We start from the raw sequence: 115,343 nt of genomic DNA on the forward strand, positions 1-115,343 counted from the left end.
GATTTGGTTAACATTCTATTTTTTAAAGTGACTAACTTCACATCTATCGACCATTCAGAGGATTATTCTTTCGTATTTTCGCACTCCGCTGCTAATCTGCACGCCGCCTTGAAGTGAACTCAAGGTGCATAACTATAAGGAGTGTTCTCATGAATACCAAGAAACCGATGTCGCTCACCAGCCGCGTAATTTTGGGTATGGTAGCGGGTATCTTGACAGGATTTGCAATTCGCACACTTTTTGCCGACAACGGATTTGTCGACGCATACATTGTTAATGGATTATTCGAAGTTGGTGGACAGATCTTCGTTGCCAGCTTAAAAATGCTTGTTGTACCGCTAGTATTTGTTTCGCTAGTTTGTGGTACCAGCTCTCTAAAAGACCTATCTACATTGGGTCGCATGGGTGGTAAAACCCTTGCTTTCTACGTAGCAACAACCGCTATCGCAATCACACTTGCTCTAACCATGGGTACGCTATTCCAGCCGGGTGCTGGTGCAGACCTAACCGCAGCAAGTTCATTCAAATCAGCAGAAGCGCCATCTTTGGGTCAAGTGATCATTGATATGTTCCCGACTAACCCAATCAGCGCAATGGCAGAAGGTAAAACCCTGCAAGTTATCGTGTTCGCCGTCCTATTCGGTATCGCGATCAGTGCAGCAGGTAAGCCAGGCGAGCGTATCGCAGCATTCTTCTCTGATCTGAATGAAGTAATCATGAAATTGGTTGCGATTCTGATGAACCTAGCACCTTACGGTGTGTTCTTCCTAATGGCAAAGCTGTTTACAGGCCTTGGTCTAAGCGCAATCTTCAACCTTGCTGAATACTTCGTTGTACTAGCAGGTACGCTATTGCTGCACGGTCTTGTGACTTACAGCTTGATGCTAAAAGGCTTCACTGGTCTAAACCCAATTACGTTCCTACGTAAGATGGAAGACGCAATCATGTTTGCTTTCTCTACAGCATCATCGAACGCGACCATTCCAGTGACAATGGAAACAGCTAAGCACCGCATGGGTGTTGAGAACCGCGTATCATCGTTCACAGTACCGCTAGGTGCAACCGTGAACATGGACGGCACGGCGATCATGCAAGGTGTGGCGACAGCGTTCATCGCACAGGCATTCAACATCGACCTAACTATGGGTGACTACCTAATGGTTATCATGACGGCAACATTGGCGTCTATCGGTACCGCAGGTGTTCCTGGTGTTGGTCTAGTAATGCTAGCAATGGTATTGAACCAAGTAGGTCTGCCGCTAGAAGGCATTGCACTTATCATGGGTGTTGACCGTCTACTTGATATGATTCGTACCGCAGTTAACATCACCGGTGACAGCGCAGTGACTATCATTGTTGCTAAATCGGAAGGCGCACTGGATGAAACTCGCTTCAACGATCCAAAAGCTGGGGTCGCCGAAGAAGAAGTGCATCTGAAACGCGCGGAAGCTTAAACCCTTCCAAACTCAATTATCCTGTCTAAATGAAAGCCCCGATGGAAACATCGGGGCTTTTGTTTTATCTGCAATCTAAAGAATAGATAATAACCTTACTCCGTCATCGAACTCAGTTTTTCTCTCGCTTGCTCTTCATGCTCATCGGTGATGGCATTGCCGACCGAGTTCGCCGCTAGAGTCAATGCTGCCATGTCATCGGTAAAGCCGACACCTGCTAACACGTCTGGCACCATATCTGTTGGTAGGACGAAGTAAGCCAACGCGCCACCTAAGATAGCCTTGTGGCGAACAGATGTATTGGAATCTGCCATCGCGAGCCATGATTTAATGCCCATAACAGCAATCTCTTCACCTGCTTTCTTGACGGAATTTTTCATTTTACGCCAGAAAGTTTTCTCATCTGGCGCTTGCATCGTTTGGTCTAAGACGTCATCGGACGCCGAATTTACAGACATGCTTGTGGTCATCGTGCCTCCTAAACTTATGACTGTGGCATAGATATTAAGACGATGAACCTGAACGTAGGATTAATAGCGAGTAATGATAATGAAGAAAGGAAGCCAATTGGCTAGATAAAAAAATCCCCAAACCGAAGTCCGGAGATTATTACCTTGGAAACAAAAAAGTTTTGAAACCAAAAGCTTTGGGAACCAAGCTTTAGAAGCAGAATGCCTTATTGAGCAATCTTCTCCAGTACACGCATCAGCATTTTGATACGTGGTTCGATAGACTCAAGTAACAAGTACTCTTGATCGCTGTGGAAGCCCGCACCGATAGGTCCTAGACCATCCAAAGTTGGAACGCCTAGAATCGCCGTGTTGTTTGCATCAGAGCCACCACCGACTTCTTTCCAGTTGATGTCGATCGCCAGTTCACTTGCCGCTTCTTCAACTAATGTCATTAAGCTTTCTGTTTGTGAGCTTGGCACCATAGAAGGCTTATAAGCTTCACGAACCAACTCAATGCTCACGCCATCAACAAATGGTGTTTCCAGCATACCGTTTAGCTTGCTGTCGACATCATCGTATTCTTCGTTGCTCCAGAAACGCACATCCACGATCGCTTCAGCATGTTCCGGGACGATGTTCGCACCGTTACCGCCAGAAACAATACCGACATTCAGCGTAGTACCAGATTCAAAGTTGGTCATTGCATTGACTGCGAGAATCCAATTCGCCATCTCAGTGATTGCGCTGCGACCATTTTCTGGCTCGTTACCTGCGTGAGCAGCAACGCCATTAAAGGTCATTTTGTAGCGAGCCATGCCTTTGCGCGCTTTCACTAAACCGCCATCTGCACGTGCTGCTTCTGCAACCAGTACATTCTTAGCGTTTTTTGCTACTGATTGAATCCAATCCACAGAGTCCAGAGAACCCGTCTCTTCATCTGGGTTCATGCAGATAGCGATAGACAGCTTATCCAACACTACTTGGTCTAGGTTGCGCATCGCGTATACGATGTTCAGCAAACCCGATTTCATGTCCGAGACGCCTGGACCGTAAGCTTTCTCTGCATCTTGAGACATTGGACGAAGTTCAGCAGTACCCACAGGGAACACGGTATCCATATGACCAATCAGCATCACATCGATTTGCTCAGCTTCCGGCTTATTTCGAACTTCGAGACCGATGCCCGCTCTGCCACAGTCGATGCGTTTTACGCTCCAATCTGACATCGCTTGGTACTTCTCTTCAAATTGAGAAGCGATAAACTCGATACCATCAGTAGTGTAAGTGCCACAATCCACATTAATTAGCGGACGTAGCTCTTCTAGGTATTCATTTAGAGAGAATTGCATGACTCACTCCTAGACAAACAGATTCATCACCAGCATTGCGCCAAACGCGTTCAATACTGAGATTGCAATCATAACTGGGATGTAACGACCTTCAGTACCAATTGGGCCCATGATACGACCCATGTACTGAACTTGAGAGCCCATTAGGTAGATAGCAGGCGCAAGAATCGCAATGTGCGTGCCGTTCAGGATACCTTGGTCAAACAGTGTAATCACTACGCCAACCGCGCCGCCCATCGACATCCAAGCCCCGATCAATACCGCTGCTGCTTCACCCGGAAGACCAAACACTGCCATGATTGGAGAGAACACAGTGCCCATCAGATCCAGCGCACCAGTGATTTGCAGCGCTTTGATGATAACGAACGCCATCAATACGTTAGGCACCGTAGAGGTAGTCGCAATCACCCAACCTTTCTTAGCACCTTCGACGAAGATATCCGTCACCATTGGTTTTTTCGCTTTAACGTCACCCATTATGCCGTCTCCTCTTTTAGGTTCTCTGATTTGTTTTGGTCTTGCTTGTCTTCTTTACCTTCCGTCATGTTTAGGTAGATACGGAACAGGTTCGCACCGATGATCTTGAATGCGAACATCACCACAACCGCTAAACCAATAGAAGAAGTTACCGCTAGAGAGCCGTCAGCCATCGTCAATGTGAACAGCACAGCGCCTGATGAGAAGAAGTTCACGATGGTTGCACCTGCAGTGAACTGGAACATCGTAAATACATCCGTTTCACGCTTAGTTAGGTGACCTTCATCTTTTAGCTGACGCGTCATAGCTGCACCTGCATCGGTACTTTGTAGAGAAGCAATCAGAGCCAGACCAGAGTTACCAGGGATGCCCATTAGAGGACGTAAAAGAGGAGTAAGAAGCTTACGAGCGGCTTCAAGTGCACCGTAGTGCTCAAGTACGTTGATCATACCTAATGCGAACATAACGGTTGGAATCAAAGTAAGTGCGAAAATGAAACCGTCACGAGCACCGCTACCGCCAGTACCGCGGAAAGAGGTAGTCGCAGCTTGTACCGCGCCATCCGCACCTTCCGTTACGCCGTAAGCCACTTTACCGAAAGAGCCATTAAGCGTTGTAAAGTCGAATACACCGTACCATTCGTTGGATTGCATCAGACCAGAAAAGAACACAACCGCAAACGCGAGTGCAATGTAACACCCGATCGTCACCTTGCGTTCAGCATGAACAGGGCTTGTCATAAATTCACCTATATATGTGGAACAGAACGCATAGATGATCCCCTGAACGACGTGCTAGAGAGATGATCAAAATCAATCCATTTACCGAACAGTCATGCTGCTTAGTTATGAAGTTTTATTTTATGATTTGAATCACATTTAAAAGATAATAAATATTTATGACCAAGATAAGGTAGATTTATCTGAGAATCAGCAAGTTCAATCCATTAACAAAGCAAGTTAAAGTTTGGAACAAGTTTGCTATTAGCCACATTCTCGACGTGCTTCATGATTTGTTGCTTATTTAAGATTTCTTGACCGAAAACTAACAAATTTTCTGTGCAATTTAATTTAGGGTGGTGCGGTCATTACTTAGAGACTTACTCAGGGTTTGCCTTTTGCTTCGATCACAATCCAACATCGCTCGATGGACACTCGCCCTTGTGGCTTGGGTTGTCGTGATCTGTTTAAGTAAAAATGTAGGTCTCTTTCAATCTTGTCCTCTCATTGGCGATCAAGTGACGACTGAGCATGCCACTGGGCAACAGCAAAAGAGCGAAAAAGGACTGACTAAGCAGTGTGAATTGTCTGAAAAACTGATTCAGGTTTCACAAAACCATCTCGACAGCTTCATTGTCCCCTTATTCCTATTTGCGTTTGTCTTGCTGTCTATCAGTGGCAGCGAGCGCAATGCTTTCCGCCATCATACTGAACCGATACCCGACAAATATCGGGTGCACCTCAAGCTATGTGTGTTTAGAGAATAAAACCCGATTGCTATTCACCCCCCAAATCAATTGTTTTATTTTTAATCACTTCGCACAAGAAACGCGAAGAAAAAGAGTTTTAGGAAAAATCATGAAATTCACTCGCACACTATTAACTGTGGTTATCGCACTTGTTCCGCTATTTTCACACGCAGCAGAAAAAACGTCAGAAGAGAAGCTGCAAGAAATTACTCAACTGCTGAAAGAAAACCCGCAGATCCTCGACGCACTACATCAGAATCTGCAAGATTATGTCGCTTATCAAAAGACCTTCAACGCGACATTGGATGAAGCACGCGCGTATTTGAATGACGGCAAGCACTCTTACTTCGGTGCAGAGAATCCAGAGCTGACGATCATCAACGTGACCGATTACAGCTGTCCTTTCTGTAAACGCCTTGAAGGAGAGTTGGTGAAGGTAGAGAAAGAATACCCACAGGTAAAAGTGCTGAACATGACTGTATCGTTCAAAGAACAGTACGAAAAGAACGGTTACAACTCGGCAAGTTACGCATTGAACGTTTGGCAGAACCAACATGACAAGTACAAAGAAGTGCACGACTTGTTGGTGAAGAAGCCGGGTCCACATGATGCAAGTTCACTACAAAAAATCGCTAAGAAGACCGGCACAGAAGCACAGCTTGTTGACGACAAAGAGACCAAAGCGTTGTTGGATAAAAACTACGAGTACTTCACTCGCTTAGGTCTACGAGGCACACCAGCGATCATCATTAATGACCAAGTCATTCCGGGTTATGTACCTTTCGAGGAGCTTGAGAAAGTCATCGACCAAGAGCTAAAGAAATAACTATTGAAATAGATAGCTATTGAAATAGTAAGTAAACATCAAAAACAACAAAGCCCTTCCCTGAGAACTCAAGGAAGGGCTTTTTCTATCTAGGCTTAAAACGAAGTTCTAACTACTTGTCACGCCCCACAAACGCTACAACGACTTTGTCATTGTTAAGCGAACGAGAGAACACGTACGCGCCTTCTTGTTGAATCACTTGATGCTGACCTGCACCAATCGCTGAGTGCGCTTTACGGAACTGACCAAGGGTTTGCCAATGTTTGAGCAGCGCTTGCTTCTCATCCGATAGCTTCCATACCATGTCAGAGCGTGTGCCTTGGTGGAAATCGTCCGCGTAAGGACCAATGTTACGACCAACTTCATCACCATAGTAAACCTGAACAGCACCAGGGCTTAGAAGCAGTGCATTCGCGGCGTTACGCTGCATGCCGTAATTTTTGAAGCGAGAGAAGAATAACTCCGTATCGTGAGAAGACATGTAGCTCACAGGGTTGAAGTCTTTCTCATTGGCGATAGTATCTGCGTAACTTTGGTAGGTGTCTGCCATTTGGCTGAAACACGCCGCGCCTTTGTCTAACTTCTTCTGCATATCGAAGTTAATCAACGCATCAAAGCCATCGTCAAAGTAAGGGCTGCGATATGCGGTATGTCCCCATACTTCCCCCATCATCCAGAATGGCTGACCTGACTTACCGTTCTCTTTACGCCACTGCTCAAGACTGCTTGAAGCCTCTTCTTTTAGGCGCTTCCACACATCACCTTCAACGTGCTTCACCGTATCGACACGGTAACCATCAATACCAAAGCGTTTCACCCAATCAGTTTGCCACTCAATCAAGTAATCCGAGACGGTGTAATTGTCACGCGCCTCTACACTAGTACCAGGGTTATCCAATAGCCACTGCGCAGGCTTCACGGCTTTGTCTGATTCAGTGATAAAGTCTGGCAAACCCGCCAATGACATAGTGATATCACTGCTGCCCGGAGCTGGGTATCCCGGTAGACCTGTTCTTACCCAGTCACCGCCCCACCATTTCGCCCAGTTTGGACTCTGGTAATCAATATTCTGGTGGTAGCTATGCCAGTTTTCGCCCGCTTTTGGTTGCCAATCCCCCCACTTCTTCGGTAGGTCAGCGTTTGGTTTTAACACCTCAATACCGTCAAATTGCAAATCGGCTAGCGTTGAGTAGCCAGTGTGGTTGATTACAGCATCCATCAAGACTTTGAGACCACGTTTGTGTGCCTCTTCCACCAGCTTTTTAAGATCAGCTTCGTTACCGAAGTTCTCATCAATCTTGGTAAAGTCACGCGTCCAGTAACCGTGGTAAGCGTAGAATGGGAATGAGCCGCTATCGCCGCCACCCACAAAGCCGTGTACTTGCTCAACGATTGGCGATAACCAAATCGCATCTGTACCTAGGCTCTTGATGTAGTCCAGTTTCTCAATCACGCCTTTTAGGTCACCACCGTGGAAGGTGCCGATCTCTTCTTTACCGTCTTTCTTGCGACCATAGCTGTTGTCATTGCTGGTATCAGCATTATTGAAACGGTCGACCATCACGAAGTAAATGTTGGCATTGCGATAATCAAACGGCACTGCTTCTTTGTTTTTCTTCACTGGCTCTAGTAGCACCAAGCCGCCTGAATCTTTGCTTGGTGTCAGCGATACTTGCTGATCTTTTACTTCGACCATTTGCCCAGAGTAAGCATCACGCAACTTGGTGCCATCTGGGAAACTGTCACCTAACGCAATGGTGACTTCGCCGCCTTGGTAAACCTCACATTGCACTTGTGGGATTGGGCGTTTGAATTCTGTCTTCGCGGCTTTCTTAGGTTCACGCTTGAAGCGCAGTGTTTTCGCTTCCGCATCAAAAGCAAAAGAGTAATCGCCAGTAAAACGGATTTTTAACGGCAGTTCTGTTGGTTTTCCACAGTTCAGCGCGATAGGTTTATTGAATTTAACCTTCTGACCATCAGGCGCCACACAGTCGCCTTCAACACCCGTGATTTTGAGCGTATAGCCATCTTTGGTTAATGGCACAACCAAAGGCTGCTCTGCACTTAAAGGAAAGTCACGGCTGTTGGTCGTGGTAGAAATGGTGATGTTTGGCTCGGCGATGGCACTTGCCGATGCAAGCAATAAGGTAGTCGTAATCAGATTCAGTTTCATCGTTCAATCCATTGGTTGCGCATAGGCGCAGTATTCGTGTTGTAGTTTTATTCACACTAATAGTAAATGGATGAAAAACTGAGCACATCATTCTATAAGGCTACGCCCTAAAGCTTGTGACGCTTCACATTTTGCTTTTATTGGGGCGTAGTTCTATTTACGGACACAGGATAGGTGAGGAAAAGAGAAACTTATAACTCGACGCTGCCAAGATTGCGCATCTGGGTCAGGGCCCAATTGGTGCGGTGTTGGGTGTAGTTAGTGTTCGGATACACTTTGATCTTGTAAGGATTCGGCAGAACCACCGCTAACCTCGCCGCTTGCCATTGAGTCAGTTGGCTGGCATGAATACCGTAATAGTTTTGCGCAGCGGCCTCGATACCGTATATACCGGGACCGAACTCCACCACGTTTAAATACACTTCGAGGATGCGTTCTTTACTCCACATCGCTTCCATCAACAAAGCAAAGTAAAGCTCGTACGCTTTGCGCACATAAGAGTGTGCAGGGAACAGAAATACGTTCTTTGCAGTTTGTTGGGTAATCGTGCTCGCGCCGCGAGAAGGTCCGTTCTCACCGGCTTGTGAGATAACAGAAAATAGCGAATCAAAGTCCACTCCATAATGATGAGGAAACTTCTGATCTTCCGTTGCCATTACTGCTAGTTGGATGTTTTTTGAAATATCAGACAGTGGCACCCACTCTTGTTGGCTAGTTTCTGGGTATCCTTCTGGTGGCGAGATCATACGACTGATCTTCCATCCCCACAGTGGCGGATTTACATACTTGACGAAACCTACCAACAACACAGGAGTCAGTAACAAAACTAATGAAATTTTGAATAGAAACGACTTCAGTCTTTTCAGCATGCTTTATTTGCCTAGCCAGAGTAAGGGATACGCCACTGATGATTCTCTATTTGTGGCTGTTTAATTAAATGGGAGCGAAGATTGCCTGATTCAAGGTAGAACAACAAGGTTACAAGGTCAAAAGTTGGTTAAAAAAAGCCCGATTTACAATGTAAAGCGGGCTTGGTATTGATTGTGTGTTTTGGCTAGTTAAGTTTGTTTTGCGAACTCAACTTACTTTGCCAGTTTGTAGAATACAGTTGATAGTGGCGGTAAACGAAGCTCAAGAGACTGAGGCAGCGATTCGCTTTCTACTTCTTCTGTTTCTACGCTGGTTAGCACTTCAAAATCGCTGCCATCGTATTTCACATCATCAGTATTCAACAGAAGCTCGTATTTACCTTCCATTGGAACACCTAAACGGAAACGCTCATGCGGCACTGGTGTGAAGTTACTGATCACCAATACACGCTCGCCGTTTTGGCTAATACGTTCATGTGCAAGAATGCTCGAATCGGCTTCGTCTTGAAGGCGCCATTCAAAGCCAGCAGGCACACAATCTTGATCGTGCATCGCCGCTTCGTTGCGGTACAAGTGGTTTAAGTCACGAATCAGTGCTTGCACGCCTTGGTGACGTCCAAATTCCAATAAGAACCATTGCAACTGGTCATCGTGGTTCCATTCTGCTGTCTGGCCAAGCTCTGCACCCATGAAGTTTAGCTTCTTACCCGGTTGACCGTACATGTAACCGAAGTAAGCACGCAAGTTCGCCGTTTGTTGCCATTCATCACCCGGCATCTTGTTATGGATAGAGCCTTTGCCGTACACCACTTCATCATGAGATAGCGACAGTACGTAGTTCTCGCTGTGTGCGTAAACAAGCGGGAACGTGATGGTATTGTGGTGGTACTTGCGGTGAATAGGATCTTCTTGGATGTAAGAAAGACTGTCGTGCATCCAACCCATATTCCACTTAAAGCCAAAGCCTAAACCGCCCATAAAGGTCGGCGCGGATACACCCGGGAATGCGGTTGATTCTTCTGCAATGGTCATTGCGTTCGGGAAGTGTTTGTACACTTCTTCGTTCATCCACTTCAGTGTTGCGATCGCATCGTAGTTCTCGTTGCCACCATCGGCGTTCGGGATCCACTGATCGTGGCTGCGTGAGTAATCTAGGTAAAGCATCGACGCAACAGCATCAACGCGGATTCCATCAATATGGAATTGCTCGAACCAGTACAGCGCGTTAGACACTAGGAAACGGCGCACATGCTCACGACCTAGATCGTAGATGTAAGAGTTCCAATCTTGGTGCCAACCACGGCGAGGGTCTGGATCGTGGAACAGAGGCGTACCATCAAAATTCGCTAAGCCATGATCATCCGATGGGAAGTGCGCTGGTACCCAATCCAGTACCACGCCCAAACCAGCTTGGTGACATGCATCAACGAAGAACTTGAAATCATCCGGAGAGCCGTAACGACTGGTCGGCGCAAACAAGCCAACAGGTTGGTAACCCCAAGAGCCAAAGAACGGATGTTCGGAAACTGGCATCAGCTCAACGTGGGTGTAGCCCATATCTACAAGGTAAGGTACTAATTCAGCGGCCAGTTCACGGTAGTTTAGGAAGTCGCCCTCTTCGTTGCGCTTCCAAGAACCCGCGTGCAGTTCGTAGAAAGACAGCGCTTCATCACGCTTTTGTGTCACTGGGCGGTTTTGCCATTTTGCGTCTTGCCATTGGTAACGGTTGTGATCGTATGTGATCGATGCAAATGACGGGTATTGCTCTGAGTAGAAGCCCCAAGGGTCTTGTTTATGAGGAAGCCCTTCCCCATTCGGACCTTTGAGTTCAAATTTGTATTGTACGCCCTCTTCCAAACCAGGAATGAACAGGCCCCAGATACCATAGTCTAGGCGTTGCATTGGATGACGACGGCCATCCCACTGGTTAAAGCTACCCACTAGGCTGATAGCTGATGCATGAGGTGCGTAAACAAGGAAACGAACGCCTGAGATGTTTTCGCCACCGCGCTCGATGGTCACAAATTGTGAACCCATGTAGCGGTACATGTCTTTTGGTGTGTGTAGGTGTTCGTATTCTTGGTAGATGTTGTGGTATTGGTAAGGGTCGTCAATAAGCTGTTCTACACCATTCCAGTCTACTGCGAGTTGGTAATGCGTTAGATGCAAGTCGCGCTTGTCTTTTAAGATGAAGCCGCTTTCATCTTCACGCTCTAGCTCAATTCGAGGTTCGCCGCTGATAACCAATTCAACTTTGTCTGCACCCGGCATCCAAACACGTAACGATCCTTCGCCGTCAGCAATGAATGGACCAAGTGACGCAAACGGGTCTGAGTAAGCCGCCTCAGCTAGTAATTCGTAGGCGCGTTCGTATTTTTTCTTTACCTTGGTTTTCAAATCTTTCTCCCTAGCACCGATATTCTCCTTATGGTTTTTGAACATCGGATTTCCTCAGCCAAACGTTGTGAATTCACACAATTATAAAAGACCCAATCCTATTCAAACATTGAATAAAACGGCGTCAAAAAACAAAAATGCCCGCTATTGTTGCGGGCATAATAACGGTACTTCATCCTAACGGATTGTGCCGATTTAATGAGTGACCTAGGCTGTACTTTCGTACCTTGGCGCAATTAAATTCGCGAATTCCTACATCACTCATTCCACCTTATTTGCTCGCTTTCGCGCGCACTTCAGTGAGGCGCTTAGAAATACGGTTTACGTCTTCGCGGCTGAAGATTTCATCTAGGTTCATAGACAGTTTACGACGCCAGTTTGGATACTCATCTACCGTGCCAGGAATGTTGACCGGTTGGTCCATTTCTAGCCAGTCTTCAAGCTGAACACTCAGTAGTGCTGAGTCACCCGCAGCAACGTGCAATTGAAGCGCTTCGCTTAGGTGGCAATCCATTGGAACGTACTGTGCGTCATGGCCGATGCCTTCTGGCAGGTAACCATGCCAACGAACGCTGTCTAGGATGCCTTGCTTACACTTCAGGCGGTCATCAAACAGACCTTCTAATTGTTGCTCGTCTGGGTACAGACCGATTTCACGACCCATCTTCAAGTCATCACAGTGCCAGAAGCCACGTAGTGTTGGCATATCGTGCGTACACAACGCCGCCATAGACTGCTCAGCGTAGTGCTTCGGAGAAATAAAGCCGCCGTCGTCTTTTGATGTTTCGAAGAAGAACACTTTGTATGAGTGAACGCCTGCGTCACGTAGGATATCTACGATTTCATCAGGCACAGTACCCAAGTCTTCACCGATTACAGAACACTGATGACGATGAGATTCTAGCGCTAGGATTGCTAGCATGTCTTCAACTGGGTAGTACAGGTAAGCGCCTTCTGTCGCTTTCTCGCCTTTTGGAATCCACCATAGACGAAGTAGACCAAGAACGTGGTCAATACGCAGTGCGCCACAGTGTTTCATGTTTGCACGCAGTAGCTTGATGTATGCATCGTAGCCTGTTGCTTCCAACACTTGTGGGTTTAGCGGTGGTAGACCCCAGTTTTGGCCTAGTGGACCAAGCACATCTGGTGGCGCACCGATGCTTGCATCCAATACTAGCGCGCCGTCATCAGCCCAAGTCTCGCTGCCTGAATCTGCAACACCTACAGCAAGGTCGCGGTACAGACCAACTGTCATACCTTTTTCTTCAGCTAGCGCTTGCGCTTCTTTGATTTGATCGTCTGCAATCCACTGTAGGTACATGTACAGGTGAACACGATCTGCGTTGTCTTTGATGTATTTCTGAGTTGCTGCTGCATCGAACGTGCGGAACTTCTCAGGGAATACCGGCCAACCCCAAACGCTTGAATCTTCAGCGTGTAGCTCACCGTGCAATGCATCAAATGCCGCTTGGTGAAGTAGGCTCTCGCCGCCAATTTCTACGAACTCTAGGAACGCACGAGCACGGTCTGTGTTCTTGTCTAGATGGCGCGCTTTAAACTCGCTAAATAGCAACGGAAGAATGCTCATCTTAAGCTCAGACACTTCGGTGTAGTTCACCCAGTGTGATTCACGTGCTTTTTGTAGACGTTGCTGGAATTCGGCGCTGCCAACACGTTGCTGTGCTTCTGCACTTAGTGCGAACTCAGGCACAGAGCTTACGTCGATGTACATGATGTTCAACCAACGACGAGAAGACGGGCTGTATGGGCTCGCACCTTCTGGGTTCGCTGGGAACAATGAGTGAATAGGGTTCAAACCAATGAAGTCACCGCCACGAGATGCGATGTCACTCACCAACTGCTTCAGATCACCGAAGTCACCGATACCCCAGTTGTGCTGAGTACGCAGTGTGTAAAGCTGGATGCTTGGGCCCCATAGCTTTTTGTGTTGGTTTAGGTCTTCTTGTTTGAAACACGCTTTAGGTGTGATGATCAGCGACATTTCGTAAGGAGTCTTGCGACGCTTACGGCTGATGATCAGTTTGTGGTAACCCCATGCCAAGTTCTTTGGCAATGCAAACACTAGAGGGCCACCCTCAGCTCGTTCATCACGAACAATTTGCGACTGAAGATAGCCTTCAAGTACCTCTCCTTGTTCTGTTTCTAAACGCCAGCTAAATTCGCTCTCGCGAGCACTCGTACCTAGGTTTAGTTCCACTTCGACTGGTTCGCCGTCGCGTAAAACAAGAACAGGGGCTAGTACGTCTTTCTTATGTTTTTTCTCAGCAGAAGCCAATAGCTTCTCATCGCTGCTAGTATCGTAGCCAAGTGAAGTGAGCAAGCGGCGCAGTGTTTCTTCAGAAACTTTTGCCTCGTCTCCCCACGCGCTGACGTAGCTATCAGCTAATCGCGCCATGTCTGCGACTTTCTTTAGTGCTGTTTGTTCTTTCATCGCTTTCTCCGAAGGTAATACCAACACCTTCCATGTAGGGTTTTATTGTTATCAATAACTAATCTTTAAAAATGACCAAAGGTAGCGCTCGGCTACCTTGGTCTTAACTGGGTTCTATTAGCGTTTCACCGCTTCAAGTTTCCAGATGTTGTTCACGTAGTCGCGGATAGAGCGGTCTGATGTGAACTTACCAACTAGGGCAGTGTTAAGAATCGCTTTCTTAGCCCAACCTGCTTGGTCTTTGTATTGTTTGCCCATTTCTTCATGCGCTTTCACATAAGATGCGAAGTCAGCAAGACATAGGTATGGGTCACCGCCATCTAGTAGGCTATCGAATGTAGCGCGTAGTAGGCCTGGTTGACCTGGCGTAAACTCTTCACCTGTTAGTAGGTCTAGAGACGCTTTCAGTAGGTGATCTGCGTTGTAGTAGTCGTATGGGTTGTAGCCAGCTGCTTTAACCGCTTTCACGCCTTCAACATCAAGACCGAAGATATAGATGTTCTCGTCGCCCACTTCTTCACGAATCTCAACGTTAGCACCATCCATCGTACCGATAGTTAGGGCACCGTTAAGAGCCATCTTCATGTTACCTGTACCAGATGCTTCTTTACCCGCTAGCGAGATTTGTTGTGAAACGTCTGCCGCAGGGATGATGATCTCAGCCATGCTCACGCGGTAGTCAGGGATGAATACCACTTTCAGTTTGTTACCGATGCGAGGATCGTTGTTGATCTTCTCTGCAACCTTGTTCACTGCGAACATAATTTCTTTCGCTAGGTGGTAGCCCGGTGCTGCTTTCGCTGCGAAGAAACATACGCGTGGCTCACACTCGAAACCAGGTTCGTTCAGGATGCGGTGGTATAGAGACAGAATGTGTAGCAGATCTAGGTGCTGACGCTTGTACTCGTGTAGACGCTTGATTTGAACGTCGAAGATAGCGTTAGTATCTAGCTCGATACCCATGTTATCTAGAACCCAATCAGCAAGACGCTGTTTGTTTTCTTTCTTAACAGCCATGAATTCTTTTTGGAATTTCGCGTCTGTTGCGTATTTAGCAATGCCTTCTAGCTGCTCTAGTTTCGCAGGCCATTCTGGACCCACTTTCTCAGTGATTAGCTTAGATAGACCTGGGTTACAGAACTTCAGCCAACGACGAGGAGTGATACCGTTCGTTACGTTGTGTAGACGAGTTGGGTACATCTCGTGGAACTCTGGGAATAGGTCTTTCTTAACCAATTCAGAGTGAAGTGCTGCTACACCGTTTACTGCGTAAGAACCGATTACACATAGGTTAGCCATGCGAACCATGCGGTTGAAACCTTCTTGGATGATAGAAAGCTTCGCTTGCTTCTCACCGTCACCAGGCCACATCTTACGAACTTCTTGTAGGAAGCGGTGGTTGATTTCAAAAATGATTTCCATGTGACGTGGAAGTAGACGCTGGATTAGCGACTCTGGCCATGTCTCTAGTGCTTCTGGAAGTAGCGTGTGGTTAGTGTACGCGAATGTCTGAGAACTGATTTCCCATGCTGCTTCCCAAGTAAGACCTTTTTCGTCCACTAGGATGCGCATTAGCTCAGGGATAGCAATTGTTGGGTGCGTATCGTTAAGCTGAATAGTCTCTTGCTTCGGTAGATCCGCTAGCGAGTAACCTGCTGCTTCGTGGCGACGTAGGATGTCGCGTACAGATGCTGCTGAGTGGAAGTACTGTTGCATTAGACGCAGTGTTTTACCTTTCTCGTGGTTATCGTTCGGGTAAAGCACTTTAGTGATGTTGCCTGCGTCGATCAGCGCGTGCTGAGCTTCGAAGTAATCACCGTTGTTAAAGCTTTCTAGTGAGAATGGTGCGATTGCCTGACATTCCCAAAGACGTAGAGGGTAAACCGTGTCTGATTCGTAACCTACGATAGGTAGATCCCAAGGCATTGCTTTTACAGACATGCCAGGAACCCATTTACGAACTTCTTTACCGTTTTCGTTTACCACTTCAACGTGACCGTAGAAGCCGATTTCTTGCGCTAGCTCAGGGCGAGCCACTTCCCAAGGGTAACCTTCTACACCACGCCATGCGTCTGGTGCTTCTTGTTGACGGCCGTCTTTGAACGACTGCTTAAATAGACCGTATTCGTAATGCAGGCCGTAACCTACAGTTGGGAATTCTTGAGCCGCACATGAATCCATGAAACATGCTGCTAGACGACCTAGACCACCGTTACCCAGTGATGGGTCGCGTTCTTCTTCTAGAAGGTCTGTTAGGTTGTGACCTAGCTCAGCCATAGCTTCAGTGATCTCTTCGTAAAGACCCATGCTGATTAGGTTGTTACCAGTCAAACGACCGATAAGGAATTCTAGTGAAAGGTAGTTAACGCTTTTCGCTTCTTGGATGCGAGCGTCTGCTTCAGTAGCAAGCAAATCACAAGTCGTAAACTCAGCCAATGCACGACCCATTGCTAGGTACCATGCGCGGCTATCTGCATTTTCAACCGTGTGAGCGTAAGTTACAGATAGGTGTTTCTTTACGCTTTCTTGGAACGACTTCTTGTCAAATTGTTTCTGTTGAGTAGGTTTCATTAAGAAATTCTCACGTCTTTTAGTAATTCATCTGCCATACATCGTGCATTTCCCTCTGTGAATAAACATCCTCCCATTTATCCTCCCTAGAAGGAGGAGGGGGTAGGGCGTAGAGGGCGTAAGGTTGCAAACTTAGTGATCCAAATCGCAACACAGCAGCCTATAACCCTATTCTTAGTGATTCGGATCACAGCCAACTTTGAGAAAGGTTAAATTTTGTTCATGACGTTTTTTATTCGACAACTCTAATCTGATGTAAAAACTGTCTTAGTGATCACATTAAGCCTTTTAACATCGATAAATTTTCCGTAATAGATGTGCAACTCTTTCTACATGGGATCAATACCACCGGCTTTTAAGTGACCAGAATCACAAATACAGGGCGTAGTTGGTGGCATTTGCAGCAACCCTTGAGAATTAGGAAGTGGATCAAAGTAACAACCGATTCTGTTGTCGTAACATCGCAAACGACTCACCAGCCTGTACACTTTTTACACAAACTAGAATTTAGTGGTGTGAGTCAGTTTCTAGTTTCGCTAGCTCAAAAAATTTAAGGACAGAATTAATAATGTGGATTCCATCTAAACTTACTCGCCCTGGCCGCTTGCATAATGCGATCGTCCGTCCGCGAGTGTTGGACTTACTACAACAAGCGCCTTACTACAAATTGGTATTGTTCCGCTCGCCTGCTGGTTACGGAAAAACCACCATGGCAGCACAATGGTTGTCAGATAAACCCAACGTAGGTTGGTACAGCATTGATGACAGTGATAACGACGGTTTTCGCTTCGTTAACTATTTGCTTCAAGCTTTAAATAAAGCCACCAACTACAACTGCTCTAACGCTCAGAAATTGGCTGAGAAACGTCAGTTCTCTTCTTTACGCTCTTTATTCAGCGAAGTTTTCGCTGAGATGGCGGATTTTCAGCACGAGTGTTACGTCGTATTAGATGATTATCACCTGATCACCAACGACGAAATCCATGAATCGATGCGCTTCTTCTTAAAGCACATGCCAGACAACCTAACTGTTGTTGTCACAAGCCGTGCAGCTCCGCCGCTGGGGACGGCGAACCTGCGTGTGCGTGATTTGATGATCGAAATTGGCAATGAAATGTTGGCATTCGATACTGAAGAAACCACGCGCTTCTTCAATCTACGCATTGCCGACGGCATCGATGAAGACATGGCAAACAACCTACGCACCTATGTGGAAGGTTGGCCATCAGCGCTGCAGCTTATTGCGCTGCAAGCTCAGCATCAAAACCGCACATTGGCGCAAACCGTAGAATCTGTTTCTCAATTCAATCACGCTCACCTTTGGGATTACTTGGTCGAGGAAGTCTTTGATCTCTTAGATAAAGAGACACGTCACTTCTTAATGCAGGTGTCGGTACTGGACCATTTCAACGATGAGTTAGTGTTTGCACTGACCCAGCGTGAAGACGCTCTTGGCATGATTGAATCACTCAACCGCTACGGCTTGTTCATCTACCCACTGGAAGGTGAGCAAAACTGGTTCCGTTTCCACAACTTGTTTGGCGAGTTCTTGTCGCATGAGCGTCAGGCGCGTATTCCTCAACAAGAAAAAGAGCTTCACCGCAATGCCGCGGTTGCTTGGCTAAAGCAGAAAGCACCACATCAGGCGATCCACCACGCTCAAAAATCTAACGACACCGATTTGATCGTTGAAATTTTGAATGAGTTCGGTTGGAAGATGTTCAACCAAGGCGAGTTAACAACGCTAGAGTCTGCCATCAACCAACTTGATAAAGATCTGCTGTTCAGCCATCCGAAATTGTCGATGCTAAGAGCTTGGCTGGCACAGAGCCAACACCGCTACAACCAAGTTGGTAAGCTATTAGCAGAAGCTGAAGAAGAGCACAAAAAGCGTAATATCGAACTCGACACTGGCTACCAAGGTCAAGCCAATGCCCTACTCGCTCAGGTCGCGATCAACAGTAACCAACCAGAACATGCATTGGAACTTGCCGAGCTTGCGCTTAGCCAACTTGACCCAACCGTATACCGCAGCCGTATCGTAGCGACATCGGTCGTTGGTGAAGTTAACCACGTATTGGGTAAGCTCGACCGCGCATTGCCTATGATGCAACAAACCGAAAAGCTGGCTCGCCAGTATCAGGTTTACCACCAAGCGTTGTGGGCCATCTTGCAGCAAAGCGAAATCATGATCGCGCAAGGTTACGTTCAAGCAGCATTTGAACTGCAAGATTCAGGCTTCCGTCTGATCGAAGACCAGCAGCTTCAGCACGTACCTCTTCATGAATTCTTGCTGCGTATTCGCGCTCAAGTATTGTGGTGCTGGAACCGTTTGGATGAAGCAGAAGAGTGTGCGTACAAAGGTCTGCAAATTCTGGAAAACCACTCGCCAAGCAAGCACTTACATAGCTACTCAATGTTGGCTCGTATTGCAATTGGTCGCGGTGAACTGGATAAAGCTGGCAAATTCATCGAACACATCCAGCATTTGATGAAACAATCGACTTACCACGTTGATTGGACAGCCAATGCCTCACTTTCTCTGATCTTGTTCTGGCAAGCACGTGGGAACACAGAAGCGATTCAAGAATGGTTGAATACAGCCGTTCGTCCTGAATCAGCGTGTAACCACTTCCAGCAACTGCAATGGCGTAACATTGCTCGTGCTCATATCAACCTTGGTCAGTACGACGAAGCACGCCAAGCTTTGGACTTCCTACAAAGCGAAGCGCGACGTACGAACCTAGTGACAGACACAAACCGAAACTTAGTCGTAGAAGCGGTATTTGCTGCGCGTCAGAAAGACGAAGAGCAAGCGAAAGCATTGCTAAAAGAAGCACTAGTGATGACTAACCAAACCGGTATGGTTGGCAACTTCTTAATCGACGGTGCAACCATTGGCGGGTTGTTAGAGAAGCTAAGCCTTCGTCATGAGTTAGGCGATTTAGAACGTCACCGTGCTCAGCAGTTAATGAAAGACATTTCATCTAACCAACGCAGCCGTTCTATTCACTTCGATGAGGACTTTATCGAGAAGCTAGTCAATCACCCGAATGTGCCTGAGCTGGTTCGTACTAGCCCACTGACTCAACGTGAATGGCAAGTACTTGGTCTGATCTACTCTGGCTTTAGTAACGAGCAAATCGCACAAGAGCTGGATGTGGCAGGCACAACGATTAAGACTCACATTCGTAACTTGTACCAAAAGCTCAACATTGCAAACCGTAAGGAAGCGATTGTGACGGCGGAGAACTTGCTGCAATTGATGGGTTACTGATCACTCGAAAGAGAGTAGCTAAACAGGGGTTGGCGTATTGCGTCAGCCCCTTTTTTGTGGGCATTCATGCAAATTGCAAAGCCTGTAAGAAACGTTGTACATATATACGACTTGGAAAGGGCTGGCTATTACACGGCGTTGTTTTCATTGCGCTCGCATCAATAACAACGCTCTGAATCCTGCATCTCAAAGTCACTTGGGTATACGACAGACAAAAAAATAGCCAACCGCAATTAAGGCGATTGGCTTATGTATGATGTGAACAATGTATATTCACTAACAACGTCAGTTGGCTAGGTGACCCTCGGCTTAAGAAGGGTCGAAAAGGATTATGCATTAATCGTGCCAATTTGAAAAGCATTATTTTTGGGCACAAAATCTCATATCAAACCGCCAAGATGTTACAGCATTTGCAATATGCAAAATCAAAATGCAAATTGCAGTTGCAAGTCGCAACACTGTGGCATAAGTGATAAATAAGTCACCAAACGACTTCATTCAACAAATTTATCGATTTTACGCTGACATTTATTCAATCAAGCCCCCCTTTACAGCTGATAACAAATCCGTTTCTTTATCGCGTATCTTTCTGTTTTTATTCACCTAAACTAACCAAAAAGCTTAACGTTGCTAGGTTCTGTTGGCCTTTCAAGCTGATTTTTACAGCGAGTGTTTGCCTAGAATGACTAAGCAATACACTCCTTTCCTTGCCTACAACGATTTTAACCATGCGCCCATCAGAACAAAACTTAACCACGAAAGTTCAATAGATCCTAGATAAGCAATCATTTCGATATCTTCCGAAACACTATTTCATACTTTTTTGACATCAATGTTTGTATACTCACTGCCATCAACATGACTTAGTACTTGAGAAATGAACTATCTAATCACCTACTTTAAAGGAATGGCCATGGGTGCAGCCGATGTTGTCCCTGGCGTATCAGGCGGCACCATTGCATTCATTACCGGCATTTACGACACGCTGCTAGAAAGCATTCGACGTATTAACCCATCACTTTTCTCGATTTGGAAAAAAGATGGCTTCAAAGCCGCATTTAACCATATTAACGGCTTCTTCCTGATTTCACTGTTTGCGGGCATTTTCACTAGCATCGCAACATTGGCAAAACTGATCAGTTGGCTATTAGAAACCCACCCAATTCCAATCTGGTCTTTCTTCTTCGGCCTGATTTTAGTGTCGGTCTACCACATCATTCGCCAAGTAGAGAAACGCGATGCGATTCGCTTTGTTGCTCTCTTAATTGGTATTGGCTTTGCCTACAGCATCACGGTACTCAAACCACTTCACATGGAGCCAACTGCAATCAACACCATTCTTGCAGGTGCGATTGCGATTTGTGCAATGATTCTACCGGGTATCTCAGGCAGCTTTATTTTGCTGTTGATCGGTATGTACGCTCCTGTACTAGGCGCAGTGAAAGGTTTCCAAATTGATATCCTTGCCTTGTTCCTTGTTGGCTGTGTGGCTGGTCTATTGTCTTTCTCTCATCTGTTATCTTGGTTACTGCGCAAATTCCGCGATTTAACGTTGATGTTCCTAACAGGATTGATGATCGGCACGCTACCAAAGATCTGGCCTTGGAAAGAGACGCTAACATGGCGTACGAACTCGAAAGGCGAGCAAGTGCCATTACTAGAGCAAAACCTGTCACCGTTTGAGTTTGAGCACATCACGTCTCAGCCATCGCAACTGGTGTTAGCTGTGATCATGATGCTAGCAGCTATTGCTCTGGTACTTGGTTTAGAAAAGTTTGCGGATTCAAACAAGTAAATCTGAACCACAATTCCATCATTTAAGAAGCGGAGCCATTGGCTCCGCTTTTTTTATTTACGCTCTACAAACGATAAGTTTCAAGATAGTGCACAATTTGTTGAAATTGCGAGTTTTCGTACATCCCATCTGTGCTAGGATGCAGACAATGTTAAGTGATAAATACTGAATCTTAATGAAAGTGTTACAAATCGCAGGGATAGCCGTTGCACTGGTTGCTGGCTTTTACGCGCCTACCCTGATCAAAAACTTCTCTTCAGCGCCCGAGCCTAAGTCGCTCGATGAATACTGTTTCCTCTCTACTGAACCTTGCATCCAACATGATGTTGCGATGACGCTTAGCGTCGATACTGCTCAACCTCTGATCCCAGCTCAGCTCGAAGTCGAATGGCAAGACAGCGAAGCGGATCAGCTTGTATTAAGTTTGGTTGGTCGAGAAATGGAAATGGGCGAGCCAAAATTCATGCTAAAGAAAGTGGCGCCGGGTAAATTCGTGGGCGATGTGACATTGCCCGTTTGTACACAAGATTCGATGACGTGGGTTGGTGAGCTTTCCGACGGTAAAGACACCATCTACCCAGCCCTCAAAATGCAAAGATAAGGAATTGATATGAGCCGTAATTGGTCTCTCTTTCTCGTGGTTGCTTTTGTCCTCGGCTTTGGTACCAAAACGTATCTAGATGGACAAAAAGACGTAGAGAAAAAACAGCAAGTCGCGACCGAACAAAGCGTGTTGTTCGGTGAAGGTGATAAACCTGTCGATATCTTCGATACCAGTGATGATCGCATTCGCATTGTTTACTTTGGCTTTACGCGTTGCCCAGACGTGTGTCCGACCTCATTAGCCATGCTAGCAGGCGCACTCAATCAAATCGACGATGCGCAAAAAACACAGTTGCGCCCGATGTTCATCTCGCTTGATCCTGAACGTGACGAAGCTGATGCATCCGCCAAGTACGCGCACTACTTCCATCCGATGATTGAAGGTCTATCTGCACCACTTGATGTGACCACCCCACTTGCTCACAAGTACGGTGTTATTTTCCGTAAAACAGAGCTAGAAGGCTCAGAGCTGAAATACACACTCGACCACAGCTCTTACTTTTACTTCTTGAAGCCTGACGGCACACTCATCACTAAAGTGCCACATACCTTAACGCCTGCGCCAATTGTCGAGGCGATAACCAAACTGACTGCAGAAGGAAAAACCAATGAAAGCTAAGCATGCAATCAAAACGTTAGCCCTCTCCGCCCTACTTCTAAGCCCTTTGGCACAAGCAAACCTCAATGTCATGCCACACGAGCCGTATGCACGAGCCATGGCGCCAGGTGCTGTGACAAGCGCTGTGTTTGTGACCTTTGCTAACCGAAGCCAAGAAGACATCAATATCGTTGCAGCAGAAACCCCTGCGGCAGGTAAAGTCGAGCTGCACGATGTGATTAAAGAAGGCGATGTGATGAAGATGCGTCAGGTAGACCACATCACGCTCGCTGCAAAAGAGACTACCGAGCTAAAACCGGGTAGCCTACATATCATGCTATTCGACCTTAAAAAGCCGCTTAATGAAGGCGACGAAATCGAGGTGACAGTGACTTACGACAACGGCCAAAAGCAAAGCTTTACTGCACCAGTCAAAAAAGTCATGGCAGGAATGAAAAAGCACGAACATCATCATTAGTGCTTCTTTACTTCATCGATTCAAAGCTCCTCCAACGTGAGGAGCTTTTTTATTCCTCTCTCTTTTCTCTAAGCAGTATTTGCCAAACTATCAATGCATGATTTTGTGTCCTAAATCAGAGCGAAGCAGCCAAAGCTGAGATATAAACAAGGCTTTGCTGCCAAACGAGTTTCTCGCGATGTTAAAAGCCCTTTCTCGCGTCTTCAAAATGCTGACGCACGTGAATCCAAATCTGGAACAAGATGTCGACACCATCATTGACGCTATCGGTGGCATGGATAATTTGGTGGAAACCGGAGCTTGCGCGACAAGGCTACGCCTCACACTAAAAGACACTGCAATCGTGAACCAAAAAGCATTGAAAGCACACGGAGCACATGGAGTGGTGATCATCGATGAACGACATATCCAAATCATCTACGGCGTAAAAGCTAATACCTATTCACAAGAGATGGAAGAACGTCGAATAAAGCACATATAAAACGCAAAGGAGTTGTAAGAATCGAATCACAGCCGCTATACTCCGGCCGTTAACTCACCAACTAAGAGGAAATATGATGTTAAATATAGGACTAACTGTAACATATGATATATAGTGATTAATACCTAACTCATAACGATCACATATTGAAGGTGCACATTATATGATTTCAGTTAGTTCCACATCAGAATTTAAGATCAAGGGTTTGGTATATCCTAACTTCCCTCTGTTGCTTTGGTCTCACACAAATGAAGATATTGGTACTGAGTCAGGCGCTCTCTTTTGTGAAGGTCATCAGTTCTTAGAATTTTTGTTAATTAAAAGTGGAAGAATTAATAGTAGAGAGTCATGGAAGACCTATGCGGCACACCTAGTAAGTTTCTTCACCTTCATTGAGGATAATGGGCTGGATTGGACTGATATTGCCGATGATGGCATTACTGAAATGATTCTAGCTGTCTACCGTGATGCCTGCCTTGATGACGGGATGAAGGCTAACTCTGTAAATCAACACCTCCGAACCATTGTGCGCTTCTATCAATTTGCGGTTGGTCAAGGTTGGGTGTCAGAACTTCCTTACTCACTGGTTAGTATTAAAACAAGCAAAAACAAGAATCACTTTCTTGCACACACCAAGAATGATTCTGGCGAAGTTCAAAGCCCTGACATCATGCTAAACACGCCTAAAAAGCTTCCAAAATTCCTGTCAAAAGAAGAAGTGCAGGAACTTTTAAGTGCCATCAAAAACCCAGTAGTCAAACTCATGACAAGGCTCTGTCTACAGACAGGAATTCGAAAGAAAGAGTTACTCCTGTTTCCATTGAACCTGATGCGTAAACCAGTAGAAGGTAGAGCCATCTACAGGGTTGAAATTAACCGAACCAAGGGTGAAAAAGAGCGTGTCATACACATTCCTCACCGCCTTATGAAAGACCTGTGGAATTACACTCAAACCACTCGCCACGAGCAAGTGATGTCACACGGTACAGATAAAAAAGGCAACCCTGTATTCCAGAGTGATTTGTTATTCCTCAACACAAATGACAATAAAGAATGGGCGCTAGGCTCTGGCTTCAATAAGGCTCTGAATGATTTAGGGTTAGATTTTAAGGTAAACCCTCACAAATTGCGTCATTCCTACGCATGTCACACGCTAAAGGGTTTGCAAGAGCGTAAGCAAGGCAAATTTGAACCGCTGATGTATCTACAGAGAAGGCTTGGGCATTCAAGCATCACTACCACTATGATATACCTCGAAATCGTGAATGACTTGATGGACGATTTGGCGCTGGAATATCAAGACCAAATCAATGAAATTTCTGTTCAAGAGTTATGCGCATAATAAACATGTCGTAAGCCAATATAGTTTGACCACAAGTGGGCACACCGAAGGTGAAGTGTTGATAAACTCGAATTTGGACAATTATCATTTTCGGAAAATCGAATATTAGCAATTTATGAATAACTCTATGTATAGGAAACCACTCCCGAATTCATTATTACGGTTGATTTAAAACACCGAGCCCTCATATTCTTAAAATCCACCCACAACGCTACCTTGGCTATGCAAATCAAACGAGACTTTGACTACTACCACAACCTTCACAACCTCATTACCCACGCCCTGCTTCATTTGCTGTGTCAGGTATCCGCATCTTCCCGTTTTGTTCCAGTAACATCACGCAATGACATACTGATAAAGTACCTTAAGCCAAAGCTCAACGATAAGTCGTTATCGAATATCAAAAAAGACATCAAACTAATGCTCAGCGTGGCAAGAAAAAAAGGTGGGAACCTAGAAATGAAACTGCATCAACTTAATTCACAGTCGAAGCATGCAAAACTCGTCGGTGCTGAAAAGCTTTATAACCTACTCGTACACCTTTATGACGTAGAGGGTATCGAATCAAGACTGTTTGAGGAGGGTAGTGAGGCGGAGCCTGGGATTCTTTATATGCTAGAGGAACAAGTCGAACACGGTTTTGACCAAGAACACAATCAAGTCACCCCACTATCGATGCTTATCCAACTAGAGCGTGCACCAGAGCTTATCAATTCGATTAATGCTCACGGCCTATTTCTTGCCGAAATGAAAGAGTGGAACAGCGAGATACATCAAGCCCACATCTTAGTACACCCTGCTTAAAAAACTGGCTACCGCTCATTTAAACCTCCAATCATTCATCCCACATGAGCTGGCTTCACCAGCTAGCTCATGTGGGACAAAAATGAGTTTTGGGGAATAGAATGTTGGGAATCCGTGGATAACTAAAAATATGGAAAAGCTTTTGCTTTTGCAGTGTTATACCGAAGTCAATCACCTGCGTATTTTCATCCTAGCAGAGCAACCAATAACCAGAACTCCTTTATGTTAATACGCAATCACCTAACTTCTGCCTAAGAATAACATAGAGACAAACTTAGAAAGCAATCACAAAACACCAATATGCACTTAGGTTTATATCATGCGTGATTGTACACTATCCAAGCCTCATTACTTCTACTAGATTGACGACGAGGGAAAATGAATGAAATCCCCCCAATTACATAGGATGTGTATAATGCTTGCTAAAAAAAGCTTGTTCTCTAGTCTGGCTGTTGCGATGTTGATACCGTCACTCGTCCATTCATCAGACAATGTGCTATTGTTAGATAAATCATTTGCAACAACTCACAATAGTTATTCCGGTAGTCTAAAAGGCTATGGTAACAGCGGTTCCATTATTCAACAGTTAGACAATGGAGTTTATGGCCTTGAGTTCGATATTTACCCCAAGTACGATATGGGGGGAGTTGGACACGACGGCGTTGGAGACGAAGTTTACCACCAATACAATGCTAATCCCTTTTCGTATGATCTGCGAATCTGGTTTAACCTGATTAACGACTGGTCCAACTTACATCCATTGCACCCTCCTTTGTTCATTACGGTCGATTTTAAAAATAGCGATGGCTGGACTGAGCCAGGTTTATCTGATTTTCTCGATGGGGTGAAAAGCGTGTTTGGTAACAAGCTTGTTACCCCAAATCATGTCCCTGCTGTCTCAGAGATGACCATTACTGACGCTAAAGGCAAAGTCTTTATTATTTCGAACCATGCTAAATTTTATGACGACGGAAATCGTGGTTTATACGATAAAAGCAACGATGTCCAATTTTTATATGGTAACCATCGAGAGTTCGCTAACTTCAAAGGCAGTGACACCTCGGCAACATCGAAGGTAAAAGACAATAAATCCAAGCGTTTTTCACGGGTGTATAAATGGGATAAGTACGGACACCGATTTTACGACGATAATATTCAGGTAACGTTTCCCGCTAGCGACTACCCATTCTACAGTCAGTATCAAAAATTGCTTCAGCGCGAGCATCAAAATGTCTGGCGCGAACAAGATTTTGCGACCTTCACTATCAAACACAGTAGCAATTATGATCAAGGGCGTGAGCCAGCTGTATCGATCAACTCTCGAGTTGGCGGTAATCGTGTCGTAGAAGTCCACCGCTCACAAAATAATGACGGTTTATGGTACCGGTTGGGCACACTGGATAAAGCTGAAGACGGCATTAACTGGAAAGGGCATGGGCGATACTCTTCGGGGGTTAGACCGAATGTATCCCTTAACGATAATGGTATGATTGTGGCTGTACATAAATCGCAAAACAATAACGCTATTTGGTTGGTGGTGGGTGAGGTCATCAATGATGACATACGATGGGAAAGTCCTCAAAAATCACCTTTTCAAGGATACTATCCAGACGTAGCTTTAACTGATGATGGTCAAATTGTTGTGGTGTTCAGTGATACCGATTACGACAATATATATTATGCTGTTGGTACTTTGACAAGTGATAGAACGATCGATTTCCCTGATGTCCATCACTCGGTGGTGAATGATGAAGGCAGTTCATTGAGCCGCCCCCAAGTCGATGTCAATGACTCCCACCAACTTATCGTCAGTTGGGAACAAAGCAAGTCGGGAGAAAGGGAGGGGTGGACTCGTATCGGTCATTTAGACGCAAATAAATTAGATATTGAATTCAATGTTGATTCTTCCGTAGAACGTGCCAGTATATCAAACCGCGTTCGACTGGCCACTACCTATCCGTTTATTTACGACACTGCCCACTTCCCTTCTGTCGCGCTATCACAAAACGGCAATACTGTCACCACACATCGTTCACCGAGTGGTGATAATTTGTGGTATCGCGTAGGGAAACGAGGGCGATCGACGCAAATTCAGGACATAAGTGTCAATTACACCAAGGGGCGAGAAGCGAAAATCGACATGAACGATGAGGGTTATACTGTTGAAGTACATCAATCTCAAAATAACAACGGCCTATGGCTATCTATAGGGGAGCTTCAGGAGTAGAAACGGCTGTGCTGCCCACCTTATCATGGGAGGGCAGCGCTAACGAACAATGCTTTCGTCCAATGACAATGGAACTAGTGGTACGTTCTGCTCGATTGTTGCCGATTACAGGCATCAAGATAAGTTTTGGACAAGAATGAGTTAGTGAGTTTCTTAACTTAGTAGACTTCGGATTATTTCTAGTACGGTAACGTTCCAAGCACCGAAATTAATATCTGGATATTGGGTTGTTTTGTTTCATTAGTAACAGAATTTAATAGCTCACTCGTAGAGTGAGCTATAGTTATTTTCTAGCCTGCCTCAGTAATTCGGCTGCGCGCCTGCGCAGTATTAAACTGAGTATTGCTTGCGAATGGCTTTTTTAACAGGGCAACGCTGGTTACGACCATTAAGACTAACCAAACCATCGCTTAAGAGCTTACTAGTCAGTTTTTCTTGGCGATCCTTTGCTTCTTCCCAATCATTGAAATCTTCTACACGAGACTTCCACTGCTCAGATTCCGTTATATTTGCTAATTGGGTCATGAGGTGATTACGGTTTGCATAAGACTTCCAACTTGAGTGCGTTGCTGGCTGGGACGCACTGCGACAAGTAATATGAAAAACCGTCTCATCAAATACATTTTCTACTACCTGAATGTCCAACTGAACCATAGTATCTACCTCCTTGTGGTTTGTTAACGGTGGCTATTAGAAAGCTTTCATGGTTCGTCTGTCAAGCCTGTAACTAATTGTAAAAAATGGATATTTACAGGACGTTCAAATGTATGCTTTGACGCTAACAAAATTCAGTCAAGTTAGAGATAACTGTACAGAGGACTCTACCGCGCCTGACTTGAAAATGGACAAAAGTTTGTTACGATTTCTGAGTAACGTGGGGATTTCAGATAAGTTCAATTAGGACAATAACGGTGCATACATTCCTCTGCTGCCGCCCTAAAGTGGCTTTGTTGCGTAATTCGATGGAACTAAATCAGGAAGTTGCGATCTGATCGGCTAAGTCAACTAATCTTTGTAGCCTTATGTCGAAACCTCGTTATAAAACAACTAACTGGAAACAATACAACAAAGCCTTAATCAACCGTGGCTCACTTACTTTCTGGATTGATGAAGAGACCATAAGAGAGTGGAAGCAAAGCAAACAGAATAAACGAGGTAGGCCTCGTCGATTCAGCGACCTAGCCATTACTACTGCACTGATGGTGAAGCGCGTTTTCTCTATGCCATTGAGAGCGCTGCAAGGTTTTCTAGACTCCGTATTTAAGCTTGCTAACGTCCCGCTAGTTTGTCCGCACTACACCGGTATAAGCCGTCGAGCCAAGGAAGTTGAGGTTTCATTTAAAACCAAAAACAGAGGTGCGATACAACACCTCGCCATTGATGCCACTGGTCTCAAGGTTTATGGCGAAGGTGAATGGAAGGTTAAGAAGCATGGTACCGACGGGAAGCGTAGGGTTTGGCGTAAGCTGCATATCGCAGTAGATACAAGCACCCACGAAATAGTCGCAGCAGAGCTGAGCTTATCTAACGTAACCGATGCCGAAGTGCTCCCCAACTTACTCAAGCAGACACGTCGTAAAATCATTGAGATATCAGGTGATGGCGCTTATGACACAAGGAATTGCCATGATGCCATACGGATAAAGCGAGCGGTTCCGCTTATCCCGCCACGAGAAGGCGCAGCCTTCTGGGAGGAAGGACATCCTCGCAATTTAGCAGTAGTTTGTCAGAAGCTCTACGGCTCCAACAAGAAGTGGAAAAAGCGTTATGGCTATAATAAGCGCTCGCTATCAGAGACAGCAATGTATCGAGTGAAACAGTTGTTAGGTGGGAAATTAAGCCTGAGGAACTACAACGCTCAAGTTGGTGAGACTTACGCCATGATTAAAGCGCTGAACAAGCTTACAGGGCTTGGTATGCCTGAAACTCAGCATGTTGTTTAATAATCACTCAATTTTCGGGCAATTTGGTTTTCTGTCCGAATTACGCAACAAAGCCCTTTTGGTGCTCGAAAAGGAGCGAGCAACTCGAAGTATCCGTTATTCAAATAGAAGTTAATAAAGCGATTAATACCTACCCAAAGCATAGAAATTTAATATTCCTTGGTGTGAGATATATTTCTAATTAATACCATAAAGTTAAAAATTGTGATTGTCATATTCAACTGTACCATAAGCTTGTTGTTGTCTATCGATTATTAATTGATTATTAATTGATTATTCATCACCTTAGCAAAAGTTAAGTTAATCAGTTGGTTTAACGGTAATAACATTAATTTGATAAAGACCAAAAGGCTATATGATGAGTATCAGGACAGTACTAGGTGCTTTGGCCATGTTTATGACGAACCAAGCCTCAGCGATTGAATTCAGCTATGACCCCTTAGGGCGAATAACTGAAAGTAAAATAAAGGAAGAACAAGGTGATGATCAGTCGGTAGTTTATATATATGATATCCTATCAAATATTATATCTACATCTGAAAGTAATGATAATAATTTGGATGGATATAAACTTTCTTTGGATTTTTCAGAAGTCCAGAATTTTAAAAGTGTCATTATAAACTTTAACCTTTCAAAGAAAATATCTGACTTAAATTTTGATTTATATATAAGCCCAGAATCACCGCCGTTATTTTATGAATCAGTTGAAGGTGTGAATTCTGTGAATTTAGATTTATCTCAGTTTACATCTCCTGTTTTTATTCAAGCGGTGGCTCGTGATAAGTACGGCAATAAAGTAATCTCAGAAGTTGAACAGTTATATCCTCTAGACAGTGATAAAGACCAAGCACCTGACCATATTGAACAGGCAACATGCAGCGATCCCTACAATGCAGACAGTGATGGCGACGGTCTATCGGACGGTCTGGAGATGGGGATCGAAACAGGTCAACAACTCAGTAGCCCATGTAGCCCTGATAGTGATGGCGATGGCATTGATGATGGGTTCGAGTATGAAAAGGGCTGGGATTTACAAGGCTTTGATATTGGGGAGCTCAATGACCAGAGCATAAGCCACTGGGCTGAGTACGCTCAGGCGCAGGCCATATTGGCCGATGCCAACGGTGAAGCGGTGGTCTCGGGTGAACACGTCTTAGATGTCACTGATAAAGAAGCATTTGGTTACACAGGGCTCATACCATCTGGTGACCAGTCCATGACTTTTATGTACTGGGTGAAGTTCAAAACATTGGATAGTCGTTATCAATTGTCTGGTGTGAATGATGGCGATGATCACCGACTGTATGTTGGATTAGATCATGGCAGGCCGACATTTGGTGCTGGTAGTGACTGGGATACAGAGTTAGACAAGGTTGAGGTGGATCAATGGCTGCACCTGGCCGTTGTATTCGATAAAGCCTCGCATGAACGAATTTTTTACCTTAATGGACGAGAAATTAGCCGTGAAACCTATGTTGAATTTCAATGGGACAGCTTGAGGAGTTTACTCGTTGGCGCGATGAACCGTTTGGAGGGTGCTTCAGATTTTCAGGATGCCCGCTTGAACGATGTTCAAGTTTGGTCACGAGCGCTTGATGGCAGCGACATACAAGGCTACATGGTGGTGCCACCGCGAGCAGGTGAAGGCGACTTAATGGCGTATTACGACTTTAGCCGTTACAGGGGCCTGTGGGTTGAGAACGTGGCGACTGGCACCTTTGATATGAAGCTGTCTGAATTAAAGTTGATGGCGCCAGCTGAAGTTGAGACGGACCATGATGGTGATGGGCTAAGTGATACTTTTGAGTTGTCAACATGCAGTGATCCTTACAATGCAGACAGTGATGGAGACGGTCTTTCGGATGGTCTGGAGATGGGGATCGAAACAGGTCAGCATCTGAGTGATCCGTGTAGCCCAGACAGTGATGGCGATGGCATTGATGATGGGTTCGAGTATGAAAAGGGCTGGGATTTACAAGGCTTTGATATTGGGGATCTCAATGACCAGAGCATAAGCCACTGGGCTGAGTACGCTCAGGCGCAGGCCATATTGGCCGATGCTAACGGTGAAGCGGTGGTCTCGGGTGAACACGTCTTAGATGTCACTGATAAAGAAGCATTTGGTTACACAGGATTCATGCCTTCTGGTGACCAGTCCATGACTTTTATGTACTGGGTGAAGTTCAAAACATTGGATAGTCGTTATCAATTGTCTGGTGTGAATGATGGCGATGATCACCGACTGTATGTTGGATTAGATCATGGCAGGCCGACATTTGGTGCTGGTAGTGACTGGGATACAGAGTTAGACAAGGTTGAGGTGGATCAATGGCTGCACCTGGCCGTTGTATTCGATAAAGCCTCGCATGAACGAATTTTTTACCTTAATGGACGAGAAATTAGCCGTGAAACCTATGTTGAATTTCAATGGGACAGCTTGAGGAGTTTACTCGTTGGCGCGATGAACCGTTTGGAGGGTGCTTCAGATTTTCAGGATGCCCGCTTGAACGATGTTCAAGTTTGGTCACGAGCGCTTGATGGCAGCGACATACAAGGCTACATGGTGGTGCCACCGCGAGCAGGTGAAGGCGACTTAATGGCGTATTACGACTTTAGCCGTTACAGGGGCCTGTGGGTTGAGAACGTGGCGACTGGCACCTTTGATATGAAGCTGTCTGAATTAAAGTTGATGGCGCCAGCTGAAGTTGAGACGGACCATGATGGTGATGGGCTAAGTGATACTTTTGAGTTGTCAACATGCAGTGATCCTTACAATGCAGACAGTGATGGAGACGGTCTTTCGGATGGTCTGGAGATGGGGATCGAAACAGGTCAGCATCTGAGTGATCCGTGTAGCCCAGACAGTGATGGCGATGGCATTGATGATGGGTTCGAGTATGAAAAGGGCTGGGATTTACAAGGCTTTGATATTGGGGATCTCAATGACCAGAGCATAAGCCACTGGGCTGAGTACGCTCAGGCGCAGGCCATATTGGCCGATGCTAACGGTGAAGCGGTGGTCTCGGGTGAACACGTCTTAGATGTCACTGATAAAGAAGCATTTGGTTACACAGGATTCATGCCTTCTGGTGACCAGTCCATGACTTTTATGTACTGGGTGAAGTTCAAAACATTGGATAGTCGTTATCAATTGTCTGGTGTGAATGATGGCGATGATCACCGACTGTACGTTGGATTAGATCATGGCAGGCCGACATCTGGTGCTGGTAGTGACCGGGATACAGAGTCAGACAAGGTTGAGGTGGATCAATGGCTGCACCTAGCCGTTGTATTCGACAAAGCTTCGCGTGAACGTATTTTTTACCTCAATGGGCGAGAAATCAGTCGTGACAACTGGGTTGAATTTCAAGGGGACAGCTTGAGGAGTTTACTTGTTGGCGCGATGAACCGTTTAGAAGGTGCTTCAGATTTTCAGGATGCTCTCTTAGACGATGTTCAAGTTTGGTCACGAGCGCTTGATGGCAGCGATATGCAAGGCTACATGGGGGTGCCACCGCGAGCAGGTGAAAGCGATTTAATGGCGTATTACAACTTTAGCCGTTATCGAGGCTTGTGGGTTGAGAACGTGGCGACCGGAAAATTTGATATGAAGCTGTCTGACACAGACATTATAAAAACAAAAACCGATGAAAAATAAGGTAATTAAAATGAATAATGGTCGCATTTTGACATTGTGGTTAGCGATCTCAATAAGTCTTGTAGGTTGTGGTCGTGAGACTGAAGCTTTGGATATTAGGCAAGTATCACCATCACGAATAGAAATGGACTTGTCCACGGCTCCAACACATAAGCAATTGAGTGAGGCGGGACAACTAGGGGGCGTATTAGCCCCAACTCACCCTGTTGAAGATAATCTCGAACCTGAGTCGTTCCATCTAATGGACTTAATAGCCAGTGATGATGAGCAGGAACGTATGGCTTTTGGACAAGCGATTCAAAACTGGAACAAACACCAATATGCTTCAGCATCGGTGGAGTTTGATATTTTCAGGAAGAAATACCCAAATAGCGCTTGGGCATCTGAAGCAACATTACATATGGCCTGTAATGCTCGCTTTACCGGGCAATACTCGACGGCAAACCAGTTGTTCAACGAGGTCATCCAAACAAATCAAGACTCTGAATATTCAGGCGCTCAACAAATGGTTGCCAAAGCGAAGAGTCGTTTAGCTGTTCTTCGGTTGATGGAAAATAATCCAGAAGAGGCAAAAACCCTATTTGCGGAGGTAGTGAAGAACGCACCAGACTGGAGGTTGAGATCATATGCTTCAATTTGGCTGCGTAAGTTATCGCTTCTTAAAAATCAGGCTGGCGGTTTGCTCGATTGCGGAACACGGGCTCTGGCCTATTTACTCAATGGTGATGGTCAATTCGAGGATTCTGAAGCAGTTCTCGGTTATGTCCCAGATAATGAGGCTGAAGGTTTTAGCATAGAAGAGTTGAGGCAGTTAGCTGTTAAATATGGTTATCACGCACTTGCAGTTAAAGCCAAAGTTAGTGAACTAGCCGCTCTAACTGAACCAGCAATCTTACAAGTTAGTAGAGCAGCAACCGGTGGTAAGGGACATTACTGGGTTCTTGAGCGAGTCGAAGCTGGGCAATTTTATATTGTTGACCCACAGATGAATCGGCGTTTTCATTTTTCAGCTGAGCAGCTTGAAAAGGAATGGCAAGGTAACGCTATCTTATTGTCTAAGGGGGCTTCATCATCCGTCGGGACAGCACTGTCTCTCGAAGACGCTAACTCCACTCATGGGGGCTGTTGTGGTATCCAACGTCCACCAAGCGAAGGAGGAGATCCTGGTTCAGAACCTGATGATAATACCCCTAATAAGGAGGGCAGTAACCCAGATAAAAACTGCCGCGGCAGAGGCGCACCTATTTGGTCGGTCAATGTCATTAATCTCAACCTTTATATGACAGACACTCCGCTATGGTATGACACAACAGTCGGCCCTGGCGTTGAGGTGAAGCTAAGTTACAATACACAAAGTGTGCTCGCACAAAATGAACCTTTTGGTCATCGATGGATGTTTAATTACGCGTCCTATCTGGTAGTGGATCCGGGTGATGCCGTTACTATTTTTGAAGCAGATGGCAGCGAAAGTGTTTTTATATTAAATAATCATGGGGTTTATCAATCAGACCGTTACTCGTCAACATCATTGACTAAGAGTGATGATGGAAAGTGGCTGCTCACATATGCAGACGGTTCGCAACGTATTTACGGGGTACCAGAGGGAACCAAAGCCCTACAAAACTTCTTGCTAGCTGAGGTCGATAACTCGGGTAATCGAGTCACAGTAGGATACGACAAAACGGCCAAGGTGACGCACGTGACGGATGCGTTAGGTCAGGTAACGAGTTTTCAATATAACTCTTCAGGTTTGATTGAAAGAGTCGACGATCCTTTTGGTCGTTATGCCCTTTTTGAATATGACAAATCACGAAACCTAGTCGCAATGACTGACATGGAGGGTTACCGAGCATCCTTGACATACGATGATGATCATTTAGTAACATCGTTGACGGACGCAAGAGGTAAAACTCAATTTTATATCGAGCCAGCAGACGGTATACACAATAACTTCGATGCTTATAATCCTCCTGGTACTGCAATGTGGGAAAACTATCGCATTACAGTGACTTTACCGACCGGTGGGAAAGAGGAATATTATTTTGACGGTTTCCATGGCAGATCTTGGTATGTAGATGCCGACCACTATCAAGAATACGAGAGCGAAAAAAACAATTCGCACTACGATACCCCAAAAACAATTTATGAATTTGTGGTGCCAAATGGTCGCAGGGGTGAAATTTCTGAAATCACTTATCCAGATGGTGCAAGCTTCGAATACAAGTACTACAGCGACAATAAACTTAAATCAGCAACGGATCCTTTTGGACAAAAGAGCGAGTACTCGTGGACGAACAATGGTCAGTTGCTGGAAAGCATTGACTCGCTTGGTCGTGCAACGCAATTTATTTATGCGAATAATGGGCTCGATTTGACAAGTATTGTCGGTCCATTTGGTGATGAACAGTTTACTTATGATGACCACCATCGAGTGACTGAATATACCGACATGGACGGGTTAACTACGCGATATGGCTATGATTCAACTGGTAATTTAATTTCTACCACTGATGCAAATGGTGTCATCAGCACATTTGAGCGTGATGCAAAAGGCCGAGTCACATCCGTTCGTGTAGGTTCAGAGATCGTCCGTCGTTATGGATATGATGAGATAGGTCGAGTGATCTCCAATAAGGATGCCGCAGATTACGAAACGCACTTTGAATACAATAAGATTAATACCTTAACAAAAATCCGCAGTGCGGCGGGCCGTACAATTCAGCGCCAGTTTGGTAGTTGTCCTCGTGTACTTGAAAAAGAAACATTGCCGGGTGATCGGGGTTACCAGTATCGGTATGATGCCCAAAAGCAACTTACTGAGGTGATCAACCCTGCCAGAGGCAGTATTCAAATTGGTCGCTCAAAAGCGGGTCTAATTACATCACTTACGGATCAAAATCAAAACCAAACGTCTTTTGAGTACACCTCCGCAGGAGAACTGAGTAAGAAGGTTTATCCAGATGGCAGTAGTTTAAAGTACGAATACAATAACGGCCGAATCAAGAAGGTAACGAATGCTAGAGGCATTACCAAAACCCTTCATTTCAACAAGAAACAGCAGTTAGATAAAATTGAATACAGTGATCAAACGCCAAGTGTCGAATACAGCTACAATGAGCTCGGTCTTCTTAGTGAAGTGAAAGATGCGATTGGATCTACTCGATATCAATATGAGAAAAATGGGCGTCTTGCTGAGATTGATGGACCACGAGACAACGACACTATAACACTGCACTATAACAATCTTGACTTGTTATCCGAGTTGTACGCCGGTGGTAAGCTAAATACCGCATATAAGTACGATGACTTGGGTAGGGTCGTTGAGATAAATGCGTTGGGACAGCGATTTGCTTATCACTACGATTATTCACCGTTGGCGTTCTCTGCGAGTGTAGTTTTACCTAATGGCGTGACCAGAAAGACGACGCTAAATGAAAAGGGTGACTTAAGTGCGATTTCGTACAAGAGTAAAGACACCACTTTGGTTGATTACCATTATCGATTTGATGAAGCAGGACAAATTGCAGAGCAGACAGGAACCCCAGCTTGGTTTCTACCTAGGCAGCAATCCAATGCTAAATACAATGAACTTAACCAGATCGCCGAGTGGAATGGAGACGACAAAGCGTTCGTTTACGATAAAGACGGTAACCCAATTAAGGGGCTTTTGGACGATGGCGTTCCGTTTGAGGCGGAGTACGATGCAGAAAATCGCCTAATCAAGCTAAGTTTTACCCGGGGTGACACGCAATATCGTGAGACATTTGCTTACGGGCATGACCATATGCTCGCTCAGTATCAGCTATACAAAAATAAAGCGTTGGTAGAAGAAAAGCAGTTTGTTCGGCTTGGGTTAGTGGAGCTTCAGCAGCGTAACGCACTGGGAGAGGTGGTTCAAGAATATGCTTGGGATAAGTCGGCACCAGGTGGTATTGGTGGCCTACTGGTGGCGAAGACAAGCAGTGATTTCTATACCTATGTGTACAACCATCTAGGCCATGTTCAAAAAGTCTTAAATGCTTCGGGTCAGGCCGTTCAGAGTTATCAATACACCCCGTATGGTCAAGTAGAAGGCGGCGATTTTAACCAACAACCCTTTGGTTATTCAACGAAACGCAGTGACTTTGAAAGTGGATTGGTTTATTTTGGGTATCGGTTCTATTCGCCGTATCAGCGCCGTTGGCTTAACCGTGATCCATTGCAAGAGCAAGGAGGGATAAACCTCTATGCTTATGTAAATGGTGACCCGTTGGGGTACGTGGACCCGGATGGGCGAAATCCACTGCTGGTTGCAGCCGGTGCTGTTGCAATAAGTGCAGGAGTTGGCGCAATAAATGGAGGTATTGGTGCTTGGGTGCAGGGAGGAAGTTTTGATGACATTGCAGATGGAGTTTACGCAGGAGGAGTCGGTGGATTATTGAGTGCTGGAAATCCTGTATTAGGTGCCATGGTTGGTAATGCTTTGGGGCAGGCGATGGCTATAGATAGAAATGGTAAACCTTACTCTTGCTTTAGTTTGGGCTCTATGTTCGGAGCTGGAATTGGTGGAGGACTAGCCGCAGGGCTTACAGCTTACCCCGGAGGTGCATTTTTGGGAGCGCAACTTGACCTTGCGCTTTCAACTGTAGGTGGGATAGCCGGTGGTAGTCTATAAAAGGTGAGTAGGAGGGAATAATGATTATATATTGTAATTCGATAACACAAAAAGAGAATGTAGGTACTATAATTTGTCTTGTCGTTTTAGGTATGGTAGCGATGTATGTTGTGTTCACAAGGTGGTCAGAGTTACCTTTTGTAATGATGTTAATGTATCCTTTAATGATTCTTTTTTACTTAAAAGTATTTAATTATTGCTATCAATTAAAGAAAACGGTTTATTCATTGGAGTTTGAAAAAAATCAATGCATTATTACCACATATTGGGGAAATAAAGTCCTTTATGCTAATGAATTAATATTTTCTATTTCAAATTTAACTATGTTCCAGGCAAAAATCTGGGATATGTTAAAAGTGTTTCATTATGAAAGAGAAATAATAACTATTAGAGATGGAGAAAAATCATACTACATCTGTAATAAAAATGATGCTGATAAAAAAATACACACCTTTTTGAAAGAAAATAGTTATTTAAATTGAGTTGGTTATGAAAAGTATAGGAATTAAAGGTAGAGCTGTTGCATAAGTGATAAATAAAAGGCAGGCACCGAATTGAGGTGCCTTTCTTTATGGGACACACCCTTTTGGGGCGGATGGGGACACCAGTGCATTTACGTAGGATAAAGACGGTAACCCAATTAAGGGGCTCTTGGACGATGGCGTTCCGTTTGAGGCGGAGTACGATGCAGAAAACCGCTTAATCGAGCTGAGTTTTACCCGGGGTGACACGAAATACCGTGAGACATTTGCTTACGGGCATGACCATATGCTCGCTCAGTATCAGCTATACAAAAATAAAGCGTTGGTAGAAGAAAAGCAGTTTGTTCGCTTTGGGTTAGTGGAGCTTCAGCAGCGTAACGCTGAGGGAGACGTGCTTCAAGAATATGCTTGGGATAAGTCTGCACCGGGTGGTATCGGTGGCCTACTGGTGGCGAAGACAAGCAGTGACATCTATACCTATGTGTACAACCATTTAGGCCATGTTCAAAAAGTCTTAAACGCTTCTGGCCAGGTAGTTGAGAGCTATCAATACACCCCATATGGTCAAGTAGAAGGCGGCGATTTCAGCCAACAACCCTTTGGTTATTCAACGAAACGCAGTGACTTTGAAAGTGGATTGGTTTATTTTGGGTATCGGTTCTATTCGCCTTACCAGCGCCGTTGGCTTAACCGTGATCCATTGCAAGAGCAAGGTGGGATAAACCTCTATGCTTATGTAAATGGTGACCCGTTGGGGTACGTGGACCCGGATGGGCGAAATGCAGTTGCTAGGCTAGTTAAGCTAGCTAAGCAGTTCATTAAGAAATCGAAAGATACAGGTGCTCCAAATAAAGCAGCTAAGCCAACTAAAAAAGCTAAGCCTGAAAAGTGTTCTGGTGTTACAAACAAGACAGGAAAAGGATTAGGTAACCCTTTTAAAGATAAGACAGCGAAAGAAATTGATGAGATGTTTACTGATAAGGGGTTTGAGAAGCGAGGACCAGATCCTGCTAATGGTACAGGAGGATATGTTAATCCAAAGACAGGTCGTTCATATCATATTGATCCGAAAGAGTGGGGTAAATACCCCGAACCAAATCACGTAGATGTTAATAGGCTGAAGTCATATGATGGTGCCTTGGACAAGAAAAAACTTCCATATAAGGAATAAACATGCCAGTTCATCAATTAATAGTTAACTTTCAGCAGTTCATGCTGGCTTGCTGGCCGCAGTTGACTCAGGTCATGCAGAGCTTGGATTGGGACAATGATCCATACTTTGTCGATAATTGGATTCAAGCAAACTGGGAATTAATGGTTGAAAAGCAGTTAGGCATAGAGGGGGTTATTCTGCTTCCATATGGTTACGATATCAGTCCCAGTTCTAGATATTCAAGGAAGGGAGCTAGCGCAACCCATAGGGTAATTTGTAAGCTGAAAGATACGGAGAATAGTCTTGCCTTCTTGAGTTTTATATCTAAAGCTGAAGGTGAATTAAAGCTAGAACCTCCATTCGATAATGTTTGCGTGAAGAATCTAGACACGAACGAAACCACATCGTGGTTGATAGATGATATTGAGTTTTTTATTGACAAGATAGGTTGATGTTACAAACAGTGCAGCCAGAAATCCTGCTAATGCCGTTAAGCTTAATAAACAATTAGGTAGTCAACAGCAGCTCGGTGAGACAGGTGTTTCTGTTGCAGGGGCAGGTTCAAAGACTCTATTAAGGGACTCAAAACGACTAGCTAATGAATATGGTGGGAATACTTCCGACTGGTCAAAACGCTCCAGCTTGAAACATACTGCTCCTGATGGTCGTAAATTTGAAACTCATTGGTATGAAAATTCGGCGACTGGACAACGGGTAGAACCGAAGACAATTGTTGAAGATTATCTTAAGGGGCCAAAGTAATGGATGTAAAGGATCAGGAAAAAATCATAGATATTTGCCAATCGTTGGTTAATGACGACATTAATTTTATTGAAGGTTGCAGACTGTTGGTTTCACTGAGGAATCAACTTAACTTAGAAAATGACTCTGATTTTTTACCTTTTGTAGGTGTGGCATCTGAAACTGATGACTACCCTGAACTAAGTATTCGAGAGAATTTTAGTTCGGATTATTTAAAACGAATTGATGGGGAAGTATCTGATTATATTGCTCTTGCCCGCCCTTCCATTGTCGATGCTTGCAGTGCTTTAATCTCTAAGTATAAGATTCTGTGAGGTCTGCCTTTCCCATTAAAATCCCTCGGCGTACCCGAGGGATTTTTGATTCGTAGGCACAAAAGTGCCTCTAGAGCTTAAAGTTGTTAAGCTGTATGCGCCCCATGAACCCACGGGGCGGTGTTGTTAATGTTTGAAGTTCCAAGGTAGGAGCGCATCGATATCAGGCTCCGCTTTCGCGAGCTCTTTCATGCACTTGACCATGTAGTCGTAGAGGATAAGGCCGTTGGCTTTCGCTGTCTCGACGATGCTGTAAAGCATCGCGCTCGCATCAGCACCATTTGGTGTGTTTGAGAACAGCCAATTTTTTCTGCCAATGACCAGCGGTTTAATGGCGCGTTCAGCACGATTATTATCGATAGATAAATGACCGTCATCGATATAGCGGATGAGCTTGGGCCATTGGCCGAGCGTATACTTAATCGCTTTTCCTAATGGACTAGAGCTTATTACTTGTTGAGACGTCATCCAGTCGTGCAGCTCATCCAGTATCGGCTTGGCATGCTGTTGACGTTCTGCTTTTCGTGTTTCGACAGTCGCACCTTTTAAGCGCGATTCTATCCCATAGAGCTTCTGGATTTTGGCCAGCGCTTTATCTGCTTTGCCTGACTTACCTTTACCTTGAAGCTTCTTAGCATCCATGAACTTACGCCGTGCATGCGCCAAGCAACCAACATTGGTTACGTGATGAAGACCATCATAGGCACCATAGCCATCGGTTTGCAGATAACCACTGTAATTCCCCAAGAAGGCAACAGGGCATGCCCTCGCGCGACTGTTTTGATAGTCGTACAAGGCGATATTCTTCACATTCGGCAGTGCAGCGTCGGGCGAGTCTGCGCCCGAGCAGTAGAGCCACATATAACACTGTTTATCTTCTTTAAGGACATTGAGCGGCGTTTCATCCGCCTGAACCACCACTTGTTGAAGTAGATGCTCTTTTAAGGCCGTATACAGCGGTGTGAACTTCTCACTGACTTGGATAACCCACCTTGCCATGGTAGTTCGCGATAGCTCAATACCCGACTGAGTAAACAGCGACTCTTGGCGGTAAAGGGGCATTGCGTATTGATATTTACCAAGGATGATATTGGCCAGCAAGCTTTCTGTCGCGAAGCTTTTAGGGATGATGCTCTGAGGCGCTGGCTTTTGAACGATGTGGCTGTTGTCTTCAGTTTGCTCACACTGACGACAAGCATATTTAGGACGAACATATTCCAGCACTTTGAGCACTGTTGGTGAGAACTCAAGTTTCTCACTACGGTCTTCACCGATTTTATGCAGACTATGTTGGCAGCAGGCACACTGTTTTTCATGGTCGTCTAAATCGAGTTCGATAACCTCACGAGGCAAAGTCTTTGGAAGGGGCTTGCGTTTACCACGCTTCTTCGTTGTAGTGGTCGTCGTGACCACTTCAACCTCTTCTTCCTTAGCGGCTTCACATTCCACTTCGTTGAAGAGGTCACCTTGAGATTCATCGTAAGGCTTTAGCGCCTCGGAGCGTTTCGCGAACTGACGGTCGAAGGCCAGCTTGAGCTGTTCGAGTAAGGATTGACGCTCTTGTTGCCATTGAGACTCCTTCCGCTCCTGAGAGAGCAGAAGGGCTTTCACCATCGCTTGTAGCTCGGCAACATCTTGACTTTCTGGGTTGATAACTGGCGTCTTTTTCATGGCATTTATTATACTAAAATCATGCCATTCACGCTTGGTAGATAAGGCTTTATTATCAATTAAGTCATTGTAAAATCGTTTATTTGAACGGGTTTATGGCCGATAATCGTGAAGCCAGAAAGCAGTCTATCAAGCTCGAATTGAGTCAGGGTAAACACTTCATTTTGCTCTTTTGCAGGCCATTTATACTTGGCTTTTTCAAGGCGTTTATACCAAAGCGCAAAGCCAGTTTTATCCCAGTACAGCACTTTGATTTTGTCGCGCTGTTTATTGGTGAACAGGAACAGTGCGCCGCTTCCCAAGGGTAAATCGGTGTCACTTTCGATAATCGCCGCGAGGCCATTGATGGACTTTCTAAAATCGACACTCTCACGATACAGATAAATCTCTGGTGCGCTGAGCATATGTTTCATGACAAGGCTCCAATGAGTTCTGCCAGGTAGGCAGCGGGCGTGCCTTGAGGAATGCTCAACTCCACATCATTGATGAGAAGTGTCATGTTAGCGGTGGCTATTTGAGCTTGATATTTCGTTGTCTTTTCGACGACCTCTGCCCGTACAAAGCCTTGAGAGACATCTGCTTTTTTGAGTTGCTGGCGCTTAGCATAAAACGTCGAGGGATTGAGTTCATTAAGCTTACAAAATGCAAGCGTTGACAATGAACTCGATTCAGACTGCTCGATGAGCGTTTGCCATTCTTGATTAGTGTGTCGTTTTCCCATTTCAAATCTCCTCATGGTTGGAGACTTGATCTTATTCTTCGCGCTAGGCGATTAGAATGCGGGGTTTATGGAGCGCTTACCCTCCATCGGTTGTTTGAGTGACTAGATAATTTTAGAAATGACAATTTTGGATAATATTTCCTAATGCGAGCTGGGAATCAGCACTTTACTTGGGGCAAATACTCTAAGAAGAAATGGGGCAAAGGTGTTTTAGCTGACTTTCCCATCTGACTGTGACTTTCTCATCTGACTTGATACAGCCCAAAAGCGATCAAACGTTGTCCTCTGACAAAAACAAAAAAAGAAACTTGTAACAACATTCAAAGCAACCTATTGTGTATAAAGTTACAAAAATCAAAGGACACTATTGTGCCGAAGAAAAAATCACGCAAGATCGACCTAGATAAGTTCGTATTGCCGCACGTAAAGGAAGACACTATTCAGGGTACTGACAATCTAGAAGTTGTTCGACCCATCAGTGCGGTAGTGAATTTTCCTGCCTTGGGGTCGAAAGGTGGCAATGGGTATAGTTTCGACTTTGCACCCTTTTATGGTCAGGGGTTTGATGATCTGGTTAATCGTGCCTATTACACAACTAAAGCCTTGCTGGACTCTGCCATCTCAAGTGGAAGCTCTCAAAAGACTATTCTAGCTTATTCATATGATGGATTTAAGATTCTAGCAGGCTACCTTCCGCTTTATCGTCAGCATAAAGATCATGATTTATCTCAAGCAGATATATCAGTAGAGCTAATGGACAACTTTCGTATCCACTTAAAGACGCTTAAGAAAAAAAATGGCGATGGCAATCTATCCTACACTAGTCAAAAAAATCACTACACCTTGGTAAAATCACTTTTACATGCGATGAAAACCCAAGGGTATTGGGATGCCTCACCTGAGTACGTGAGAAGCTGTTTTAAACCCAACCCCTACCCAAAATCAAACCAACGTGGCGGTGGCGGCGCAAGTCCCTTCACTCAGCATGAGAGAAAACAACTTGTTATTACCTTAAAGCAAGCCATTCCACCTATCATCAATAAAGATCGAGAAGCGCCATTGACAGCGTATGAGTTGACGGTAGTGGTTTTGGCGATAGCGATGCAAACAGGGATTAATACCAGACCTCTTTTGGAAATGTCGGTGAACGCCTTGTCTGAGCACCCATTGAAGGCAAACAGACGATTGTTGACCGTCTTTAAACGTCGGGGGAGTTCAACTCAGTTACACAATTTACGCAAGAGTGAAGAAGTTGATATTATTCAGGGCGTTAAATTGGATGTGGCGCTGCTTATTGAAACCGTCACTAAACTCAATGCCTCAAGCAGAGAAGCGCTAAACACGGATTTATTGCTCACCTATACCTCTACTCGTAATCGTACCGCTGGAACAGCCACCTCACTGTCGGAAAATGTGCTTTATTACTACACAGAATCATTGATTAAGGAGTACAACCTAAAAGATGAAGATGGCAACCCAATCACGGTGAATGCAAGTCGCATCCGCAAAACCTTTGTGAATGGCATATACGAGCTGTCAGGCGAGGATTTAGTCGCGGCAGCACACGCTGCGAGGCATCAACACCAAAGTACCACAGACCATTACCTGCGAGCGCCAGAAGAGGCAAGAAAGAATCTTGGTCGTGCCGCTGAAATCAGAGTGGTCAATATCTTGAATGAGGACGAAGAAAAAACGCCAATGGGTACATGTAAGGACACCAAGTATGGTGATAGAGCGCCCAAGGATGGGAGAATATGTACTGATTTTTTGGCGTGCTTCCGCTGTAAATCTTTTGTTATCACGCTGGACGACCTTTGGAAACTCTACAGTTTCTACTGGGCGATTATTCGCAACAGGGATAGCTTTGGTCGCAAGAACTGGAAAAAGTATCTCAAAGACATTCTGAGAGTGATTGACGAGCATATAGAGCCGCGATGCATTGAATTAAATGCGCTGCCACAAGTTCAAACCATGAAAGAAAAAGCAAGAACAACACCGCATCCCTACTGGAAAAACTTAGACATGTTGAGGGTTGGAAAATGATAAATGTCCAGAATACGCTAAGCGCAAAAGAGCTAGAAAAGCACAAATGCCCCACGCTAGAAATGCTGGGCAACAACCCAACACAGGTACAAATTGAGGCGTTAACGGGCGTCGTTGCCTACACCACCCTCGAAGATGGTCAGTGCCTTGTGTACGCTCGATTTGAAGAAGATGAATGGGAGTTGACACCTGAAGAGTTCACTAAAAGTGCTAGGCTTAGTGAACATATCCTAAGGTTCAGCTCAATCCAAAGTCATACTCTGAAATCACTGGCGAAATGGGTGATGTGGTCGAAGCGCCAAATGGGGTTAAGAGGTAGTTCTTTGGCAGTGGCTTGCAAGCATGTTCGGTCATTTCTAACGTGGGTAGAGTCCGAGCCACTTCGCTCTCAGCGGGATTTTGATGCCTTTCTGGCTCAGGAATATGTTCAGTATGTCGATGGGGTAATGGTTAAACGTAAAGGCGAGTTGCAACCCCTAAAGCCAACTTCAAAAATGCCAAGGTATTTCTCACTGGAAGCGATATATCGCCACGGCAGAATGTTTGCTTGGGTTAAGGGGCATCCTTGGATAAGCTCAAGTGCTCATGAGCAAGCAGGAGCGCTTGGCGAAGGAGCCCCTCGAAAAACAGCAGAAGGTAAAACCCTAATCATCCCCGATGAGGTGCTAAAGCCACTGGCGACTTACACTAAGGGCTATCTAGACCGAGCAACGGAATTGTTAAACCTACGCGATAAACTTGACGCTTTTGAGCCAACAGCTAAAAGTGTGAGAGATCAACCGACACAAAAACGCGAATACCTGCAAAGTATTTCTGATGAATTTGATAAGCTAAATGATTTCAATGACGCCTTACTCTTACTCAGAGATAGCTGCATCTTCTGGCTTTTGTTTACTACAGGAATGCGTATCCACGAAGCCTTGAATATCAAGCGTTCACTGCGTGGGAAAGGTGGCAGAAACTACCGCACAGAAACGAAAGACGAGGAAACGTTTTACTACATTCAGTCTCGCTCGGATAAAACCCATACAGGCGAGACGGAATGGATAGCACCTAAAATAGCGATTGATGCGATTAAGATTTTAGAGCGCTATTCAAAGCCCTATCAAGCCAAGCTCGAAGCAGAATTGAAAGAAGCGAAAAGTCAGGGCAATTATAAGGAAATGGCGCGTCTAAGCGAGATTAATAATCACCTGATTTTAGCCAAGAGTCCTCGCAAGAAAGGCGCTCCAATTACCATACCATCAGGTACGACTATTACTGGACTTAGGCTAAAAAACCTCTGCGCAATGGCAGGCGTTGATTGGAACTTAACCGCCCACCAACTAAGGCGCACCTTTGCAAACTACGTTGTGCACAGCGAACTTGGTGATTTACGAGCGCTGAAAGAGCACTTTAAGCACTGGTCAATCACGATGACCGCCCTCTATGCTGCAAATGATGATTTAGACCAAGAACTGTTTGAAGAACTCCTACGTGAAAAGCTGTTCGTAGAAGAAGAAATATTTTCGGATTTTTTCAATTTAGACCATCCAATTACAGGCGGTGCAGTGGCAGAGAAAATCAAAGAGTTCAGGTCAAATGAGGAAAACATTAAAATCTATGGTAGCCATAAGGAAATGGCTCGTGCAATGAAGCTGCCAATTCGCTCAACAGGTATTGGTTGGTGTACCAATGACGATGATGGCTGTATGGGTGGAGGTTGTGATGAATGCGACCACGGGATCGTAGATGAACGAAACGTCAAACATTGGGAAGGTATGTTAATTCAACAGCTTGAACTTGTTGACCTCGATGACATTGGTGATGCTGGTAAGAAGGCTGCTCAGGACGGCTTAGTGCGTGTAGAGAAGGTTCTCACCGATTTGGGTTATGACTATGCAGCCATGAAAAATGAATTGAGCAACAATAATCAAATTAAGTCAATATCATCATTAGACTGAATGCTGTAACAACTTTCAAGCGGGATAAAATGGCAAAGAAAGCAACCAATAAAAATAAACTAAATCAGATGTCTATTGGTGACATCGATGGCGTTGAACTTAAGATGGGTCGAGGGGGCGCTCGCAAGGGCGCAGGGCGACCAAAAACAAAACCAGACACCAAGGTAATGCGGGTGCCAGTTGATCTTGTAGAAGAGGTTCAGCGCATAATTGATGACTACAGGGTGAGGTTAGAGAATGAGCAGCAAAAATGAATCACCTAGCCATAAAAAGGTGCGATTGGCTATCGTAGCCATTGAGAAGGGTAAGCCTAAAGACCCTAAAAACAAGAAGCTGACAATGTCTTCTGTTGCGCGAGAAGCTGGCGTTAGCCGAGCGTTAATTCAACGTGATATGCCTGATTTATACCAACGTGTGATGGGTAAGTCAGGCTCAGACCAAGCGAAGGACAGAATAGAAACCTTACGCGCAAAGCTCAAAGAAGAGGAGAACAAGCGCAAGGAGCGAGACGAGGAAATCGCTGAGTTGAGGGAAATGTTAGCTAATAATGCCTCGATAAATGCTACGCTTATGAGAGAAAATAAAGAGTTAAGGTCAAGATTGGGGTTAACGGATAATGTCACCTCATTATTTACATAAGAGTTTGATTTTAAATAATTAAAACCTTGTTGTTAGGGAGTTTTATGACACCGCATGGTGATAAAAAGTGTAACAAGAAAAAATATCATACAAATCAGTCACTCACTCACTGTTACATGAAACAAGGTATATTTAATTTGTGATTGTAATGAATAACACTAACTGGGCAGTGAAAGGGTAAACGTCCAACTTTTTTCTCGTGGCTAAGCCACAATTCCTCCCTTCCTTGCCCGGTTTTCACCGGGGTCAGCTCTATGCGAATTAGACCCTAATGCGATTTGTATTAAGGCGCTTTGTTGCGTCTGGGATAATTCAACAATGAATAAAACACATTCTTTTTGTGAAACACTACTAACTCAACCTAACCCATTAAAGCTATTAGGCTGGAAACCGTTTTTTCAACAACAACTGACGCTAGACGATTACGAGAACACGCTTTTTGCGCGAGTGATTGCTCACCATCGTAGTGGTTACGTTGTGGTTAGCGAACAAGGTGAAACCCACTTACCTATCCATACCTCGTTACCCAGCATGACCGTTGGTGACTGGGTGATACTCAACCACCAGCAGCAGTTTTCTCGTTTACTTGAGCGCCGCAGCTTATTCAGCCGTAAAGCCGCTGGCAGCAAAGTCGCTGAGCAACTTATTGCCGCCAACGTAGATACGGTCTTTATCGTTTGTTCACTCAATCACGACTTTAATCTCAGCCGCATTGAGCGCTACTTGGCACTCATCAATGAAGCCGATGTAGAACCTGTGATTGTACTGACCAAAGCAGACTTATGTGACGACGCTGACGAGCTCAAAGCTCAGGTACAAAAGCTCGATCCACTGCTTATGGTAGAGAGCGTTAACGGCTTGGACGAATCAGACGTTGCCAAGTTGATGGGTTGGTGTGGTGAAGGTCAAACCGTCGCCTTTATCGGTTCTTCTGGGGTAGGAAAATCGACCTTAGTCAACACCCTACTTGGCGAGCAAGAGCAAGCAACTGGCGGAATTCGTGAAGATGACAGCAAAGGTCGACATACGACGACCTCGCGCTCAATCCATCTATTGCCTTCTGGTGGGATCTTAATGGACACGCCGGGAATGCGAGAGATCCAATTGGCAGATTGCGAAGCAGGTGTAAGTGAAACGTTCGCTGATGTTGAAGCGTTAGCAGAAAACTGTCGATTCAGCGATTGTCAGCATCAAACGGAGCCGGGTTGCGCGGTTCAAGCCGCAATTGAAGATGGCACATTAGAGATGCGCCGCTTTACTAACTACCAGAAGTTACTGCGAGAACAAGCCCACAACGGCGCGACTCTCGCAGAGCAACGAGCTCAGAGTAAACAGTTCGGAAAAATGGTACGCAGTATCGTTGGCGAAAAACGCAAACACCAACGAGGTTATTAACTTGTTGCATTTGCGTAATCAATAGAACAAAGGAGGCTAACGCCTCCTTTTTTAATAACTTAGTGAAAAACCATCATTCATACTTGGCGACACAAATCAACATAAAAGACCAATAACAGCAACATCGTGCAAACATTTAAACTAAGAACAAACTAAAACTAGACACAAAATATTACCAAGCTAAGATATGTGATATTCAGCAAGAAAATAGCTGGATTTATAAAAACAGGATAATTGATAATCAGGACGTCTTAGCAACACAACAACAAGGTTCAGCCCCTTCATTCGAAGGAACATTACGCCGTGTAATGACTGAAGTTTGCGCTGCTGCTGAGGCAAAAATTGCAGGAATGATGTATGCAAATGCAACACAACAGTCTCGTTGCCCGATACGCTCGCGGTAACCTCGTTCTCCAGATCCTCGTCGGTATTGTTTTGGGTATTCTGCTTGCGACTATCTCACCAAGCCACGCTGAAAGCGTTGGTATGCTGGGTAGTCTGTTTGTCGGTGCTCTTAAAGCGATTGCTCCTATCTTGGTATTCATTTTGGTTGCGGCTTCTATCGCCAACCAAAAGAAAAACCAACACACTTACATGCGTCCAATCGTCATTCTTTACCTAGCGGGTACCTTCTTTGCGGCGCTAACCGCAGTAGTACTAAGTTTCCTTTTCCCGACCAATTTAACGCTAGTAACGGGCGCTGAAGGTGCAACGCCACCACAAGGCATTGCAGAAGTTATCCAAACCTTGCTGTTCAAGCTGGTTGATAACCCAGTAAACGCACTAGTAGAAGCGAACTACATCGGTATTCTAGCTTGGGGTGTGGGTCTTGGTCTTGCGCTTCACCACGCATCAGCAACGACGAAAGCGGTATTCGAAGATCTAAGCCACAGTGTTTCTCACATTGTTCGCTTTATCATTCGTCTTGCTCCTTTCGGTATCTTCGGTTTGGTTGCATCTACATTCGCAACAACTGGTTTTGGCGCACTAGCGAGCTACGCTCACCTTCTAGCGGTACTACTGGGTTCAATGTTTATCATTGCGCTAGTGGTTAACCCAGCGATCGTGTACTTCAAAACAAAAGAAAACCCATACCCATTGGTGTTCCAATGTCTACGTGAAAGTGGCGTAACGGCATTCTTTACGCGTTCAAGTGCTGCGAACATTCCAGTGAACATGAACCTATGTAAGAAGCTAGACCTAGACGAAGATACGTACTCAGTGTCTATCCCACTAGGCGCGACCATCAACATGGCGGGTGCAGCAATCACTATCACTACCCTAACGCTAGCAGCGGTACACACTATGGGTATCGACGTTGACCTAATGACAGCGGTACTACTAAGTATTGTTGCTGCAGTATCAGCGTGTGGCGCATCAGGTGTTGCAGGTGGTTCTCTACTACTTATCCCACTAGCGTGTGGTCTGTTTGGTATCTCAAACGACGTAGCAATGCAGGTTGTAGCGGTTGGCTTCATCATTGGTGTGATTCAAGACTCGGCTGAAACAGCGCTAAACAGCTCAACAGACGTTATCTTTACTGCGGCTGTTTGCAAATCAGAACAGAAGAAAGCTCAGTAACGCTTAAGCATCTGTAAGATATACGCATCTTTGATGTAAAAAATAGAAAGGGGAGCCAACGCGGCTCCCCTTTTTGTTTCCTGTTAAGGATGACCTACAAACGAACCGTCTTCCCAGTTCGCATGGATTCTAACGCAGCGTCCGCTAACGTCAGAGCAATCTCACCATCTATGCCAGAGCAGATTGGGGAACTGGGCGGCATTGAACCCGAAGCCGTGCATACCCCAAGTTTGTACGTCGATTACATCTTAGTGGAGGACAACTAATGACTGCACAATTAGATAAAGAAGTCGTTCGCCGCCGCATTGCATGGCGCGTTGCTCAAGAGATGCAAGACGGCGACATCGTTAACCTAGGGATTGGCCTACCAACGCTGGTTGCCAATGAAGTAGACAAAGACGTCGAGCTATTACTGCAAGCAGAAAATGGCTTAATTGGCATTGATAAACTGGCATCTGAGGCAGAAATCGATCCTGATCTGGTCAATGCTGGCGGGCAGAACATCACAGCAATCGCGGGGTCATGTTACTTTAACAGCGCCGACTCTTTTGCCATCATTCGTGGTGGTCACGTGGATTCAACCATACTTGGTGCGCTGCAAGTCGATGAACGGGGTAACCTCGCCAACTGGATCATTCCGGGCAAAATGGCACCAGGTATGGGTGGTGCAATGGATCTTGTGGTCGGCGCAAAGAAAGTGATTGTCGCCATGGAACACACGGTGAAAGGCAATCCGAAACTGCTCAAGTATTGCACTTTACCGCTGACCGCAGTAGGTCAGGTGGATTTGATTGTTACCGAGATGGGCGTGTTCGAAATCACCGATAAAGGTATGATGCTGACCGAACTCGCGCCGGAGTTTTCCGTTGAAGAGGTACAAGCGGCAACGGAAGCTCAACTGATTGTATCGCCTAACCTTATTCCAATGCCGACACCAAATTAACTCTAAATGCAAGAGGAGCAATATGCTCCTCTCTTCATAATTTGATCATTCTTCAAGTTTGTGTCAGGTTTTTCTGAAACACGCAGTTTGCCCTTAAAATTCCCTCAAACCATGCGTAGAATCCCGCCCAGTTATGCGCATGGTTGAGTTGTATTTAGGGTAAAAACCAATGAGATTGTTGTCTGGATTCTCGTCAAAAGAGTGGCTGCTAACGGCTGTCGTGCTTGGAGGCTTAACTGCGTATGCCGTTTATCATTCCAACCAACGTACTTCTGATGCCCGCACAGCCGCCATCCAAGTGATCTTCGCTGACATGCAGTATCACGTTTCCATTCTCAATCAGAATGCGAAAGCCTTTAAGCAAGACCAAGGGGCCGACCAGTGCGTCTTAACTGCTGCTGGGTATCAAGAGTTTTACAATGGCTATCCAGAAACCCAAAGTGAGTGCGGTGAGCAAGTCAGCTTCTTCGATAACCTAACCATTACCGATGAGATGAAACAGACAGATTTAGTTTTCATCGAGAACAACCAATACTCCATGGTTGGGTATGGCAATGACGAATCACCAGAAGCGCTCATGGCTGGCAAGTGCTACGCCTACTACCGAATGGATGGCAAAGGCGCGGATGGACACAGCTTTAAGGTTGATACCTCTCGCTGTTAGGGCAGACTTAACGCTGTATAGAACAGGCTATAGAAATCAAAAAGGGAGCTAAGTGCTCCCTTTTTAATGCTATAGCGTCTTGTTAGAAAGTCGTACCATCCCTTCAACCAATTTATCTCCAGATAGACACGCCTCAACATCTACCCCTTGCTTAATGCCATCTGAGATAAGAGTTTGGAACTCATTAGACAAACCATGAAAATCAACAACTGCACCGTTATCCAATGTCAGTTTAGTGATTTGGTTACCACCAGCGTCGAGGATGTACTCAAGAGCACCTGTGTTTGTTACATTAACAATCTCACCACCGGCTACTCGACAAGTAACATCAACTACGCTGTTTGTTTCTGCATGAACACTGATAGAACTCATCACTAAAACAGCAGCGAATAAACCTTTTTTAAACATATCTTACACCTCTAATCGAAAAATGAGTTTCCATTCTATGAGGTGTAAAACTTTAGATCTTTAGCATTAAGCGATTCCACTTATCTCGGTTGCTAATCATTTAATGTCATCAGTGTTACTTCTTCCAATGGGAAGTGCGCGCTAGGCTCAACGAACTCTTGTTGTGCTGCGATGGTTTGCAGTTCCCATTCGCCCGCTTGGTAAGTCGCGTTAAGTACGCCATAGCAAGCGTCGTGGCAGTGCTGGAACGCTTGTTTTGGCGTCCAACCTTTCAATAGACCAGCGGTGAAAATCGCCGAAATCAAATCGCCAGCGCCTACGGGTGCTTTAGCAAATTCAAAATGAGGACGCTTCGCTAGGTAAGTGCCTTCTGGTGTCGCAAGTAGCATATTGAAGCTGTCATCTGACAAGCAGTAAAGGTGCTTCACCAATACCACTTTAGGGCCTTTTGCTAGCGCACGCTGACAAGCATTGATTGCGTCATCCAACGTGTGAATCTCCATCTCTGCAAATTGGCTTAGCTCGAACTGGTTAGGCACGATCACATCCGCCATTGGCATTAGACGATTCAACAAGTTTTCTGCGATACCCGGCGCAACAATACAGCCTTTGTCTGGCGCGCCCATCACTGGGTCACACACGTAAAGCGCTTCTGGATTCGCTTGTTTAACTTTAGTGACGGTATCTTCTACTGCAAGACATTGCTCAGCACTGCCTTGGTAACCAGTCAGAACCGCTTGGCACTTCTCTAGCGCGCCAATGTTACCAAGACCACGAACTAATTCGCTGATGTCATCAGCCGAAAACGCACGACCCGTCCAGCCTTCTTGATACTGGGTGTGATTAGAAAATTGAACCGTGTGAATAGGCCACACTTCGAAACCCATGCGTTGCATTGGGAAAACGGCACTGCTGTTACCAGCGTGACCAAAAGAAACATGAGATTGTATAGAGAGGATACCTTGCATAGTACCAGACCTCTTCTTGTTGTTATCAATAGTTCAAAGACAGCGGCGAGCGCCAGATTTGCGAAACCAGTAGTGTATCCGACAAACCAAGATTCTCTTACTCAATTCTAGCCTTCTTCGCTGGAATCGGTTGGAGAGCTGGTTTTCAGAACCATTTTCTTAATTTCCATTTTGTCTTTATTGAGCGCAATTTCGAGGGTGTCCCCTTCCCTTATCCCGAGCTCGCTCAGGATCACGCTTGGAATGACTACGACGGTATCGTCACCGATCTTAACAGGTTGGCTAATCATCTTTCGTCCCCCAATTGTCGAAAATGAGTTTTCACGTTGTGAGTGGTGTTGTTTCCTTAACTTACTGAATGGATAAAAAGCAAAAGAGCCTTCCACACCGCGTATGGGAAGGCTCGATTGAAAAAACTAGTTCACGAGAGGTTCATGCTTAGAAGCAATCAGACCGTACGCACTCCAACCTAGGAAGGTAACGATTGAACCCCACATCATGGCTTCGTAGCCAGAGCCGTACAATGCGTAGAAGCTGTATAGAGAACCGACTAGCGCAATGATATTCGTGGTCTTCATTTCGCGCTCAGGCACGTGCGCCACTTGCTGCATGATGAAGATTGCGCCCATACATAGAATGTAAGGAATAACGTTCGTCACTACCGCAAGGTTAACCAGCGCTTCAAATTGCTCGTTCAATGTTGGCGAGATGGTCATCAAAGACAACACCGATTGGATAACCGTGATGGCCACCATACCTTTGATTGGTGTGCCGCGTTTATCAACTTGTGAGAACAGTTTCGGGAAGAAACCTGCATCTGAAGATGATTTGAAGACGGACGCGATAGTGAACTGCCAACCCAGTAATGAACCTGCACAAGCAAGAACGGCCATACCCGCAACCACTTTACCCGCCGTAGAACCTAGCATCACTGTCCATACTGTTGAGAATGGCGCTGTAGAAGCAGCAAGTTCAGAGTTCGCTACGATACCAGAACAGATGTTGGTTGAAACGATGTAAACCACTGCTGCAATCAGCGTACCGCCCAATACTGCGATTGGTACGTTCTTCTCTGGGTTTTCTACCGCTTCTGAGTTCGCACAAGCCGATTCAAGACCTAGGAACGCCCAAAGTGTCATTGCGATTGACGCGCTTACTGCTTCACCAAATGGTAGGTGGTGCGGGTTCCATGCTTCTACATACATGGTTGGGCTGAAGTAGAACCAACCAACAATACCCAAAGAACACACAGGAAGGATAACGCCCCAAACCGTAAACGAGCCGATTTGACCGGTGATCTTCGCACCACCAAAGTTAGCGAAGGTACAAATCCAAAGGATAGCGATGGTGTACAGACAGGTTTCGACTGGCGACAAGGTCACTTCGAAGAAAGCCGAGCCATAACCGACACAGGTAATCGCAATCGCAATGTTGGCAATCAACAATGACAAGCCGTAGGTCCAACCCGCCATAAACGCACCCGATTTACCAAACGCGTACGATGCATAACCGTTCATACCACCGTCACGTTTACTAAAGCGACCACATTTTGCGAACACATAAGCCAATGCCAATGAACCCGCCGCAGTAATCAGCCAAGATAGAATCGAAATCGTGCCCACTTGCGCCAACTTACTTGGCAGCATAATGATGCCCGAGCCAGCCATGTTAATGAATGTCAGAATGGTTAGCTGCACCACCGACATTTTTTTGGTTTCAGTACTCATAAATTATTCTCCACGAATAAACGGTTCGCACCGCGACAACCAAGTCACGATGCGAACGGGGTAGATTAATCTTTAAGGGCGTAGCAATGGGCGGTGGTGCGACCATTGACGTCTTCTAGGTACACACCTTGAATCTCTGGTGCGAAGCCTGGGAATCGGTTGATGCCTTCTTCTAGAGATAAGAAGTAATCGACCACTTGTTGAGTCCAGATTTCGCCCGTGATCACACAGATAATGCCTGGAGGGTAAGGAAGCGCACCTTCTGCTGCGACACGACCTACCGCTTCTTTCAGAGGCAAGTAATCACACTCGCCGCGGAAGTATTTGCGTGTTGCCACATCTGGTTTGTGCACCATAGTTGGGAAGTATTCGCTACGGAACATCGCTTTTTGTAGCTGTTTCACGTTCAGCTCTTTATACATGTCATGCATTTCCTGACATAGCTGACGGATGGTGTAACCGCGGTAGCGTTCTTTGTTCGCTTCGTAAACGCGAGGAAGCACGATGTTTAGTGGCGCATCATCACGAATGAATTTCTCGAAGCGGTTAATTTGCGCCACAAGATGACGGATCTTACCCATGTCCTCTGCTGGAGTGAGAAGGAACAAGATAGAGTTCAAGTCACACTTCTCAGGGATGATGCCGTTCTCACGTAGGAAGTTAGCCAATAACGTTGCAGGAATACCAAAGTCTGCGTAGCTACCATCTTCAGCAATACCTGCTGTAGTGAGTAGCAATTTACATGGGTCAACGAAGTACTGACCTTCGCCGTAGCCTTCAAATTTATGCCAGCTTGCGTCTGGCTCGAACATGAAGAACTTCTTATTGGTTGCGATAAGATCGGTGTCGTAACTGCCCCATGGTTGACCATCCACTTGGTCAGGAATGAACGGACGAATCAGCTCACAACTTTTCAGGATTTCTTTACGTGCTTCGATACCCGTCTTAACCGCATCACGCCATAGGCGCAGACCCGCTTCACCATCGTGGATCTTCGCGTTCACATCCAATGCTGAGAACAGCGCGTAGAATGGCGAAGTGGACGCGTGCATCATAAACGCGTTGTTGAAGCGTTTATGGTTACAGTAACGAGCCTGACCTTTGATGTGGTGGTCTTTCTTGTGGATTTGCGAAGTTTGAGAGAAGCCAGCTTGTTGCTTGTGAACAGACTGAGTCACGATCACACCCGCATCTTCTGGTTTCAGATCCAGTAGCAGTGGAGAACAGTCTTTCATCATAGGAATGAACTGCTCGTAGCCTACCCATGCTGAGTCAAATAGGATGTAGTCACATAGATGACCAATCTTATCCATCACGTAACGTGCGTTGTAGATGGTACCGTCGTAAGTACCTAATTGGATGATCGCAAGACGGAAAGGACGTTCATCACGAGCACGCTCTGGTGACACTTTCGCGATTTGAGCACGGATGTATTCTTCATCAAAACAGTGCTCATCCATACCACCGATAAAGCCCCAAGGGTTACGTGCCGTTTCTAGGTAAACTGGCATACCGCCCGCTTGGATCAATGCACCGTGGTGGTTTGATTTGTGGTTGTTACGGTCAAACATCACCAAGTCACCTTCGGTCACTAACGCGTTACAAACCACTTTGTTCGAAGCCGAAGTACCGTTAAGTACGAAGTAGGTTTTGTCTGAGTTGAACACTTTTGCTGCGTGTGCTTGAGCTTGATGAGCAGAACCTTCGTGGATCAGCAAGTCACCTAAATCAACGTCCGCGTTACACAAGTCACTACGGAATAGGTTTTCACCGAAGAAATCGTAGAACTGTTTACCTGCTGGGTGTTTTTTGAAGAACTGACCGCCTTGGTGTCCTGGACAGTCGAATGCCGAGTTGCCCATTTCCACGTAGTGAGTCAATTGTTTGAAGAAAGGTGGAAGTAGACGACATTCGTACTTGGTGACAGCCTCATTGATTTGGCGACCGTAGTATTCAATTGACTGTCTTTCCAAATCGATAACGCCGGTTAACCATACGTAATCTTCTGCTGAAACTGGGTTTTCATCTGTGACCAAGAAAACCGGAATGCCATAACCCGTTTCAGAAATAATTTTGTGTAGACCAGCCTTAATATCTGCAGAAGTAATAATTGCAGCGCCAACGTCAGTTAATTCGACGTGCTCAAGTGGTTTTAAAGTTCGGTTAAATTGCTCATCCAAAGATTCAGACAATAAACTGAAGTCTTCTGGCATGTAATTACTAACACCGATAATTAAACGTTTCATTTGAAATATCTCTTATTTGTTCTGTAAAGACGACAAGCACAGATATTACAAGTGAAATTAATATTTAAAATTCAAAAAACAAATTTCGTGATTATTCGTTCATAATTAAAACTCTTATTTTCTCGAAATAAAATTTCGCGATCTTTATCACTTTCCTTTCGATAAGCCAATGATATTGAATTTTGGTTTAAATTGAATTCAGGTGAAGAATTATGTGACCTCACCAGTTATTATTAAAAAAGGAATCAAAAGAAAATAAAATTTTGCGATTTTCATCACTCTATATTTAATCACTTTGATTTAATAGATTAAATACAAACAATAATTACGTTTATATTTAACAATTTATAAACCATAAACAAAAAGCCATCAACATTTCTGCTAATGGCTTTTCACGTTATTGTTTTTTCTTTGGTGCTTTCTTCGATAAACGTAGAGAGCCAATCTAATCAAACAAATGGCTATCGAGTTTAACGCCGTTATTTGACCACAATTGATACCGTTTCACCGCGTTACCTGACGAATACATGGTGTGCTTGCAGTCCATACATTCGACAAAATACAGGCCACTCATGCCAGCCATCACATGTAGCCTTCGGCTGTCACAGCGCTTACACGACAAGCGTTGCACCTTACTGTTTACATCAACACGGCGAGCAAAGTTAAGCGTTTCATGGGAACACAAGGCATCCATCGCACTGTCTTTAAACGGGTGCTCACTGAGCAAGTGATTGATGGCGTAATCGTACACCGGGGGAATCGATGTTTTGCCGTTCTCTATATTGGTTATCTTAGCAACGGAAACACCCAACAAAGATGCAAATTCCACTTTGCTGTATTCCAAGATAAACCTTGAAGAGATGAACTTATCTGCACTAATGATTCTCAACATACACAAATCTCTAATGGACATAAAAAGAGCATGACGTTGCCCCTTTATGTTGAAAAGGATAATAACAGGTTGCTTCTTACTGTATTTATACGCAGAGTGTGCGCTATTTTTATTTTTGGGTATATTGCGCTTAATTTAGTTAAAGATCAACAGACACTAATTGAAACCAAAAATAGAAATTAAGATTTAGTAATATAAAACTTAATACCAAATATTAGTTAAAGTAATGAGTGTCATTAGAAAAACAAAAATTAAGCTAACAAATTATTTTCATAGCTATAGTACGAGCTAATCAATAATAACGGATTGGAGCTTAATTCATGTATTTGCAGCAAGGGGGGATTTCCCTCTATTTATCGATTTATATAGTAATAGATTGGTGGCAAGTAAAATTCTGTTGAAGCTTTGCATAAAGATCACTCAACAATTATGCAAACGATAGAATAAAGAAGAATTTGAGTGATAAAAAAGCCTCACGAATGAGGCTTGTTGAGATTCTGTGGCTGTAAAAAGTTTTGCGTAAAATCGAGCACTTCTTTGGAAGGTTGCTTTGGTGGAGAAGCAAACTCTTGTTGAACAGGCATCTCCGTTTCAAAGTTCAACTCTGGTGTGTCACCGAGGAGGCTTGCTTCATCATGATGTTCCTCACTGAGCAGCTCGTTTAGCTCCTCTTCACCAGGGAAGTAAACTTCACGTTTGTAGACCTTGTTCAATGCACGAATGATGGAATGCTTCTTCACAATACCAGACGCTAACTTTCTTTGTAGCGGCTTAGCAATTGATTGTAAGCCAACCACCACATCTACACCGATGTTGCTGGCAACCTCATCGCGTACAACTCTCGCAGGCTCATAACCCATGTTTGCAGACAAGAACAACCAAACGTAAGCAATTGCGTTACCTGTTTTGCCCGTGTCTTTCCAAGCTTCACCGGCATGATACATGGCCTCTGCACTGCCACATTCTGCTGCTCGTTCTAACCAGTAGCAGCCTTTTACCATGCTCTTTTCAGTACCAATGCCATTGAGGTAACAAAGGCCGACTTGGATTTTACCATCCGCACTGTCTTGTTCTGCGGCTTTCATAAACCAAAATAAGGCGTCTGCTCGCTGACCTGATGTATTTTCTGGTGACAACTGCCACTCACCCATATACAGCATGGCTGGAATACAGCCTTCATCAGCAGCTTCTTCGATTAATTGGTGACCTTTAGGAATGTTTTTCTCTGTGCCACGCCCAAATACGAGCGCTTTACCAGTGGCAAACTTCGCCTCAACATCTCCTTCTAAGCCCGCAATCGCCGTGCGCCAAAAGTTGGCTTGCTCTCTTAAGATCACGTCTTCACGCATGCGCTCTGCCAAACGAACGACACCGTACATGCCGGTAACGTTATCCAGTTTGGCGGCTTTATCGTACCAATACAGAGCTTGCTTGATGTTTTCTCGTTCCGCTTCTTTTGCTAAATAAAGAATGGTCGGCACATGGCCCGTTTCCGCCTTAAACGCACGTTCTTTACGTTCTTGCTCTCGCGCTTTTTGCATCGCCTTTCGATACGCCGCCTCGCGCGCTTTCCTCTCAGCTTCGAGGCGTTGTTTACGCATCGACAGCGAGATCATCCAAACAAATATCAGGATGAGTGAAAGGCCAGTTGCTGCAATAGCAATGCCCATACTACTCATAAACCGCCTCTTTAGGTCAGAGCCCATCGTGGCTTCCCGCTTTGGGAAACCTTCAAAATTCTTAGTGATTGTGCGACTGCATTAACCACAGCACGCAACGCTCTATTATATAACGACCAATCGAGTAAAATCTGAAGTTTACTGGTCCCGAATGGTGGCTTTTTCGTTAATATCACTGCTACTTATTTTTAGATAAAAAATAACACCCCAAATTTTATAGAAATGAGTCACAGTTTTGGGGCTTAGATATTCTCATCCCCTATCATCCCCCCTTTCTCCTCCTATAAAAATTTACATCATTAGGCTGTGCTCGATATCTCACTATGCGACCGATTTATTATTTAATTTGTGAACAAAATCTACTGTGATAGAAAATTTTCACTTGTAAAAAACTTAACGGCCTGCTCTCACATTTTGCTGATAGTTCAGTGTATTAGCATCTAGTTGAACATTTCCTTTTCGGCATTTTGCCAATCTATTATCAATTCAATAACAATGGATTTGTAAACGTGGACAATAAAACATTTAAATTATCAGCGATCGCCAAAACCGTTCTGCCTTTGATTTCCGTAGCGGTTATCAGCGGTTGTGGCAGTGATAGCTCTAGCGATGACACAACGAACCCGGGCTCTGGCCTACACCCTGCGGGAGAGAACGAAGTTGTCATCTATTACAAACGTGACGTAGCATCAGCTTCAACAGCAAGCGACTACGATGGCTGGGGTCTGCACCTTTGGAATGGTGAAGGCTGTACCAGTACTGACCTAGAAGCAATGGATATTGCTGACGGTGGTACAGACTGGGCATCACCACTTCCATTCGATGGCATCAGCGACACTTACGGTGCGTACTACGTGCTTAAAGTTGATCCAGATGCGTCTGACCCACACAACTGTATGAACTTCATCCTGCACAAAGGCGACGAAAAAGCCTTCGGCAGCGCAAACTCTAAAGTGGAACTGACCAAGCTAGGTGAATCACAAGGCCTATTCGGTTTCCATGGCAGCAGTGAACTTTACTACGAGCCAATCGAAGAACGCCCAGTAGACATCGATGGCCAAAAAGCCCATTGGTTAGACGCTGAAACCATCGCTTGGGAAGCGGCAGGTAGTGCTGACTCAATGAAGCTTTACTACAGCTTGACCAATGACATCAAGATGGATGAAGACAAGCAAATCACTGGCGGTACAGCGGTTGAGCTGACAAAAGCTGGCGACTTGTCTGATGAACTAAAAGAGCGTTTCCGTCACCTTGCTAGCCTACAAGCGGCGGGGATCGACGTGAATGCAGAGACACTGCGTACGATTTTGAAATCACAAATCGTAATGGTCGCTTACAATGCCGATGGCGATGTGATTTCAGCTACTGAAGTACAAAAACCAGGCGTGCTTGATGCCGTATTTGCAGATGAAGATGCAGGTAATGCAATCAGTGAAGAGTTGGGCGCAATTGTTGAAGGTAGCGCGGCAACATTCAAACTTTGGGCACCAACAGCGCAAGACGTTGACCTAATCATCTACGATGCAGACTTTGCGGAAGAAGCGACAGTTGCAATGACTGAGAACCCAGAAACAGGTATCTGGGAATCAGAAGCGCAAGGCAACGTACTGAACAAATTCTACCGTTACCAAGTGAAGGTTTACCACCCGACGACTGGTGTTGTTGAAACTCGTCTAGTGACTGACCCTTACTCGCTAAGCTTGTCACAAAACTCAATGTACTCACAAGTTGTCGATCTAGACAGCGCTGCGTTGAAACCAGCAGAATGGGATAACTACGACCGCCCAACGGTTGCAAAAGATGAAGACCACGTTCTTTACGAATCACACCTTCGTGACTTCAGCTTTAGCGATACGAAAGGCACGCAATCTCTAAACGGTAAGTACCTAGCACTGACAGAGCCTGAGCGTGAGTCGGTTACTCACCTTCAAGCACTGAAAGACGCAGGTCTAACCACGCTTCACATCCTGCCAGCGTTTGATATTGCAACGGTTGACGAAAACGCCGCAAAACGCGTTGATATCACCGATACCGTAGGCAAGCTATGTGGCATCAAACCAGCGGCTTCAATCTGTGAAACAGAAGACGACGCTAAAATCATTGAAGATGTACTAAACAGCTACGATCCAGCAACGGGTGCTGCACAAGCACTGATGAACGATCTACGCATGCTAGACAGCTTCAACTGGGGTTACGACCCATTCCACTACACTGTGCCAGAAGGCAGCTACGCGACCGATCCAAACGGTTCTAAACGTATCCTTGAATTCCGTGAAATGGTTCAAGCGACACACAAAATGGATCTGAAGCTGGTTATGGACGTGGTGTACAACCACACTAACGCATCGGGCGTAAACGAAAAATCTGTCCTAGATAAGATCGTCCCAGGATACTACCACCGTCTGAATGTGAACACGGGTGGCGTTGAGAACTCAACTTGTTGTGACAACACAGCAACAGAGAACTTGATGATGGGTAAACTGATGGTTGACTCATTGCTTGTGTGGGCGGACGACTACAAAGTTGACGGCTTCCGTTTTGACTTGATGGCGCACCAACCAAAAGACTTGATGGAATACGCTCTGAAGCGCGTTAAACAAGTCGATGAAAACACGCTATTCTACGGTGAAGGTTGGGACTTCGGTGAAGTAGCAAACAACGCTCGCTTCGACCAAGCAACACAAATCAACATGGCTGGCACTGGCATCGGTACCTTCTCTGACCGTCTACGTGACGCGGTTCGTGGTGGTAGCCCATTCGATGGCGGTGTGGACTCTGAAGGTAAGCACCCACTTCGCTTTAACCAAGGTTTTGGTAACGCAGGTTACCCGAACGAAGAAACGAAGACAGATGCAGAAGCGGTAAACGGTCGTCTACACAACCAAGACTTAGTACGCCTAGGTATGGCAGGTAACCTAGCAGAATTCGTTCTTCTAGACTTCGAAGGTGAGACTAAACTTGGTAAGAACGTAGACTACAACGGTGCGCCAGCGGGTTACACTAAGATCCCTTCTGAGAACATCTCTTACGTATCTAAGCACGATAACCAAACGCTATGGGACAACAACGCGTACAAGATCGCGACTGGCACTTCATCTGCTGACCGCGCACGTATGCAAACTGTGTCTCTATCTACGGTAATGCTTGGTCAAGGTATCCCGTTCATCCACATGGGTTCTGAGCTACTGCGTTCGAAATCAATGCAGCGTGACTCTTACGATTCAGGTGACTGGTTCAACCGCGTTTACTTCGACGGTAGCGACAACAACTGGAACGTCGGTCTACCTCGTGAAGACAAAGACGGCGCAAACTGGGAGCTGATCAAAACTATCGTTGCTGACAGCACTGCGATGCCAAACACTGACGATATCGAGCTAACTAAGCAACAATTCCTAGAACTACTGACTATTCGTAGCTCAAGCGAACTGTTCCGTTTAGATACTGCTCAAGAAGTCATGAACCGCGTTGACTTCCGCAACGTAGGCAAAGACCAAGTGGAAGGCTTGATCGTAATGTCTATTGATGACGGTGTATCAGCAGGTAAAGATCTCGACGCGAACTACGATGCAATCGTGGCTGTAGTGAACTCAACATCAGAAACGAAATCGTTCAAAGTTGAAGGTGCAACTGGCTTCGAACTGCATGAAGTTCAAAAAGACTCTGCAGATAGCCGTGTGAAAGGCGCAAGCTTCTCAGGCGAGACCTTTACGGTTCCTGCACTAACAACAGCGGTATTTGTTCAACCACAAAACGGCGCTCAAGGTGCAGGTCTACCAGTAAACACTGACAACAAAGACGTATCGAGCATTCCTCCTTACGGTGAAACAGTCGTTTACGTTAAAGGCACAATGAACGATTGGTCTGACAACAGCGATTGGGCAATGAGCTTCATCGGCAACGGCATGTACTCTGTAACTGGCGTTCTTGAAGCTGGTGAGCACGAGTTCAAATTTGCGGACTCTGGCTGGGCAAATCCAAACATCGGTTGTGGTGCTGCGGATCTAGCTTCTGGTTCACTAGATTTAGGCTCAGAAGATAACTGTAAGTTGTCAGTTACTGAAACAGGTAAGTACAACTTCACTCTGAACGCACTACACGTTCAGGATGAAAGCGTTGCAAAACCAGTAGTTTCAGTGACTAAGTCAGCAGACGCGCCAACGTTCGGTGAAACTTCACTTTTCCTACGCGGCACAATCACGACTTGGGATACTCCAGCTGAGACCTCAAGTGCGAAATTCACTTACGTAGCAGCAGATGTTTACTCGCTAGATATTGACCTAGCAGCAGGCAGCTACGAAATGAAGATCGCAAGTGCAGATTGGGCTGATGCAACCAACTTTGGTGGCGAAGGCAGTGTTGAGCTAGACACAGCCGTTACTATGGATGCAGGCGGTTCAAGTGCGAACCTTAAGATCACGATTGCAGAAGCAGGAAACTACAACTTCCACTTCAACGCAGCAGATAAAGCAGCGCCAATCGTGACAGTGACTAAGAACTAAAAACAGTAGGCGCAATCATGTGCTAGCTTGGGGAGGGTAAAACCTCCCCTTTTTTTGTGCCTGTAAAACGGTATTAAAAAAGCCGCTCGAACAGTGACGATGGCGGCTTTGTTGTTTCTAACGATTTGCTTTAGCTATGGGGTTAGTTGCCCCAAATGATCTCTACAAACTCAGGGTGATCCACAAACGGGTTGCGGTTACCTTGGAATTCAAACACCGCTTGGTTACGGCTGATCTCTTTCGCGCTGACAGGATCGTTTTTGTGCCAACGTTTCAACATGTTCAGCATCCATGGTTCAAAGACGGTCGTTTTCGTGCCGTTCAATACCGCGTCAGAGTTGCTAGTGTTGCTTTCCCAGTTGCCAATGACGTTTTCATAGCGCGTCGCCATGTAGAAATACGCACGAGCAAAATCACCTTTGAACTCATCAATAGGCTCAAATACCGTTCCTGAATAGCCCAAAGTAGAGCTTGCTGAACCGACTTTTGAGCCATTGCTAGATACGTAAGTGCTGTTACCCACTTCACCAAATGGCCAGTTGCTGCGCTTCGCATTCACATAACCATCGGTTGCAAACAAGTGGTGACCATCCGAGTTCATCGGTTCAACCTTGCCACCAAACCAGCTCTTAGGGAATGAATGTTCACGGTTGTAGCAATCGCCTTCCGTTTTGTATTGGCCACATTGGTCAGTGACTTTGGTAAAACTCACCGTATCGCTGCCAGATGGTTTTTCAGAATACATATCGAGAATGGAGCCATCTTTCTCGTAGTAGTTGTCTATGTCCGCGTCTTTCACTAAGGTCCAAATCGCTGAGTAGCCGCGTCCTGTGTGATCCTTGATGATGTTAAACAGCGCTGTTTTCAACTCAAAACCTGTTTTGCCTTCTGCGGCTTTATAGTATTCACCCACAACAGGCGGAGGTGTCGTTGAACCACCAAGAGTAAAGCTTGTGGTTTGAGATTTCGTGAATTCACCACCAGACGCTAATGTGGTGTGGCCAAACATTAAGGCGTATGAGCCACTGCCGTTCCCGCAACAAATGCCATCACCATAACTGTCACTGATCGTAAACTGGTAATCGCCGTTCGCTAGGCACATGGTTTTTTCGTAAGTTTTCGAAGAGTCAAAACCTTGGCCTGAAAACAGAACTTGCGATTGGCTATCTTTCAGTTCCCAACTCGTTTCTGAGCCATAACTGTCAGTGTTCAATGTCAGTAACACTTCGTTGTCATTACAGCTTTCTACCGGTGGCTGAGTACCACCACTTTGATTTGGCTGAAAGTTATCGACATAAACGACTTCAGATCCGTCAAAGCCCGACTCATCATAAAAGCGTAACCCGACATTGATTGTTTTGTTTGATGATGCAGTGTAACTGTGCGTGAGTTGTTGCCACTGATTGGTTTGCTGAGGGTTGGAGTAGCTGTGGTATCCATCAACCACCAAACGCGCTTTAACATTACCTTCTGTATGATAAACCGCGACAGAAAATGGGTAGGTTTTCCCTTGCTCAACATTAATGGTTTGCAAAAAGTCGGTGTTGCTTTGGGTACCTGTATTTACGATAACTTGAGCCGCAAGACCACCAGATTGGTGCGGGTTACTGGTCGGTGAAACCGCAATGCCGGAATCAATCACAGACCACTGCGTTGGTGCATTGCCATTCCACTGTTCAAAGTCTCCATTCAAGACCTCAGCATAGGCGATCGGAGAGCAAATGAGAGGTAAGAGACAGAGGGGTTTCGTTATGGATTTCATTATAATTTTCCATTAGTTATATAAATCACCAAAAAGATAAACATAACAATTACACATGAGTAAGTCATAAATCACAGTTTGACGTTGCATGAATGTGAATATTCTCATTATCGTGCAGCACATCTCACAAACTGCGTACTGTTTCTTTCACTTCTTCAACGTCGGTTGTGCGATAAAAAACAAAGAGATGCAATGAAACAAGGCGGGGCTCAAAGGGGAATATCGCTACCTATGACTAAAAAGAGCGGCATCTTAGACAAAGCGATGAAAAAAGCCAAGTGCGTTTCTATGGGGGTAGAGAACAACACTCGGCTTGGTATGGGTTATCTTGATTGAGAATGACTTATTGAGTGTTTGGCGTCACTTTGAAGAAGCGCCCTTGTAATGATGACATCGGGATCTGGTATTGCCCGTTACTTGGCGTGATTTGTTGGTTCGTGATTAAATCCACCAGCGCTTGATTACTCCCGATTTGCGCTTCTGTCAGCACAATATTGCGGGCACTCTCAAGGGTATTCAAAGCAAATAAGACTTGGTCATCGCCAGATGCTTTCAAGTCCACATAACTGCCATTGCTTGCTACCAAGTTAGTGCGGCTGCCTTGATACAAAGCAGGATGAGCAGCACGCATAGTCATCAATGACTTAACGTAGTTTTTCAGGTCAACTTGGTTAGCATCTAGGGTTGCCGTTACGCCTTCGATCTTGGCGCTGCTGCGAGCGACATGGTCATCACACACGCCACGAACCGCACACGTATTGTTGTCTTCTTTTGTGTCAAAACCATCAACTTGGTCACCAATTTCATCTCCATAATAGAGAGTGATTGGCCCCGTGTAAGCCGCTTGGAATGCAAATGCGGCTTTGTGACGTTGCCAATATTCAGCATCGTTCACATCCGCTAATCCGCCTCGTTGCAACAAGTCACCAAAGCGAACCAAATCGTGATTGCCAATCATCAAGTTTGGCTGAGCATGAGATGGATATTGGTTGTGTGTTTGGTAGCCATTGTCTAGCCAATCCACACCACGACCGCCGACACCACTCTCATTAACAGCCAGTGTTTCCACCACGCGATAGCGCATTGGGAAGTCAAATGCCGAGCACAACGCAGGATCGTCAGCCGCGCCGTATGCGTCACTCGCGATTTCTGACTCGCCCTTCCAAACCTCAGCCACCATGTAACCCAGAGGATTCACTTGCTCACCTTCTGCGTTGGTGTAAGTCACACTCTGTGAGGCTTCATCCACCGCTTTACGGATTTGTGTCCATGCGTCGGTAGGAACTTGGTACGCTTGGTCTAAACGCCAACCATCAATTTTTAGCTCTTTGACCCAGTAAGTCGCGACTTCTTTATAGAAATCCAAGCTTGCTGGGTAGTCCACCGGATTGCTCGAACCAGAAGGTAATAAACCCGATGGAGACGGCTTAATCAACCCTTCTTTGTGATGACCAAACACGCCATCAAAGAAAACATACAAGCCGCGTTTGTGTGCTTCATCAACTAAGGTTCTCGCCGTTTCTAAATCGCCAAAGCGAGGATCAATCTTAAAATAGTCCGTAGCAAAGTAGCCCGTTGCATCCAAACGATCGGCCCAATGATCTTGTCCATCAATGGCTTCCGATTCAAAAACTGGCGTCAACCAAATCGCATTCATGCCCAAGTCTTGGATGTAATCGAGCGAATCGATAATCCCTTGAAGATCACCGTTATGATGGCTAGTGCCGTAACCTGTGCCATGGCCGATATTCGAATCACCATCAACAAAGCTCTCAACCATGATTTGATAGGTGCGAAGTTGGTTGCTTTGCTCCATTACATTCGCTTGGCAAGCATAACTTGTATCAGGAAGTGGCGTGCTGCCATAATCGCTTCCACCAGAGGAATTACACGCGGATAAAACACCAACCACACTCAAGGCTAAAAGCGATTGGCCAAATAGTTTTTTATATCGTACGTTGCGCATTAAACTCTCCCAAATAAAATTAACCCCAACATGTTTCTCATGCAGGGGTTAATAAATAAAAAATAAATTTTAAATAACCGAATAGAATATTATTGGCACTTATTAACCATTACGTGAAGTGGCTTACCTTTTCCTTCAAATTGAAGGCTCCAAACGTATTTTCCATCTTCTTTAATATCAACCGCAGTATCTGTGCCGTAACCACCAAATGTTAATGGTGTTAATTCACCGACATTCATTCGATTACCTTTCGCGGTAAATTGTGGGAACCACAACTCAGTCGCGTACTGCATTTTGAAAGAGCCTGCTTTTTCTTGCGTCACAACTTGGTAGAAGTTATTGCCTTTGTAAGTGTATTTACGTTGAGGCACATGTTTCCAATCTGAATCAGCAAACGTACCGACTACAAACAGAGGTTTAGAAATTGGGCCTTTCGCCGTGCTATCTGGGTTGTCACAAGCCGCCATGAAAGCAACGACTTCGTCTTGAGACAGATTAACAATAGGTTCAGCAGCACCTTCTGGTTCTGATGTCGATTGACAACCAGCAAGAGCAACAAGTAAGGCAACAGCAAGTGAAGTTTTCATCATGTTCATTTTCACGTTAATTCCTTTTTAATATTCCAAAGTAAATACAAACTCACCAATCTGGATAAAGTTAATATTTAAAAAGAACAAAATACCAAACTAGCGATAAAGAATATTATTCTCTATCTTGCTGAGCCAGATTACTTTGAGAGGTTTAATTATTTCCTAATCGATGACGAGTAAGGTTAGGAACACACTTTAATTATTGATCTGTTAAATATGAAAAACAAAGTAAAACAAATAAATTTGTGAATAAGTTAACTATATGTAGGGGTGAGTTTTATCGTTTTAAAATTAATTAAAAAAGGCCAGCAATTTGCTGGCCTTTTTTATTCGTTTATTTGGTATTTACCGCTTTAACAAATACTTCTTGTGCACCTTCGATGCCCAATTCTTTTGCTTCATCTAGCAGTGTTAACGCTTTAGGAATATCGTCCGCTGCAACCGCTGCCTTGATAGAGCTGTGGTAGTAGCTGGTTAAATCCGTACCTTGAGGAATGTTGTCGTTTTTCGCAACAATCTTAGTATTCACGATGTCGTTCGCGGATACTGAAAAGCGGAACTGGCCAAGTGGGCTGTGTTTCGCTTGAGGGTCTGCAATATCTGGCGGCTGAGTATGATTTGCCAGTGCGAAGGCTTTTGCAGGGTGAAGAACTTCAGAACTTCCTTTTAGATCAGCGGAAGTTGTGTAAACCAGTACATGCAAGTCATTACCCGTCATGTCTGGAATCACGTTCATTTCAAGTACGAATTTATCGTTATCCAACAGTTTTGCTGGCTCGTACTTAAACTTTGAGAAATCTGCTTGGTAAATAGTTTCACCTGCCGTGTTCATAACAACGACGTTAGGTGCGTAAAACTCTAGATTTTTGTTTACGAAGGTCTCTAGTTTGATATCGAGACTGCCACGATTGCCTGGTAATGCGAACGCTGCAATTGCACCTGCGCTATTACCATCTAGCAGCATCTGGCTTTTATCAGTCAAAGCGAACTCAGTAACCACAGGTACATCAACTGGTACCCATTGAATATCACCCGATTGCGTGATCACTTGTTGTTGACCTTTCGGGCTCATATCGACTTGTTCTACAGAAGTACATCCTGTAGCCAACATTCCCAACAGCACGGGAGCAAGCCATTTTTTCATTACCGTCTACCTCGACTCATTATTGTTTTTTGAAATAAATACAGCCAGATAAGTTTCTGGCTGTATCATTCTAGGACAATTTAGGACTTAGTGGCTAGATGATTACCACCAAGCTTCAGCTTGTACACCGAATTGGAATGTATCGTCTGAACGACCGCCGTCAAATGCGTTAGAGTTGTCGTCTTTATCTGCAGTTAGGTACGACGCGTAAACGCGGATTTCAGGACGAGCCCAGAAGCTAGAGCCAGCAGACCATGCTTGAGCAACAGTTAGTTTACCGAACTTGTTCTCTGCACCGTCGTTATCATCGATAGCGTAACCAGCTTCGAAGATAGTTTTGTGGTTGTCATCCCATTTGTACATTGGACGTACAACTACAGACATTGCTTCCCACTTGTCTTGGCCAGCCCACATGTCTTCACCAACACCGTATACTAACTGGTGACCCATTTCCCAGTTTTCGCCCATGCCGATTACACCCCAGTTGATTAGGCGGTAACCAGATGCGCCACTGTCAGCTTCTGCACCGTACCAGCTACCGTCGCCGTAGAATGCCATTGTTTTAGAGTAGCCTTCTGTACCGTACTGGAATACTGTTTTGTTGAAGCCTGAATCTAGACCTTGAGTCAATTCAGCAGTGAACATTACACCGTCTTCTGCATCTTTAGTGCTGTTTGGTGCGTCGTCAGTTTCGTTAACTAGAGCGTAGTTTAGACCTAGTTCTAGAGAGCCGTTTTCCCATACTGGAAGACCAGCGTAACGTACGTCTAGAGTGTTAACGTTTGCATCGCCGCCATCGTTACCTGGGTCAGCGATATCGCCACGGTCGTTACGAACCCATGCAAAAGATACTTTACCTGGACCAGCTTCGATGCCTTCAACACCAGCGCCCGCGCCAGAGATGTTCCAGTAGTAGAAGTCAGAGATATGGATGTCGTGACGTTGGTAGTAACGCTTACCTGCCCATAAAGTTGCTTCAGGAGCAAAACCTAGAACGCCTTTAGCTTGAACGTTGAACTGACGTAGAGCGAATTGAGCGTCGTCAGTACAGCTTACTGCATCACCAGCGTCGTTTAGGCCACAGTTAGTTGCAGTGCTTTCCCAGTCGTTAGAACCGTTAGAAGTCATTGCAATCATAGAGTCTACGTAGAACGTTTTACCGTTGTTGTTGTAAACTTCTTTACCTAATTGGATTTCCCCGTAGATGTCGCCTTCGTTACCTAGACGACCAATTTTGTTCTTTTCGAACGTTAGTTGTTGGCCACCGTCAGCGCTTACGCCAACACCAGCACGCATGTAACCATGAAAGTCCACTGCGAAAGCAGAACCAGCAGCTAAAGTTGCAGCAACAGCAGCAGCAATTACACTTACTTTTTTCATTCTTAACTCCATTAAGGGTATTTATAATTCTGTCTTCCCTGCTCACTCTTTTAGATACATATAGGCAGTAAAAATGCACCTAAAGAAAGAGAGGTAAGATGGGAACAAGTCCCCGTTTGTTTCAACAGTCTGCAGATTACCCAAGGAGTACAAGGATGACTTCCTCCGCCCCAAACTAATTTAGGGGGGATGAGAAGGGATGAGAAAATTTACCGAATGGTGTTTTTACGAGTCAGATCACCAATCTAGGGAGGAATTAGTAAGTTTCTTCAGTTTATGGTCGCTACAAAGTGATAGCCATTTCATATTTTCGTAAAAAATGGGTCGTAGAAAGTAATTTAATTACAGTGATAATTTTCGATGTAAGGTGGTTGACCTTAGTAAGACAAAGTTTTTTACTTATAGTTTCTTAAAGGTAGCAATAAAATTAAAAAAAGATTCGCTGATGACACAACTTCACTCTCGCCCATACCCACTCGGCGCAACTGTGAGTAAAGAAGGTTGTAACTTCTCTATTCACGCTCCGAGTAGTAAAGATATTCAACTTGCGCTATTTGCGGAAGACGGTAGCTATGAGCTGCACGACTTGCCAAGCGAATATGCAGGCATTCGTCATACTTTCATCCCAGACATTAAACCGGGGCAAAAGTATGGCTATGTAGTGACGCATCAAGACCAACCTTTGCTGATCTCCGATCCTTACGCAAAGTCGATTGATAAAGCCCTTCACTACCAACCTCCCTTCTCCCCTGCAAAAAGCTTTGATATGCCCAAGTGTGTCGTGATTGAAGATAATTTCGATTGGCAAGACACCGATCATCCTCGCATACCACGCGAAGAGATGGTGCTATTCGAAACCCATGTGAAAGGGTTAACTCAACAGCACCCAGAAGTCGCCAGTGATACCAAAGGCCGTTACTTAGGGTTGTCTTCGCCAGAAATGCTGGCGTTCTACAAACAGCAAAACATCAATACGCTGCAATTGCTACCCGTGGCAGCATGTATGCATGAGCCTCACTTGCTCAAGATGGATAAAGTGAACTATTGGGGTTACAACCCATACTTGTTCATGGTGCCCGATCCACGTTACGCAGAGAAAGACGCCGTCACCGAACTTAAAACCACCATCCGCGAGCTACATAAACACGGCATTGAGGTGATTCTTGATGTTGTTTACAACCACACAGCCGAGAGCGGAGAAGGCCCAACCATATTTAACTTGAAAGCGCTCGATCCACGCTTCTATATCAAGCATGGTCAGCACTTTGCTAACTTCACTGGTTGCGGCAACACGGTTGATATGACTTACCAACCTGCACTTAATCTCGTTATGGATACGCTGCGTTACTGGGTGAGTGAATTTAAAGTCGATGGCTTCCGTTTCGACTTAGCAGCGACGTTGGGTCGCCAAGGCGATGATTACAACCCAGAAGCAGCGTTCTTTAAAGCCGTCGCGCAAGACCCTATTCTTCGCGAAACTAAACTGATCGCTGAACCTTGGGACATTGGCCCTAACGGCTACCAAGTGGGTAACTTCCCATTTGGTTGGAACGAATGTAATGACAAACTGCGCGACATCTCTCGCAGCTTCTGGCGGGGTGATCAAGGCTATCTGAAAGAGTTTGCGACTCGCTTGATGGGCTCTCGTGATATCTACAGCGCAGCGAACTGGCCTTATAAACTCACAGTCAACTACATCACGTATCATGACGGCTTCACCTTGCAAGACTTGGTGTCTTACAAACAGAAGCACAACGAGGCGAACGGTGAAGAGAACCGCGACGGCCACGGTGACAACCGCTCGGAAAACTATGGCGTTGAAGGTGAAACAGAGAACCTTATGATCATCGCCACACGCGAAAAGCAAAAGCGCAACTTGATTGCTAGCTTGCTATTCGCGTTCGGTATACCTCATATCCTGACTGCGGACGTGCTATCTCATACTCAAGGTGGAAACAATAATGCTTACTGTCAGGATAACGAAACCAGCTGGTTGAACTGGACAACGTCTGAGCGCAAGCAAGATTTCAAAGCGTGGATTTCACAAATGGTGGCAAACCGTAATCAATATATGGTGCCATTCATTCGTGCTTTTAGTGGTGAAAATCGTAATAACAACCGCATCTTCTGGCGTCGCATTGATGGTAGCTTGATGGAACACGACGATTGGAACCGTTTAAGCTCGGTAGCGCTGCATCTAGGCATTGGCAAAGAAGGGCAAGAGTTGGTGTACTTGATCAACCAAACCAACGCGCCAGCGCGTTTCAAGCTGCCAAGTGAGCGTGGTCAAGAGTGGGTAACGGTGTGCGATACCAATGTACGCAACCTAAACCCAGGTCATGCAGAGGGCGAGGTACTGCTTTCTCCGACTTCGATGGCCATTTTACATTATCAGCCAACTAAAAAAGCTTAGCTGACCCAAACCGCAGCTTATTCCTACAAACTCTGATAAACCCAGCAACACGCCTGTCTCTTGATCACAAGTCTAGTGATCAAGAGACATTGCGAGTTCGTAGCCTTCAAGGATGGTTTGTAGTTTAAACCATCCTTCCCAAAGTGCCTTTATTGAAGCTCTGCCCGTCCTCTTGGTATCTTTCCAACCGCCTAATTTAGCGAGACTCTTGTACGCCCAGCCCATATCCGGCGTTTCTTTAGGTAACGTCTTACTTTCTAGTTTCAACCACAGCAGCTTCCAAGCTTTTTTGCCCAAGACCTTTTCACAACTTTCTGTTGATAGCTCATCAACCTCTTTAATGAAGCGTAACGCCAATAAACGTGTCGCAACAAAGGCATAGATGACACTTAACCTCTCTAAGTTACCTTTACTTTGGAGTCTTAGTGACTCCACATCCGTACCTTCACTTTTCCAGACTTTATGGAAGTCTTCAATCAGCCATCGACGCTCGTAATAACCGATAATTCTCATGGCGTCTTCAGCGTTGTTTACTGGCTCCGACGTCAAGAGGTGCCATGCTAACTTGTCTTTTGATGTCCCTTGCTCAAGGCAACCAACATAATAAACAGGTATGCCTGCGTGCTCCTTTTTGTTTGCTGGAGCCTTTAATGTCACCTGACCATATTTAACATCAAGATTTACATCTCTCGCTTTTCTTCCTCCTTTTTGGGGGATGGTAAGCTCTTTTGTCTGGACGCTTGGTAACGCTTGCGCATAGTCGTAAAGCTTTTGAGCGTGCTCTTCTAGACAGCGGCTTTGCATTGAACGAACGACAAAACGCTGCTGATGTTGACGTTTATAAGTTAAGTATTCGAATAGGTCAGCTTCTCGGTCACAGACCGAGATAACATCTAACATCTTATCCCCTAGGCGCTCAACGACACGGCGAGAAGCTTGCTCCCATTTGTAACTCTCTTTCTCCTCGTAAGGACGAGTCGCGTGTTGGTGCTTTTGCCCACGCTTAGTAATATCTCGGCTCCATCGTTGTTGCTCTATAAGACCAACAATGGTCTGACTTTGTGGTGCAAAAAGTAACGTCGAATGTACATGGAGAGCTCGAATTCTGTCGCCTTGATTCGTGTGCCCGAGTTCATCTTTTATACTTCGATGAGGAAAACAGAGCGTTGTTGTATCTTCAAGCGCGAGTAATTCCTCATGCTCGTTAGCTCGAGATACCGTTGATTGAAAACCTGCTTCAGCGATGTCTTTTGCATCGATGTTTTCATTGCGGATAAAGCGATATGCCCCTTCCATATCGGCGGGAGAAAAAGGAAGTTTAGCCACGGAGACTCCTGGTTGATTAGCAATGGAAGTCGCTAAACTGATGAGGCGTTGTGTTCTTCGAGGGTCTTTAAGTTGTGCTTGTCCAAATTGTTCTTGTGCCCAAAGTTTAGCGTCTGAGTGTGTCATCTTAGTGTTTCAGTAAGGATTCTTAAGTGATCAGAGCGCACACACGTTAAAGAGTTCAAAAAAAATCCCCAAGCTATAAGCTTGGGGATTTGTGTATAAGAGACAGGCAACACGCTGGGTTTGTTTTATCGACATTTCGAGTAGAGATCCATCAACTAGGCCAAATAGCACACCATACGCATTGATGCACAAGTGAAACTAATCTAATATTGCTAGCCAAATCACATTTATAATATATACAACGTTATTTGGCATATGGCTTTACCTAAATTCTTAATCCGCATTCTGCGGCCTTACCTGCTTTTACTCGCAGGTTTCATGGTCTATCTGGCTTATGCTCAGTTAGTCGATTCCGAGTCGATGGTCTATCGGCAATCACAGACCAATATCATCACTGCAGAACGGTTGATCCACTCCCAAATCGAAGCGGCTTTCAGCAAATTCTACCTTCTAGAGACCGCATTAAAAGCAAGCAAACAAGACCTCAATGATCCTGACTTCCGGGAACTAAGCCAAGGCATCATCGATTACTCTCCGCAATACTCCAATATCCTCTATACCACATCAAACAACAGTGTCGCTTATGGCCTATCTGGTCAAATCAAACAAGCAGACACCAGCGCAATTCAATGGCATAAACTGGATACTGTCAGCGATAAATTCTCTATCTCTTCGCTGTACCAAAACCCACAACAACGCTGGGTATTCGCGATCAAACACGTCAATCCAAACCTAAAATACCAACTTTGGCTTGAGTTCGATCTTCTTCATACCACTCAGCAATTGCGTGGTCTGAAAACATTGAGTAAAGGTTATGTGTTTGTCGTAGACAGAGATACAGAGCGATTGGTATTCCATCCAGATCCAAGCCGCGTCGGTGACTATTCAGTGAGTTATCATGGCGGTATCAGCGATAAAGTTGCGTCGGGCTTACTGTTCGGTAAACACGAATACTATTACCAAGATAATTTTAAGATCTCGGTCTTCGATGCAGACAACGGCTTAAACTGGGTGTTTGTCGCAGGAACAGACCGTGCCGATATCCTTAACAGCAGTTATCCTTTCACACTAACGGCCGGTGTCATCGCCTCTCTACTCGCGCTCGCCATCGGAATCAACTACCTCACTTACCAACTGCATTTGTCATTAGCCCGCCTAAATGGCACAGAGAGCGTTGATGAGTTCAAAATCCAACTCAAGCATGTCTTGGATCGTTTTTGCTACCACAGAGGCATACAGTTCTGTTTATACGACAGCTTGAATTACAGCTTTTACACCCTCGATTATCACGGCAATAAAAAGCTGGTGTTAACCGACGCGGAACTCGCGGCGCGTTTTTCTCATAGCGCATTGACTTACAGAACGAAGAAGTACGGCGACGAGCTGACGAAAAAGCTCAAGATCAACAGTAACCACTACTGCATTCCATTGTTTGATGGACGAGAGCTGCTTGGCGTGACTTATGTCAGTTGTCGATTCCCAACCTACAAATGCGTGCTGAGCTTGATTCAAAACTACGCCCAAGTAGCTTTGGCAAACCTCAAATTGCATGACCGCTTGCGCCATCAAGATCCAATGACGCAACTCGAAAATAAAGCGTGCTTAGCAGCAAAAGTGTCGAGGGAGCTTGATTCAGAGAACCGTTTTATCGCGATGGTCGATATTGATAACTTCAAATACATCAACGATAAATTCGGTCATCCAGTCGGTGATTTAGTCATCCAAAAGACCGCAGAAGTGATGCGCGATTGCTTCCCTAAACCAAAAGGGATTTGTTTAGCACGTTATGGTGGTGAAGAGTTTGCCATCGTGTTCCAAGCCAATGACGAGTTTGATGCCAAACATCAGCTTGATAACTTCCTAACGGCGTTGCAAAGAAGCCATCTCACATTGGGTTGTGGCGATGTGCGATTTACGGCAAGTGTTGGGTTTACGCCATTAGAAACCAGCTATCACCATGTAGTGGAGCAAGCTGACAAAGCACTTTATCAAGCAAAAAGATTGGGCAAGAATCGCGTCTGCTATCTCAAAGCAGCATAGCGAATTTCTTACGAAAAACGACAAAGCCAGAGCAGATATCGCTCTGGCTTTTTTATTTCTATTACAATCAGTTAAATCACAAAGCCTGACACGACACTTCTCTCTTTCCTCAGTCTTTTGACCGATTCAAATTCTGCCTCGAAACACCCTATCGTTAATCAGTTCTGAACAGGTGTTTATTTTTCTTTGATTTAACTTAACGGCTCTCATCAATAACCTTAAATGCATCAGGGGATTGCACGAAGCCAATTGAAAATGAAAGAACTGGACGATTACGTAGAGCAAATAAATTTAGACCTGACTAACGAGATGTTAGAAGAGCTAGGTTGGGTCAGCGATAACGTCCATCAAGTTCTTTATTGGGTTATTGCCGCCATCCTATTCGTTGTATTGATTTGGGGTATTTTCTCATGAAGGCATCCAATCCATCTTATGGTCAGGTTTATTTGGTTGGAGCAGGCACAGGCGATGCGTCGCTGCTTACCATTAAAGCATTTCGTCTGCTTAATCGCGTTGATGTCGTGCTTTATGACCATCTGGTTTCGGAAGAAGTCTTGGACGTCATCCCACGAAAAACCCTAAAAATCTGCGTGGGTAAACACTACGGTAAGTGTTCGCAAACGCAGGCAGAAATCAACGAAATGATGAAGGGCTACGCAATCACAGGTCTTACGGTATGTCGCTTAAAAGCGGGCGACCCGTTTGTATTTGGTCGAGGCGGTGAGGAAGCGACCTATTTAACACAGCAAGGCATCAACTATGAGGTTGTACCGGGTGTAACTGCGGCACTTGGATGCTGCGCTTACGCGGGGATACCGGTCACTCATAGACAAGTTTCGAGGGGTGTAACCTTGGTAACGGGACGAAACTGTAATGATGCTAGCGAACCGAATTGGAGCGCACTTGCCGCCATCGACCACACCCTAATTTTCTACATGGGGCTACACAAAGCAGAAGCGATCGCAGACAACCTCATTGCTCACGGTCTCGCGCCAGATACACCTTGCGCCATCGTCAGCAATGGGACACGAGAAAATCAAAGCAAGATCGTCACTACCTTAGCCGGACTGTATGAAACCTGCAAAACGCAAAAACCACCACTGCCAGCAATCATAGTGGTCGGAGACGTGGTTTCCCTTTCACAGTCACTGGAGTGGTTTGAATCCACCGCCGAGCCCTGTTTAGAACGCACGATTCATTAGTTTTTAAAAATAACGAGATAGAACAATGCCTAAGTTTTTAACTACTCAGCAAATGGGGTCGGCGATCGAGGCGTTACGTCAGAGCTATAAGGTGATGGCGCCTGCGTCAAAGCTTGTGCGCACCACGCAGTAGATTGCTTGTCACTCAAAGACGGTAAAGCGGTGAAGGAAGAAAGCAAATGCATTGGCTGCGGTGAATGCGTACTTGCTTGCCCAACACTGGCTTGGCGTCGAGATCCAAAACAATTCTATATGGTCAAACTGGGCGGTCGAACTTCGAAGAAGACCCCTCGCGTTGGCAAGATGTTCCTCAATTGGGTAACGGAAGACGTCCTGCACCCTGTCATCGACAATCTGTTCGAATTTGAAAAAGAGATGTTGGGCGGTAAGCCGATTTACCTCCACATGGGACATCTGATTGATAAAGGCGGCTACTTGCGTTTTAGAGAGCGCGTCTTAGATGGCGTTAGCCTAAATCCGGAAGCCAAAGTCGCCGAACGTATGTATTGGGCAGAAGATGAATACGTAGCGAACATGCACGTGAAATAGGCATAGTATGAACAAACTAGAAGAAATGTTTAAAGAGGCGTTAGCCCCGGCAGGTATCACCATCAATGGTTCTAAACCGTGGGATATCCAAGTGTTTAACCCAAAAGTGTATGAGCTTGTGATGCAGTCAGGCTCCTTGGGTTTAGGGGAAGCGTACATGTCCAAGATGTGGGATTGCAGCCGCTTGGATCAGTTCTTTGAGCGCGTACTTTTAAACGATATTGAAGGCAAACTAGGACTGGCTGAAAAGCTCAAGTTCGCCTCTTCCGCTGCGAAGTTAAAATTGAAAAGCTGGGTTAACCCACAAAGCATTGAGCGCTGTAAATTCGATGTACCGCACCATTACGACATCGGCAATAAGCTTTACCAGAAGATGCTCGATTCACGCATGACCTACACCTGCGGGTATTGGAACCGAGCTGCAACGTTAGACGAAGCGCAAGAGCACAAGATGGATTTGATTTGTCGCAAGCTCGATCTGCAACCGGGAATGCGTATCCTCGATATTGGCTGTGGTTGGGGCAGCTTTATGATTTACGCAGCGAAGAAGTATGGCGTGATTTGCGATGGTCTGACTCTATCCAAAGAGCAGAAGAAGCTCGGCAGCAAACTGGCAATAGAAAATGGCGTAGTCGCGAACTTCATTTTGAAGGACTACCGTGAGTTCAAACCCACCGTGCAATACGATCGTATCGTGTCTATTGGTATGATTGAACACGTGGGACCGAAGAACTATGCGGAATACTTCGAGTGCGCAGAGCGCTTCATGAAAGACGATGGCGTGTTCTTGCTACACACCATTGGCACACCACAGCACTACCGCATCGGACCCGTGGATCTCGAAATACATCTTCCCAAATGGTGTCATTCCATCGATGAAGAACCTCGCAGAGGCGATGGAAGAGCGATTCAATATCGAAGATGTGCACAACTTCGGTGAAGACTACGACAAAACCCTGATGTGCTGGTTCTCTAACTTCCAACACTCTTGGAATCAGATCAAAGGCGATTACAGTGAAGATTTCTACCGTATGTGGAAATACTACTTACTCAGCTGTGCTGGCGCCTTTCGCTCACGAGATTTGAGCTTATGGCAGCTCGCCCTAACTAAGATTGGTCGCCGCCGACCACTAACCGTACGTTCCATGTAAGCAATCTGCCTCCAGATTGTGTTTTGAGCACATTCGTTTAGCTCCAAGCCAGAATGGGCGGTTTCATTCTGGCTTTTTTTATACCCAAGTGACTTCAATGTGAAAGATTCAAAACCTTGTCATTAGCGAGAGGTTACTTGGGTATATATTACAAGAATTTACGCTTTCATTCGTAAATAAAATTCAATATTTACTTAATTTAACGAAAATATATTTTCTAGAAATAAGCAAAGAAAATGTTTTTAGTTAACTTTTCATTTCAATTTTATTTCGGTTATTCCATAGATAATAAAAAAGCCGCTTACGCGACTTTTCGTAAAACAGAGTTTTGCTGATTAACCGCCTCGGCGACCACCCATGGCATAACACATATTGGGTTGCATCATGACAACCTTGCCATCAATCAGGCACGCCTCATACCTTGAAGAATCAGGCATATTGCGTTCACTACTTGCAATAGACAAAGGCGCGATGAGCATAATCAGTACAGCCAATACAAACTTCTTCATATTACTCTCCTTCTATAATTACTCTAAAAACGTACTACTTGATATGTAAAATCCGCACGCAGTTATGATTTATTAGATATTGAATCTGAGACTATTAAAAAGTAATTTAATCCAACTCTCAATAGTTGTTTTTATTTTAGATGCAATAAATCAAACTTGGTAATTTATTTTTGTCTTTATAATAAACCTCAATAATATGAGTATCTAAGCTAACTCGATTTATTTGTATAACATTCGATTTCTGATAACAATTTAGAGCAGCTCTGAATCACCACTTCGCTCTCCTACCCCATCGAGAGCTTCTAACTTATCGTTTTACTTGTTTAAGTCTCAAAAAGCATGACTAAAGCATCAGATTTAATGAATTTCATCGCAATTACTCATGCTTAGTAACGCCTATCGTTACTTTTAGTCTTCTTAACTGTGACTTGTTCAGCATTGATGGCCGTACTGTGCACGCTCAGGCAATCTTCGTCTCAAGCAAGGCTCATACAGAAAACCAAAACCAGAGCCAAAATAAAAATATTGAGAGTAACCATTATGAAAGCCATCAAATCAATCATCATCGCACTGCTATTCACGTCAACACTTTCTGGTTGCGTGTCTACACCAGGTCATTATCGCCTCGCCCCCAATGTTCGCCCAACCTTGATGAACGCGAACATCAACGTTCAACCACTGGTCAACACGGCGGTTTCTGTTGGCAAGGTGGTATTGCCTTACGCGATTTCCGCAGGGCATGCTTACGTAAATACGCCTTATTTCTTGCTGCGATAAGCCTAAAAGCTCACCTGTCACGCTTCGAAAGAAACCCAAAAATAAAGCCGATGCGTCTTCTCCACATCGGCTTTACGTTCAATTTTAGTAACTCTTCGGGAACGTTCTCTAAAATATTCTCACCTTAGCAACTTTCACGCTCAATGTTTTGGAAAGTAAGCACAACTTTACTCATCTCTTTTCCTCGACCTTCGATTCGTTCAATCAACATTTTTGCTGCGTTTTCGCCTGCTTTATCAAATGCATAGTTGAAGGTAGATAGGCTTGGAATACTAATGCTTGCCAGTTCATCGTTACCCACACCGAGTACGCGAACTTGCTCTCCCACTTTTACACCCATCTCACGAAGTGCTTTAACCGCACCTACGGCAATACGGTCGGTGGCACAGAAAAGCCCGTCCAAATGAGGATACGCTTCCATCTGTTCTTTTGCTTGCTGATAGCCAGATTCAATCGAAAAATCACCGCGCGCGTGGAACAACAAAGCTTGCTGATGAAAGTCCAAAGATTGCTTTAACCCTTGCGAGCGCTGTACATCAACAGCGATGTCTTCACCTTGCACACCAATAAAACCAATCTGCTTGCAACCCGCGGCGACTAAGCGATTACCAGCTTCAAAGCCAACCCGAACGTCATCGTGCACCACGCTCGGTACGTTATGCAGTGACCCATCTTGCCCTACCAATACGACAGGAACATTGGACTGTTGAATGGCCTTGTTCAGCGCGGCATCAAAGTGCGTGGCGTAAAGGATAATGCCCTCTACACGCTTCTGGTTGAAAATCTGAATGTACTCGATTTCTTTTTCGTACACTTGGTGAGTATTCGCTAACAGGACGTGTTTGCCTGCTTGCTCAATGATCGCGGTTAAACCATCCACACCCTGAGAAATCGCATGGGATGAAACACGAGGCACAATCACACCAATCAAATTGGTCTTTTGCGATTTTAGGTCTTTGGCGACTTGATTGACGACATAGCCACACTCTTCCACCGCTTTGCGCACCTTGATTTTCGTCGCTTCTTTTACCCCGTATTCATTATTGATCACACGGGATACTGTAGATTTGGATACACCAGCCAAACGCGCCACATCGTGCAAACTCGCCATATTGTCCCTATTCTATCTTTGTCATTGTTGATTATTGGGATTGTTTGCAGAAATCTGCCACTTCCCATGAAGGATTAACGTGATTTTACCCTCGTTAAGCGGATCATTGTCACCCAATATAACGATCATTCTCACATAATTCGGCCTTATCTTTTGACCCGTTGCCATTAATCATCAAAAATCCTCTTTGCAAACGTTCCCAAAAATAACCAAAACAATATTTATTTCAATTAAAGACAAGTAATACCAATCGGGGTGTGCAATGAACTATCCAGTCATAGCAAAACAACTACTTGAGCATTTAGGCGGTAAAGAAAACATTCAAGCCCTTGCTCACTGCGCAACACGTTTACGTTTAGCGCTAAAAGACGAAGAAAAGGTCAACGAAGAAGCGATCGGCAACCTTGATGGCGTAAAAGGCCAATTCAAAGTTGCGGGTCAATACCAAATCATTTTCGGCTCTGGCATCGTAAACCAAGTTTACGCAGAGATGGCGAAACAAACGGGCTTGGCTGAGATGTCGACCAACGATGTTGCTTCTGCCGGAGCGGATAAACAAAACCTAATTCAACGCGCAGTTAAAGGACTGTCGGATATTTTCGTTCCGATCATTCCAGCGATCGTTGCAGGTGGTTTGTTGATGGGTCTGTTCAATGTCTTAACGGCGCAGGGCCTATTCATTGAGGGGAAATCGATCATTGATGCCTACCCAGGGCTGACCGATTTAGCCAATATGATCAACACCTTCGCGAATGCACCATTTGTTTACCTTCCTGTTTTATTGGCGTTCTCAGCTTCGAAGAAGTTTGGCGGTAACCCATTCTTGGGCGCTGCGCTGGGCATGTTAATGGTTCACCCCGATCTGCTTAACGGCTGGGGTTTTGGTAGCGCCTCTGTATCCGGCACGGTACCGACTTGGAACATCATGGGTTTGGAAATCCAAAAGGTGGGCTACCAAGGTTCGGTGTTGCCTGTTCTGGTTTCTGCATTCATTTTGGCTAAGGTTGAACTTGGTTTACGTAAAGTCATTCCATCCGTATTGGATAACTTGCTCACACCAATGCTGGCGATCTTCATTACGGGTTTCGTAACGTTTACTTTGGTCGGTCCGTTTACGCGTGACCTTGGCTTTATGCTAGGTGATGGTCTGAACTGGCTTTACGATTCAGCCGGTTTTGTGGGTGGCGCGCTGTTTGGCTTTATCTACGCACCGTTCGTTATCACTGGTATGCATCACAGCTTTATCGCGATTGAAACCCAGCTATTGGCTGATATCGCAACCACTGGCGGTACATTCATTTTCCCTATCGCGGCAATGTCTAACGTTGCACAAGGTGCCGCAGCATTGGCGGTTGGCTTTACTACTAAAGATACCAAGATGAAAGGCATCGCGGTGCCATCGGGGGTGACTGGTCTACTTGGGATCACGGAACCAGCAATGTTTGGTGTGAACTTGAAGCTACGCTACCCATTTATCGCTGCGATCATCGGTTCAGCGGTCGCGAGTGCATTCATCACGCTATTTAACGTTAAAGCGCAAGCACTAGGAGCTGCAGGTCTGCCAGGCATTATTTCTATCGCACCAGATAAGATTGGCTACTACATTGTCGGCATGGTTATCGCGTTCGCAACCGCGTTTGTTCTGACCGTCGTATTGGGCATGCGTGATAAAGCAAAACAAGCAAAGACAGCGACAGCATAAGAAGTTTTAACTCCTTGCCCATTCAACACAGTCTCATCTTGCTTGTTCGGTATCGGGGGCTCAGTAGTATCGAGCAGTAAGGTGGGGTTGTGGGGCATAATCCCCCTGCCACTCGCTTTGAGTAGCAAGCCAGTCAGAAGATTTCTGACTGCGTCTTTTTGTGCTTATTCACAAGGCGGCGCTAGGTGAATCAAAGCCAATCCACCCAGTGACGTCTCGCGGTATTTCTTGTTCATATCTTTGCCCGTTTGATACATGGTTTCAATCACCTTATCCAACGAGATCAAACATTTACTATTACGCTTTAATGCCATGCGAGATGCATTGATCGCTTTCATTGCCCCCATTGCGTTACGCTCAATACACGGTACTTGCACTAAGCCACCAATTGGGTCACAAGTCATGCCTAGTGAGTGCTCCATGGCAATCTCGGCCGCAATACAAATTTGCTCATTGCTGCCACCACGTAGAGCGGTCAAGCCAGCTGCCGCCATGGAAGAAGACACGCCAACTTCGCCCTGACAACCCACTTCGGCACCCGAGATAGACGCATTGGTTTTGTACAAAATGCCAATCGCACCGGATACAGCAAGGAAGTCTTTAAGCTGTTTAGTATCGAGCTCTTTGATGAAGCGATGGTAGTACATCAATACCGCAGGAATCACACCCGCCGCACCATTAGTTGGCGACGTTACGACTTGTCCACCAGCCGCGTTTTCTTCACTCACAGCAAAAGCAAACAGGTTAATCCAATCCATGATTTCCATTGGATCGTTTTCGATTGCTGCATTTGCTTCAAGCTTCTTCAACAAGTTTGGCGCACGGCGGGTCACGTTCAAGCCGCCATCCAAGATGCCCTCTGTTTCGAAACCACGCTCCATGCAACGCGTCATCACACGCCAGATCTGTTCTGCGCGTTGATTGATGGCTTCCATTTCCTGAAACGCTTGTTCGTTTTTCAGAATCATGCCGCCAAGGCTCATGCCGTTCTTCTCTGCCTGTGCCAACATTTCGTCCGCACTGGAGAATGGAAACTCAACTTCTACGGGAGCTGTCGCACTGCCATTTTGCAGTTCATCCGCCGTTGCGATGAACCCACCACCGATAGAGTAGTAAGTTTCAAACCCAACCTGATTGCCATGCGCATCTAACGCAGTAATCGTCATGCCATTCTCATGCAGAGGAAGGTTCTCTTCATGGAACAACATGTCCGTTTTGTAGTTGAATTCGATTTCATGACGGCCATCGACAGACATCATGCCCTCTTCAATCGCCTTGCGCATCGCTTTGTTCGCAGAAGCAATTTTGATGGTATCTGGTTTGTTACCCAACAGACCCAAAATCGTTGCACGGTCAGTATGGTGACCAATCCCCGTTAACGAGAGTGAGCCGTATAAATCGACTTGAATACGAACCACTTTTGCCAAGTTCGATTCAATCAAACGAGTGAAGTGGTAACCCGCGATCATTGGGCCATTGGTGTGAGAGCTAGAAGGGCCCACACCAATCTTGTAAATATCAAAGATGGACAGCATAAACTTACCTATTACGACAATGCAGCATAAAGCCAATCAGGGAGAACCATACAAGCAGCGATGGTTGCCACAGCGAACACCAACAACCCGTAATGGCTTGCGGTTGGCTTTGCAAAAAGATGTTTTTGATTATTGATAAAGACTTGTTGTTCGGCAGTCACAGCGCCCCAACGACGACTCACTAACACACCAAACAAAAGGAAGACGAACGTACCAATTGGCGCGAACCACGGCCAAGCCACGTCGAGATACATGGCAGTAAACACCGCAATCACACTCATGATACTGCCAACGATCACGCCTTTCTCATTGGCTTTTGCCCAGAATAAGCCAAGCACGAATGACCCAAGACGGATACCAACAAAGATGGAAGTCAGGCTAGCGATGGTTTTGAGTACCGATTCATTCGATACCGCGAGAAGAGCTGGCACTACCACCATGGCCGCAGCAAGCAAACTCATCTTTCTTGCGACTTTTTCGTAGTGCTCATCATCGGCACTCTTGCGAACGAAACGCTTGTAGATATCAAACGTCGCGACGGTCGCCATCGAGTTGTAGGTTGAGTCCAAGGTCGACATTGCGGCCGCCGCCAATGCGGAAATGATCAAACCAACGACGATTGGGTTAGTGTGGTTGAAGACGAAATCTAAAATCACTTCGTTGCTGTTTTCAAACGATTGATCTTGATAGAAAACACTCAAAAGAACACCGAGTACCGCGAAGAACAAGTACACGAAAAACGCACCGTAACCACACAACAGCATCGACTTCTGCGCCGTCTTTTCACATCTCGTCGCTAACGTGCGTTGGATGATCAATTGGTTGGTGCCGTACACACTCAAATGCAAAAAGCTCACGGCAACCACGCCAGCCCAGAGTGTGGTATCCACGCCCAAATCAAAGTCTAAGTTGATGATATTCAAGTGATCACGAGAAAGGTAATCTGCCGCATTAATCTCTGTCATTAGAATGGCAAAGATAGCGATGCTGCCCGCAACCAATACTGCAGATTGCAACATATCGGTCCAGATAACCGTTGAAATCCCGCCCGCATAGGTATAGCAAGCGGTGAAAATACTAATGTAGATAATGGCTTCAGAAATACTGATAGGCAGAACTTGCACTAAGATCAGCGCCACGGCATACAAAATCACACCCGCAGAGATACATTGAACCACAATAAACACAATCGAGTTGATGGTTCTTGCATACACCCCAAAGCGGTGCTCAAGGTATTCATAAATCGAAGTCAGACCCAGCTTATAGAAGACAGGTACAAAGAAAATAACAGTGAAAAAGATAACGATGGGATAGTTAAGGTGAATACTCATCGCTTCCATGCCAGAGCTATAAACCCAACCAGGCATCCCTACAAACGTCATCGCACTAATGTAAGTCGCAAGTATCGAAACACCCGCCGTAAACCAGCCAAATTGCTTTCCACCCGTGGAAAAGTCGCCACCATTGCTGTAGCGCTTATTCACTAAATAGCTGATTAGTATGGTAATTGCCACATATAACGCAATCACCACAAAACTTGAGTACGTAACCATTTTAAGGTTTTCCTAATTCTGGGTAGCTAATTATTATGCCCAGATATTACTGTAAAAAGGCATTTTTAAACGACAATCCCACTGTAAGTGTGATTATTATCACCAATATAGGCGAAAATGTATTCAAAATCGCCAAAAACGCCGATTAGTGAGATCCTTGTCACTAAAACCCACAAAATGGGTACGCATTCATTTTAAAATTGATTTTGATCACGGATCTAATAACCTTAAAAAAACTATGATTCACCCCGACACGAAATCGAAGATGATCCAAATAAGATCGTGTTCATTAAGTTTGAATAGCAACAAATCCTAAGTGAAATAGAGGTTTATCGGTCATGAATGCCAAAAGACACATGAGCGAAGTTCCTATGATTCAAAGGGTAGCTGCCTATCTAGCGATACTGGTTGGTTACTTTTTCTATTGTTATAACTTTGTAATTATTGACTACGTACGCCCATACATCGTTGAAGCGTATGATGGTATTAGCCTGTCAGACACTGCCCAGTTCTATACATGGCAGTCGGTTGGTGCACTTATCGGTGCATTGAGCTGTGCTTGGTTCGCAACAAAATTTGGTAAGAAATCCACTCTTATTACCATCACAGCCCTAAACGGTGGCGCAACGATCATCAATATGATGTTCACCGACTACACAACATGGGCAGCAATGCGTTTCATCATTGGTTTGTCACTGGGTGGTTACTTCACCGTGGCAGTAAGCCTAATGATCGGCCTATTTACGCCAACGGTACGTGGTAAGTTGACGGCATTCGCGTCTTCTATGTTCTCTGTGGCACTGATGGTAATGGGTGCGTATGCAGCATTTATTGCAAGCATTGATGCACCATGGGAAAGCCTAATGCTTGTAGGTGGTATCCCACCATTGGCAGCCGCTGTTGTCATGATCTTTGTACTACCTAGCGACAGCAAAGTAATCGCTTACGGTGAAGAAGAGCAAGCAAAAGCAGAAGAATCAGATGCACCAGCGAAAAAAGGCTCTTGGGGCGAAATGCTAAGCAAGCCTTACCGTAAGATCACACTAACGTGTCTATTACTGGCTGGCCTTAACTTCTACGGTTTCCAATTCTTTGGTGGCTTCGTAACCACTTACCTACGTGATGTACGTATGTTCGACGGTGCAACCATCGGTCTCATCTTCTCTATCTCGGCATTTGGTTCACTGTTTGGTGCATGGTTCTGGGGTTGGGTAGCTGACAAATTCGGTCGTAAGGTGAACGCATTTGGCTTCATCCTAGCAGGCATCATGGTTTCAATCTTCTTTGTTGCACCTGGCGACATGGTGATTGGCGGCCTAAACATGCTGGCTCTACTTGGTCTGATTTACAACTTCGGTCTGTCTTCTTCAGCGGTATGGGGTGGTTACTTCTCAGAACTGTTCCCAGCACACCTACGTAGCTACGGCGCAGCGCTATTCCACGGCGGTCGTATCCTCGGTATGTGGGCGCCAATGGTACTTATCTTCATCCAAGAGCGTACCGACCTACAAACCGCAATGTGGGGTTCACCAATCGTATGGATCCTTGCTGGTCTTCTATGGCTATCACTGCCAGAGACACTAAAAGGCGGCGTGTTCGATAAGAGCAAAAAAGCCGAAGCAGCAAAAGCGTAACTGAATTTCAAAAACTCAGGCTGGCTCCCCGGCCGGATGAAAAAACTTAATTTCGAGTCCTGTTCCCAAAGCCGACTCGACAGCAAATAAGAGAGTTTATTATGTCTAAATATCAAGAAGCGAAACGCGTTGTACGTGAATACTTCAGCGCAATGGAAAACGCAACTCACGAGAACGTGGCAGAAGTACTAAAAGCACACACTTCAGAAGATTACCTATGGCGTGGTGTTTACCCATTCCGTGAGCAACAAGGCGCTCAAGCAGCGGCTGACGTTTTCTGGGCTCCTTTGATGAAATCAATGACTCGCATGCAGCGTCGTCAAGACATCTTCATCGGTGGTGAGAACGAAGTAACATCAGGTGAAATCTGGGTAATGAGCATGGGTCACTTCATGGGTCTATTCGACGCTGAATACCTAGGCATGCGCCCAACTGGCAAGATCATGAACATCCGTTACGCAGAATTTAACTGTGTTGAAAACGGCAAGATCACTAAGACTGGCCTATTCCTAGACCTTCTAGGCGCGATGGACCAAGCGGGTTGTTACCCACTACCACCATCAACAGGTAAGCACTTCGTATACCCTGGTCCTCGTAACCACGACGGTCTACTGTTCGAAGACGCAGCACCAGAAGAAGGTGTAGCAACACTAGCACTAGTGAACAAGATGGTTGATGACCTATCTGCACTAAACGACAGCGGCGCTATGGGTTGCCCACCAGAAGTTCTTGAGAAGAGCTGGTCTAAAGACATGATCTGGTACGGTCCATGTGGTATCGGTGCGTCTTACACAATTCCTCGTTACCAACAGCAGCACCAATTGCCGTTCCGTAACAACCTGAAAGACAAGAAGTTTAACGGCCACGTATGTCGTTTCGCAGAAGGTAACTTCTCTTGTTTCTTCGGCTGGCCAAACCTATCTAACACGCCAATCGGTGGTTTCCTAGGTATGACAGGTGGTGAAGTACGTGCAGACATGCAAGTGGTTGACGTTTACTACCGTGACGGCGACAAGCTATCTGAGAACTGGGTACTGATCGACCTACCTTACTGGCTAAAACAGCAAGGTCTAGACGTGTTCGAGCGTACTCAACAGATCCTAAACCCTTCTCTATAAGAAGTCCTAGGGGCGGATTGTCAACCCGCCTTTATGTTGCCTGAATCCCCTCTCGGTTCAGGTGACATGCTCCCAACTCGTGCCTCAAGGATGGGGCACAACCTCAAGATAGAACCCTTATTCACAACGGGCATGAACGCACGGTGGCTTTCTGCGCCCTGAATAATGAGATTGATGATGAAAAAGTCGACCCTTTCTGCAGTGATTTTAGCAGCGCTTACTTCTAGCTCAGCCTTTGCTGCACACACTTTTGTTAATGACGCTGGCGACAGCCTAACCATCGATGGCCGTTTCGATCTTCGCTACCAAGACCGTGGCGGTGATGACAACGGCGAATGGAACAGCGGCAGCTCACGTTTCGGTTTGAAAGGCCAAATGGGTCTGGATAACGGCTGGACTGGTTTCGGTCACGCGGAATGGGGCTACAACTCTGGCGCGAACGGCGACAACATTTACGACCGCTTGCTATACGCAGGTGTTGATCACGAAAAATACGGCAAGATTGCTGCGGGTACTAAGCAGTGGTCTACCTTCTACGACGTAGCATGGTACACCGATTTAGGTCGTGTATTCGGTACTCGTGGCTCAGGTGTTTACAACCTAGCTGACTGGGGTATCGCATCCGGTGCTGGTCGTGCAGAAAACTCAATTACGTACCGTAATTCAATTAATGAAAAAGTGAGCTACGGCTTTACTTACCAAACCACGCGTGAAGATGTTGCTCTAGCAAGCAATGCGACAGCCTCACTGAAAAACGGCATGGGTGCTTCGATCACTTACAAACCGGTTGATGGCGTAACACTGGGTGCGGCTTACCATCAAAATGAAGTTGCGGATCTAGACGCAAGCGTGGTTGGCGTAGAAAACGGCGACAACATGCGCATCATGCTATTGGGCGCGAACTACAGCAACGGTGGCTTCTACGCGGGTGCGACTTTCCACGTTGGCGAAAACTGGGAAGCCGTGAGCCAAGGCGGTACGGACGTAATGTTCGATACCCTAGGTGGCGAAATCTACACTTACTACCACTTCGACAACGGCTTACGCCCAACATTGAACTACAACTACATGGAAGATCGTGGTGACGAGACACAAGGTTACGAGCGTAACTTGCTGATCCCTGGTCTTGAATACCACTTCCAGAAGAACAAATTCCTAGTTTGGACTGAATACCAGTTCGATCTAGGTAAAGATCAGTACGATGGCAGCAAATTCGAAAACCGTGATGATCAATTCGCGGCAGGTATTCGCTACTACTTCTGATAACCACGAGATAAGTTATTCCGGTTACGTAACTTATTCGATTTAGTGGAAATGGGAAATAAGAGCAAGCCTTACCTTTTTTGGGTAAGGCTTTTTTCGTATGCACAATATGAAATGTGACTTGGGTACTACCCAAATTACGCCACCAAAGACAATCTAACCCTTTATTTACCTAAATCTTGCTTATTTCTCTTTATGACTACGTACCTATTTGTGTTAACCTAGTCACAGTTAAACTGACTTATGAATCAACTCACATGAATCCTGCAAAACAAACCGTAACATCGAAGGACGTTGCCAAACTGGCTGGCGTTTCTCAATCTACTGTATCGCGTGTGTTTGTTCCGGGCAGCTCAGTATCTGAAAAGACCAAGCAAAAGGTCTTCGAAGCCGCGAAAGCCCTAAACTACCGTCCAAATGCTTTTGCACGTAGCTTGACCACCAACGAATCTAAGTTGATCGGTTTGGTATTCCCAGATGCGGACTACCCTATCCACATGAAAACACTCCAATTGATTTCAAGTGAATTGCAGAAGCAAGGCTACTCAGCGGTGTTGATTCCATGGCAAGTGGATGATGAAGACAACCACTCAATCCCGAACATCTTCCAATACCGTGTAGATGGTGTCATTGCCGCTTCCGCTACCTTCAACAAATCACTGTATGAAGAGTGTGAAGAGTTCAATATCCCTATCGTTCAGTACGCGCGCGTCGTAGAAGGCACTAAGAGCAGTTACGTTATCAGTGACAACTACGAAGCTGGTCAACAAGCGGCACAACTGCTGCACGAAAGTGGGGTGAAAAACGCGGTTTACCTGACGGGTGAAGTGCCAACCTTTACCAACGACGAGCGTCAAAGTGGCTTCAGCGCTGAGTTCGAAGACTTAACGGGTAAAACACCACGCATCATTGAAGCGAGCTACGACTACGCAAGTTCGCTGGATAAAGTACGTGCTATGCTGGCCGATAAGAATCGTCCAGAAGCCGTGTTCTGTGCAACCGACAACCTTGCAATGGCGGTAATGGATATTGCACGTATTGAGTGTGGTATTCGTATCCCTCAAGATCTGAAAGTCATCGGCTTCGACAACATTCCACAAACGGAATGGTTGAGCTATCAACTGACCACTTTCCGCCAAGACTTCCGTCGTCTAGCGCGTGAGTGTGTGAAAATTATCGTTGATCAAATCAACAATAAAAACAGCAGCTTGGTGAAGATGATGGTGCCAGTCAAATTGATAGAGCGCAGCACCACCAAAGCCTAATCTCAGAGAAGCCAACCCAAGCGGTTGGCTTTTTTATTTCGTCATCTCTTCTTTCTCTTGCCCCTCATCTCTTACTTCTAAGATTTCGAGCCAATGGCTCATTTGGTGTTGTGGTTACTAATGAACCTCTGTATATTTATGGACCATTACAGTATATGAACCAATCTCAAGAGACGCATTGCACCCATGGCTACCTTTCTCTATACGCGGCACTCGCCAAAAAACCGAGCTTACCCTGAGCAGCTCAACGCTTTGAGAGCCTTTGCTCCTGAAGCAATTCACCTTGAAGACAAGGTACGCGGCTGCACGCCACCAGCCGAGCGGCAAGCCTTTCAACAACTCTTAACTACCGTGCAATCTGGCGACACTGTTGTACTTTGGTGGTTAACCGCCTTTGGCCGAGACTTCAGCCAAGCCCTAAGCACGATTCAAACTCTGCTTAACAAAGGCGTCACCCTAAAAACCGTTTGTGAACCACTGACTTTTGAACCTGGTTCCGTACAAACGCAAACCTTGCTTTCGCTGCTTTCTGGCTATGGGCAAGTGCAAACGCAACATCGCTTGTTCGCCGCAGAACAAGGCCGCAAAGCACTAAAAGACGATCCACAGATGTGGAAGCAGAAATTCCGAGGTCGCCCAGCAGACAAAGCGAAGCATCAGCACATTGCGACCTTGCTTCTGGAAGGCAATACGCTACAAAGCGTCGCAGAACAATGCGAAGTCAGCTTATCGACGGTCAAACGTGTGAAAGCCAAACTGAATGCATTTGATGAAGAAGGAAGCCTGCGCCGCCGTGGCGATGGTGAAAAATCATGAGCCGACCGATTGAATTTAAAACCATCTTGCTGGCGTGTCTCATCATCAGTGTTGGTCAGCTCAGTATGGGCTTGGTGTTCCCATCCCTTCCTTGGATCGCCAAAGACTTCGACATTTCCCTCGACCAAGCTCAGCTGTTAGTCAGTGTTTACTTACTTGGCTTTGGCCCGTCTCAGTTTATCTATGGCCCGGTATCCGATGCGTTAGGCCGTAAAAAGGTGCTGTTAGCTGGCTTGTTGATTGCCATGCTCGGCCTATTGATGATCATCTTCCTAAGCCACACTTTCACTGGCATGGTAGCAGGTCGTTTTCTGCAAGGCTTAGGTACAGGCTGTTGTGCGGTGTTAGCCCGAGCGTCTACTCGCGACCGCTTTAATGGCCCTGAGCTCCCTGTCGCTTTGTCCTACATTGCGATGGCTGCTTCTATTACACCGTTAGTTGCTCCTGTTATTGGTGGTTTCATTAACGCCCACTTCGGCTGGACTATGGTGTTTATCTCGCTGTTGGGTTACGTATTGTTGGCTTGGAGTGTGATCGTATTTCGCTTCCAAGAAACCATCACACAAACCTCTGCGTTGCCCTCACCGAAAAAGATGCTGCTGCAATATCGTGACCTACTGACTTCTCGTTACTTTATGAGCTTCGCCAGTATTGGTTGGCTTAACTTCAGCTTGATGATCACCACTGTTTCGGTGATGCCTTTCATCATGCAAAACCAAATCGGGATGACATCCGATCAATACGCGATGTGGGCACTGATTCCGGCGTTCGGCATGATTTGCGGCACCAGTATCTGTAACCGTGTGCGCCCAATCATCGGCACGAAGAAGATGCTATTGGTCACGCCAATCCTGCATGTAAGTTCCGCAGCGTGGCTGTTCTTCTGCCCTGTAGAGCCACTGTATTTAATGCTTGGACAACTGTTGATGATTTTAGGCAATGCCATCGCTCTACCTTGTGCTCAAGCCATGGTAATGCAACCCTATAAGAAACAAGCAGGTGCAGCTGCGGCGATGTCGGGCGGTGGCCAAATGGTGGTGTCATCGATTGTGAGTATGGCATTGGTGCAACTCGGATTAAGCCAAGCGTGGCATCTGTCATTGGTGATTGTGGTCTTTGCGACCATCACACTGACCAACGTTCTGCGAGGCTTTGCCACTGAGCAACCTTCCGAGCAATAGAGAAAGTAACAAGGAAGACAAATAACGACATGAAATCACTCAATCTTGCTCAAGCACAAAAGTTAGCTCTGCTCTCTCAAGGGTTGCCGCTAGCAAGCAACAAAGGCAGCGCTAAAGCAAAGACCTTAGCCGTCTTTGAGCAACTGGGCTATGTGCAGATTGATACGATTTCTGTCGTTCAGCGCGCCCACCATCATACTTTGTGGAGCCGAAACCCAAGCTACCAACTTGAGCACCTAGACCAACTGGTGGCAGAAAAGAAAGTCTTCGAATATTGGTCTCATGCGGCGGCGTATTTACCTATGTCGCAATACCGTCATAGCTTACCTCGCAAAGCGGCGATCAAATCTGATCAGCAGAAGCATTGGTACAAAAAAGACCACGACTTGATGGCGTCTATCTTGAAGAGAATTGAGCAAGAAGGCCCATTGATGGCAAAGGATTTCGAATCCGCCAACCATAAGACCGATGGTTGGAATACTAAGCCAACCAAACGCGCCCTAGAGAACTTATACATGCAGGGCGATTTAATGATTAGCGAACGTCGCGGCTTCCAGAAAGTGTATGACCTAACCTCACATGTTCTGCCTCAAGACGTTGATACATCGATGCCAACCGAGCAAGAACACGCGCGATTCTTAGTCCTCAATTATCTTAGATCTCATGGGTTCGGTACTTTGCCTGAAATGGTTTACCTACTGAAAGGGGTTAAAAAGCCTGTACAACAAGCTCTGTCCGAATTGGTCGATTTGGGTGAGATTGAAGCCATTAGCATCAACAATTCAGCTTACTATGCCTGTAGCGATGCGCTGAACTTGCTCGACAAACGGCTCAACCGCAAACGCGCTAAAATCCTTTCCCCATTTGATAACCTGCTTATCCAACGAAAACGCGCCAGTGCAATTTTCAACTTTGATTACTTGCTAGAGTGTTATGTTCCAGAGCCAAAACGCCAGTTTGGTTACTTTTGTTTGCCAATATTGTGGGATGGAAAGCTGGTCGCGCGCGCCGACTGCAAAGTGGATAAAACCAGTTCAACGCTGAACGTTCTTAACCTAGTCACCGAGCCTTCGCTCAAAGAAAGAGAAGCGTTTTTCGTCGCCTTAGAAGAGGAGTTATACGCTTTCGCTCAGTTTAATCAGTGCCAAGCGTTTGTGATTCAGAAAGTAGCGCAAAGGACGCAATGAAAAGAACAGTGCTCGAAGAATCGAAGAGCAAAGTGCTGAGAAACCAAACTGTTCTCTTGAAGCCCATGCTCTCTGCATATCGACTCTGAATTACATCCGTCTCACTATTCAAAGAGACGAGAGACTTAGGTAATAGTGACATTTAAGAACTTTGTAGGCTCACCAAAATCACGCCAACGGTGATCAAGCCAATCCCCATCCAGTTGACCATGCTGAGCTTTTCTCCCAGTAAAACCACACTGAATATGGCCACCAGCACCACGCTTAGTTTGTCGATCGGTGCAACTTGAGAGGCTTGCCCCAATGACATGGCGCGGAAGTAACACAGCCACGATGCACCTGTCGCTAAACCCGATAACACCAAGAACACCATGCCTTTGGTCGAGATCTCTCCAATGGCACTGAACTGCTTGGTCGCATAAGCAATCAAACCAACCAAAACAAGAATCACGCAAGTACGAATAAAGGTCGCCAAATCAGAGTTGATATTCGCCACACCAAGTTTGGTCAACACTGCGGTCATCGCCGCAAATACCGCCGACATGAGCGCCCAAAATAACCAAGAAGTTTGAAGCATTGTCTTTTCCTATTTATCCCTAAAAGCAAAAAAGGCGTTACAGAGTGTACTGCAACGCCATGTCTTGCTTCGATTAAATTCGACTTAAATCCAATCGAATCAGTCTGTAATTAGAGCTTAAAAGTCTGCTGTCATACCAACGTAGTAAGTACGCGGTGCTTCAACATAACCGATGTTTTCTAGCTCTCTTGATACGCTTTCATCGGTTAGGTTGGTGATACCCGCACGAATACGTAGTGCATCATTCACATGGTAAACCGTACCTAAATCCATCGTGGTGTAAGCGTCTTGCGTTAGCTGAGAATCAATCTTACGGTCGCCACGGTAGCGTGCGCTCGCAAACAGGTTCAAATCTTGAGTTGGGTACCAGTTTAGGCGTGCAAATGCAGAGTGCTTGTAACGCTCGTTCAGCTCTTCACCTGTCGACTTATCTTCGGTGTCTAAGTAAGTGTAGTTACCAGACATCGCCCATTGCTCATTGAACTGAATGCTACCCGTTAGCTCCACACCTTGAATAACGGCTTTCGATACGTTTTGGTAAGACTTGTACGGATTAGACAGTTCACGATCGATAGGGTCGCCGTTATCATCAATGCAGCTCATTACTGCGCTCGACCACGTACCGACTTCACAGAAGATGTCCGTCTGTTCGATTAGGTTTTCGATTTCGTTACGGAATACCGCGCCTTCAAGGTTCCAGTTACGACCGCTGTATAGCGCCGAGAACTCGTAGTTCACGCTGGTTTCCGCTTCCAGATCTTCGTTACCTACGATGTTACAGTTACCTTTACAGCTGCTCATCGAGAAATCTGGGTGGTTTTGCGTCATGGTTGGTGCCTTAAACGCTTTACCCACACCACCTTTCAGTACCAAGTCTTCCGTTGTTTGGTGTACTAGGTACACACGCGGGCTGAACTCTTCGCCGTAGTGCTCGTGCTTATCCAAACGACCACCAATCGTCGCCATTAGCGTATCGGTCATTTCCCATTGGTCTTGGATAAATACCGCACCTTGGTAAGCTTCTGCTTTGTTACCCACGATGTGCTCTGGGTTGGTTAGCTCGCTAGTTTGGTAGTCCACGCCAAACGTCACAGTGTGGCTTTCACCTAGGTAAGTGGTTGCTGACGCTTCAAAAATTTGTGTTAGTTCTTCAATTGAATCAGCACCATCGTTTGCCGCTTCAATGTTCTCTACGTTTTCACGTGAGTAACGAACTTGCGTATCACCCCAAGACCAAAAACCGGTATGCGATAATGCTTGGCTATTACGTTTAACGCGAGACTCCGAGAACAGAACCGTAGTGCCACTTTCTGCTGCGGTATCACGCTCATCGTCACTGTAACCAAGGTCAAGATCGATAAATTGATTGTCCGCCAAATGCCATGAAAGCGTACCGAACATCGCTAAACTATCGCGATCTTCAAGTGCAGTAACCTCTTCACGATCGATGCCCCCTTTCTCGCCAGAGTATGGCTGCCATGCGTTGCGGCTCGTTTGAGAAACAGAGAAACGAGCAAATAGTGTGTCTTCAATCAGAGCGCCAGACGTGGTTAGACCCACTGTGTACTCTTGACCACCATTGCCATCGTTTGGCGTGGTGTTGTCTAAGCTGAGCTGAGAGCTCCAATCGTTACTTGGCGACTTAGTGATGATGTTGATCGTACCGCCCATACCGTCAGAGCCGTAAAGCGCCGACATAGGACCACGGATGATCTCTACTCGCTCAATTGAATCCATTGGGATCGCAGAAAGATCGAAGTCGTTACCACGTACGATCGCACTTGCCGAACTCATGCGACGGCCATTTACCATGATCAGTGTGTATTTCGAATCCATACCACGAATCGAGATTTGCTGACGACCTGCACGTGTGCTGTCAAAGTCTGACTCCACGCTGGTTGCGTTAGACACGATGTCCGCCAGCGTGATGCCTGGATCGTTTTCGATGTCTTCAGCGGTGATCACCGACATAGAAGCTGGAGCGTCTTTCAGCTCCATCTGGGTACGAGTTGCTGTTACAACAAGCTGCTCATCGGTTTCGATTGGCGTTGTATCAGCAAAGACGGAAAAAGAGGTACATAGCGCACCGATTACCACTGCTAATGGTTTTGGCGCAAACGGAGTCGTCTTCGACATGGTAAAAACCTATAAATTTTAATGGAACTTATAATGATAATGGTTCGCATTAAATAGCCTTTATTTGACGAAGACAAGCAACCGAGCATTTGTAGGATTAATTACCACTATGTCGAAAACGAATAATAATATTCTTTACCATTCAGCCTCAGTTGAGCCATATATTTCCTTGAACAATGACTTAACCCAATTACACATCGGGTCGTTATGATAGCGCTTATGCCAGTATAAATAGACCGATTCACTGTCCATTCGAATCGCTTTTGGTACGGTTTTGGTGATCAATTTCCTACCCTGGCAAGCGTCTTGTGCAAACGGCGTTGGTAAGTGGAAAATCACATCCGTTTGCTCGGCGATCGCTGGTGCGGCATTGAAGTTTGAAAGCTGAACAGGAATCGATAATTGGCGTTTTTTATCCACCACGCCAAGCTCAACAAAACGGTGATAAATTGACAGGGTTTTGCCACCTTGAAGTGAGATTTGACCGAAGTTGCAATCGAGAAGCATCTCCACCGTCAGTTCCTCAACATGGGCAAGTGGATGAGTTTCGCTCATCAAGAATCGGTAGTCGCGATTGGCAATTTTCATGCGGTACAAATTCTGCTCAGAGCTAGGTGGCTCGGCGGTTGAGAGCACAAAATGCACATCCCCTGCGATCAGCGAATCGAAATGGCGTTTCGGGATGGAATCGATATCGACAATCATGTTCGGCGCTTCTTCGCGGATGCGAGAAACAATCGGTGGCAGTAAGAAAATTACCTGTGGAACCAAGCCGTAAAAACGGATCGTACCGTTGCTCTTTTCTGGCACAAATGACTGGCCGTACATCAGCTTTTCTAGCCCAGTTAACACCGTGTTCAAATCTTGTTTGATCACTTCGGCTTTTGGGGTCAATTCATAGCCGTGTGCAGTACGTACTAACAGCTCATCGTTGAACAAGTTTCTGAGTTTCTGTAAAGAGCGGCTCACCGATGGTTGGCTCATATTGAGCGATACCGCGGTGTTGGAAACATGCTTCTCTTCAAGTAGGTGTTTGAGAATAAACAATAAGTTCAAGTCGACTTGAGCTAAATTCATTTTTTGAATACTCACTATTCCGCTAATTCTGTTGCTGCATATAGACTATCTGCTAATGTGTCTGCAATCAATAATCATTCTTATTTGATTTTAATCAAATAAGTTATACCGCTTTACGACTAATCTCGCGCTCTATTTTTTTAAAGCACTCTTTGTTTTTAAGGCACTAATGCGAGATTGCACCGCACCTTTTGGAAATCATTATGTTTGGTAAAACTTCTCTTCGCGTAGCAACGGGAACTTTGCTGCTTGCATTGGCTCCTATGGGGGCAATGGCTAAAACCTACCAACACAGCTTGGGCACAGTAGACATTGATGGCGTTCCACAACGCGTCGTTGTGTTGGGTTACGGCAGTTTAGACTACATTGATGCTTTGGGCGTAACACCCGTCGGCATGCCAAAGACGCTGCTGCCAAAGTCACTCGAAAAATTCCAAATCGACTCGTTCGCAAATACGGGTAGCGTGAAAGAAGTGAACTTCGAGACGCTGTTCATGCTCAAGCCAGACTTAATCATCGCAGAAGGTCGCATGGCAGATATCTACAAAGATCTGAGCGACATCGCGCCAACTTACATGTTCCGTATCGACACCACCGACTACTGGAAAACAACCCAAGAACACTGGCGCACGCTGGGTGACATCTTCGACAAAGAAGAACAAGCAGAGCAGTTAATCGAAGACGTTCAAGAGCAAATCGACCATCTTCACGCAAAAGTAGAAGCTCAGCCACCACGCACACTGACCGTCTCAAACAGCGGTAACAGCTTGGCGATGTTTGGTACCAACAGCCGTTTCTCATTTGTGTATGAAGAAGCAGGTTTTGCAACTTCGACTTCTGAGAACGTGAAATCTGTACCACGCACTCACGGCAACCTGATTTCATTCGAATACATTGCTGATGCGCAGCCTGAAGTACTGCTTATCCTTGACCGCGAACAAGCGATCGGTCAGAGCAGCGGTAAAGCAAAACAGCTATTCGACAACGATCTTGTGAAGTCCACACCAGCGGCGAAAAACAACCGCGTGCTGTTTATGGACCCAGCGGCTTGGTACTTAACCGCAGGTGGCTACCAATCGACGCAAACCATGATTAAAGAGCTGAACCAAGTCATTGCTAACTAACAGATTCGGTTCAATCTCACTCTAATCGATGACCTTTCCCGCTTCACGGTGCGAAAGGTCATTGTTGTTTTTATCACCCTATAAATACACCATGAAATTACATCATATCTTGGCTTTTTTGTTGCTCGTCGTACTCTCCTGCGCCTCTTTGCTGGTTGGGGTGGCGAACGTTTCTCTCTCGCAGATTTTGGCCGGTGACAGCCACAGTCTGAACATCTTACTGGTTAGCCGATTACCCCGCTTGCTTGCCATCGTCTTAGCTGGCGCAGGTTTAAGTATTGCTGGTTTGATCATGCAGCAGATCGTACAAAACCGCTTTGCTGCCCCATCCACCACGGGTACGGTCGATTGGGCAATGTTCGGCTACATCGTCGCGCTGATTCTGTTTGCAGACATGAGCAGTTGGGTACACCTGATCACCATCTTCGCGTTCTCTGTGATTGGTACGGTGATCTTCGTGCGCTTCTTGCAACGATTGAAGTTTAAGAACACCGTGCTCGTCCCACTGATAGGCATCATGTACGGCAACGTGGTTTCGTCCATGACCACTTTTATTGCCTACAAATACGACCTAGTACAGACCCTTGGTTCATGGACGGTGGCTAACTTCGCATCGGTATTGCGCGGTAACTACGAGTTCTTGTATCTCGCTCTGCCAGTCTCGGTTCTGGCTTACGCTTACGCCAACCGCTTTAGCGCGGCGAGTGTGGGTGAGAGCTTCGCTAAGAACATCGGTTTGAACTACCAACGCATTGTTTTAGTCGGTGTCATCCTTGTGGCTGTGCTGTCGTCATCGGTAGTGATGATCGTTGGTATGATTCCGTTTCTTGGGCTTATCGTGCCAAACCTAGTGTCGCTGTTCATTGGTGACAACATGCGTCGCAACTTACCTTGGACCGCATACGCAGGCGTGATTTTGGTGCTTACTTGCGACATCCTCGGTCGTCTTATCATTTTCCCTTACGAGATTCCAATTTCGATGATCATCAGCATCTTGGGTGGCTCAATCTTCATTTACCTAGTTCTGAGAGACAAATCGAATGCGTGATTCTATGAAAGTAACGCTGCTGGCAATCGCGGCAGTTTTGATTTGTGCGGTGTTCATCGGTAAAGGCTTAACGCCAGATAACTACCAGTTCTTCTTGTCACGTCGCATCCCGAAAGTACTGGCGATTGTCTTGGCAGCAATGGCGATTGCGTCATCATCACTGATTTTCCAGACCATCACCAACAACCGAATCCTTACCCCTTCGATTCTGGGTTTTGATTCCATGTACGTGATGATTCAAGTTCTGCTTGTGGTGATGTTTGGTGGCTTGAGCGCTTTGGTCATCAACAGCAAACTCAACTTCGTGTTGTCGACTGGCATCATGATTGTGTGTGCAATGACCTTGTTCAGCTTCTACTTCCGTGGTCGTCAGCGCAATATCTTCACCTTGTTGTTGATTGGTATCGTACTGAGCAGCTTGTTCAATAGCGTCACCGGCTTCTTCACCATGATCACCGACCCAGATGAGTTCACCTTCATCCAAAGTTCTATGTTCGCTAGCTTTAACAACATCAACAGTGAGTTGGTGTACTGGTGTGTGGTTCCGATGCTGCTTTGCGGCGCGTACCTAATGCGTATTGCTCACAAATTGGACGTAATGTGGCTTGGCGTCGACAATGCGAAAAGCCTAGGTGTGGATACCCACAAACTGACCATGCAAGTCATGTTCATCATCACTTTGATGGTGTCTATCTCGACCGCATTGATTGGCCCAATCCTGTTCTTTGGCTTGATTGTTGTGGCTCTGGCTCGCCAAATCTTCACTGGCTACCAGCATCGCTTATTGATTGTTGCGAGCTCAGTACTGTCAGTTGTGCTGCTGTCCGGCGGTCAATGGGTGGTTGAAAACCTTTTCGATTTCGACACCACCATCAGCGTTATTATCAACTTTATCGGCGGCGGCTACTTCTTGCTTCTGCTTATGAAAAACAAATTCGATTAAGGGTTTATCACATGATCCGTATTCAAGGTCTTAGCAAAAAATACAACGAAAAATACGTGGTAAAAAACGCCGATGCCCTTTTTCCACTTGGCAAAGTAACCAGCATTATTGGTCCTAACGGTGCGGGTAAAAGTACACTACTGTCGATGGCGAGTCGCCTAACAGAAAGCGATGCTGGTAGCGTCGTGATTGGTGATAAGCCGCTTGACCAATGGAACACCGAAGACTTAGCAAAGCGCCTATCAGTGCTGCGCCAGTCAAACAATATCAACATGCGCTTTACGGTGCGTGATTTGGTGGCGTTTGGTCGCTTCCCTTACTCGCAAGGTCGTCTGACAGAAGAAGATCACCGCATCATTGATGAATCGATGCAGCATCTGGAAATCGACCACTTGAAAGATCGCTTTATCGACCAATTGTCGGGCGGTCAGCGTCAAATGGCGTTTATTGCTATGGTGGTGGCGCAAGATACCGACTACATCTTCTTGGATGAGCCGCTGAATAACCTCGACATCAAGCACTCCGTCGACATCATGAGTACGCTACGTAAGCTTGCGGAAATGAAGAACAAAGCTGTAGTAATCGTAATTCACGACATCAACTTTGCGTCTTGTTACTCTGACCACATCGTGGCGATGAAACTTGGTGAAGTCATCAAAGCGGGCTTGGTTGAAGAAGTGATTGATGCCGACGTGCTGAGCGATATTTACGAGATTCCATTTATCGTGCAAGAGATTAACGGCAACCGTATTTCGTTGTACTACCGACGTTAACGTAACCAATCTGATTCCAAAGGCGGCCTCGTGTCGCCTTTTTTAATTTTGGTCAATGAAGAAGCGTTAAACGCGGAAAAGCGATGTGTCCGAGCAGCATTAATGATACTGTACTGAACAGTTTTATTTAGGTTGATTTAGTTATGCGCGCATCTACTGAAAAGAAAAGAACTCGAATCATCGAAGTGGCAACCGAGCTGTTTATTGAGCAGGGTTACAAGGACACGTCACTCGATCAAATCGTTGCAATTTGTGGTGGTTCAAAACAGACCCTTTATCGTTACTTTTCCAACAAAGAAGGGTTGTTTGTTGAAGTGCTTGCGCATAACACCAAGATCAGCCTAGAGTCCGTTTTCCAACTTGCTGATAAACAGGATCAACCTCTGAAAGAAACCTTAGAAGACTTCGCTAAGAAGTATCTACGCGGCATTTGCTCTAACCCCATCCTATCGCTTTATCGCATCATCTCTGCCGATTTTAATAAACATGATTCGGTTCCAAATCAGTTTTGGCAAACTGGGCCGCAGCGCATTCATCAATACTTAATTGAGTTTCTAAAAACCGACACCATCAGCCAGCAACTTAACATCGATGATGCCGATTTAGCCTGTGGTCAACTACTCGCGCTGATCAAAATGGATTACCAGAATATGGCACTGATGGGCTTTGATTTCTTAAGCGATGAAGAATTGGATTCGCATACACAAAAAGCGGTGGCAGCGTTCCTTAAACTTTATCAGCGATAAGAACCTCAAACCCAGAAAACAAAGGGAGCACATTGGCTCCCTTTGTTCTTTTACGGCTTAGTTACCGAGTTGCTTGGCTGGCTATTTGTTCTGTTTACCTAACCTCAATGCGCTTCTTGTTTTGCGGCTAGCTTCTTACCAATCAACAAGATTGGCGCAAGCGCAAAAATAGAGACAATGAACATCACCAACGAATTACTCAGTGCTAATGTCGTAGCTTGCTCTTTCACAACCGCACTAATTTGGCTCATCCCAAGTGCCGGATTAGGTAAGCGACCATGAGTCAGAATCGCACTGCTCAATGCCTGTTCATACGCCGCAAACACATGGTTTGAACCGTCCAGAGTGCGACCGATTTCGCCCGATGCTTGCGCGCTGTGGCTTTGAATCACACGAGAGAAAAACGCCCCGCCAATAACTCCGCCCATGGTTCGGAACAGATAGAAGTTTGCTATGCCTTCTAATCGCTGCCCAACTTGGAAGTACATCAACACCGCAATCGTCACCGACACATTCAACAAGCCAACACCAAAACCACGCAGCAGCATTGGGATGGGTAGTGACTCTGTACCAACAAAGCTTGGTAATTGGCTGAACTCATGCACCGACAGTAGAATCATCAGTACGCCAAAAGGCACCACAGCATCCGCCAGCGGACGGCGGAAGTAATACACTAATACACTTACCAGCATGCCGACCAACATGGCGTAAAACGACGGTAATTGTGCATAACCCGCATTGAGGCTGTTGTAGTGCATCGCCATTTTTAGGAAGTTGGCAAACAGCACTGTACTTGCCATCACGGCAAAGCCCGCAAGAAAGGCGTTATACATAAACACGTTGGTCTTTAACTTACCGTGCAATTGCATCGACGCAGTATCCAATTGGCGCGTTTTCACCAACTGATACACCACCAACAAAACCAGTGCTGCAGTGACAGAAGAAGCCTGTACAAACCAGTCTGAATCCAACCAGTTGTAGTAGCTGCCGCGCATTAGTAGGAACACCACCAAACCCATCGTTAACGCGAGTACGAAGTAAACTGAAGCTGATGATTTTGGCTTGGCTTCAATCTCAATCGCCTGAGGTTTGTATACACCGATAATTACTAGAGCTGAAAAGTACAACCAAGCCGAGGCAACATTCAGAAACGACCAATCAAACTCTTCAACAATCTCAGCCACCAACCACGGATAAGCGCCCATTGGTAACAGTGTTGAGAAGATCAGTGTCAGCGCAATAATCGCAGGCAACCAACGCTGCTCAAAAGTATTGAGTAGATAAAGGTTCACCACCACCAATAACATGCTCATGAAAAAGCCGCTTACTAACCAAGTCAGCGTGAACAACAACGCATGCTGACCAGTCCAATAGAGCGCAAGGTTCGTTCCCAAACCCACCAGCAATGCAGAGTGCAATGGCAATGACGCTCCAAGCTTACGCACCAAGATAGGGGTAAACATAAATCCCAACACTTGAGTGATCATAAAGCCGATTTTCACTAGCTCGACTTCATCTGTGGACAAACCGGATGTTGCGGCCATCTCGTGGGACAACTCGGTAAGCATCACCGAATTGATCCCAAAAGCCGCAATAGCGAACAGCGCAAAAATCAGCAATGGTGAACGTGTTTTCATGACGATTAACCTTGCGTTGCGGTCTCAATCGACACTTCAGCCGACAAGCCAGGATAGATGCGCAGTTTAAGCTCTTGTGGGATATCCAACTCAATACGCACTGGCACACGCTGTACTACTTTCACAAAATTACCGGTCGCATTTTGCGGTGGCAACAAACTAAACTGCGCGCCTGTTGCAGGGGTGATAGAAGATACACGACCATGCAACGGATGATCAGGGAACATGTCTAACACCACTTCTACATCTTGCCCTTGTGCGACGTTCTCTAGTTGAGTCTCTTTGAAGTTTGCCTCAATCCAAACGTAATCCGGCACCATCACGATCAACCCCATACCCGGTTGAACAAACTTACCTACTTGCACTTGTCTGTCTGCCACATAACCATCAAAAGGCGCTCGAACGATGGTTCGCTCAAGAGCGATATTCACCAATCTCAAGTTCGCTTCTGCTTGCTTGCGTTGCGCGGTTAGCTGCATTTTTTCTGTTACTAGCGCATCAAGTTGCTTCTGTTCAGCGGCTAGCGCTAGCTTGGCAGTTTCAAGATTGCTGCTCGCTTCAATAGAACGCGTTCTTTGCGCTTCAAATTGGTTCTTACTCACCGACTGCTTTTGTACCAAGCGTGAAAGACGTTTGAACTCCGCCGCTTGATGTTCCGCGTTGGCACTTGCACTGTGAATGCCCTGCTTCGCCTGTTCAATCTTTACCAGCTGCATTTCAGTTTTGGTTTGATTTGCGGTCAGCGCAGCTTTTGCGACATCTAACGCTGACTTCGCGATTTCTTGGTTGGCAATGAAATCTTCATCATCAATCGAAAACAGTGGCGCACCTTTGCTGACCCACTGGTTATCTTCGACAAAAAGTTGGCTTACCTGCCCACCGACTTCCGGAGAAATCGCCGTCACATCCGAGTGAACATAAGCGTTATCAGTGGTCACTGTATTTGGTTGGTATAACGCACAACCTGCAGCGACTAACGAACCAATAACAAGCGACAACGCAATGACTTTCTTCTTCATTTTTGAAACCCAACTTAATGATTTTTACAAACTGTACTGTACCGTACAGTTTTAGTAAAGATACATTTGATCATTGATAAGAAGAAAAGATCCATCCCACTGATTTTTATCGATCTTATTTGGTGGTCACTTTTGAATGAAAGAGAAGAAATTGAAGGGCTGTCGCGAGAAAAATAAAAAAGGCGACACCGAGGTCGCCTTTTGATTATGAAGAAATGCTTCGAGCTTGAAGCCGGTGAGTCACGCTTATTGCTGCGCTACCTTCACTTGTGGCTTGGTTGAGCTTGTGTAATCGAAGTCAAACACAATGCCATCTTTGGTCACGTCCAAAGCCATACCACCGACAAGCTCACCTTGTAGGCTCATCTTCACGTCTTCCGGTACTGGCTCACCAGACACTTCTGACGCTGTTTCAATCACTTCCAGTACGCGATCTGAGTCCATAGTGAAGCTCAATAGACCATTGGCCGTTAGCGGTTGAGCCATGACTTTCTCACTTGCTGCCGCTGCTGCCTCACCACTGTAAAGCGTTAGGTGGCTGCCGTTTAGACGAGCAAATACATCCATTGGTTTACCTGCGTATGGTTCAAGCAGACCACCGATGTTCACTGGTTGGTTATCCGGTTGGATTTGAATCTGAGCCAACTCTGGCATGAACATTTGTGCCGTTTGCAGCAGCATGTTTGGATCGTCCGCTGAGATAGAGAAGATCGCATCCAGCTGACCTAGCTCAGGGCCGTATTGGCCATTCATGTTCACATCAAGACCGAACATTTCCATGCTCAAACCTTTCAGGCCATTTGCCATACCCGCGCCCATGCTGATCGCCGGAGCTGGGTTTTGGCCACGCATGTCATTTTGCGCTTGCGCTAGGATTGAACACTGGTACTCAGGGGTCGTTAAATCTGTCCAGATCTTACCAATCGCAGGTGCCAAGGTTGCCACGTCTAGACCTAATGCCACGCTAAACATGCTCTGCTCACCATTTGATTCCGCTAAGACACCGCGCACTGATTGCAATGCTTCAAGAATCACTTGGTTTTTCGATTCAACAACAAAGCCGCCGTTGATGCGAGCTTTATCGTCACCTGCACTGTACTCGGCAAACGCGACCATTTGCGGCCAGTTTTCAGCGATTTGAGTGAATTCAGTGTGACACGCAGGAGAACGCAGTTGCTCTAGCGTTGGGTCAGAGTCGGCCATCTTCAGTTGGCGCGCCATTCTGTTGCCATCAAGTGTCGTTAGACCTTTAATGATTTCGCGGATGTCGAAAATACCGAATGAGTTGTTGCTCGCACCGTATTTAGTTTGTACCGCTTCAAGACGGCCGGAATCGACAATGCTGCTCTTCGGAGATTCAAGACCAAAAGCCAGTTTAAGTGGGTTCTCAACACCAAGTTCAGGAATGTCGAAAGTTACGGTCAGCACGTTGTTAACCACTGCCACCGCCAGACCAAGACCCAATTGTGGATCTTGCGAATCCGTCAGCTCGTAGCGGCGGAACTCAACCGTATCTAGCTTCACAAGCTCATGCTGGATGCCAGCAAGTTGCTCTTGTTCATCCAAGGTTTTCCATAGTGCCGCAGGGTTCTCTAGCTGTACCTTGTAAACAGGAACAAGGCCTAGGGTGTACATAATTGGGCTTACCATATCGCCCGTACCTAAGAAGGCTTTCAAGCTCTCAGGAGAAGACGCCGCTGCCATGTACGCATCCAAGAAGTTAACCGCAAACTCTAAACCAGGAGTCAGATCTTCTTCTACGAATAGTTCTCCCATTGGCGGCTGCTGTGACGTGCCGAATGCGTTCATGTATTCGTAGTGATTAAAAGGTTCCGTTTGGTAGGTAATCAACAAGGTATCCGCTGGAACTTGGGAAAGTAGCGAGGTTGAAGATTCGCCTTGGGCAAGGTTATTTTGGTACACATACGCGGCACCGCCTGCTGCTGCGACCACTGCAGTAGCTAATAATAGTTTTTTCACGACCAACTCCGTTGTCTTAGTTTTATTTCCTCAAACCAACAGATTGGTTTGAGTGAGCATTGAGCCCCGAATAAATGCTTGGGAAGGATGACAATTTTCGGCATTTATTCATCTGCAATGCCATGATAAACGGCCTAACAGAGTTATCAATTTGCTGAATGCCAATTTCTTAAGATATCCAACATTTATAAGATGAACCGTGAAGTGGGTTAAATTGCGCGACCGCACTATTAGCAACTCACTCAATAAAATTTCATAAATGCTATACCCTATCGGCCAAAATCCACGCAATATTAAATCCAATTACCGATTTTTCTCTATTGTCTGAAAACAGCTCACGACCTGACATTTTCGTCGATTCCTCCTCTAGAAGACGGTCGTACTTTTACTTAAAGTCAGAGCTATCAATAACGAATGTTGAACGTCTATCGCGCCATTAATCACCATGAAAGATCAGCTGACTATCTCTATTTCCAACATCAATGGCTCTAAGCATTGGTACTTCAGCAAAGCCATGCAGCGCAACTTTAAAACGGGCTTGGTGGCATTTATTTTGGGATTAACCGCAACCGCTATCTTGATCAATCATCTTTATTCTCAGGTCGATGACGCCGTACTTGAGCAAGCAAAGTTAACCGAGCAATCGCGCAGTATGGGTCAGGAGTTAAGTGAGCTAAAGGCTCTAAAATCAGAGCTTGAGAATGACCTCTCAGAGCGAGAAGAGCGCGTTCAATTGGTCTCGGAGCGTTTAGGCGAATTAGAGAAAGTGCTCGGTGTCGCTAACGAATCCAACACTGAGAGTTTGGATGCGCGCTTTGATACCGCCGCTATCACCTCCAATGTTCGAATGGTGATGCTCAACCAGATCCCCAACGGCTCTCCAGTTGGTAAAGCACGGCTTTCATCGGGGTTTGGCAAGCGTGTTCATCCGGTTACCAAAAAAACAAAAATGCATCGAGGATTAGATTTTGCGGTTAACACTGGTACCAAAGTGTATGCCTCTGCTGATGGCGTAATAGAGACCACACGCCGAAGTAGTAAAGGGTATGGAAACTTACTGCGTATACAGCATTCCTTTGGCTTTTCGAGCGCTTATGCCCATTTGAAAGAGTTCAAAGTCAAAACCGGTGAGTTCGTCAAAAAAGGCCAACTCATCGCCATTTCTGGTAACACCGGACTCTCTTCCGGTCCTCACCTTCATTATGAAGTGAGATTTATTGGAAGAGCTGTAAACCCAAGGCCATTCGTGGATTGGAACCTCAATAATTTTGAAGACATCTTTACCAAGGAGCGAAGAATACGATGGGAATCTTTAATCAAAACCGTGGAACAACGAGTGGCTCATCAGCTTCAACTCTCATCGCCAAAGGCTGTTCTGTTAGCGGAGAACTCAAAGTAGAAAGCGATATTCAGGTTGATGGCATCATCGAAGGCCAATTGCACGTCGAAGGCACATTGATCGTCGCAGAGAGTGGCCGAGTTAAAGGCGACATCTACGCTAAACAACTGATCGTCAATGGCCTGCTTGATGGTAACTGCCATGCGGAACACATTCAGGTTTTAGCAAAAGGCCGTGTCAGTGGCAAAATCTGGAGTAACAACTTGAGTATCGAAGCGGGTGGTAAGTTCTTCGGAGAGGCTGCAGAACTACCAGAAAAAGAAGTGGTGACGCTGAAAGAAAAGTCCACTGAAACCAATAAAACGGATAAGTCACAAGCTCGCAAAAGCGCATGATTGATGATCTCAAAAAGGGCACTGACTGTGCCCTTTTGAGTTGTTGCGATTCGTACGTTAGACCAAACTAGAATTCGTAGAACAGGCGAACGCGCGCGCCGAAATCGTCTTCTTCTTTAAACGCTTCGCTTGGTGAGTTCGCGCTAAGATCGTTGGTAACGGTTGTGAAGTAAGAACCCAGTAGCACTGAGAAGTTCTCCACTTCTAGCACGTCCGTGAACTCGTAAGAAGCGTAAAGCGTAGATACCTTCACATCGCCTTCTGCCCAGTCTTTGATCTCTTTGTTTTCGTATTCGTTCAGCGCGTAAACGTAGCCAATACCTAGCCCTTTCCAAAGTGCGTTAATCCCGGTCGAGAAGTTGTTTTCGTCAACCGCATCGAGGTAAGCCACGTTTGCATTCACCGACCAATCACCGCTGGTCCAGTTACCTGTTAAGCCGTAACCAGTACGGTCAGAAATATCAACACCTTGATCGGTCACCACCGCATCAGAAACGAGGTTGGTTTCCATCGAGGCTGCTAGGCTGAAATCACCCATTTGATAAGCAACAACAGGGCGTACTAAGAAGGAGTCTTTGCTGCTTGTAATGGTTTGACCGTGGTATTTGCCGCCATCGGTACCTTCATGGAAAAGATCCGAACGGTCACCAATCATGGTGCTCAGTTCCAGATAAAGATTGCCGAAGCTTTGGCTGTACATCAGCTGACCATCAGATCCGCGGCCGCGCGCTTCTTTCATCTGATAAGTGTAAGCCGAGCCATCAGTGTAAAGCTCGTTAGAGGTATCACCTGAGTACTCTAGGAACACATCCAAACCAACAGGGAACATATCATAAGCTTCAAAACGACCCGCTTTGATTGCCCAACTGTCTTTCTTACCGAACTCGAAGTATGCGTCATCAAGATTTACGTCGCCCGTGCTTTCAAACAAAGGCTGCGCTTTCACGCCAACGTAGTGACCGTTGCTTGTGAATTTCTCACCGGCAAACTCGATCAGTACACGACCATCTTGGTTGAATTCTTGATCGCCAGAATCATTAGACTCACGATCTTGGTAGTTGAAGTTCAATTCAACGTCGCCGCCGATAGAAAAGTTACCTTCTTCGTTGTCGATAATGCTGATGCCCGCATTTGCCGATAGTGCCGTGCATACGCCGATGGCGCTCAGAGATAGTTTCAGTGCTTTGTTCATGTTAAACCCTATATGTATTAGATTTTATTGTGTAAAAGTGCTGATTTCAGAGACAGCAAGTCCCGCCCCTTCTCCTGAAAAAAAGAAAGGCTTACTAAGATTTATTGTTGTTATTTGAGTATCCCTTAACCGCCGTAAATCTCGCGGTTAGGGAAATTTGGAATATCGAGAATTAAGCAGATTGCTGCGCAACTAGCTCAACCGCTTCACGCGTTAGCTGAGCCAATTCTTTCCACTTACCCGCTTCGATAAGTTTTTTGTCGACCATCCATGTACCGCCACATGCCAGCACTCGCGGTACGGCTAGGTAGTCTTTAATGTTCGAAGGATTGATACCGCCAGTTGGCATGATTTCCACATCACCATAAGGGGCCAGCAGTGCTTTCACCATGTTGACGCCACCAGATGCTTCTGCCGGGAAGAACTTCAATGTGGTCAGTCCCATTTCTAACGCCGCTTCAACTGCACTTGGGTTGTTAACACCAGGTACGATATCAATACCAATCTCTTGGCAGGCTTTAACGGTGTTAGGGTTAAATCCCGGAGAAACCACAAAGGTTGCCCCCGCCTCTTTGGCTGCAATAGCTTGTTCACGATTGAGCACTGTGCCTGCACCAATCAGCATGTCTGGCTGCGCTTGACGCAATAGACGAATGGCCTCGACAGCGGCATCGGAGCGAAATGTGATTTCGGCTGCTGGTAGGCCGTTTTCTGCCAACACTTTACCCAGAGGGATGATGTCTTCTGCGCGATCAATGGCGATCACTGGGATCACTTTTAACGCTTTCAATTGAGCTTTTAAATTCGACATGTTGTTTCCTGTAAATCTATTTCTTGAACTGGGCAATCGCCGTATCGGTTGCGCTTGTGGGATGATGGCGCCTTTGTGTTGAATAACAGTACCGGCGAGGGTATTACCATTCATACACGCTTGTTTGATGTTGCCGCTCGACAAGTAAGTAGCGAGGAAGCCACCGTTAAATGAATCGCCTGCCGATGTAGTATCGACAACATTATCTATGGGCGTTGTTGCCACAGAGTAAGGCTCAGGTGTATTTGAATCCGCGACTAAACAGCCTTCTGCACCGAGCTTAACCACCACATTTTTCACCCCTTGCTTCTGCAAACGCGTGATTGTGTCGTGCACCGTTGCATCGCCCCAAATAAGCTGCTCATCATCGAAAGTGACCAAAGCCAAATCTGTGGTTTGGTAAACCGCTTGATAGCATGTTTGAACTGTCTTCATTTGGTCTTGCGGCCAGAGTGCCAGACGGAAGTTGCTGTCAAAAGCAACCTCTACGCCTGTAGCTCGCAAGCGACTCAAAAGCTCAAGCAGTTGGATACGATCTTGCTCAAGCAAAATCGCCAAGCTAATACCACTAACAAACACCATATCAACTTGCTTGAGTGATTCCGCCACACGTTCAAACTCAGCGTGTTGGAGCAAGTAGCGCGCTGCCGATTGATTGCGCCAGTAAAGAAAAGTGCGCTCACCTTGGTCATCTAACTGAATCAGATATAGGCCCGGCGTACGCGTTTCGTCTCTCAAGACTAACTCTGTAGCCACACCTTCTTGTTGCCAACGCGCCACCATGCCGTCACTCAGTGTGTCTGTCCCCATGGCAGTGACGTATTGCACCTGCACTTTCGGTGATGCGCCTAGGGCTTGGCTGCAACGGCTGAGATAAACCGCCGCGTTAAGGGTGTCGCCACCAAACGTCTGCTGCATGTCGCCAAACGGCTTGCCGTTCAACTCGATCATGCATTCGCCAAGTATTGCGATTGTCTTCATAACAGTTCTTTTAAGCATGCTGAAGAGACCTGTCGTAAATGGACACGACAGGTCTACATAGAGAGAAGAAAGGGATTATTTGTTATCGATGCGTACAAACATCATGGTCATTGCGAATGACAGCGTGAACACGCCAATCACACCCAATACCGCTTGAACAAAGTTCTGAGTACCACTTGCCAAGTAAGCAGGCAGGCTGAATACCGAAGATAGGATGTAGCTTGTTAGGTGAGTATCGATAGTCACTGAAATCGCGCCTACGATACCCGTTGCCAAGCTCGCCATGAATAGTGCTTTAGTGTACTTAGTCAGTACGCCGAATAGTGCTGGCTCTGTGATGCCAAGGATTGCGGTCACACCTGAACTTACGGTTACTGAAGATTGCTCTTTGCTTGCGTATTTACGTTGCTTGTACCAAATCGCCATCGTCGCGCCTGCAATACCTAGGTTACCCAGACACATAATCGGCATCAGCAAATCTTTTCCGTACAGCGCGAAGTTGTTCAAGCTGATTGGCGTCATGCTGTGGTGAATACCGAACACAATGGTAATCGGACGAGTTAGACCAAACACGAATCCGGTCAGCGTTGGTGAGATTTCTAATAGTGAGCTCACTACCCAACCTGCGCCGTTACTTAGCCACATCCCCGCAGGGGCAACAACAGAGAGCACAAGAGTCGATGTCACAGTGAAAGCAAGTAGCGGCGTGAATACTGGTTTGGCAGAAGCAGGAACTAACTTATCTACCATAGGGGTGATTTTGGACAGCACCCAAACCGCTAGAATCGCAGGTACGATCGCGCCGCCGTAGTTAAGCAGCTCAATTGGAATCACACCAAATACGTTCAATTCCGGTGCATTGCCAGCTTCAGAAAGAATGGTCGCTTTTTCCAATAGTTTTGGCGACATCATCGCCGCAGCCACTGCTAACGCAATGTATTCGTTAACTTTAAATACTTTCGCCGCAGAGAAAGAGACCAGCATAGGTAGGAAGAAGAACACCGCGAGAGAAATCGAACGGAAGAAGAAAACGGTATCTGAGCTTTCTGAAATTACGTTGGTCGCAATTAAGCCCGATAGCAAACCCATCAACATACCCGAACCCGCAATCGCAGGTACGACAGGGCCAAAGATGCCCGCCACCACGCGCATTGCATTTTGGAATAGCTTGCCTTTCTCTTGCTCGA

General features: G+C 45.7%; 87 protein-coding genes and 4 pseudogenes (1 of these 91 only partly in view). 51 read left to right on the plus strand and 40 right to left on the minus strand.

The features are described 5' to 3' along the window. Window positions 1-149: 149 nt before the first annotated feature. Entirely contained in the window at window positions 150-1,454 is a 1,305-nt protein-coding gene (locus KJB05_RS26785) for a dicarboxylate/amino acid:cation symporter (RefSeq protein WP_005437888.1), read from the plus strand. A gap of 95 nt (window positions 1,455-1,549) precedes the next feature. On the opposite strand, the gene KJB05_RS26790 is transcribed toward KJB05_RS26785, so the two are convergent. From KJB05_RS26790 to KJB05_RS26805, 4 genes are all read right to left on the minus strand, one after another. Beyond that, window positions 1,550-1,924: a YkvA family protein gene (locus KJB05_RS26790; protein ID WP_009698021.1), complete on the minus strand. Its 375-nt coding sequence runs from the start codon at window positions 1,922-1,924 to the stop codon at window positions 1,550-1,552. Between the two features lie 206 nt (window positions 1,925-2,130). Then, window positions 2,131-3,255 carry a M20 family metallopeptidase gene (locus KJB05_RS26795; protein ID WP_208445840.1) on the minus strand — a complete coding sequence of 375 codons (1,125 nt, stop codon included), beginning with the start codon at window positions 3,253-3,255 and terminating at the stop codon, window positions 2,131-2,133. A 9-nt stretch (window positions 3,256-3,264) separates the two neighbouring features. Beyond that, window positions 3,265-3,732 (minus strand): YjiG family protein, encoded by a 468-nt coding sequence (locus KJB05_RS26800; RefSeq protein WP_005374849.1) that lies wholly within the window; start codon window positions 3,730-3,732, stop codon window positions 3,265-3,267. Beyond that, the gene (locus tag KJB05_RS26805; RefSeq protein ID WP_005437881.1) at window positions 3,732-4,472 is read right to left on the minus strand and encodes a nucleoside recognition domain-containing protein; all 741 of its coding nucleotides are present in this window, start codon (window positions 4,470-4,472) and stop codon (window positions 3,732-3,734) included. The genes KJB05_RS26800 and KJB05_RS26805 overlap by 1 nt, the downstream gene beginning before the upstream one ends. A 422-nt stretch (window positions 4,473-4,894) precedes the next feature. Here KJB05_RS26805 and KJB05_RS26810 point away from each other — a divergent pair, with 422 nt between their 5' ends. Continuing rightward, window positions 4,895-5,218, plus strand: coding sequence for a hypothetical protein (locus KJB05_RS26810; protein WP_005447443.1), 324 nt, complete (start codon window positions 4,895-4,897; stop codon window positions 5,216-5,218). 91 nt (window positions 5,219-5,309) lie between these two features. Then, entirely contained in the window at window positions 5,310-6,026 is a 717-nt protein-coding gene (locus tag KJB05_RS26815) for a DsbA family protein (RefSeq protein ID WP_005447441.1), read from the plus strand. Between the two features lie 112 nt (window positions 6,027-6,138). Here KJB05_RS26815 and KJB05_RS26820 read toward each other — a convergent pair whose 3' ends face one another. The 5 genes from KJB05_RS26820 to KJB05_RS26840 form a co-directional block, all read right to left on the minus strand. Next, entirely contained in the window at window positions 6,139-8,199 is a 2,061-nt protein-coding gene (locus KJB05_RS26820; protein WP_208445841.1) for an alpha-amylase, read from the minus strand. Between the two features lie 191 nt (window positions 8,200-8,390). Beyond that, window positions 8,391-9,068 carry a monofunctional biosynthetic peptidoglycan transglycosylase gene (gene mtgA / locus KJB05_RS26825; protein ID WP_208445842.1) on the minus strand — a complete coding sequence of 226 codons (678 nt, stop codon included), beginning with the start codon at window positions 9,066-9,068 and terminating at the stop codon, window positions 8,391-8,393. 213 nt (window positions 9,069-9,281) lie between these two features. Further along, window positions 9,282-11,510: a 1,4-alpha-glucan branching protein GlgB gene (glgB, locus tag KJB05_RS26830; protein ID WP_054822348.1), complete on the minus strand. Its 2,229-nt coding sequence runs from the start codon at window positions 11,508-11,510 to the stop codon at window positions 9,282-9,284. A 226-nt stretch (window positions 11,511-11,736) separates the two neighbouring features. Next, the gene (malQ, locus tag KJB05_RS26835; protein ID WP_009706504.1) at window positions 11,737-13,917 is read right to left on the minus strand and encodes a 4-alpha-glucanotransferase; all 2,181 of its coding nucleotides are present in this window, start codon (window positions 13,915-13,917) and stop codon (window positions 11,737-11,739) included. Window positions 13,918-14,034: 117 nt separating this feature from the next. Next, the gene (locus KJB05_RS26840) at window positions 14,035-16,488 is read right to left on the minus strand and encodes a glycogen/starch/alpha-glucan phosphorylase (protein ID WP_009706505.1); all 2,454 of its coding nucleotides are present in this window, start codon (window positions 16,486-16,488) and stop codon (window positions 14,035-14,037) included. Window positions 16,489-17,056: 568 nt separating this feature from the next. Between KJB05_RS26840 and malT the strand changes: the two genes are divergently transcribed. The 9 genes from malT (at window position 17,057) to KJB05_RS26885 (ending at window position 28,093) form a co-directional block, all read left to right on the plus strand. Then, window positions 17,057-19,765, plus strand: a complete 2,709-nt coding sequence (gene malT, locus KJB05_RS26845) for an HTH-type transcriptional regulator MalT (RefSeq protein ID WP_208445843.1) — start codon at window positions 17,057-17,059, stop codon at window positions 19,763-19,765. 877 nt (window positions 19,766-20,642) lie between these two features. Beyond that, window positions 20,643-21,560, plus strand: a complete 918-nt coding sequence (locus KJB05_RS26850) for a DUF368 domain-containing protein (RefSeq protein WP_005437870.1) — start codon at window positions 20,643-20,645, stop codon at window positions 21,558-21,560. Window positions 21,561-21,735: 175 nt separating this feature from the next. Beyond that, window positions 21,736-22,161 (plus strand): hypothetical protein, encoded by a 426-nt coding sequence (locus KJB05_RS26855; RefSeq protein ID WP_005437869.1) that lies wholly within the window; start codon window positions 21,736-21,738, stop codon window positions 22,159-22,161. A gap of 9 nt (window positions 22,162-22,170) precedes the next feature. Continuing rightward, on the plus strand, window positions 22,171-22,782 hold the full coding sequence (locus KJB05_RS26860) for an SCO family protein (RefSeq protein ID WP_208445844.1): 612 nt from the start codon (window positions 22,171-22,173) through the stop codon (window positions 22,780-22,782). Further along, window positions 22,772-23,239 (plus strand): copper chaperone PCu(A)C, encoded by a 468-nt coding sequence (locus KJB05_RS26865; protein WP_005447418.1) that lies wholly within the window; start codon window positions 22,772-22,774, stop codon window positions 23,237-23,239. Before KJB05_RS26860 ends, KJB05_RS26865 begins: the two co-directional genes overlap by 11 nt. Before the next feature lie 178 nt (window positions 23,240-23,417). Continuing rightward, window positions 23,418-23,720 carry a PTS glucose/sucrose transporter subunit IIB gene (locus KJB05_RS26870; protein ID WP_045399946.1) on the plus strand — a complete coding sequence of 101 codons (303 nt, stop codon included), beginning with the start codon at window positions 23,418-23,420 and terminating at the stop codon, window positions 23,718-23,720. A 163-nt stretch (window positions 23,721-23,883) separates the two neighbouring features. Further along, complete coding sequence (locus KJB05_RS26875; protein ID WP_045410222.1) at window positions 23,884-25,062, plus strand: tyrosine-type recombinase/integrase; 1,179 nt, start codon at window positions 23,884-23,886, stop codon at window positions 25,060-25,062. A 222-nt stretch (window positions 25,063-25,284) separates the two neighbouring features. After that, window positions 25,285-25,866: a DUF2913 family protein gene (locus KJB05_RS26880; RefSeq protein WP_050910054.1), complete on the plus strand. Its 582-nt coding sequence runs from the start codon at window positions 25,285-25,287 to the stop codon at window positions 25,864-25,866. A gap of 415 nt (window positions 25,867-26,281) precedes the next feature. Beyond that, a complete protein-coding gene (locus tag KJB05_RS26885) occupies window positions 26,282-28,093 on the plus strand; it encodes a hypothetical protein (protein ID WP_050910053.1) in 1,812 nt (603 codons plus the stop codon). Between the two features lie 330 nt (window positions 28,094-28,423). Here KJB05_RS26885 and KJB05_RS26890 read toward each other — a convergent pair whose 3' ends face one another. Further along, window positions 28,424-28,747: a hypothetical protein gene (locus KJB05_RS26890; RefSeq protein ID WP_122071552.1), complete on the minus strand. Its 324-nt coding sequence runs from the start codon at window positions 28,745-28,747 to the stop codon at window positions 28,424-28,426. A gap of 368 nt (window positions 28,748-29,115) precedes the next feature. Between KJB05_RS26890 and KJB05_RS26895 the strand changes: the two genes are divergently transcribed. From KJB05_RS26895 to KJB05_RS26925, 7 genes are all read left to right on the plus strand, one after another. Continuing rightward, window positions 29,116-30,036 (plus strand): IS5 family transposase, encoded by a 921-nt coding sequence (locus KJB05_RS26895; protein WP_208445845.1) that lies wholly within the window; start codon window positions 29,116-29,118, stop codon window positions 30,034-30,036. Window positions 30,037-30,757: 721 nt separating this feature from the next. Next, complete coding sequence (locus tag KJB05_RS26900; protein WP_213053121.1) at window positions 30,758-33,694, plus strand: LamG domain-containing protein; 2,937 nt, start codon at window positions 30,758-30,760, stop codon at window positions 33,692-33,694. A gap of 10 nt (window positions 33,695-33,704) precedes the next feature. Next, window positions 33,705-38,348: an RHS repeat-associated core domain-containing protein gene (locus tag KJB05_RS26905; RefSeq protein ID WP_208445694.1), complete on the plus strand. Its 4,644-nt coding sequence runs from the start codon at window positions 33,705-33,707 to the stop codon at window positions 38,346-38,348. Window positions 38,349-38,368: 20 nt separating this feature from the next. Then, entirely contained in the window at window positions 38,369-38,830 is a 462-nt protein-coding gene (locus tag KJB05_RS26910; protein ID WP_208445695.1) for a hypothetical protein, read from the plus strand. 169 nt (window positions 38,831-38,999) lie between these two features. Then, window positions 39,000-40,001 carry an RHS repeat-associated core domain-containing protein gene (locus KJB05_RS26915; RefSeq protein ID WP_208445696.1) on the plus strand — a complete coding sequence of 334 codons (1,002 nt, stop codon included), beginning with the start codon at window positions 39,000-39,002 and terminating at the stop codon, window positions 39,999-40,001. 2 nt (window positions 40,002-40,003) lie between these two features. Continuing rightward, entirely contained in the window at window positions 40,004-40,435 is a 432-nt protein-coding gene (locus tag KJB05_RS26920; RefSeq protein WP_208445697.1) for a hypothetical protein, read from the plus strand. 309 nt (window positions 40,436-40,744) lie between these two features. Next, window positions 40,745-41,059: a DUF2489 domain-containing protein gene (locus KJB05_RS26925; protein ID WP_208445698.1), complete on the plus strand. Its 315-nt coding sequence runs from the start codon at window positions 40,745-40,747 to the stop codon at window positions 41,057-41,059. Window positions 41,060-41,185: 126 nt separating this feature from the next. On the opposite strand, the gene KJB05_RS26930 is transcribed toward KJB05_RS26925, so the two are convergent. From KJB05_RS26930 to KJB05_RS26940, 3 genes are read right to left on the minus strand one after another with little or no spacing between them, the layout of a single operon-like run. Further along, window positions 41,186-42,730, minus strand: a complete 1,545-nt coding sequence (locus tag KJB05_RS26930; RefSeq protein ID WP_208445699.1) for an IS66 family transposase — start codon at window positions 42,728-42,730, stop codon at window positions 41,186-41,188. A gap of 59 nt (window positions 42,731-42,789) precedes the next feature. Next, entirely contained in the window at window positions 42,790-43,143 is a 354-nt protein-coding gene (tnpB, locus tag KJB05_RS26935) for an IS66 family insertion sequence element accessory protein TnpB (protein ID WP_011998799.1), read from the minus strand. Continuing rightward, window positions 43,140-43,451 carry a hypothetical protein gene (locus tag KJB05_RS26940; protein ID WP_011999494.1) on the minus strand — a complete coding sequence of 104 codons (312 nt, stop codon included), beginning with the start codon at window positions 43,449-43,451 and terminating at the stop codon, window positions 43,140-43,142. Before KJB05_RS26940 ends, tnpB begins: the two co-directional genes overlap by 4 nt. A 369-nt stretch (window positions 43,452-43,820) precedes the next feature. On the opposite strand from KJB05_RS26940, the gene KJB05_RS26945 reads away from it, so the two are divergent. The 9 genes from KJB05_RS26945 to KJB05_RS26985 all read left to right on the plus strand — a co-directional run bounded on the left by KJB05_RS26945 (window position 43,821) and on the right by KJB05_RS26985 (window position 52,659). Continuing rightward, window positions 43,821-45,494 (plus strand): hypothetical protein, encoded by a 1,674-nt coding sequence (locus tag KJB05_RS26945; RefSeq protein WP_240998267.1) that lies wholly within the window; start codon window positions 43,821-43,823, stop codon window positions 45,492-45,494. Between the two features lie 446 nt (window positions 45,495-45,940). Beyond that, window positions 45,941-47,437 carry a site-specific integrase gene (locus KJB05_RS26950; RefSeq protein WP_213053122.1) on the plus strand — a complete coding sequence of 499 codons (1,497 nt, stop codon included), beginning with the start codon at window positions 45,941-45,943 and terminating at the stop codon, window positions 47,435-47,437. Between the two features lie 29 nt (window positions 47,438-47,466). Then, entirely contained in the window at window positions 47,467-47,691 is a 225-nt protein-coding gene (locus KJB05_RS26955; RefSeq protein ID WP_122071563.1) for a hypothetical protein, read from the plus strand. Further along, entirely contained in the window at window positions 47,675-48,076 is a 402-nt protein-coding gene (locus KJB05_RS26960) for a hypothetical protein (protein WP_045410188.1), read from the plus strand. The genes KJB05_RS26955 and KJB05_RS26960 overlap by 17 nt, the downstream gene beginning before the upstream one ends. Before the next feature lie 318 nt (window positions 48,077-48,394). Next, on the plus strand, window positions 48,395-49,471 hold the full coding sequence (gene rsgA / locus KJB05_RS26965) for a ribosome small subunit-dependent GTPase A (protein ID WP_009706510.1): 1,077 nt from the start codon (window positions 48,395-48,397) through the stop codon (window positions 49,469-49,471). Between the two features lie 363 nt (window positions 49,472-49,834). After that, entirely contained in the window at window positions 49,835-51,052 is a 1,218-nt protein-coding gene (sstT, locus tag KJB05_RS26970; RefSeq protein WP_038894685.1) for a serine/threonine transporter SstT, read from the plus strand. 89 nt (window positions 51,053-51,141) lie between these two features. Next, entirely contained in the window at window positions 51,142-51,318 is a 177-nt protein-coding gene (locus KJB05_RS28920; RefSeq protein ID WP_279612177.1) for a hypothetical protein, read from the plus strand. Beyond that, window positions 51,318-51,995 (plus strand): 3-oxoacid CoA-transferase subunit B, encoded by a 678-nt coding sequence (locus tag KJB05_RS26980; RefSeq protein WP_208445701.1) that lies wholly within the window; start codon window positions 51,318-51,320, stop codon window positions 51,993-51,995. The genes KJB05_RS28920 and KJB05_RS26980 overlap by 1 nt, the downstream gene beginning before the upstream one ends. A gap of 169 nt (window positions 51,996-52,164) precedes the next feature. Then, complete coding sequence (locus KJB05_RS26985; RefSeq protein WP_033005659.1) at window positions 52,165-52,659, plus strand: hypothetical protein; 495 nt, start codon at window positions 52,165-52,167, stop codon at window positions 52,657-52,659. Window positions 52,660-52,728: 69 nt separating this feature from the next. On the opposite strand, the gene KJB05_RS26990 is transcribed toward KJB05_RS26985, so the two are convergent. From KJB05_RS26990 to KJB05_RS27020, 7 genes are all read right to left on the minus strand, one after another. Continuing rightward, complete coding sequence (locus tag KJB05_RS26990) at window positions 52,729-53,067, minus strand: hypothetical protein (RefSeq protein WP_208445702.1); 339 nt, start codon at window positions 53,065-53,067, stop codon at window positions 52,729-52,731. Window positions 53,068-53,159: 92 nt separating this feature from the next. Next, window positions 53,160-54,035: a pyridoxal kinase PdxY gene (gene pdxY, locus KJB05_RS26995; protein WP_208445703.1), complete on the minus strand. Its 876-nt coding sequence runs from the start codon at window positions 54,033-54,035 to the stop codon at window positions 53,160-53,162. A 107-nt stretch (window positions 54,036-54,142) separates the two neighbouring features. Beyond that, on the minus strand, window positions 54,143-54,325 hold the full coding sequence (locus KJB05_RS27000) for an AbrB/MazE/SpoVT family DNA-binding domain-containing protein (RefSeq protein ID WP_038868933.1): 183 nt from the start codon (window positions 54,323-54,325) through the stop codon (window positions 54,143-54,145). Window positions 54,326-54,451: 126 nt separating this feature from the next. Then, window positions 54,452-55,762 (minus strand): putrescine-ornithine antiporter, encoded by a 1,311-nt coding sequence (potE, locus tag KJB05_RS27005; RefSeq protein WP_005437812.1) that lies wholly within the window; start codon window positions 55,760-55,762, stop codon window positions 54,452-54,454. Window positions 55,763-55,827: 65 nt separating this feature from the next. Continuing rightward, window positions 55,828-58,008, minus strand: a complete 2,181-nt coding sequence (gene speF, locus KJB05_RS27010; RefSeq protein WP_005429232.1) for an ornithine decarboxylase SpeF — start codon at window positions 58,006-58,008, stop codon at window positions 55,828-55,830. Between the two features lie 445 nt (window positions 58,009-58,453). Further along, window positions 58,454-58,900 carry a helix-turn-helix transcriptional regulator gene (locus KJB05_RS27015; RefSeq protein WP_009706527.1) on the minus strand — a complete coding sequence of 149 codons (447 nt, stop codon included), beginning with the start codon at window positions 58,898-58,900 and terminating at the stop codon, window positions 58,454-58,456. Window positions 58,901-59,373: 473 nt separating this feature from the next. Next, a complete protein-coding gene (locus KJB05_RS27020) occupies window positions 59,374-60,579 on the minus strand; it encodes a tetratricopeptide repeat protein (protein ID WP_208445704.1) in 1,206 nt (401 codons plus the stop codon). A gap of 509 nt (window positions 60,580-61,088) precedes the next feature. Here KJB05_RS27020 and pulA point away from each other — a divergent pair. Then, window positions 61,089-65,078, plus strand: coding sequence for a pullulanase-type alpha-1,6-glucosidase (pulA, locus tag KJB05_RS27025; RefSeq protein WP_208445705.1), 3,990 nt, complete (start codon window positions 61,089-61,091; stop codon window positions 65,076-65,078). Window positions 65,079-65,220: 142 nt separating this feature from the next. On the opposite strand, the gene KJB05_RS27030 is transcribed toward pulA, so the two are convergent. The 5 genes from KJB05_RS27030 to KJB05_RS27055 all read right to left on the minus strand — a co-directional run bounded on the left by KJB05_RS27030 (window position 65,221) and on the right by KJB05_RS27055 (window position 71,920). Beyond that, window positions 65,221-66,840, minus strand: a complete 1,620-nt coding sequence (locus KJB05_RS27030; protein WP_208445706.1) for an endonuclease — start codon at window positions 66,838-66,840, stop codon at window positions 65,221-65,223. 343 nt (window positions 66,841-67,183) lie between these two features. Beyond that, window positions 67,184-68,806 carry an alpha-amylase family glycosyl hydrolase gene (locus tag KJB05_RS27040; RefSeq protein WP_208445707.1) on the minus strand — a complete coding sequence of 541 codons (1,623 nt, stop codon included), beginning with the start codon at window positions 68,804-68,806 and terminating at the stop codon, window positions 67,184-67,186. An 89-nt stretch (window positions 68,807-68,895) separates the two neighbouring features. Further along, window positions 68,896-69,402 carry a glycosidase gene (locus KJB05_RS27045; RefSeq protein ID WP_208445708.1) on the minus strand — a complete coding sequence of 169 codons (507 nt, stop codon included), beginning with the start codon at window positions 69,400-69,402 and terminating at the stop codon, window positions 68,896-68,898. Window positions 69,403-69,730: 328 nt separating this feature from the next. Beyond that, window positions 69,731-70,540: a MalM family protein gene (locus tag KJB05_RS27050; protein ID WP_009706534.1), complete on the minus strand. Its 810-nt coding sequence runs from the start codon at window positions 70,538-70,540 to the stop codon at window positions 69,731-69,733. Between the two features lie 102 nt (window positions 70,541-70,642). Continuing rightward, window positions 70,643-71,920, minus strand: a complete 1,278-nt coding sequence (locus KJB05_RS27055; protein ID WP_009706535.1) for a maltoporin — start codon at window positions 71,918-71,920, stop codon at window positions 70,643-70,645. Window positions 71,921-72,365: 445 nt separating this feature from the next. On the opposite strand from KJB05_RS27055, the gene glgX reads away from it, so the two are divergent. After that, entirely contained in the window at window positions 72,366-74,333 is a 1,968-nt protein-coding gene (glgX, locus tag KJB05_RS27060; protein ID WP_005429212.1) for a glycogen debranching protein GlgX, read from the plus strand. Window positions 74,334-74,405: 72 nt separating this feature from the next. Here glgX and KJB05_RS27065 read toward each other — a convergent pair whose 3' ends face one another. Beyond that, entirely contained in the window at window positions 74,406-75,785 is a 1,380-nt protein-coding gene (locus KJB05_RS27065; protein WP_213053098.1) for an IS4 family transposase, read from the minus strand. A gap of 318 nt (window positions 75,786-76,103) precedes the next feature. On the opposite strand from KJB05_RS27065, the gene KJB05_RS27070 reads away from it, so the two are divergent. The 5 genes and pseudogenes from KJB05_RS27070 to cfa all read left to right on the plus strand — a co-directional run bounded on the left by KJB05_RS27070 (window position 76,104) and on the right by cfa (window position 80,727). Next, window positions 76,104-77,825, plus strand: coding sequence for a diguanylate cyclase (locus tag KJB05_RS27070; protein ID WP_208445737.1), 1,722 nt, complete (start codon window positions 76,104-76,106; stop codon window positions 77,823-77,825). Between the two features lie 255 nt (window positions 77,826-78,080). Next, a complete protein-coding gene (locus KJB05_RS27075; RefSeq protein WP_167381300.1) occupies window positions 78,081-78,239 on the plus strand; it encodes a hypothetical protein in 159 nt (52 codons plus the stop codon). Then, window positions 78,236-79,027 (plus strand): uroporphyrinogen-III C-methyltransferase, encoded by a 792-nt coding sequence (gene cobA / locus KJB05_RS27080; RefSeq protein ID WP_045408224.1) that lies wholly within the window; start codon window positions 78,236-78,238, stop codon window positions 79,025-79,027. The genes KJB05_RS27075 and cobA overlap by 4 nt, the downstream gene beginning before the upstream one ends. Before the next feature lie 96 nt (window positions 79,028-79,123). Next, window positions 79,124-79,576 (plus strand): annotated as a pseudogene (locus KJB05_RS27085) (4Fe-4S binding protein); the annotation flags it as partial. Window positions 79,577-79,583: 7 nt separating this feature from the next. Further along, a pseudogene (cfa, locus tag KJB05_RS27090) lies at window positions 79,584-80,727 on the plus strand (cyclopropane fatty acyl phospholipid synthase). Window positions 80,728-81,062: 335 nt separating this feature from the next. Here the strand turns inward: cfa and KJB05_RS27095 are convergent. Next, window positions 81,063-81,236: a hypothetical protein gene (locus KJB05_RS27095; RefSeq protein ID WP_009706544.1), complete on the minus strand. Its 174-nt coding sequence runs from the start codon at window positions 81,234-81,236 to the stop codon at window positions 81,063-81,065. Window positions 81,237-81,776: 540 nt separating this feature from the next. Between KJB05_RS27095 and KJB05_RS27100 the strand changes: the two genes are divergently transcribed. Further along, window positions 81,777-82,013 carry a hypothetical protein gene (locus KJB05_RS27100; protein WP_005449600.1) on the plus strand — a complete coding sequence of 79 codons (237 nt, stop codon included), beginning with the start codon at window positions 81,777-81,779 and terminating at the stop codon, window positions 82,011-82,013. A gap of 124 nt (window positions 82,014-82,137) precedes the next feature. Here KJB05_RS27100 and KJB05_RS27105 read toward each other — a convergent pair whose 3' ends face one another. After that, window positions 82,138-83,124 (minus strand): LacI family DNA-binding transcriptional regulator, encoded by a 987-nt coding sequence (locus KJB05_RS27105; protein ID WP_009706545.1) that lies wholly within the window; start codon window positions 83,122-83,124, stop codon window positions 82,138-82,140. A gap of 262 nt (window positions 83,125-83,386) precedes the next feature. On the opposite strand from KJB05_RS27105, the gene KJB05_RS27110 reads away from it, so the two are divergent. Beyond that, entirely contained in the window at window positions 83,387-84,826 is a 1,440-nt protein-coding gene (locus tag KJB05_RS27110; RefSeq protein ID WP_009706546.1) for a sucrose-specific PTS transporter subunit IIBC, read from the plus strand. 164 nt (window positions 84,827-84,990) lie between these two features. On the opposite strand, the gene KJB05_RS27115 is transcribed toward KJB05_RS27110, so the two are convergent. After that, window positions 84,991-86,361, minus strand: coding sequence for an L-serine ammonia-lyase (locus KJB05_RS27115; RefSeq protein ID WP_005374779.1), 1,371 nt, complete (start codon window positions 86,359-86,361; stop codon window positions 84,991-84,993). Window positions 86,362-86,372: 11 nt separating this feature from the next. Further along, a complete protein-coding gene (locus KJB05_RS27120; RefSeq protein ID WP_005443739.1) occupies window positions 86,373-87,914 on the minus strand; it encodes a sodium:solute symporter in 1,542 nt (513 codons plus the stop codon). A 338-nt stretch (window positions 87,915-88,252) separates the two neighbouring features. Here KJB05_RS27120 and KJB05_RS27125 point away from each other — a divergent pair, with 338 nt between their 5' ends. The 7 genes from KJB05_RS27125 to KJB05_RS27155 all read left to right on the plus strand — a co-directional run bounded on the left by KJB05_RS27125 (window position 88,253) and on the right by KJB05_RS27155 (window position 96,378). Next, window positions 88,253-89,548 (plus strand): MFS transporter, encoded by a 1,296-nt coding sequence (locus KJB05_RS27125; RefSeq protein WP_005374774.1) that lies wholly within the window; start codon window positions 88,253-88,255, stop codon window positions 89,546-89,548. Window positions 89,549-89,649: 101 nt separating this feature from the next. After that, window positions 89,650-90,666 carry a nuclear transport factor 2 family protein gene (locus tag KJB05_RS27130; protein ID WP_005374772.1) on the plus strand — a complete coding sequence of 339 codons (1,017 nt, stop codon included), beginning with the start codon at window positions 89,650-89,652 and terminating at the stop codon, window positions 90,664-90,666. A gap of 177 nt (window positions 90,667-90,843) precedes the next feature. Then, window positions 90,844-91,929, plus strand: coding sequence for a porin (locus KJB05_RS27135; RefSeq protein ID WP_017634480.1), 1,086 nt, complete (start codon window positions 90,844-90,846; stop codon window positions 91,927-91,929). Window positions 91,930-92,186: 257 nt separating this feature from the next. Beyond that, complete coding sequence (locus KJB05_RS27140; RefSeq protein WP_009701770.1) at window positions 92,187-93,194, plus strand: LacI family DNA-binding transcriptional regulator; 1,008 nt, start codon at window positions 92,187-92,189, stop codon at window positions 93,192-93,194. Window positions 93,195-93,380: 186 nt separating this feature from the next. Then, window positions 93,381-94,010, plus strand: a complete 630-nt coding sequence (locus tag KJB05_RS27145; protein ID WP_208445735.1) for a recombinase family protein — start codon at window positions 93,381-93,383, stop codon at window positions 94,008-94,010. Next, window positions 94,007-95,191, plus strand: coding sequence for a multidrug effflux MFS transporter (locus KJB05_RS27150; protein ID WP_208445734.1), 1,185 nt, complete (start codon window positions 94,007-94,009; stop codon window positions 95,189-95,191). Before KJB05_RS27145 ends, KJB05_RS27150 begins: the two co-directional genes overlap by 4 nt. A 29-nt stretch (window positions 95,192-95,220) precedes the next feature. Then, window positions 95,221-96,378, plus strand: a complete 1,158-nt coding sequence (locus KJB05_RS27155) for a crosslink repair DNA glycosylase YcaQ family protein (protein WP_208445733.1) — start codon at window positions 95,221-95,223, stop codon at window positions 96,376-96,378. A 142-nt stretch (window positions 96,379-96,520) separates the two neighbouring features. On the opposite strand, the gene KJB05_RS27160 is transcribed toward KJB05_RS27155, so the two are convergent. The 3 genes from KJB05_RS27160 to KJB05_RS27170 form a co-directional block, all read right to left on the minus strand. Beyond that, the gene (locus tag KJB05_RS27160; RefSeq protein WP_033004842.1) at window positions 96,521-96,955 is read right to left on the minus strand and encodes an EamA family transporter; all 435 of its coding nucleotides are present in this window, start codon (window positions 96,953-96,955) and stop codon (window positions 96,521-96,523) included. Window positions 96,956-97,072: 117 nt separating this feature from the next. Beyond that, the gene (locus KJB05_RS27165) at window positions 97,073-99,091 is read right to left on the minus strand and encodes a TonB-dependent receptor (protein WP_208445732.1); all 2,019 of its coding nucleotides are present in this window, start codon (window positions 99,089-99,091) and stop codon (window positions 97,073-97,075) included. 135 nt (window positions 99,092-99,226) lie between these two features. After that, window positions 99,227-100,168, minus strand: a complete 942-nt coding sequence (locus KJB05_RS27170; RefSeq protein ID WP_038868905.1) for a LysR family transcriptional regulator — start codon at window positions 100,166-100,168, stop codon at window positions 99,227-99,229. Between the two features lie 203 nt (window positions 100,169-100,371). Here KJB05_RS27170 and KJB05_RS27175 point away from each other — a divergent pair, with 203 nt between their 5' ends. The 5 genes from KJB05_RS27175 to KJB05_RS27195 all read left to right on the plus strand — a co-directional run bounded on the left by KJB05_RS27175 (window position 100,372) and on the right by KJB05_RS27195 (window position 104,802). Further along, the gene (locus KJB05_RS27175; protein WP_208445731.1) at window positions 100,372-101,292 is read left to right on the plus strand and encodes a siderophore ABC transporter substrate-binding protein; all 921 of its coding nucleotides are present in this window, start codon (window positions 100,372-100,374) and stop codon (window positions 101,290-101,292) included. A gap of 91 nt (window positions 101,293-101,383) precedes the next feature. After that, on the plus strand, window positions 101,384-102,340 hold the full coding sequence (locus KJB05_RS27180; RefSeq protein WP_208445730.1) for an iron chelate uptake ABC transporter family permease subunit: 957 nt from the start codon (window positions 101,384-101,386) through the stop codon (window positions 102,338-102,340). Continuing rightward, window positions 102,333-103,283 carry an iron chelate uptake ABC transporter family permease subunit gene (locus KJB05_RS27185; protein ID WP_005429177.1) on the plus strand — a complete coding sequence of 317 codons (951 nt, stop codon included), beginning with the start codon at window positions 102,333-102,335 and terminating at the stop codon, window positions 103,281-103,283. The genes KJB05_RS27180 and KJB05_RS27185 overlap by 8 nt, the downstream gene beginning before the upstream one ends. A gap of 11 nt (window positions 103,284-103,294) precedes the next feature. After that, window positions 103,295-104,056 (plus strand): ATP-binding cassette domain-containing protein, encoded by a 762-nt coding sequence (locus KJB05_RS27190; protein ID WP_005434322.1) that lies wholly within the window; start codon window positions 103,295-103,297, stop codon window positions 104,054-104,056. Between the two features lie 143 nt (window positions 104,057-104,199). Then, on the plus strand, window positions 104,200-104,802 hold the full coding sequence (locus tag KJB05_RS27195) for a TetR/AcrR family transcriptional regulator (protein ID WP_208445729.1): 603 nt from the start codon (window positions 104,200-104,202) through the stop codon (window positions 104,800-104,802). Between the two features lie 104 nt (window positions 104,803-104,906). Here the strand turns inward: KJB05_RS27195 and KJB05_RS27200 are convergent, their stop codons facing one another. The 3 genes from KJB05_RS27200 to KJB05_RS27210 form a co-directional block, all read right to left on the minus strand. After that, window positions 104,907-106,439 carry an MFS transporter gene (locus KJB05_RS27200; RefSeq protein ID WP_208445728.1) on the minus strand — a complete coding sequence of 511 codons (1,533 nt, stop codon included), beginning with the start codon at window positions 106,437-106,439 and terminating at the stop codon, window positions 104,907-104,909. Between the two features lie 5 nt (window positions 106,440-106,444). Further along, window positions 106,445-107,458, minus strand: a complete 1,014-nt coding sequence (locus KJB05_RS27205; protein WP_208445727.1) for an HlyD family secretion protein — start codon at window positions 107,456-107,458, stop codon at window positions 106,445-106,447. 246 nt (window positions 107,459-107,704) lie between these two features. After that, on the minus strand, window positions 107,705-109,438 hold the full coding sequence (locus KJB05_RS27210) for a hypothetical protein (RefSeq protein ID WP_208445726.1): 1,734 nt from the start codon (window positions 109,436-109,438) through the stop codon (window positions 107,705-107,707). Window positions 109,439-109,883: 445 nt separating this feature from the next. On the opposite strand from KJB05_RS27210, the gene KJB05_RS27215 reads away from it, so the two are divergent. Both KJB05_RS27215 and KJB05_RS27220 read left to right on the plus strand, forming a co-directional pair. After that, window positions 109,884-110,837 (plus strand): M23 family metallopeptidase, encoded by a 954-nt coding sequence (locus KJB05_RS27215; protein ID WP_039840605.1) that lies wholly within the window; start codon window positions 109,884-109,886, stop codon window positions 110,835-110,837. Then, entirely contained in the window at window positions 110,741-111,172 is a 432-nt protein-coding gene (locus KJB05_RS27220) for a polymer-forming cytoskeletal protein (RefSeq protein WP_208445725.1), read from the plus strand. The genes KJB05_RS27215 and KJB05_RS27220 overlap by 97 nt, the downstream gene beginning before the upstream one ends. 67 nt (window positions 111,173-111,239) lie before the next feature. Here the strand turns inward: KJB05_RS27220 and KJB05_RS27225 are convergent, their stop codons facing one another. From KJB05_RS27225 to KJB05_RS27240, 4 genes and pseudogenes are all read right to left on the minus strand, one after another. Then, the gene (locus KJB05_RS27225; RefSeq protein WP_213053123.1) at window positions 111,240-112,364 is read right to left on the minus strand and encodes a carbohydrate porin; all 1,125 of its coding nucleotides are present in this window, start codon (window positions 112,362-112,364) and stop codon (window positions 111,240-111,242) included. Between the two features lie 172 nt (window positions 112,365-112,536). Further along, on the minus strand, window positions 112,537-113,175 hold the full coding sequence (locus tag KJB05_RS27230) for a bifunctional 4-hydroxy-2-oxoglutarate aldolase/2-dehydro-3-deoxy-phosphogluconate aldolase (RefSeq protein ID WP_208445736.1): 639 nt from the start codon (window positions 113,173-113,175) through the stop codon (window positions 112,537-112,539). A 45-nt stretch (window positions 113,176-113,220) separates the two neighbouring features. Next, window positions 113,221-114,156: pseudogene (locus KJB05_RS27235) on the minus strand (sugar kinase); the annotation flags it as partial. Between the two features lie 75 nt (window positions 114,157-114,231). After that, a pseudogene (locus KJB05_RS27240) lies at window positions 114,232-115,343 on the minus strand (PTS transporter subunit EIIC) (its annotated part continues 199 nt past the right edge of the window); the annotation flags it as partial.

It is taken from the genome of Vibrio sp. B1ASS3, assembly GCF_905175355.1.
GTDB lineage: Bacteria > Pseudomonadota > Gammaproteobacteria > Enterobacterales > Vibrionaceae > Vibrio > Vibrio owensii.

Coding starts and splice junctions, on each gene's coding strand:
- KJB05_RS26785 (WP_005437888.1), top strand. CDS start 150: ATGAATACCAAGAAACCGATGTCGCTCACCAGCCGCGTAATTTTGGGT.
- KJB05_RS26790 (WP_009698021.1), bottom strand. CDS start 1,924: ATGACCACAAGCATGTCTGTAAATTCGGCGTCCGATGACGTCTTAGAC.
- KJB05_RS26795 (WP_208445840.1), bottom strand. CDS start 3,255: ATGCAATTCTCTCTAAATGAATACCTAGAAGAGCTACGTCCGCTAATT.
- KJB05_RS26800 (WP_005374849.1), bottom strand. CDS start 3,732: ATGGGTGACGTTAAAGCGAAAAAACCAATGGTGACGGATATCTTCGTC.
- KJB05_RS26805 (WP_005437881.1), bottom strand. CDS start 4,472: ATGACAAGCCCTGTTCATGCTGAACGCAAGGTGACGATCGGGTGTTAC.
- KJB05_RS26815 (WP_005447441.1), top strand. CDS start 5,310: ATGAAATTCACTCGCACACTATTAACTGTGGTTATCGCACTTGTTCCG.
- KJB05_RS26820 (WP_208445841.1), bottom strand. CDS start 8,199: ATGAAACTGAATCTGATTACGACTACCTTATTGCTTGCATCGGCAAGT.
- mtgA (WP_208445842.1), bottom strand. CDS start 9,068: ATGCTGAAAAGACTGAAGTCGTTTCTATTCAAAATTTCATTAGTTTTG.
- glgB (WP_054822348.1), bottom strand. CDS start 11,510: ATGTTCAAAAACCATAAGGAGAATATCGGTGCTAGGGAGAAAGATTTG.
- malQ (WP_009706504.1), bottom strand. CDS start 13,917: ATGAAAGAACAAACAGCACTAAAGAAAGTCGCAGACATGGCGCGATTA.
- KJB05_RS26840 (WP_009706505.1), bottom strand. CDS start 16,488: ATGAAACCTACTCAACAGAAACAATTTGACAAGAAGTCGTTCCAAGAA.
- malT (WP_208445843.1), top strand. CDS start 17,057: ATGTGGATTCCATCTAAACTTACTCGCCCTGGCCGCTTGCATAATGCG.
- KJB05_RS26850 (WP_005437870.1), top strand. CDS start 20,643: ATGAACTATCTAATCACCTACTTTAAAGGAATGGCCATGGGTGCAGCC.
- KJB05_RS26855 (WP_005437869.1), top strand. CDS start 21,736: ATGAAAGTGTTACAAATCGCAGGGATAGCCGTTGCACTGGTTGCTGGC.
- KJB05_RS26860 (WP_208445844.1), top strand. CDS start 22,171: ATGAGCCGTAATTGGTCTCTCTTTCTCGTGGTTGCTTTTGTCCTCGGC.
- KJB05_RS26865 (WP_005447418.1), top strand. CDS start 22,772: ATGAAAGCTAAGCATGCAATCAAAACGTTAGCCCTCTCCGCCCTACTT.
- KJB05_RS26870 (WP_045399946.1), top strand. CDS start 23,418: ATGTTAAAAGCCCTTTCTCGCGTCTTCAAAATGCTGACGCACGTGAAT.
- KJB05_RS26875 (WP_045410222.1), top strand. CDS start 23,884: ATGATTTCAGTTAGTTCCACATCAGAATTTAAGATCAAGGGTTTGGTA.
- KJB05_RS26880 (WP_050910054.1), top strand. CDS start 25,285: ATGCAAATCAAACGAGACTTTGACTACTACCACAACCTTCACAACCTC.
- KJB05_RS26885 (WP_050910053.1), top strand. CDS start 26,282: ATGCTTGCTAAAAAAAGCTTGTTCTCTAGTCTGGCTGTTGCGATGTTG.
- KJB05_RS26890 (WP_122071552.1), bottom strand. CDS start 28,747: ATGGTTCAGTTGGACATTCAGGTAGTAGAAAATGTATTTGATGAGACG.
- KJB05_RS26895 (WP_208445845.1), top strand. CDS start 29,116: ATGTCGAAACCTCGTTATAAAACAACTAACTGGAAACAATACAACAAA.
- KJB05_RS26905 (WP_208445694.1), top strand. CDS start 33,705: ATGAATAATGGTCGCATTTTGACATTGTGGTTAGCGATCTCAATAAGT.
- KJB05_RS26910 (WP_208445695.1), top strand. CDS start 38,369: ATGATTATATATTGTAATTCGATAACACAAAAAGAGAATGTAGGTACT.
- KJB05_RS26920 (WP_208445697.1), top strand. CDS start 40,004: ATGCCAGTTCATCAATTAATAGTTAACTTTCAGCAGTTCATGCTGGCT.
- KJB05_RS26925 (WP_208445698.1), top strand. CDS start 40,745: ATGGATGTAAAGGATCAGGAAAAAATCATAGATATTTGCCAATCGTTG.
- KJB05_RS26930 (WP_208445699.1), bottom strand. CDS start 42,730: ATGAAAAAGACGCCAGTTATCAACCCAGAAAGTCAAGATGTTGCCGAG.
- tnpB (WP_011998799.1), bottom strand. CDS start 43,143: ATGAAACATATGCTCAGCGCACCAGAGATTTATCTGTATCGTGAGAGT.
- KJB05_RS26940 (WP_011999494.1), bottom strand. CDS start 43,451: ATGGGAAAACGACACACTAATCAAGAATGGCAAACGCTCATCGAGCAG.
- KJB05_RS26950 (WP_213053122.1), top strand. CDS start 45,941: ATGGTTAAACGTAAAGGCGAGTTGCAACCCCTAAAGCCAACTTCAAAA.
- KJB05_RS26955 (WP_122071563.1), top strand. CDS start 47,467: ATGGCAAAGAAAGCAACCAATAAAAATAAACTAAATCAGATGTCTATT.
- KJB05_RS26960 (WP_045410188.1), top strand. CDS start 47,675: ATGAGCAGCAAAAATGAATCACCTAGCCATAAAAAGGTGCGATTGGCT.
- rsgA (WP_009706510.1), top strand. CDS start 48,395: ATGAATAAAACACATTCTTTTTGTGAAACACTACTAACTCAACCTAAC.
- sstT (WP_038894685.1), top strand. CDS start 49,835: ATGCAACACAACAGTCTCGTTGCCCGATACGCTCGCGGTAACCTCGTT.
- KJB05_RS28920 (WP_279612177.1), top strand. CDS start 51,142: ATGACCTACAAACGAACCGTCTTCCCAGTTCGCATGGATTCTAACGCA.
- KJB05_RS26980 (WP_208445701.1), top strand. CDS start 51,318: ATGACTGCACAATTAGATAAAGAAGTCGTTCGCCGCCGCATTGCATGG.
- KJB05_RS26985 (WP_033005659.1), top strand. CDS start 52,165: ATGAGATTGTTGTCTGGATTCTCGTCAAAAGAGTGGCTGCTAACGGCT.
- KJB05_RS26990 (WP_208445702.1), bottom strand. CDS start 53,067: ATGTTTAAAAAAGGTTTATTCGCTGCTGTTTTAGTGATGAGTTCTATC.
- pdxY (WP_208445703.1), bottom strand. CDS start 54,035: ATGCAAGGTATCCTCTCTATACAATCTCATGTTTCTTTTGGTCACGCT.
- KJB05_RS27000 (WP_038868933.1), bottom strand. CDS start 54,325: ATGATTAGCCAACCTGTTAAGATCGGTGACGATACCGTCGTAGTCATT.
- potE (WP_005437812.1), bottom strand. CDS start 55,762: ATGAGTACTGAAACCAAAAAAATGTCGGTGGTGCAGCTAACCATTCTG.
- speF (WP_005429232.1), bottom strand. CDS start 58,008: ATGAAACGTTTAATTATCGGTGTTAGTAATTACATGCCAGAAGACTTC.
- KJB05_RS27015 (WP_009706527.1), bottom strand. CDS start 58,900: ATGTTGAGAATCATTAGTGCAGATAAGTTCATCTCTTCAAGGTTTATC.
- KJB05_RS27020 (WP_208445704.1), bottom strand. CDS start 60,579: ATGAGTAGTATGGGCATTGCTATTGCAGCAACTGGCCTTTCACTCATC.
- KJB05_RS27030 (WP_208445706.1), bottom strand. CDS start 66,840: ATGAAATCCATAACGAAACCCCTCTGTCTCTTACCTCTCATTTGCTCT.
- KJB05_RS27040 (WP_208445707.1), bottom strand. CDS start 68,806: ATGCGCAACGTACGATATAAAAAACTATTTGGCCAATCGCTTTTAGCC.
- KJB05_RS27045 (WP_208445708.1), bottom strand. CDS start 69,402: ATGAACATGATGAAAACTTCACTTGCTGTTGCCTTACTTGTTGCTCTT.
- KJB05_RS27050 (WP_009706534.1), bottom strand. CDS start 70,540: ATGAAAAAATGGCTTGCTCCCGTGCTGTTGGGAATGTTGGCTACAGGA.
- KJB05_RS27055 (WP_009706535.1), bottom strand. CDS start 71,920: ATGAAAAAAGTAAGTGTAATTGCTGCTGCTGTTGCTGCAACTTTAGCT.
- glgX (WP_005429212.1), top strand. CDS start 72,366: ATGACACAACTTCACTCTCGCCCATACCCACTCGGCGCAACTGTGAGT.
- KJB05_RS27065 (WP_213053098.1), bottom strand. CDS start 75,785: ATGACACACTCAGACGCTAAACTTTGGGCACAAGAACAATTTGGACAA.
- KJB05_RS27070 (WP_208445737.1), top strand. CDS start 76,104: ATGGTCTATCTGGCTTATGCTCAGTTAGTCGATTCCGAGTCGATGGTC.
- KJB05_RS27075 (WP_167381300.1), top strand. CDS start 78,081: ATGAAAGAACTGGACGATTACGTAGAGCAAATAAATTTAGACCTGACT.
- cobA (WP_045408224.1), top strand. CDS start 78,236: ATGAAGGCATCCAATCCATCTTATGGTCAGGTTTATTTGGTTGGAGCA.
- KJB05_RS27095 (WP_009706544.1), bottom strand. CDS start 81,236: ATGAAGAAGTTTGTATTGGCTGTACTGATTATGCTCATCGCGCCTTTG.
- KJB05_RS27100 (WP_005449600.1), top strand. CDS start 81,777: ATGAAAGCCATCAAATCAATCATCATCGCACTGCTATTCACGTCAACA.
- KJB05_RS27105 (WP_009706545.1), bottom strand. CDS start 83,124: ATGGCGAGTTTGCACGATGTGGCGCGTTTGGCTGGTGTATCCAAATCT.
- KJB05_RS27110 (WP_009706546.1), top strand. CDS start 83,387: ATGAACTATCCAGTCATAGCAAAACAACTACTTGAGCATTTAGGCGGT.
- KJB05_RS27115 (WP_005374779.1), bottom strand. CDS start 86,361: ATGCTGTCCATCTTTGATATTTACAAGATTGGTGTGGGCCCTTCTAGC.
- KJB05_RS27120 (WP_005443739.1), bottom strand. CDS start 87,914: ATGGTTACGTACTCAAGTTTTGTGGTGATTGCGTTATATGTGGCAATT.
- KJB05_RS27125 (WP_005374774.1), top strand. CDS start 88,253: ATGAATGCCAAAAGACACATGAGCGAAGTTCCTATGATTCAAAGGGTA.
- KJB05_RS27130 (WP_005374772.1), top strand. CDS start 89,650: ATGTCTAAATATCAAGAAGCGAAACGCGTTGTACGTGAATACTTCAGC.
- KJB05_RS27135 (WP_017634480.1), top strand. CDS start 90,844: ATGAAAAAGTCGACCCTTTCTGCAGTGATTTTAGCAGCGCTTACTTCT.
- KJB05_RS27140 (WP_009701770.1), top strand. CDS start 92,187: ATGAATCCTGCAAAACAAACCGTAACATCGAAGGACGTTGCCAAACTG.
- KJB05_RS27145 (WP_208445735.1), top strand. CDS start 93,381: ATGGCTACCTTTCTCTATACGCGGCACTCGCCAAAAAACCGAGCTTAC.
- KJB05_RS27150 (WP_208445734.1), top strand. CDS start 94,007: ATGAGCCGACCGATTGAATTTAAAACCATCTTGCTGGCGTGTCTCATC.
- KJB05_RS27155 (WP_208445733.1), top strand. CDS start 95,221: ATGAAATCACTCAATCTTGCTCAAGCACAAAAGTTAGCTCTGCTCTCT.
- KJB05_RS27160 (WP_033004842.1), bottom strand. CDS start 96,955: ATGCTTCAAACTTCTTGGTTATTTTGGGCGCTCATGTCGGCGGTATTT.
- KJB05_RS27165 (WP_208445732.1), bottom strand. CDS start 99,091: ATGTCGAAGACGACTCCGTTTGCGCCAAAACCATTAGCAGTGGTAATC.
- KJB05_RS27170 (WP_038868905.1), bottom strand. CDS start 100,168: ATGAATTTAGCTCAAGTCGACTTGAACTTATTGTTTATTCTCAAACAC.
- KJB05_RS27175 (WP_208445731.1), top strand. CDS start 100,372: ATGTTTGGTAAAACTTCTCTTCGCGTAGCAACGGGAACTTTGCTGCTT.
- KJB05_RS27180 (WP_208445730.1), top strand. CDS start 101,384: ATGAAATTACATCATATCTTGGCTTTTTTGTTGCTCGTCGTACTCTCC.
- KJB05_RS27185 (WP_005429177.1), top strand. CDS start 102,333: ATGCGTGATTCTATGAAAGTAACGCTGCTGGCAATCGCGGCAGTTTTG.
- KJB05_RS27190 (WP_005434322.1), top strand. CDS start 103,295: ATGATCCGTATTCAAGGTCTTAGCAAAAAATACAACGAAAAATACGTG.
- KJB05_RS27195 (WP_208445729.1), top strand. CDS start 104,200: ATGCGCGCATCTACTGAAAAGAAAAGAACTCGAATCATCGAAGTGGCA.
- KJB05_RS27200 (WP_208445728.1), bottom strand. CDS start 106,439: ATGAAAACACGTTCACCATTGCTGATTTTTGCGCTGTTCGCTATTGCG.
- KJB05_RS27205 (WP_208445727.1), bottom strand. CDS start 107,458: ATGAAGAAGAAAGTCATTGCGTTGTCGCTTGTTATTGGTTCGTTAGTC.
- KJB05_RS27215 (WP_039840605.1), top strand. CDS start 109,884: ATGAAAGATCAGCTGACTATCTCTATTTCCAACATCAATGGCTCTAAG.
- KJB05_RS27220 (WP_208445725.1), top strand. CDS start 110,741: ATGGGAATCTTTAATCAAAACCGTGGAACAACGAGTGGCTCATCAGCT.
- KJB05_RS27225 (WP_213053123.1), bottom strand. CDS start 112,364: ATGAACAAAGCACTGAAACTATCTCTGAGCGCCATCGGCGTATGCACG.
- KJB05_RS27230 (WP_208445736.1), bottom strand. CDS start 113,175: ATGTCGAATTTAAAAGCTCAATTGAAAGCGTTAAAAGTGATCCCAGTG.